This is a genomic window from Rossellomorea marisflavi (assembly GCF_022170785.1).
GTDB classification, from domain to species: Bacteria; Bacillota; Bacilli; order Bacillales; family Bacillaceae_B; genus Rossellomorea; species Rossellomorea marisflavi_B.
The window spans coordinates 243,938-359,280 of the sequence record NZ_CP081870.1 but is presented as its reverse complement, the minus strand read 5'-3'; the positions used below and the strand labels follow the sequence as shown (position 1 = coordinate 359,280).

The 115,343-nt window shown below is 50.2% G+C and carries 113 protein-coding genes, 13 tRNA genes, 3 rRNA genes, 1 pseudogene, 2 riboswitches and 1 other annotated feature (1 of these 133 cut by a window edge); of the genes and pseudogenes, 19 read left to right on the top strand and 111 right to left on the bottom strand.

All coding sequences use genetic code 11. The features are described 5' to 3' along the window. Nucleotides 1-37: 37 nt before the first annotated feature. The 4 genes and pseudogenes from K6T23_RS22340 to K6T23_RS01975 all read right to left on the bottom strand — a co-directional run bounded on the left by K6T23_RS22340 (nt 38) and on the right by K6T23_RS01975 (nt 4,232). Nucleotides 38-454, bottom strand: coding sequence for a methyl-accepting chemotaxis protein (locus K6T23_RS22340; RefSeq protein ID WP_420493501.1), 417 nt, complete (start codon nt 452-454; stop codon nt 38-40). A 117-nt stretch (nt 455-571) separates the two neighbouring features. Beyond that, a pseudogene (locus tag K6T23_RS22335) lies at nt 572-886 on the bottom strand (PAS domain-containing protein); the annotation flags it as partial. Between the two features lie 74 nt (nt 887-960). Further along, entirely contained in the window at nt 961-3,300 is a 2,340-nt protein-coding gene (locus K6T23_RS01980; RefSeq protein ID WP_238283478.1) for a bifunctional diguanylate cyclase/phosphodiesterase, read from the bottom strand. A 170-nt stretch (nt 3,301-3,470) separates the two neighbouring features. Continuing rightward, a complete protein-coding gene (locus K6T23_RS01975) occupies nt 3,471-4,232 on the bottom strand; it encodes a class I SAM-dependent methyltransferase (protein WP_238283477.1) in 762 nt (253 codons plus the stop codon). Nucleotides 4,233-4,391: 159 nt separating this feature from the next. On the opposite strand from K6T23_RS01975, the gene K6T23_RS01970 reads away from it, so the two are divergent. After that, nucleotides 4,392-5,366 carry a Gfo/Idh/MocA family protein gene (locus K6T23_RS01970; protein WP_238284363.1) on the top strand — a complete coding sequence of 325 codons (975 nt, stop codon included), beginning with the start codon at nt 4,392-4,394 and terminating at the stop codon, nt 5,364-5,366. Nucleotides 5,367-5,619: 253 nt separating this feature from the next. On the opposite strand, the gene K6T23_RS01965 is transcribed toward K6T23_RS01970, so the two are convergent. The 23 genes from K6T23_RS01965 to groES form a co-directional block, all read right to left on the bottom strand. Beyond that, a complete protein-coding gene (locus K6T23_RS01965; protein WP_238283476.1) occupies nt 5,620-6,987 on the bottom strand; it encodes an MBL fold metallo-hydrolase in 1,368 nt (455 codons plus the stop codon). Nucleotides 6,988-7,011: 24 nt separating this feature from the next. Then, a complete protein-coding gene (locus K6T23_RS01960) occupies nt 7,012-7,413 on the bottom strand; it encodes a DUF302 domain-containing protein (protein ID WP_238283475.1) in 402 nt (133 codons plus the stop codon). Between the two features lie 102 nt (nt 7,414-7,515). Continuing rightward, nucleotides 7,516-8,292 carry a sulfite exporter TauE/SafE family protein gene (locus K6T23_RS01955; RefSeq protein WP_238283474.1) on the bottom strand — a complete coding sequence of 259 codons (777 nt, stop codon included), beginning with the start codon at nt 8,290-8,292 and terminating at the stop codon, nt 7,516-7,518. 15 nt (nt 8,293-8,307) lie between these two features. After that, nucleotides 8,308-8,670 carry a rhodanese-like domain-containing protein gene (locus tag K6T23_RS01950; RefSeq protein ID WP_238283473.1) on the bottom strand — a complete coding sequence of 121 codons (363 nt, stop codon included), beginning with the start codon at nt 8,668-8,670 and terminating at the stop codon, nt 8,308-8,310. An 82-nt stretch (nt 8,671-8,752) separates the two neighbouring features. Further along, nucleotides 8,753-9,013: a metal-sensitive transcriptional regulator gene (locus K6T23_RS01945; RefSeq protein ID WP_148986208.1), complete on the bottom strand. Its 261-nt coding sequence runs from the start codon at nt 9,011-9,013 to the stop codon at nt 8,753-8,755. Between the two features lie 101 nt (nt 9,014-9,114). After that, entirely contained in the window at nt 9,115-9,660 is a 546-nt protein-coding gene (locus tag K6T23_RS01940) for a GNAT family N-acetyltransferase (RefSeq protein WP_238283472.1), read from the bottom strand. Next, on the bottom strand, nt 9,657-10,628 hold the full coding sequence (locus tag K6T23_RS01935; protein WP_238283471.1) for a Gfo/Idh/MocA family protein: 972 nt from the start codon (nt 10,626-10,628) through the stop codon (nt 9,657-9,659). Before K6T23_RS01935 ends, K6T23_RS01940 begins: the two co-directional genes overlap by 4 nt. A 106-nt stretch (nt 10,629-10,734) precedes the next feature. Beyond that, nucleotides 10,735-11,607, bottom strand: a complete 873-nt coding sequence (locus tag K6T23_RS01930) for a YitT family protein (protein WP_218247834.1) — start codon at nt 11,605-11,607, stop codon at nt 10,735-10,737. 155 nt (nt 11,608-11,762) lie between these two features. Beyond that, complete coding sequence (locus tag K6T23_RS01925) at nt 11,763-12,203, bottom strand: cell wall hydrolase (protein WP_056541875.1); 441 nt, start codon at nt 12,201-12,203, stop codon at nt 11,763-11,765. A 133-nt stretch (nt 12,204-12,336) separates the two neighbouring features. Continuing rightward, nucleotides 12,337-13,002: a ribose 5-phosphate isomerase A gene (gene rpiA / locus K6T23_RS01920; RefSeq protein WP_238283470.1), complete on the bottom strand. Its 666-nt coding sequence runs from the start codon at nt 13,000-13,002 to the stop codon at nt 12,337-12,339. Between the two features lie 31 nt (nt 13,003-13,033). Beyond that, nucleotides 13,034-13,951, bottom strand: a complete 918-nt coding sequence (locus K6T23_RS01915; RefSeq protein WP_056541882.1) for an ABC transporter permease subunit — start codon at nt 13,949-13,951, stop codon at nt 13,034-13,036. Further along, nucleotides 13,948-14,808 (bottom strand): ABC transporter permease subunit, encoded by an 861-nt coding sequence (locus K6T23_RS01910; protein ID WP_056541885.1) that lies wholly within the window; start codon nt 14,806-14,808, stop codon nt 13,948-13,950. The genes K6T23_RS01915 and K6T23_RS01910 overlap by 4 nt, the downstream gene beginning before the upstream one ends. Before the next feature lie 87 nt (nt 14,809-14,895). Further along, a complete protein-coding gene (locus tag K6T23_RS01905; protein ID WP_238283469.1) occupies nt 14,896-15,228 on the bottom strand; it encodes a hypothetical protein in 333 nt (110 codons plus the stop codon). Nucleotides 15,229-15,379: 151 nt separating this feature from the next. Beyond that, nucleotides 15,380-17,389, bottom strand: coding sequence for a transketolase (tkt, locus tag K6T23_RS01900; protein WP_238283468.1), 2,010 nt, complete (start codon nt 17,387-17,389; stop codon nt 15,380-15,382). 67 nt (nt 17,390-17,456) lie between these two features. After that, the gene (gene alsE / locus K6T23_RS01895) at nt 17,457-18,146 is read right to left on the bottom strand and encodes a D-allulose 6-phosphate 3-epimerase (protein ID WP_056541895.1); all 690 of its coding nucleotides are present in this window, start codon (nt 18,144-18,146) and stop codon (nt 17,457-17,459) included. A gap of 26 nt (nt 18,147-18,172) precedes the next feature. Next, the gene (locus K6T23_RS01890) at nt 18,173-19,264 is read right to left on the bottom strand and encodes a PTS fructose transporter subunit IIC (protein ID WP_238283467.1); all 1,092 of its coding nucleotides are present in this window, start codon (nt 19,262-19,264) and stop codon (nt 18,173-18,175) included. A gap of 98 nt (nt 19,265-19,362) precedes the next feature. After that, a complete protein-coding gene (locus K6T23_RS01885; RefSeq protein WP_238283466.1) occupies nt 19,363-19,818 on the bottom strand; it encodes a PTS sugar transporter subunit IIA in 456 nt (151 codons plus the stop codon). Nucleotides 19,819-19,831: 13 nt separating this feature from the next. Next, on the bottom strand, nt 19,832-20,149 hold the full coding sequence (locus K6T23_RS01880; RefSeq protein WP_056541905.1) for a PTS fructose transporter subunit IIB: 318 nt from the start codon (nt 20,147-20,149) through the stop codon (nt 19,832-19,834). Next, a complete protein-coding gene (locus tag K6T23_RS01875; protein WP_238283465.1) occupies nt 20,146-20,592 on the bottom strand; it encodes a PTS sugar transporter subunit IIA in 447 nt (148 codons plus the stop codon). The genes K6T23_RS01880 and K6T23_RS01875 overlap by 4 nt, the downstream gene beginning before the upstream one ends. Beyond that, nucleotides 20,582-22,072 (bottom strand): BglG family transcription antiterminator, encoded by a 1,491-nt coding sequence (locus K6T23_RS01870; RefSeq protein WP_238283464.1) that lies wholly within the window; start codon nt 22,070-22,072, stop codon nt 20,582-20,584. Before K6T23_RS01870 ends, K6T23_RS01875 begins: the two co-directional genes overlap by 11 nt. A 253-nt stretch (nt 22,073-22,325) precedes the next feature. Further along, nucleotides 22,326-23,285 carry an ROK family glucokinase gene (locus tag K6T23_RS01865; RefSeq protein WP_238283463.1) on the bottom strand — a complete coding sequence of 320 codons (960 nt, stop codon included), beginning with the start codon at nt 23,283-23,285 and terminating at the stop codon, nt 22,326-22,328. Between the two features lie 431 nt (nt 23,286-23,716). Beyond that, a complete protein-coding gene (gene groL / locus K6T23_RS01860; protein WP_048007684.1) occupies nt 23,717-25,351 on the bottom strand; it encodes a chaperonin GroEL in 1,635 nt (544 codons plus the stop codon). Between the two features lie 61 nt (nt 25,352-25,412). Continuing rightward, on the bottom strand, nt 25,413-25,700 hold the full coding sequence (gene groES, locus K6T23_RS01855; protein ID WP_048007685.1) for a co-chaperone GroES: 288 nt from the start codon (nt 25,698-25,700) through the stop codon (nt 25,413-25,415). 282 nt (nt 25,701-25,982) lie between these two features. Between groES and K6T23_RS01850 the strand changes: the two genes are divergently transcribed. Together K6T23_RS01850 and K6T23_RS01845 are read left to right on the top strand one after the other, a co-directional pair. Beyond that, nucleotides 25,983-26,726, top strand: coding sequence for a CPBP family intramembrane glutamic endopeptidase (locus K6T23_RS01850; protein WP_056541923.1), 744 nt, complete (start codon nt 25,983-25,985; stop codon nt 26,724-26,726). After that, nucleotides 26,726-26,932 carry a YdiK family protein gene (locus K6T23_RS01845; RefSeq protein ID WP_048007687.1) on the top strand — a complete coding sequence of 69 codons (207 nt, stop codon included), beginning with the start codon at nt 26,726-26,728 and terminating at the stop codon, nt 26,930-26,932. The genes K6T23_RS01850 and K6T23_RS01845 overlap by 1 nt, the downstream gene beginning before the upstream one ends. 68 nt (nt 26,933-27,000) lie before the next feature. Here the strand turns inward: K6T23_RS01845 and tatC are convergent, their stop codons facing one another. From tatC to K6T23_RS01830, 3 genes are read right to left on the bottom strand one after another with little or no spacing between them, the layout of a single operon-like run. Further along, complete coding sequence (gene tatC, locus K6T23_RS01840) at nt 27,001-27,783, bottom strand: twin-arginine translocase subunit TatC (RefSeq protein WP_056541926.1); 783 nt, start codon at nt 27,781-27,783, stop codon at nt 27,001-27,003. Nucleotides 27,784-27,808: 25 nt separating this feature from the next. After that, nucleotides 27,809-27,979, bottom strand: a complete 171-nt coding sequence (locus tag K6T23_RS01835; RefSeq protein WP_048007689.1) for a twin-arginine translocase TatA/TatE family subunit — start codon at nt 27,977-27,979, stop codon at nt 27,809-27,811. A 54-nt stretch (nt 27,980-28,033) separates the two neighbouring features. Continuing rightward, a complete protein-coding gene (locus K6T23_RS01830; protein WP_056541929.1) occupies nt 28,034-28,711 on the bottom strand; it encodes a redox-sensing transcriptional repressor Rex in 678 nt (225 codons plus the stop codon). Between the two features lie 208 nt (nt 28,712-28,919). Here K6T23_RS01830 and K6T23_RS01825 point away from each other — a divergent pair, with 208 nt between their 5' ends. Then, a complete protein-coding gene (locus K6T23_RS01825) occupies nt 28,920-30,851 on the top strand; it encodes an ABC-F family ATP-binding cassette domain-containing protein (RefSeq protein ID WP_238283462.1) in 1,932 nt (643 codons plus the stop codon). Between the two features lie 364 nt (nt 30,852-31,215). Here the strand turns inward: K6T23_RS01825 and tsaD are convergent, their stop codons facing one another. The 21 genes from tsaD to K6T23_RS01720 form a co-directional block, all read right to left on the bottom strand. Then, nucleotides 31,216-32,232 (bottom strand): tRNA (adenosine(37)-N6)-threonylcarbamoyltransferase complex transferase subunit TsaD, encoded by a 1,017-nt coding sequence (gene tsaD / locus K6T23_RS01820; RefSeq protein WP_056541936.1) that lies wholly within the window; start codon nt 32,230-32,232, stop codon nt 31,216-31,218. Beyond that, nucleotides 32,229-32,651: a ribosomal protein S18-alanine N-acetyltransferase gene (gene rimI, locus K6T23_RS01815; protein ID WP_238283461.1), complete on the bottom strand. Its 423-nt coding sequence runs from the start codon at nt 32,649-32,651 to the stop codon at nt 32,229-32,231. Before rimI ends, tsaD begins: the two co-directional genes overlap by 4 nt. 27 nt (nt 32,652-32,678) lie before the next feature. Further along, complete coding sequence (gene tsaB / locus K6T23_RS01810) at nt 32,679-33,380, bottom strand: tRNA (adenosine(37)-N6)-threonylcarbamoyltransferase complex dimerization subunit type 1 TsaB (RefSeq protein ID WP_056541941.1); 702 nt, start codon at nt 33,378-33,380, stop codon at nt 32,679-32,681. Continuing rightward, on the bottom strand, nt 33,377-33,832 hold the full coding sequence (gene tsaE / locus K6T23_RS01805; protein ID WP_056541944.1) for a tRNA (adenosine(37)-N6)-threonylcarbamoyltransferase complex ATPase subunit type 1 TsaE: 456 nt from the start codon (nt 33,830-33,832) through the stop codon (nt 33,377-33,379). The genes tsaB and tsaE overlap by 4 nt, the downstream gene beginning before the upstream one ends. A gap of 241 nt (nt 33,833-34,073) precedes the next feature. Continuing rightward, nucleotides 34,074-34,150, bottom strand: a tRNA-Asp gene (locus tag K6T23_RS01800). Nucleotides 34,151-34,238: 88 nt separating this feature from the next. Next, nucleotides 34,239-34,312 (bottom strand) — tRNA-Met (locus tag K6T23_RS01795). A gap of 53 nt (nt 34,313-34,365) precedes the next feature. After that, nucleotides 34,366-34,482: ribosomal RNA gene (gene rrf, locus K6T23_RS01790) — 5S ribosomal RNA — on the bottom strand. A gap of 113 nt (nt 34,483-34,595) precedes the next feature. Next, nucleotides 34,596-37,529: ribosomal RNA gene (locus K6T23_RS01785) — 23S ribosomal RNA — on the bottom strand. Nucleotides 37,530-37,687: 158 nt separating this feature from the next. Beyond that, nucleotides 37,688-39,238 (bottom strand): 16S ribosomal RNA (locus K6T23_RS01780). The 16S, 23S and 5S rRNA genes sit together here with 13 tRNA genes alongside, the layout of an rRNA operon. A 90-nt stretch (nt 39,239-39,328) precedes the next feature. Continuing rightward, nucleotides 39,329-39,402 (bottom strand) — tRNA-Gly (locus K6T23_RS01775). Between the two features lie 12 nt (nt 39,403-39,414). Further along, nucleotides 39,415-39,491 (bottom strand) — tRNA-Pro (locus K6T23_RS01770). Between the two features lie 35 nt (nt 39,492-39,526). Further along, nucleotides 39,527-39,603 (bottom strand) — tRNA-Arg (locus K6T23_RS01765). Between the two features lie 16 nt (nt 39,604-39,619). Beyond that, nucleotides 39,620-39,706 (bottom strand) — tRNA-Leu (locus K6T23_RS01760). A 74-nt stretch (nt 39,707-39,780) separates the two neighbouring features. Further along, a tRNA-Leu gene (locus K6T23_RS01755) sits at nt 39,781-39,862 on the bottom strand. Nucleotides 39,863-39,898: 36 nt separating this feature from the next. After that, nucleotides 39,899-39,974 (bottom strand) — tRNA-Lys (locus K6T23_RS01750). Between the two features lie 5 nt (nt 39,975-39,979). Beyond that, nucleotides 39,980-40,054, bottom strand: a tRNA-Gln gene (locus tag K6T23_RS01745). A gap of 75 nt (nt 40,055-40,129) precedes the next feature. After that, a tRNA-Asp gene (locus K6T23_RS01740) sits at nt 40,130-40,206 on the bottom strand. 117 nt (nt 40,207-40,323) lie between these two features. Then, nucleotides 40,324-40,395, bottom strand: a tRNA-Glu gene (locus K6T23_RS01735). A gap of 9 nt (nt 40,396-40,404) precedes the next feature. Then, a tRNA-Ser gene (locus K6T23_RS01730) sits at nt 40,405-40,495 on the bottom strand. A 4-nt stretch (nt 40,496-40,499) separates the two neighbouring features. After that, a tRNA-Asn gene (locus K6T23_RS01725) sits at nt 40,500-40,574 on the bottom strand. A 73-nt stretch (nt 40,575-40,647) separates the two neighbouring features. Next, complete coding sequence (locus tag K6T23_RS01720; RefSeq protein WP_079513896.1) at nt 40,648-41,118, bottom strand: SprT family protein; 471 nt, start codon at nt 41,116-41,118, stop codon at nt 40,648-40,650. Nucleotides 41,119-41,231: 113 nt separating this feature from the next. Between K6T23_RS01720 and cmpA the strand changes: the two genes are divergently transcribed. Further along, nucleotides 41,232-41,351, top strand: a complete 120-nt coding sequence (gene cmpA, locus K6T23_RS01715; RefSeq protein WP_156450723.1) for a cortex morphogenetic protein CmpA — start codon at nt 41,232-41,234, stop codon at nt 41,349-41,351. 31 nt (nt 41,352-41,382) lie between these two features. Here the strand turns inward: cmpA and K6T23_RS01710 are convergent, their stop codons facing one another. The 14 genes from K6T23_RS01710 to acpS all read right to left on the bottom strand — a co-directional run bounded on the left by K6T23_RS01710 (nt 41,383) and on the right by acpS (nt 52,484). Further along, nucleotides 41,383-43,551 (bottom strand): Tex family protein, encoded by a 2,169-nt coding sequence (locus tag K6T23_RS01710; protein WP_156450722.1) that lies wholly within the window; start codon nt 43,549-43,551, stop codon nt 41,383-41,385. Between the two features lie 86 nt (nt 43,552-43,637). Continuing rightward, the gene (locus K6T23_RS01705) at nt 43,638-44,234 is read right to left on the bottom strand and encodes a PP2C family serine/threonine-protein phosphatase (protein ID WP_056541607.1); all 597 of its coding nucleotides are present in this window, start codon (nt 44,232-44,234) and stop codon (nt 43,638-43,640) included. Next, nucleotides 44,234-45,031 carry an RNA polymerase sigma factor SigB gene (sigB, locus tag K6T23_RS01700; RefSeq protein ID WP_053427978.1) on the bottom strand — a complete coding sequence of 266 codons (798 nt, stop codon included), beginning with the start codon at nt 45,029-45,031 and terminating at the stop codon, nt 44,234-44,236. The genes K6T23_RS01705 and sigB overlap by 1 nt, the downstream gene beginning before the upstream one ends. Then, the gene (rsbW, locus tag K6T23_RS01695) at nt 45,009-45,476 is read right to left on the bottom strand and encodes an anti-sigma B factor RsbW (protein ID WP_426916765.1); all 468 of its coding nucleotides are present in this window, start codon (nt 45,474-45,476) and stop codon (nt 45,009-45,011) included. Before rsbW ends, sigB begins: the two co-directional genes overlap by 23 nt. Beyond that, the gene (locus K6T23_RS01690) at nt 45,476-45,808 is read right to left on the bottom strand and encodes an anti-sigma factor antagonist (RefSeq protein ID WP_056541604.1); all 333 of its coding nucleotides are present in this window, start codon (nt 45,806-45,808) and stop codon (nt 45,476-45,478) included. The genes rsbW and K6T23_RS01690 overlap by 1 nt, the downstream gene beginning before the upstream one ends. Nucleotides 45,809-45,882: 74 nt before the next feature. After that, nucleotides 45,883-46,893 (bottom strand): PP2C family protein-serine/threonine phosphatase, encoded by a 1,011-nt coding sequence (locus K6T23_RS01685; RefSeq protein WP_056541601.1) that lies wholly within the window; start codon nt 46,891-46,893, stop codon nt 45,883-45,885. Between the two features lie 10 nt (nt 46,894-46,903). Beyond that, nucleotides 46,904-47,305: an anti-sigma regulatory factor gene (locus K6T23_RS01680; RefSeq protein ID WP_056541599.1), complete on the bottom strand. Its 402-nt coding sequence runs from the start codon at nt 47,303-47,305 to the stop codon at nt 46,904-46,906. A gap of 2 nt (nt 47,306-47,307) precedes the next feature. Next, entirely contained in the window at nt 47,308-47,664 is a 357-nt protein-coding gene (locus K6T23_RS01675) for an STAS domain-containing protein (protein ID WP_048007228.1), read from the bottom strand. Continuing rightward, nucleotides 47,661-48,491, bottom strand: a complete 831-nt coding sequence (locus tag K6T23_RS01670; RefSeq protein ID WP_056541597.1) for an RsbT co-antagonist protein RsbRA — start codon at nt 48,489-48,491, stop codon at nt 47,661-47,663. Before K6T23_RS01670 ends, K6T23_RS01675 begins: the two co-directional genes overlap by 4 nt. Before the next feature lie 352 nt (nt 48,492-48,843). Beyond that, on the bottom strand, nt 48,844-49,194 hold the full coding sequence (locus tag K6T23_RS01665; RefSeq protein ID WP_048007230.1) for a type II toxin-antitoxin system PemK/MazF family toxin: 351 nt from the start codon (nt 49,192-49,194) through the stop codon (nt 48,844-48,846). Nucleotides 49,195-49,198: 4 nt separating this feature from the next. After that, nucleotides 49,199-49,480, bottom strand: coding sequence for a CopG family ribbon-helix-helix protein (locus tag K6T23_RS01660; RefSeq protein WP_048007231.1), 282 nt, complete (start codon nt 49,478-49,480; stop codon nt 49,199-49,201). 169 nt (nt 49,481-49,649) lie between these two features. Further along, nucleotides 49,650-50,795 (bottom strand): alanine racemase, encoded by a 1,146-nt coding sequence (gene alr / locus K6T23_RS01655; protein ID WP_273546595.1) that lies wholly within the window; start codon nt 50,793-50,795, stop codon nt 49,650-49,652. Nucleotides 50,796-50,921: 126 nt separating this feature from the next. Then, the gene (locus tag K6T23_RS01650; RefSeq protein WP_053427972.1) at nt 50,922-51,935 is read right to left on the bottom strand and encodes a LolA family protein; all 1,014 of its coding nucleotides are present in this window, start codon (nt 51,933-51,935) and stop codon (nt 50,922-50,924) included. A 198-nt stretch (nt 51,936-52,133) separates the two neighbouring features. After that, a complete protein-coding gene (acpS, locus tag K6T23_RS01645) occupies nt 52,134-52,484 on the bottom strand; it encodes a holo-ACP synthase (protein ID WP_238284362.1) in 351 nt (116 codons plus the stop codon). 118 nt (nt 52,485-52,602) lie between these two features. Between acpS and K6T23_RS01640 the strand changes: the two genes are divergently transcribed. Next, nucleotides 52,603-53,187 carry a rhomboid family intramembrane serine protease gene (locus K6T23_RS01640; protein WP_056541591.1) on the top strand — a complete coding sequence of 195 codons (585 nt, stop codon included), beginning with the start codon at nt 52,603-52,605 and terminating at the stop codon, nt 53,185-53,187. Nucleotides 53,188-53,219: 32 nt separating this feature from the next. Here K6T23_RS01640 and K6T23_RS01635 read toward each other — a convergent pair whose 3' ends face one another. The 7 genes from K6T23_RS01635 to K6T23_RS01605 form a co-directional block, all read right to left on the bottom strand. After that, complete coding sequence (locus K6T23_RS01635; RefSeq protein WP_238283459.1) at nt 53,220-54,674, bottom strand: PH domain-containing protein; 1,455 nt, start codon at nt 54,672-54,674, stop codon at nt 53,220-53,222. Further along, nucleotides 54,664-55,143 carry a PH domain-containing protein gene (locus K6T23_RS01630; RefSeq protein WP_056541627.1) on the bottom strand — a complete coding sequence of 160 codons (480 nt, stop codon included), beginning with the start codon at nt 55,141-55,143 and terminating at the stop codon, nt 54,664-54,666. The genes K6T23_RS01635 and K6T23_RS01630 overlap by 11 nt, the downstream gene beginning before the upstream one ends. Before the next feature lie 72 nt (nt 55,144-55,215). Then, nucleotides 55,216-56,178 (bottom strand): UV DNA damage repair endonuclease UvsE, encoded by a 963-nt coding sequence (gene uvsE / locus K6T23_RS01625; RefSeq protein WP_238283458.1) that lies wholly within the window; start codon nt 56,176-56,178, stop codon nt 55,216-55,218. Between the two features lie 749 nt (nt 56,179-56,927). Beyond that, the gene (cshA, locus tag K6T23_RS01620; RefSeq protein ID WP_056541580.1) at nt 56,928-58,448 is read right to left on the bottom strand and encodes a degradosome RNA helicase CshA; all 1,521 of its coding nucleotides are present in this window, start codon (nt 58,446-58,448) and stop codon (nt 56,928-56,930) included. A gap of 259 nt (nt 58,449-58,707) precedes the next feature. After that, the gene (locus tag K6T23_RS01615) at nt 58,708-59,397 is read right to left on the bottom strand and encodes an alpha/beta hydrolase (protein WP_053427966.1); all 690 of its coding nucleotides are present in this window, start codon (nt 59,395-59,397) and stop codon (nt 58,708-58,710) included. Nucleotides 59,398-59,439: 42 nt separating this feature from the next. Beyond that, complete coding sequence (locus K6T23_RS01610; protein WP_056541578.1) at nt 59,440-60,813, bottom strand: UDP-N-acetylmuramoyl-tripeptide--D-alanyl-D-alanine ligase; 1,374 nt, start codon at nt 60,811-60,813, stop codon at nt 59,440-59,442. A gap of 87 nt (nt 60,814-60,900) precedes the next feature. Further along, nucleotides 60,901-61,965, bottom strand: coding sequence for a D-alanine--D-alanine ligase (locus K6T23_RS01605; RefSeq protein WP_238283457.1), 1,065 nt, complete (start codon nt 61,963-61,965; stop codon nt 60,901-60,903). 275 nt (nt 61,966-62,240) lie between these two features. On the opposite strand from K6T23_RS01605, the gene K6T23_RS01600 reads away from it, so the two are divergent. From K6T23_RS01600 to K6T23_RS01590, 3 genes are all read left to right on the top strand, one after another. Then, nucleotides 62,241-63,410 carry a dicarboxylate/amino acid:cation symporter gene (locus K6T23_RS01600; protein WP_079513886.1) on the top strand — a complete coding sequence of 390 codons (1,170 nt, stop codon included), beginning with the start codon at nt 62,241-62,243 and terminating at the stop codon, nt 63,408-63,410. 112 nt (nt 63,411-63,522) lie between these two features. Continuing rightward, on the top strand, nt 63,523-64,053 hold the full coding sequence (locus K6T23_RS01595) for a GNAT family N-acetyltransferase (RefSeq protein ID WP_404818415.1): 531 nt from the start codon (nt 63,523-63,525) through the stop codon (nt 64,051-64,053). Further along, nucleotides 64,050-65,144 carry an FAD-dependent oxidoreductase gene (locus K6T23_RS01590; RefSeq protein ID WP_238283455.1) on the top strand — a complete coding sequence of 365 codons (1,095 nt, stop codon included), beginning with the start codon at nt 64,050-64,052 and terminating at the stop codon, nt 65,142-65,144. Before K6T23_RS01595 ends, K6T23_RS01590 begins: the two co-directional genes overlap by 4 nt. A 62-nt stretch (nt 65,145-65,206) precedes the next feature. Here K6T23_RS01590 and K6T23_RS01585 read toward each other — a convergent pair whose 3' ends face one another. Genes K6T23_RS01585 through K6T23_RS01555 form a run of 7 tightly spaced genes read right to left on the bottom strand, consistent with a single transcriptional unit; the run spans nt 65,207 to nt 71,696 of the window. After that, complete coding sequence (locus K6T23_RS01585; RefSeq protein WP_238283454.1) at nt 65,207-66,631, bottom strand: dihydrolipoyl dehydrogenase family protein; 1,425 nt, start codon at nt 66,629-66,631, stop codon at nt 65,207-65,209. 13 nt (nt 66,632-66,644) lie between these two features. Beyond that, nucleotides 66,645-67,226 carry a CDP-alcohol phosphatidyltransferase family protein gene (locus tag K6T23_RS01580; RefSeq protein ID WP_056541562.1) on the bottom strand — a complete coding sequence of 194 codons (582 nt, stop codon included), beginning with the start codon at nt 67,224-67,226 and terminating at the stop codon, nt 66,645-66,647. An 11-nt stretch (nt 67,227-67,237) separates the two neighbouring features. Next, nucleotides 67,238-67,891 carry a TVP38/TMEM64 family protein gene (locus tag K6T23_RS01575; RefSeq protein ID WP_079513879.1) on the bottom strand — a complete coding sequence of 218 codons (654 nt, stop codon included), beginning with the start codon at nt 67,889-67,891 and terminating at the stop codon, nt 67,238-67,240. A 20-nt stretch (nt 67,892-67,911) separates the two neighbouring features. After that, nucleotides 67,912-68,853, bottom strand: coding sequence for an ABC transporter ATP-binding protein (locus K6T23_RS01570; protein ID WP_238283453.1), 942 nt, complete (start codon nt 68,851-68,853; stop codon nt 67,912-67,914). Then, nucleotides 68,844-69,656, bottom strand: coding sequence for an ABC transporter permease (locus K6T23_RS01565; protein WP_079513875.1), 813 nt, complete (start codon nt 69,654-69,656; stop codon nt 68,844-68,846). Before K6T23_RS01565 ends, K6T23_RS01570 begins: the two co-directional genes overlap by 10 nt. Next, entirely contained in the window at nt 69,653-70,516 is an 864-nt protein-coding gene (locus tag K6T23_RS01560) for an ABC transporter permease (protein WP_079513873.1), read from the bottom strand. The genes K6T23_RS01565 and K6T23_RS01560 overlap by 4 nt, the downstream gene beginning before the upstream one ends. Then, complete coding sequence (locus tag K6T23_RS01555) at nt 70,494-71,696, bottom strand: ABC transporter substrate-binding protein (RefSeq protein ID WP_238283452.1); 1,203 nt, start codon at nt 71,694-71,696, stop codon at nt 70,494-70,496. Before K6T23_RS01555 ends, K6T23_RS01560 begins: the two co-directional genes overlap by 23 nt. Before the next feature lie 149 nt (nt 71,697-71,845). On the opposite strand from K6T23_RS01555, the gene K6T23_RS01550 reads away from it, so the two are divergent. Further along, the gene (locus K6T23_RS01550) at nt 71,846-72,298 is read left to right on the top strand and encodes a BsuPI-related putative proteinase inhibitor (protein WP_079513869.1); all 453 of its coding nucleotides are present in this window, start codon (nt 71,846-71,848) and stop codon (nt 72,296-72,298) included. Between the two features lie 36 nt (nt 72,299-72,334). Here the strand turns inward: K6T23_RS01550 and sfsA are convergent, their stop codons facing one another. Together sfsA and K6T23_RS01540 are read right to left on the bottom strand one after the other, a co-directional pair. Beyond that, complete coding sequence (gene sfsA / locus K6T23_RS01545) at nt 72,335-73,069, bottom strand: DNA/RNA nuclease SfsA (protein ID WP_238283451.1); 735 nt, start codon at nt 73,067-73,069, stop codon at nt 72,335-72,337. After that, nucleotides 73,066-73,839, bottom strand: coding sequence for a hypothetical protein (locus K6T23_RS01540; protein ID WP_048007249.1), 774 nt, complete (start codon nt 73,837-73,839; stop codon nt 73,066-73,068). Before K6T23_RS01540 ends, sfsA begins: the two co-directional genes overlap by 4 nt. Nucleotides 73,840-74,214: 375 nt before the next feature. On the opposite strand from K6T23_RS01540, the gene K6T23_RS01535 reads away from it, so the two are divergent. From K6T23_RS01535 to K6T23_RS01520, 4 genes are all read left to right on the top strand, one after another. After that, complete coding sequence (locus K6T23_RS01535) at nt 74,215-75,555, top strand: hemolysin family protein (protein ID WP_200908249.1); 1,341 nt, start codon at nt 74,215-74,217, stop codon at nt 75,553-75,555. 198 nt (nt 75,556-75,753) lie between these two features. Then, nucleotides 75,754-76,926: an FtsW/RodA/SpoVE family cell cycle protein gene (locus K6T23_RS01530; protein ID WP_238283450.1), complete on the top strand. Its 1,173-nt coding sequence runs from the start codon at nt 75,754-75,756 to the stop codon at nt 76,924-76,926. A 52-nt stretch (nt 76,927-76,978) separates the two neighbouring features. Then, nucleotides 76,979-77,173: a binding site (T-box leader), on the top strand. 44 nt (nt 77,174-77,217) lie between these two features. Next, nucleotides 77,218-78,906, top strand: coding sequence for an arginine--tRNA ligase (gene argS / locus K6T23_RS01525; RefSeq protein WP_238283449.1), 1,689 nt, complete (start codon nt 77,218-77,220; stop codon nt 78,904-78,906). A gap of 228 nt (nt 78,907-79,134) precedes the next feature. Continuing rightward, the gene (locus K6T23_RS01520) at nt 79,135-79,719 is read left to right on the top strand and encodes a YqaA family protein (RefSeq protein WP_056541531.1); all 585 of its coding nucleotides are present in this window, start codon (nt 79,135-79,137) and stop codon (nt 79,717-79,719) included. Between the two features lie 53 nt (nt 79,720-79,772). Here K6T23_RS01520 and K6T23_RS01515 read toward each other — a convergent pair whose 3' ends face one another. From K6T23_RS01515 to K6T23_RS22130, 3 genes are all read right to left on the bottom strand, one after another. Then, the gene (locus K6T23_RS01515) at nt 79,773-80,666 is read right to left on the bottom strand and encodes a diacylglycerol/lipid kinase family protein (RefSeq protein ID WP_238283448.1); all 894 of its coding nucleotides are present in this window, start codon (nt 80,664-80,666) and stop codon (nt 79,773-79,775) included. 191 nt (nt 80,667-80,857) lie between these two features. Continuing rightward, nucleotides 80,858-81,136: a hypothetical protein gene (locus K6T23_RS01510; protein WP_236556551.1), complete on the bottom strand. Its 279-nt coding sequence runs from the start codon at nt 81,134-81,136 to the stop codon at nt 80,858-80,860. Nucleotides 81,137-81,211: 75 nt separating this feature from the next. Next, nucleotides 81,212-81,361 (bottom strand): Lmo0850 family protein, encoded by a 150-nt coding sequence (locus tag K6T23_RS22130; protein WP_258523275.1) that lies wholly within the window; start codon nt 81,359-81,361, stop codon nt 81,212-81,214. Nucleotides 81,362-81,795: 434 nt separating this feature from the next. Here K6T23_RS22130 and K6T23_RS01505 point away from each other — a divergent pair, with 434 nt between their 5' ends. Beyond that, entirely contained in the window at nt 81,796-81,969 is a 174-nt protein-coding gene (locus tag K6T23_RS01505; protein WP_238283447.1) for a hypothetical protein, read from the top strand. Between the two features lie 3 nt (nt 81,970-81,972). On the opposite strand, the gene K6T23_RS01500 is transcribed toward K6T23_RS01505, so the two are convergent. From K6T23_RS01500 to K6T23_RS01480, 5 genes are all read right to left on the bottom strand, one after another. After that, complete coding sequence (locus K6T23_RS01500; RefSeq protein ID WP_238283446.1) at nt 81,973-83,082, bottom strand: ABC transporter permease; 1,110 nt, start codon at nt 83,080-83,082, stop codon at nt 81,973-81,975. Further along, nucleotides 83,079-84,344, bottom strand: coding sequence for an ABC transporter permease (locus K6T23_RS01495; protein WP_238283445.1), 1,266 nt, complete (start codon nt 84,342-84,344; stop codon nt 83,079-83,081). The genes K6T23_RS01500 and K6T23_RS01495 overlap by 4 nt, the downstream gene beginning before the upstream one ends. 13 nt (nt 84,345-84,357) lie before the next feature. After that, complete coding sequence (locus K6T23_RS01490; protein WP_148986041.1) at nt 84,358-85,290, bottom strand: ABC transporter ATP-binding protein; 933 nt, start codon at nt 85,288-85,290, stop codon at nt 84,358-84,360. A gap of 135 nt (nt 85,291-85,425) precedes the next feature. Beyond that, on the bottom strand, nt 85,426-86,058 hold the full coding sequence (locus K6T23_RS01485; RefSeq protein ID WP_056541517.1) for a response regulator: 633 nt from the start codon (nt 86,056-86,058) through the stop codon (nt 85,426-85,428). Nucleotides 86,059-86,062: 4 nt separating this feature from the next. Continuing rightward, complete coding sequence (locus K6T23_RS01480) at nt 86,063-87,160, bottom strand: sensor histidine kinase (RefSeq protein WP_056541514.1); 1,098 nt, start codon at nt 87,158-87,160, stop codon at nt 86,063-86,065. 86 nt (nt 87,161-87,246) lie between these two features. Here K6T23_RS01480 and cls point away from each other — a divergent pair, with 86 nt between their 5' ends. Together cls and K6T23_RS01470 are read left to right on the top strand one after the other, a co-directional pair. Next, nucleotides 87,247-88,695, top strand: a complete 1,449-nt coding sequence (cls, locus tag K6T23_RS01475) for a cardiolipin synthase (protein ID WP_056541513.1) — start codon at nt 87,247-87,249, stop codon at nt 88,693-88,695. Between the two features lie 65 nt (nt 88,696-88,760). Beyond that, complete coding sequence (locus K6T23_RS01470; RefSeq protein ID WP_056541510.1) at nt 88,761-89,015, top strand: YpbS family protein; 255 nt, start codon at nt 88,761-88,763, stop codon at nt 89,013-89,015. Nucleotides 89,016-89,132: 117 nt separating this feature from the next. Here K6T23_RS01470 and K6T23_RS01465 read toward each other — a convergent pair whose 3' ends face one another. Next, entirely contained in the window at nt 89,133-89,405 is a 273-nt protein-coding gene (locus K6T23_RS01465) for a DUF2187 family protein (protein WP_238283444.1), read from the bottom strand. A gap of 127 nt (nt 89,406-89,532) precedes the next feature. Beyond that, nucleotides 89,533-90,135 carry a hypothetical protein gene (locus K6T23_RS01460; protein WP_056541503.1) on the bottom strand — a complete coding sequence of 201 codons (603 nt, stop codon included), beginning with the start codon at nt 90,133-90,135 and terminating at the stop codon, nt 89,533-89,535. 218 nt (nt 90,136-90,353) lie between these two features. Continuing rightward, a riboswitch (SAM riboswitch) is annotated at nt 90,354-90,461 on the top strand. A gap of 86 nt (nt 90,462-90,547) precedes the next feature. Between K6T23_RS01460 and K6T23_RS01455 the strand changes: the two genes are divergently transcribed. After that, nucleotides 90,548-91,864: a Na+/H+ antiporter NhaC family protein gene (locus K6T23_RS01455; protein WP_056541500.1), complete on the top strand. Its 1,317-nt coding sequence runs from the start codon at nt 90,548-90,550 to the stop codon at nt 91,862-91,864. 62 nt (nt 91,865-91,926) lie between these two features. Here the strand turns inward: K6T23_RS01455 and K6T23_RS01450 are convergent, their stop codons facing one another. From K6T23_RS01450 to K6T23_RS01430, 5 genes are all read right to left on the bottom strand, one after another. Continuing rightward, the gene (locus K6T23_RS01450; protein ID WP_238283443.1) at nt 91,927-92,682 is read right to left on the bottom strand and encodes a (S)-benzoin forming benzil reductase; all 756 of its coding nucleotides are present in this window, start codon (nt 92,680-92,682) and stop codon (nt 91,927-91,929) included. Nucleotides 92,683-92,728: 46 nt separating this feature from the next. After that, the gene (locus K6T23_RS01445) at nt 92,729-93,514 is read right to left on the bottom strand and encodes a divergent polysaccharide deacetylase family protein (RefSeq protein ID WP_056541495.1); all 786 of its coding nucleotides are present in this window, start codon (nt 93,512-93,514) and stop codon (nt 92,729-92,731) included. A 61-nt stretch (nt 93,515-93,575) separates the two neighbouring features. Beyond that, nucleotides 93,576-95,570 (bottom strand): ABC transporter permease subunit, encoded by a 1,995-nt coding sequence (locus K6T23_RS01440; RefSeq protein WP_238283442.1) that lies wholly within the window; start codon nt 95,568-95,570, stop codon nt 93,576-93,578. A gap of 124 nt (nt 95,571-95,694) precedes the next feature. After that, nucleotides 95,695-96,402 (bottom strand): EAL domain-containing protein, encoded by a 708-nt coding sequence (locus K6T23_RS01435; protein ID WP_238283441.1) that lies wholly within the window; start codon nt 96,400-96,402, stop codon nt 95,695-95,697. A 65-nt stretch (nt 96,403-96,467) separates the two neighbouring features. Continuing rightward, a riboswitch (cyclic di-GMP riboswitch) is annotated at nt 96,468-96,550 on the bottom strand. A gap of 63 nt (nt 96,551-96,613) precedes the next feature. Next, nucleotides 96,614-97,225, bottom strand: coding sequence for a DNA-3-methyladenine glycosylase (locus tag K6T23_RS01430; RefSeq protein ID WP_238283440.1), 612 nt, complete (start codon nt 97,223-97,225; stop codon nt 96,614-96,616). A gap of 174 nt (nt 97,226-97,399) precedes the next feature. Between K6T23_RS01430 and K6T23_RS01425 the strand changes: the two genes are divergently transcribed. Beyond that, nucleotides 97,400-98,260: a DUF4097 family beta strand repeat-containing protein gene (locus K6T23_RS01425; RefSeq protein ID WP_238283439.1), complete on the top strand. Its 861-nt coding sequence runs from the start codon at nt 97,400-97,402 to the stop codon at nt 98,258-98,260. A 272-nt stretch (nt 98,261-98,532) separates the two neighbouring features. Here the strand turns inward: K6T23_RS01425 and K6T23_RS01420 are convergent, their stop codons facing one another. The 15 genes from K6T23_RS01420 to K6T23_RS01350 form a co-directional block, all read right to left on the bottom strand. Then, complete coding sequence (locus tag K6T23_RS01420) at nt 98,533-100,743, bottom strand: FUSC family protein (RefSeq protein ID WP_238283438.1); 2,211 nt, start codon at nt 100,741-100,743, stop codon at nt 98,533-98,535. Nucleotides 100,744-100,928: 185 nt separating this feature from the next. Continuing rightward, nucleotides 100,929-102,773, bottom strand: coding sequence for a CotH kinase family protein (locus K6T23_RS01415; protein WP_238283437.1), 1,845 nt, complete (start codon nt 102,771-102,773; stop codon nt 100,929-100,931). A 12-nt stretch (nt 102,774-102,785) separates the two neighbouring features. Then, nucleotides 102,786-103,487, bottom strand: a complete 702-nt coding sequence (locus tag K6T23_RS01410) for a DUF4956 domain-containing protein (RefSeq protein ID WP_048007268.1) — start codon at nt 103,485-103,487, stop codon at nt 102,786-102,788. Nucleotides 103,488-103,508: 21 nt separating this feature from the next. Next, nucleotides 103,509-104,192 carry a polyphosphate polymerase domain-containing protein gene (locus tag K6T23_RS01405; protein WP_238283436.1) on the bottom strand — a complete coding sequence of 228 codons (684 nt, stop codon included), beginning with the start codon at nt 104,190-104,192 and terminating at the stop codon, nt 103,509-103,511. Nucleotides 104,193-104,305: 113 nt separating this feature from the next. Then, nucleotides 104,306-104,974, bottom strand: a complete 669-nt coding sequence (locus K6T23_RS01400; RefSeq protein ID WP_238283435.1) for an HAD hydrolase-like protein — start codon at nt 104,972-104,974, stop codon at nt 104,306-104,308. Between the two features lie 63 nt (nt 104,975-105,037). Then, nucleotides 105,038-105,490 (bottom strand): GNAT family N-acetyltransferase, encoded by a 453-nt coding sequence (locus K6T23_RS01395; protein ID WP_238283434.1) that lies wholly within the window; start codon nt 105,488-105,490, stop codon nt 105,038-105,040. A 15-nt stretch (nt 105,491-105,505) separates the two neighbouring features. Next, nucleotides 105,506-106,261, bottom strand: coding sequence for a hypothetical protein (locus tag K6T23_RS01390; protein ID WP_238283433.1), 756 nt, complete (start codon nt 106,259-106,261; stop codon nt 105,506-105,508). Nucleotides 106,262-106,379: 118 nt separating this feature from the next. Beyond that, entirely contained in the window at nt 106,380-107,168 is a 789-nt protein-coding gene (locus K6T23_RS01385; RefSeq protein ID WP_238283432.1) for a 5-deoxy-glucuronate isomerase, read from the bottom strand. 21 nt (nt 107,169-107,189) lie between these two features. After that, on the bottom strand, nt 107,190-108,086 hold the full coding sequence (iolE, locus tag K6T23_RS01380; RefSeq protein ID WP_238283431.1) for a myo-inosose-2 dehydratase: 897 nt from the start codon (nt 108,084-108,086) through the stop codon (nt 107,190-107,192). A 14-nt stretch (nt 108,087-108,100) separates the two neighbouring features. Continuing rightward, nucleotides 108,101-110,020 carry a 3D-(3,5/4)-trihydroxycyclohexane-1,2-dione acylhydrolase (decyclizing) gene (gene iolD / locus K6T23_RS01375; RefSeq protein WP_238283430.1) on the bottom strand — a complete coding sequence of 640 codons (1,920 nt, stop codon included), beginning with the start codon at nt 110,018-110,020 and terminating at the stop codon, nt 108,101-108,103. 68 nt (nt 110,021-110,088) lie between these two features. Then, complete coding sequence (locus K6T23_RS01370; protein ID WP_238283429.1) at nt 110,089-111,552, bottom strand: CoA-acylating methylmalonate-semialdehyde dehydrogenase; 1,464 nt, start codon at nt 111,550-111,552, stop codon at nt 110,089-110,091. 25 nt (nt 111,553-111,577) lie between these two features. Further along, nucleotides 111,578-112,579 carry a 5-dehydro-2-deoxygluconokinase gene (gene iolC, locus K6T23_RS01365; RefSeq protein WP_056541452.1) on the bottom strand — a complete coding sequence of 334 codons (1,002 nt, stop codon included), beginning with the start codon at nt 112,577-112,579 and terminating at the stop codon, nt 111,578-111,580. After that, nucleotides 112,576-113,604 (bottom strand): inositol 2-dehydrogenase, encoded by a 1,029-nt coding sequence (gene iolG / locus K6T23_RS01360; RefSeq protein ID WP_079513812.1) that lies wholly within the window; start codon nt 113,602-113,604, stop codon nt 112,576-112,578. The genes iolC and iolG overlap by 4 nt, the downstream gene beginning before the upstream one ends. Before the next feature lie 81 nt (nt 113,605-113,685). Continuing rightward, entirely contained in the window at nt 113,686-114,702 is a 1,017-nt protein-coding gene (locus K6T23_RS01355) for a LacI family DNA-binding transcriptional regulator (protein WP_079513810.1), read from the bottom strand. Between the two features lie 48 nt (nt 114,703-114,750). Beyond that, nucleotides 114,751-115,343 carry the 3' portion of a glycoside hydrolase family 88/105 protein gene (locus K6T23_RS01350; protein WP_238283428.1) on the bottom strand. 523 nt of this gene lie beyond the right edge of the window, so 593 of the gene's 1,116 nt are visible here — the last part of the coding sequence; the start codon falls outside the window, past its right edge; the stop codon is at nt 114,751-114,753.

Below are 115,343 nucleotides of genomic sequence, written 5' to 3'. Positions count from 1 at the left end.
CGCACAAAAAAACCATCCCGGAGGATGGCTATGAAACTTATATGATGTCCTGGAATCTTTTTGCATGCTCTTCCAGCTTGGTGGAGGCCATCGTCAGGCCGGAGAAATCGTGGACGGTGTGCTTGATCATCGTCTGGCTTTCCTTGATATCATGCTGGGCGATATCGGTACCGGAGGTGATTTTCTTTACTTCTACGGTGATGCCTTCGATGTTATCACGGATTTCGACGATGGATTTCTCCACCCGCTCCGATAGTTTTCTCACTTCTTTCGCCACGACATCGAAGCCCCTGCCATGCTCGCCTGCCCTTGCAGCTTCGATGGCGGCGTTCAAGGCAAGGAGATTCGTCTGGGCGGCGATTTCCCGCACGGTCTGGACAATGCCTTTGATATCATCGGCCTGTTTCTGAAGCCCTTGGAGGGTTTCCGAATTTTCTTCCGATACTTTGGTCATCCGGTCAATGATCCCCATGAGCTCATTTCCGCGGTCGATGCCTCCCTTCGCCTGATCATGAAGGTCTTCTGCCAGCCCCTTCAAATCATCCGTCAAGGTAGATATCGCCCTCTGGCGGTCGGTGATATTGGTCGCCACCTTCAAGATGCCGATGACCCTGCGGGAGTCCTCGTCAAAGATGGGCATGTAGGTCGCCTCGAGCCAGATTGCATTCCCCATGGCATCCTTCCGTTCAATCTTGTCCTGGAAGCTGCGCCCCGACAGGAGCCTCTTCCAAAAGGTTTCATATCCACCGCTGTTGGCGAATGACGGGAAGCAGAGCTCCTTATGATGCATCCCTACCATATCGTCGGCTCGATACCCGACGCTTCCGGCGAACAGGTCATTGACATAGGTGACTCTCCGGTCGATCCCGAATTGGATCAGGGCCATATTTTCTTTCATTGATTGTACGATCAAGTCATTTGATATTCGATCCATCTGTATGGTCATCTTTCATTTCCCCTTTAGTTTGATACGGCCGCCATGTTCATCCAGCGCGCGGAAATCGCCTCGGCCGTATCCGGTCTGCTTAAATAAAATCCCTGGATCAAGTCGCAGCCTTCCCGCTTGAGCCAGTCCATCTGATAGGCATCCTCCACACCCTCCACCAACACCCTCATATTCAGGTTGTGTCCGAGGGTGATCATGGACCGTACGATGGCTTCCTGCTCTTCGTTCCCTTCAAAGTCTTCCAGGAAGGAACGGTCAATCTTCAGAATCTCGACGGGCAGTGCCTTCAAATACCGGAACGATGAATAGCCTGTCCCGAAATCGTCCAGGGAGATCTTGATCCCCATTTCCCTGAGTCGATCAAGGATGACGATGACATCCGCTTCGCATTTCATGGCCGAGGATTCGGTCAGTTCAAGCTCCAGATAATTCGGATCCATCCCGGTTTCATCGAGTACTTCCTGAACGGATGGGATGAAGTCCTCCCTCGAGAACTGGAGAGGGGAAATGTTGACGCCCATCACGATGGGCTCTTTCCCTTCCACTATCCATCTTACCCACTGCCGGCACGCTTCCTTCAGCACCCACCTGCCCACAGAGTGGATCATCCCCTTTTCTTCCATGATCGGGATAAATTCCACCGGGGAGACAGGTCCGACACGGGGATGGGTCCAGCGCATGAGCGCCTCCACCCCTTCAAGGGTTCCGGATTTCACGTTCACTTTGGGCTGATAAAGGACGTAGAATTCTTCCTGCTCGAATGCATGCTCGAATCCCTGCTCGAGGAGCATCGTCCTTTCAAGCTTCTGTCTGATTTCTTCATTGAATTCCGTGACGCAGTTCTTGCCGTTCTTCTTGGACTCATACATGGCAAGATCCGCATAGCTCAGGAGCTCCGACCCGTTACGCGCGTCTTCGGGATAATGGGCGATTCCTGCGCTGATGGTCACCCGCACATTGGATCCATTGATCGAGAACGGCTCGTTCATGGCACGGACGCACTCGTTGGCCAGGTTCTTCACTCTACCCCTATCGACACAGGTCGAAACGACTACAAACTCATCCCCACCCTGACGAGTGAGCACACAATCCTCCGGGAGCGCGTCCTTAAGCCTTTTCGTCACTTCTTTCAACAGCACATCGCCTGCCTGATGCCCGAGGGTATCGTTGGTGAACTTCAGGCGATCAAGGTCGATGAAGATGCAGCACACCCCTTTTCCATCCGCAATCCACTCGTCAAGGAGCTTCTCGAGTTTGTAACGGTTCGGGAGTTCCGTCAGGGGATCATGATAGGCCATGAACTGGATGACTTCTTCCGACTTGCGCTTCTCCGTGATATCCCTCGTGAACCAGATGGAGTGCTCAAGCCCCTCACCCCGGATGAGGTGCTTCGACACCTCCAGGATCCGCTCCCCTTGATGGGTATCTATGGGGATGGTCAGTCGACTATCTTCCACCGTCCCTTGTACGAACACATCGGGTACGGTCTGACCGTTTGCCTCAGGAAACATGGAAAGAAGTGCTGAGTTGGCATGATAGATCCTGCCTGATTTATCGGAGATGGCGATCCCGTCTTCCGCCGAATCGAACATCATCGTCTGCAGGATCGATTTCTTCCTGACAAAGCGATCGATGGCAATGGAGAAGAAGGTGAAGATGAAAATTAAAAGGGTACTGATGAAGACTCCCCACGTCAGGAAGGTCACATCCACCGTGCCTGCTCCTTCATGTCCTTCATGAGGATGAAAGTGTGCAGCCGTCATCCCCGTATAGTGAAGACCCGTGATGGCGACTCCCATGAACAAGGAGAAAGCGAGCTTCACTCTGAAGCCCATCCCTTCCTTGGCAAAAGACGAATAGAACCCGAGCCACAGGGCAGCGAACGCTGACGAATACGCAATTCCCAATGAGAGGGTCACTAACAGTGGATCATAACTGATCATCATCGGACGGATGGCCGCCATGCCGATATAGTGCATGGATGCGATACCAGTTCCCATGAGGACAGCCCCATAGACCAGATGGCTTTTCTTCGGCGCTGGTGATGAAACCATCCAGAACCCAGCCGAGCATCCTGCCACGGAAGCGACAATGGACAGGAAGACAAGGCTGACATCATAATACATCGTACTCGATAGATGGAAGGCGAGCATGCCGATGAAGTGCATGGACCAGATCCCGAGCCCGAGGACGCCTCCGGCCGTCATCAACCAGACAAGCTTTGCCCTCCCCTTCGTCTGCCTCACTCGATTCGATAATTCTATAGAAGCAAACGCTGCGATCAACGCAATGATATAAGACAAAAAGACAAGAAATAAATCATAGTTATTCGTAATATGTACAACTAATTTCACAGTGCACCTCATTTTAGTCACATCTTCCTCTACTGGAAAAATGAGACTTTAGTCACTCTATTATAATGGGATGGACCTTCCCTGTATAGCTGAAGATTACGGAGGACAAATCTATTATTTTGCAAAGAAAGGGAGATGGGCTGACCTCATCACCCCTCCCGTAAATCTGATCACTCTTTCACAGCAACTACACGGATCCGCCAATAATCCGCCACCCATTCCCCGTCCTTGAAAAGGGCAGGCCGCACCCTCTCCTTGATCCCTTTATATACCTCGGCCTTTTCCTCCCCCTCAAACTCCGGAAAGAAGTCGTCGGCAAAACCGTCAAGCCAATGATCCAGACCCTTTTCTCCATCTGACAGGGGTGTCGGCCTCTCATAGTGATGAATGAACGATACCCTGAAACCATGATGCTCTAAGAGGGAACTGTAGTCACCGACGGTCGGGAAGTACCACGGATTCCTTGATGTGGCATCGATTCCACGAGCAGTCAGTTCCTCTTCCACTCCTGAGATGATCGTCCCGACGTTTCGACTCCCGCCAAACTCAGCGACAAATCGTCCCCCGGGGCGTAAAGCACGGGCAACAGAAGAGGCCACACCGTCTGCATCACGGACCCAGTGAAGGGCGGCGTTGGAGAATACGGCATCCATCGGTTGTGAAGTGTGAAAGTTTGCAGCATCCCCCACATCAAAGGAGATGGTCGGATACTTCTCCCGGGCGCGCTGGATCATGTCCTCCGAATAGTCAATCCCCCTTACGACTGCCCCGAATTCCCCAATCTCTTGCGTCAAATCACCGGTTCCGCACCCAAGGTCAAGGATCTCCTCGCCTTCCTTCGGATCGAGTATATCGATCAGGCCCTTGCCATATAGGGAAACAAACCCGATTTTGTCATCATAATGCGTTGCATTCCACTTGTTACCACTCATATCGTCTTCATCCTTCCATTCGTTTATAGACAGATTTCGACGAATTTCCCCGCTCTCCTGCTGCGTTGGGATATTTCTTCTGGTGGCCTTGATGATATGACATCCCCAGGGGAGTCCATTATAATGGGGAGGACAAATAAGAAAGATGAGGTGAGCGATATGAAGATCGCTACAATCGGAACAGGATTCATTGTCGAAAGGTTCCTCTCTGCCGTTGATGACGTGGAGGGTGCCCAGTGCACCGCCATGTATTCCCGCGCAGAATCGAGTGCACGCCCTCTGGCAGACAAATTTGGCGGCCCATCCATTTATACAGATCTCAACCGGATGCTTGATGAAGCCGACGCAGATTTCATTTACGTGGCTTCCCCTAACAGTCTCCATTTCGAGCATGTGAGGACAGCCCTACATAAAGGAAAACACGTCATCTGCGAAAAGCCGTTTACATCGACGGCCAGGGAGCTCGAGAAATTAAGGGCGCTGGCAAAAGAAAAGCGCCTCATGCTCTTTGAAGCGATCACCACCATCCATCTGCCGAACTACGAACTGATCCGCCAAAACATCGGGAAGATCGGACCGATCCGCTTCATTCAGGCCAATTACAGTCAATATTCAAGCCGGTACGATAAATTCCTCGCAGGCGAAACACCGAATATCTTCAATCCGGCATTCTCGGGCGGTGCCCTGGTGGACATCAATGTCTACAATATCCACTTCATCATGAACCTGTTCGGGAAACCTGATGCCGTCCATTACATGGCCAATACCCATACAAATGGCATCGACACATCGGGCGTCGTCCTGATGAAATACCCTGGCTTTATCGGGGAAGCCGTCGGGGCCAAGGATACGGAAAGCCCGAACTTCTGCCTCATCCAGGGTGAAAAAGGCTATATCGAGGTAGAAAATGGTTCAAGCTGCGAGGCGATCACCGTCAAGATCGCCGATGAAGAAGTAGTCCTGAACGAACAGACAAATTCGAATAAACTCTACTACGAGTTGAAGGCATTCCGTGACATCTATGAGAAGGAAGACTATGATCGTTGCTACGATCTCCTTGATTACAGTTGCAACGTCCTCGATATTGTAGAACAAGCACGAAAATCCGCCGGCATCGTGTTTGCTGCAGATTAACAGAAAACATAGAAAGATAGCATTTCATGACGAACAATATCAGTTTAGATTCGCTCATGATTTCCGTGGTGCAAGACTGCGCTTTCCGCGGAGAGCCACTCTTCCGACAGGAGTCTTCGTCTTGCACTCCAATCAACCGCTGGGAACTTGTTCATGAAACAAATGAAAACCCGAATTCTATTGCCTGATCGCAGGCAAATGAATTCGGGTTTTACTATGACTAAAACACTTTGGTCCCTACTTCTTTTTATTCTTACTCCACTGGGTTTCCTGCACCTTTCCAGGCTGAGAATCCACCTTCCACGTTCAATACGTCATGTCCCATTGCCTGCAGGAGGCTTGCGCCGATTGCGGACCTGGCGCCGGATTGGCAGTGGATGATCAAGGTCTTATCCTGAGGGAGGTCCGCTTCGTCAAGATGCCCGAGCATGTGATGATGGGCTTCACGAATATGCCCCTCTTCCCACTCATTCTGATTCCTCACATCGACCACATAATAACGATCATCCGTCATGAGTTCATTCGCTTTTTCCACAGATATCGATTTATAGGTTTCAAGATGCCCGGGAAGATCTTCCGGATCCATGTACCCCTTCACCTGACCGAGACCAATGGAAGCAAGCGCCTTTCTGATCTCCCCGATCCGGTCTTCCTCCGCAATCAGGAAGATGTCCCGTTTATAATCGAGCAGCCATCCTGCCCAGTTCGGGAAGGAGCGATTGTACGGGATATTGAGAGTCCCTTTCAGATGACCGTCCGAGAATCGGGAGGCGTCCCGTGCATCCACGATAACAGCACCTTCTGCCGGAGCATGCTTACGGGGAATTTCATCGCGCGTCAGGAGAGGAGGACCTTCCTTGTTCAGCTTCTTCATTTGTGCAAAATAGGTCGGCGGCTCCGGCTGGCCGGTCAGGAGTTCATGGACGAATTCCTTCTCATCCGTGATCCGGAGAGCCCAGTTGAACTTCCTTTCGTAGCCGAGGGTCGACACGGGAACGGCACCGAGGGACTTCCCGCATGCGCTACCCGCCCCGTGGGCCGGCCATACCTGCAAGTGATCCGGAAGATCCTTCAGCTTCTTCAAGGATCGGAACATATCGATGGCTCCTGTTTCCGAAGTTCCTTTTGCCCCGGCTGCCTTTTCGAGAAGATCCGGACGACCGACATCCCCAACGAACAGGAAGTCACCTGTAAAGATGCCCATCGGTTCGTCCGCACCGCCACCCTCGTCCGTCAAAAGGAACGAAACGCTCTCAGGCGTATGTCCGGGCGTATGAAGGACCTCGAATTTCACATTCCCGATATAGAACGCAGATCCGTCCTTTAAGAGCTCATACTCGTAGTCATTAAGATACTGATACTTCCAGTCCTGATCGCCTTCATCGGAAACGTACAGTTTCACTCCCCCTGAACGCGCAAGCTCCCTGATACCCGACAGATAGTCAGCATGGATATGGGTTTCGGCAGCTGCCGAAATGGTCAATCCCTCTTTCTTCGCTGCCGCCTGATAGGGTGCCACATCCCTTGCCGGATCGATCACCAGCGCTTCACCGGTTTTCTGACAGCCGATCAGGTACGACATATGGGCAAGCTTTTCATCAAAAAATGATTTAAAGTACATGATTCTCCACCCCTTTTATCAAATTCATTTCTTTATAGAACGATCGATGCATCCAATCAGACGCCTCTCGATGTCACCTGCCAGTTCCTTCAGCTCGGGATCATCGAGCAAACCTATGAGGGCAGTCGGTTTCGGAAGCCCGATTTTGATTGCGCCTTGATCTTGATAAACGACTATTTTACACGGCAGGAAATACCCTACGAGCTTATTCTCCTTCAATACCCGTTCTGCTTCCTGTGGATTGCATAATTCAAGTACCATATAGGGTTCATCCACTGTGAACCCCTTCTCCGTCAACTTATCCTTAATATCAAATGTCCAGAGGATGCCAAAGGACTCTTCTTTGAGCGCATCTTCCAGGGCCGTTATGGCTTCCTTCATCGTGCCATCCGCTTGTACAGTGTAATGAAAATCCAACTTCTTCATCCTCCTTTTACGGTATGGGGTATATACAACCTTATGTTACCCTTTCCTACTAATTTTCACTCTTCCTCTTACTAGAATCGGTCTTAAGGCTGAAAATATGTCCTACAGGATATCCCACCAGATCTTGATGGTCGTGGCAGTAATCAGGAGCGCAAGGATCATCTGAAGCCATTTCGTATTCACTTTCTTACCCGCCATGGCTCCAAGGGGGGAAGCGATCAGGCTCGCAATCACCATGATGGCGGCTGGACCGTAATCGACCTGGCCCGTGGTCACCTTCCCCACGGTGGCCCCGATTGAGGAGATGAACGTGATGGCGAGGGAAGAAGCGATCGTCATCCTTGTAGGGATCTTCAAGACGACCAGCATGATCGGGACGAGGAGGAATGCTCCTGCTGCCCCTACGATGCCCGCCCCGAGCCCGACGATAAGGGACAATAGAGCCGCCAGCCATTTGTTGAACGTCACTTGCTCTAGTGGGATATCATCCAGTCCCTTCTTCGGAATGAACATCATGATCGCGGCGATGAGGGCCAGGATTCCATAGATCAAGTTGATGCCACCTTCCGACATGAGCTTGGAGCCGTACCCCCCGACAAAGCTTCCAATCAGGATGCTTCCACCCATATAGGCAATGAGCGTCTTATTCAGGTACCCTCCCTTTCGATACGCCCACACCCCGCCAATAGTAGCGAAGAACACCTGGACGGCGCTGATGCCGGATACTTCATGGGCACTGAATGCTGCTACGCCCACTAACGGGGGGATATAGAGAAGCATCGGATACTTGATGATGGATCCTCCGATTCCAAGCATGCCGGAAATATAAGAACCGATGAACCCGATGAGAAAAATCACGACGATAAAACTTACATCCATTTCACTCACTCCCCTTTATGATCTCCAGGCGTTCATGCCGCCTTTGACATTGGTGACGGAATGAAATCCGCTTTTCTTAAGCAGTTTGGCAGCGTTCATGCTTCTCATCCCGCTCTGACAGATGACGACTACCTCTTTATCTTTTGATAACGTGTCGATTTGTTTGGGAAGCTGCTGAAGGGGGGTATTTTTGAATCCCCTGATGTGATTGCCTTTGTATTCCCCTGGCGTGCGGACATCGATGAACTGCTTGTTTTTATTCTTAAATTCGCTTTTTAACTCTTCCGTGGAGATCATTCGGATCCCCTTTACCGGCATGAGCCGGGATAGGATAAGAACGAGAACGATGGCCAACAGGGCGTATAGGATGATTTGCATATGATTCCATTCCTTTCATCTCATTAATTACCCTATAGGGTATAATATTTTGCAAAAGAAAAAATGGTGATGACCATTTTCCTTATCGGCTCTTCACTAATAGATTGACGGCTTCTTTAATGATCTCATCCGTTTCATCCCCCTGCTCATCGGCAGCGCGGACGCATTCCACAAGGTTGGCGCTCACGACAAGTCCAATGGAGCGTTCAATGGCTGAGCGTGCTGCAGACAATTGAGTGATGACCTCTTTACAGTCTTTCCCCTCTTCCATCATCCTCAAGACGCCCCTGAGCTGTCCTTCAAGGCGTTTGACACGGTTTTTCACCTGCATATCATAGTTCATGACTATCCCTCCTATCCTTAAAATCGAGCTGGTTTACACCTTTATATTATACCCCATTAGGTATATTGTCAAATCAAAAAAAGAGGACGCTCTGGCCCTCCTTACAATACAATCTGGCTGCGGACGGACCGCTTCCAGATCATATGATCCATGCCTTCACCCCAGTGATCGGTGAATCGATGATCCGGTTCACCGAATCGTTTCTTCCACACTGCCTGGGCACGGGTATACCCGCTATCGAGGCAAAATACTTCTACGCCTCTCCCAAGAAGGATCAGAAGCATGGCATTCACCATCAGGGAGCCGACACCCATCCTCTGATGATCCGGGTGCACAAACACAGTCCCGACTTCAGGGATACCCCCATAGGCACCATTGGTCAGGGTCATGATCAGTTCACTGGCCGGTCCGTATTCAATGGTACCGATGATCTGTGAGTCCTTTTCCGCCAATAGGAAAAAACGCTCCGTTCCCTGCCTTTGAAGGAGGGACTTCTTGTAGCAGATTTCCTCTTCTAGATCATCCACCAGGTGATCGATGCCTTCTTTTTGATAAGTGTCCTCGATGACCAGACGGAAGAAGCCGTGAAGTGCCTCACGATCTATTGACTCAGGTGTTCTGATGACGATGCCGCGTGTAGCGCTCACTCGAAGTCGTAGGTGAGCCCCCACTGCCTGCGGGCCTCATCCATCAGCTCCATGACTTGTTCAGACAAAGGCAGCGTCCAGTTCTCACCTTTGGTCACAACGAGTTCATTCATCGCTTGGACTTCATACTGAAGCGCCTTGCCTTCTTCCCCCGCTTCGATCGTCTCGACGGACCCGTCTTTCGTATAAGTGATCGTCGCACGATCTGCCCTCGGGAATTCGTCCACGGTGATATACCCAAGATCACCTGCGACAATGCCGCGCTTCGGCATCTTCGCCCGCATGGCCAGGCTCACGACAGCCATCTCATCGTCTTCATTCTTCAGCACAATGCCCGACTGCTCATCCACACCAGTGTCATGCTTCTTCACCGTCGTCAACACCTCAGTCGGCTGACTGGATAGGAAGAAACGGGTGAAGGAAAGGGCATAGGTCCCGATATCAAGCATGCCTCCCCCGGCAAGATCCGGATTGAAGAAGCGGTTGGTCGGGTCATTTTCTTTGCAGCTACCGAATGTGACGTTGACCATATTCACTTTTCCGATTTTCCCGGCATCAACGATTTTACGCAGCTTTTGATAGAGCGGCATATGATAGATCGTCATGGCTTCCGCCACCACCAGTCCCTTTTCAGATGCAAGGTCTGTGATCTCCTTCAGCTGCCTACCGTTCATGGTGATCGCTTTCTCACACAGGACATGCTTCCCGTGCTTCAAAGCGTTCATGATATATGTATAGTGCACACTATGAGGTGTGGCGACGTATACGATGTCGATGCCGTCATCCGCAAGCATGCTTTCCACGTTTTCATACACGTTCTCGACGCCGTGCTCTTCTGCGAACGCCTTTGCCTTTTCCACTTTTCTCGCCCATACACCGGCGATGTTCCCGTTCACTTCCCGGATCGCTTTTGCGAAGCTTGATGCGATGCCTCCAGGGCCAAGGATACCCCAATTCGGTTTTGTCATAGGTGGAAACCCCCTTCTTTTTCCTATCAGTATACCCCTTTCCCCCGTTGCAGTCGAAGAATACGTAAAAGCCCCTCCTGGTATAAAACCGGGAGGGGTCTTAGGTTTAGTGAATATCGTTTTTCCTGAAGTTACCGCCCTTTACTTCCGCGACATCATAGATGGTCACGAATGCAGAAGGATCGATATCGGCGATGATTTCCTTCAGCTTGCTTTCTTCCAATCGGTTGATCACGCAGGTGATTTCCATGAATTTCTCATGAGAGTAGCCACCGTACGCTTCCTTATACGTAGCACTTCGCCCGAGCCGGTCGCGGATGGTTTCGACCATGAGCTTCGGTTCTGACGAAATGATTTTGAACGTCTTGGAGCCGCTGAGCCCCTCTTCGACGATATGGATCACTTTTGACGCGATGAAGTAGGCAATCGCCGACAGGATCGCTCCCTGCAGACCGAATACCGTGGAGACGAAGATGAAGACGAATAAGTTCAGGAACAGGATGAAATCACTCGTACCGAACGGCAGCTTACGCGACAGGAGGACGGCAAGCATATCAATTCCATCCAGGGCTCCACCGTTACGGAGCGCAAGCCCCATTCCGAAACCAAGGATGATCCCCCCGACGACTGTGACGAGCAATGTGTCCCCATCGATGATAGCCGGAATATGGTGCATAAGGCTTGTCCCAATCGCAAGCGATGCAATTCCGATAATAGAGAAAATGGCAAAACTCTTCCCGATCTGCTTATAGCCCAACCAGACAAACGGGATGTTGATGATGGCGATCAGAACCCCAAGTGGCATATTGCCGAGCTGGGAAAGGACGATGCTGATCCCCGTGACGCCTCCATCGGACACGTTATTCGGAATCAAAACGGTCTCAAGACCGTAGGCGGCAATGAATCCGCCGAGGACCACCATCAGCCCCCTGATCAGTAAAAACAACTTGCTGCGGTTCTTCTTTTTCACTTTATTCATGCTGAAATACCTCATTCTAAAAAATTTACTTCCTAAAGTTTAACATACTTTTGCTGTGCATTAATAAGGATAGGTCTTCCCCTTCAGTTTAGGCTCATCGACCGGTCGTTTATACAAAAAAAGAACCTCCTGCCAGTCAGGAAGTCCTCCATGTGTCATCCTCGATACACGCTGGCGCATGTGTTGGCTTTCGGTTCATAGTAGCAATGGTTCTTAAATTGTCCGGCCAACGGCTGATCATACCACGTTGGGGGGCACGGGGCGTACGGGTTGAAGTACCAGAGGGCATACTTCCCGGGTTGCTGCCGCCAGTAATCCAGATTCTGCTTCGCGAGCCGCTTTTCCACCGATCTTGCCCGGTTATAAAACAGATTCCCCTTCTGTACGGCCTCGAAGGAATAGTTGCCGCCCTGCACCTGGTAAATGACCTGTGGAATCGTCCGCACATCCTTGAAATCAAGACACTCTGCCACAGCACGGTTCACGATGACATTGCCCACGTAAAGCATGCCCTGCTTCCCTTCCCCTTCGGCTTCTGCCCGCATCATCCTTGCCATGAGGGCCACATCTGAATCCTTATACTTTACTCTTGGCATATTCTTCACCTCAAGATAGTGTATGAAAGAAACATGGGTTGTTGTCACTATGATTGAAGAATGGTGCGGGGATTTGTGGGAAGGACTGCCGCTATTCCTGCAGAACCCATTTGCCTCATAAGTTTCTAGCCGCTTAACGCTTTGTCATTTCGCGTATACCGGACTCACCCGCCACCAATGCCTTTGTCACGACGGATGTGAAAAGGGAAACATCGAGCACACCGGGCATTCCTTTCAACCGATCCTCCAACCTCGCACTATCCTGATTTCCCTGCACGTACACATCCAAAAGCAGATTCCCGCGTTCTGTCATGACGGGACCATCCTTATCACGGCTCATGCGGATTTCTACCCTCTCTGCATCTGAGAGCTGGTGCGTGACAAAGGCTAGAGCCTTCGGGATCACCTCAAGTACGACGGGATGCTCGTACGTTAGTTCCTGCACCACTTTGGACTCGTCAACCAGAAGGATATACTCCTCAGCCATCCTTGCCACCAATTTTTCATCGGTATGAATGCCTCCACCGCTCTTCAGGGCATGGAGATGTTCGTCCACTTGATCGCATCCATCAAAGGCTACATCCACCTCTGAGACTTCCGACAGGGGAATGACCGCCATGCCCACTTCCTCACAATTCCGCTTCGTTTCCCATGAAGGCGTGACCACCTTGATGTCGAGCTGCTCTTCCTTGATGAAGCGGATGAGGTGAGCGATGGTGCTGCCTCCGCCCAGTCCGATCACTGTGCCGTTTTCTATGTAGTTCAGGGCTGCTTTGGCGCATTTTCTTTTGATGTCCATGATGTCCATTCCTTTCCGTTACGTTTTTATTCTACAGTGAAGACCGCTTTCCCGTCTTGCCCTCGATCCATTTCAGCAGCGTTTGGGCGGCAATGATCGTTACGGTGTAAAATCCGATCGGCGCAAGCGGGATCCACGGATGGGATACGATATATCGGAAGTTCGCTCCAATCAACCCCGACCATTCCTGGCTGATCGATTCAATCTCGGGACCATTCGGACCCATGAATACCATGGTCCCTCCAAAGAAGAGGCCAAGCACCCCCAGATGAAGGAAGATGATCAACGTCTGGACGAACTGCTGGATGAACATCACCCCCGATACTGGAAGGAGATGCGGTATGATGTGGCTCCATATCTGATGCCTTTCCGATCCGCCCAGTACCCTGGCCGCATCCATGAACTCCCTCTCCTTGATGCGTTTCGCCTCCTTCGCCATATAAAAGGAAAGGGGCGGCAGGACGAGGATGACCAGGATCAGCACCTCAAAACCGGCCCGCTTATAAAAAGGGGCAGGACTCGTACCGCTAGATACCAAGAGAACAGACTCCAAAATCACAAATACCACCATCGTGAGGGGCAATATGGAAAAACTATCGAACAACGCCTCAAGCCTCGCATACAGCCACCTCGGAACATACGTCATGACCATACCGACCCAGAATGCGAAGAATGTCCTTAAAAACGCAATCAATATCGTGATCCCGATGCTCCACTTGGCTCCCTCTATGGCCCGCCCGAGAAGGTCATACCCCTTCTCATCCGTCCCTAATAAAAACTCCTTCGATGGAGGGAATGGAGGAGCCGAAATGGTCCCGTCCTCACCCTTCAGCAAGACGGTTTGGCTTACGTCTCCATCGTTCCAAAAGGTATTGCCTATACTCGCAAGAACAAGCAACAAGAGGAATAGCCCCGATAGGATGGCACCTCCGTTCTTTCTCCACATCATCCTCCATGCCTCCATTCTCCCGGAATCGCCCATTCAAATAGGTGAAATAAAAGATAGATGGGCACGTAAATCAGAAGCAGTGCCACTGTGAAAACCTCCGTCGTGGGATAATCCTTGATGAACCAGGAAATGCCCGGAACGTTGAACAGCACTTCCACCAGATACAAGTTTGAAAGGATGAACCAAAGATGATGCCTTATGTAATACACTGTGCTTACCACCACATTCCTGAGCACATGGTGATTCAGAATCGCAGAAGGAGAGACTCCCTTCGCCCTTGCCAGTACCACATAATCCTTTTCTACCTCCTGACCGTATCGAAGGATCAGCAGTTTCAAGAACATGAGCATCGTGGGAATCGCGAGGCTGACCACCGGCAAAAGAACTGCCCGTTCCCCCTGAACCGTTGCTACATGTGCCATGGCAATCCCCGTCGCCTTAAACACATAGATCACCAGTAGCTGCGTCCCAATCATGAAAAGGATATCCGGAATCCCGTCCAGCACCCGGAGACAGAACGCAATCCCAGCCTGGCTCCATCTCGGAAGCAAGAAATAAACAAACACGATGAACAAAGCCACCGCCAATGCGGACAAAAGAGAAAGGAAAAAAATCAATCCCGACTCCCCCAGATGAACAAATACTTGTGGGAAGATCGGCTTTTCTAAGCCAGCCATGCCTCCATAGACTGCAGGCTTCAATCCGACAAGCATCAGAATCACCCCTCGAATGGACTGTATGTATCCTGAAAAAGAGAGGTTCATCTGATCAAACAGGGCTGGGATCGACCCCAGGAGGATGATGCCGAAAAGGGAGAGTAGGAGATTGAATAGTTTAGATGATAGGTGTTTAACCATAGGCACCCCTTAAATTATTCCATAATTTTCTTGTTTTCTATTCTATCATAAAGAACAAAACTCTTGTAAACAGAAAAAAGCCAAGCGTTATACCACGCCCGACTTCTTCGCATCGGCAACCGACCGCTCCACATCCTCTACCCACTGGCCTGCCTTATTCACCACATACTGTACCTCAAGACCGCTATGCAGCGTCACCTTCAAACCATTGTTCAGCAAGGGTATTCCAAGCAGTCTATTGCGTACGCGCTCAACCGATGCAACTTCCGTTAGAAGTACGGCCGTCTCTTCTCGTTGGATATTGATCGCATGAGGCTTATGATGGAGCATCTTCTCATCGAGGTAAAGCTTGCCTCCCACCCCCTCCTTGCCTTTCAACATATTTGCGAAGCCTTCTCGGATGTAGACTGGTTCCGTCATTGGGCATCGTCCTTTCTTGAATGGGTTTGGGGTTATTTTCTCATATTCTAGTAGCTGTTTCACTTCATACCCAATATTTGTTTAATGAAACGTTTGGATAGATGAAAACCCACCTGGAGTTCCCTTTCCAGGTGGGTTTTCATCTACTACACTATTTCAAAAGTCCCTTGAATGTCTCTACAATATTCTCAACCGTAAACCCATATTCCTCAAGCAAACGTTCCGCAGGGCCCGATGCACCGAATCCATCAACGGTGACCGTCTTACCCTTGTGACCGGTGTACTCACGCCAGCCGAAGGAGGAGCCGAGCTCGATTCCAAGACGTGCTGTCAGATGGCTTGGTAGCACGCTCTCCCTATACGCTGCGGATTGACGCTCAAAGAGATCCCAGCTCGGCATGCTGACGACGGAGACGTGGATACCTTTGTCTGCCAATGCTTGCTGTGCGTTGATGGCGAGTGATACTTCCGATCCGGTTGCGAGGAGCAGGCCTACCGCTTCCTCTTGAGCCGACGAGACGACATAAGCCCCCTTGCTCACCCCTTCATCCACTAGTTCCTGATCAAGGTCAAGAGTCGGGAGATCCTGACGGGTCAGCACGAGTGCCGTCGGATGATCCTGGCTTTCGAGGGCCAAGCGCCAGGCAGTGGCAGTCTCCTTCGCATCGGCGGGTCTGATGACTGAGATTCCCGGCATGGCCCGCAATGCCGCCAGTTGCTCGACGGGCTGGTGGGTGGGACCGTCTTCACCGACAGCAATGCTATCATGTGTGAACACGTACGTCACCGGCAGCTTCATGAGCGCAGCCAAGCGGATAGCCGGACGCAGGTAATCGGAGAAGACGAAGAACGTGGCCCCGAAGACCTTCACGCCTCCATGAAGGGCCATCCCGTTCAGAGCTGACCCCATGGCAAATTCCCGTACGCCGAACCAGATGTTCCGGGCCGCATACCCATCCAGGGCGAAGTTCTTCTCTGATGAGATCAGGGTCTTATTCGAGCCTGCCAGGTCGGCAGATCCTCCGATGAGTTCAGGAATGGACGAAGCCGCTGCATTCAAGATGACCCCTGAAGAGGAACGGGTAGCGATCTTCGAACCAGCCTCAAAAGGAGGGAACGCTTCCTTCCAATCGTCGGGAAGTTCGCCTTTCACCGCACGTTCCAACTGAGAGGCAAGCTCCGGATAGGATGCCTTGTACGCTTCAAACCGCTCGTTCCAGGTGGCCTCTTTTGCTTTGCCTGCTTCCATCATCCCGGCGAAATGCTTCTCCACTTCTTCCGGTACAAAGAATGGTGTGTCGGCTTCCCATTGATAGGCTGCCTTCGTTTGCTTCACTTCTTCCTCCCCCAAGGGCGCCCCATGACACGCAGAAGATCCGGCTTTATTCGGGGATCCGAAGCCGATGGTCGTTTTCACCTCGATCAATGTAGGACGGTCCGTTTCCGCCTTTGCCTCTTGGATGGCTGCCTGGATGGCGTCTACGTCATTGCCATCTTCCACCCGCACCACATGCCAACCATATGACTTGAAGCGATCTTCCACACTTTCAGAGAATGATCGATTCAGGTCTCCGTCCAGAGAGATGTCATTCGAATCGTAGAGCACGACGAGCCGCCCAAGCTTCAGATGTCCTGCCAGAGAAGCAGCTTCAGCCGATACGCCTTCCATCAAGTCTCCATCGCCGCATAGGCTGTAAGTATAATGATTGATCACGTCATAGTCTTCCTGATTATAGGTGTCGGCAAGATGTCTCTCTGCCATCGCCATTCCGACGGCCATGGCGATTCCCTGTCCAAGGGGGCCGGTAGTCGCTTCCACCCCAACGGTATGACCGAATTCGGGATGACCTGGTGTCTTGCTTCCCCACTGGCGGAAGTTCTTCAGCTCGTCCATGGTCAGCCCGTAGCCGAATAGATGAAGCATGCTATACAGAAGGGCCGATCCGTGTCCTGCCGATAAAACAAAACGGTCGCGGTTAATCCAGTCGGGATTGCCAGGGTTCATTTCCATCTCCTTTGCCCATAGCGTGTAGGCCATCGGGGCTGCTCCCATGGCGATTCCCGGATGCCCGGAGTTCGCCTGTTCGATGGCGTCGATGGCCAATGTCCTGATTGTATTGATCGCCAATGTATCGATTGTCTGCTTCGTTTGAAGTGTCATATTCGTTCGCTCCTTTATCTCTTTTTCGCATAATGAAAGGGTTGAGAATGATCCCAACCCCCACACATTATGATAGGACCTTCTGCGTCATATCTTCATAATCCTGGCACATCGTTTTCCATGATGTTTCGATATCTTCGCTCAGTCCGAATAATCCGCTCCGGCCGACAATGTAAACATCCGGCCCGGCCGCATCGATCTTCTTGAAGGTCTTCCTGCTTGAAGAGCCATCCATTTCGATCACATAGCGATAACCCTTCTCTTCCCTCAGCTCCCTTAATGCCACGATCTTATCGAGGGTGCTGTCGATGAAACGCTGACCCGCGAAACCGGGGTCGACGGTCATGATGGTGATCTTATCCACGAGATCGATATAAGGGAAGATCGTGTCGATCGGCGTCTCCGGATTCAGGACAACGCCTGCTTTCAGTCCCGCATTCTGGATCTGATCAATCAAGCGGAAGGCTAGGCCATCGAGGACTTCTGCGTGCATGCAAATCCACTCGCATTTCAGATCGACCAGCTGCTGCACCCAAAAACTTGGATTGGTCACCATGAGATGCGCTGACAATGGAAGGTTGCTGATCTTGCGCACCTCCTGGATGAACCACGGAGATAACGTGATATTGGGAACATAGTGCCCGTCCATGATGTCGATGTGATACGAGCCCACATGGTCATTGAGGAATGTGATCTGCTCTTTAAATTGATCCAGGTCCATCGTCATGAGCGATGGGGAAAATTCTACTTTTTTCATCTATATTTCCTCCACTTCTCTATGAATCAAATGATTTTAATATCGTCGAGATCGATGTCTTCTTCCTCCACTTCGATCTGTTCACCTTCTTTTACATTCTTCTTAAGCAGTGCCAGGGCAACGCCCGTTACCAATACGTTGACGAGAATGGCTACCGCTCCTGTCCAAGGCTGGGACATGGTCGGAAGCATGAGTACACCGCCGAACGGTACCGTTGCATCGGCCCCGAGAACCATGGTAACCGCTCCTCCGGCAGCACCCCCGATGGCGACTGCCGTCACACAGCGGACGATGTCGTTCATCACAATCGGAATGACACCTTCGACAATGTTGATGACGCCCATGGGCACAGCCGATTTCAACGTTTCCACTTCTGAACGGGTGTAGATGTTCTTGCCGAACAATTTCGCAATGAAGAAGGAAAGTCCGAATCCGATCGGTGTAGCCGTATTGACAAGCTGAAGCGCTGTGATCGGTCCGTTGATTCCCTCTGCCTGCATCGTCAGGACAAAGGCAAATACGGTCTTATTGATCGGTCCGCCGAAATCAACGCCGCTCAAGAGTCCAACCACACCCCCGAATACCAATAATGAAGAAGTGCCGAGACTGTTGAGGGCGGTGGTGAGGAGTGACGTGAGCGCAGCAATCGGAATTCCGATCACATACACCATGATCAGTCCGCCAATGATGGATGTGAAGAACGGAACGATCAGCGTAGGCATGAGCCCTTTCGCCCACTTCGGAACATTAATATATTTGATCAGTGCTACTGCTAAAAATCCGGATAAGAATCCTCCAAGAATTCCTCCGATAAAGCCTGCGCTGATGGCATTAGCCGTCAACCCGATGATGAAACCCGGCGCAATCCCCGGCTTACCGGCAATTGAATACGAGATCCCCGTGGCAATGACGACGGGCAGAAGCCCCAGCCCTGCGCCACCCATGGTCGCAAGCGCATCCCATATAGAGAATTCACCTTGTACGAGGGACCCTTGTGCCGTGCCTCCGAATCCCATACCGATCGCAATCAGGAAGCCCGCTCCACACACGATCGGAATCAGATAGGAAATCGCCGTCAACAGGTGACCCTTCAGATTTAATTGTTTTAGTTTACTCATCTTTCTTCCTCCTACGATCAAATCGTCGATTTTGACATTCAATCTCAGCAACTAAAAAACAGCCAACCTATCAGTAAAGCTTCAGATGTATCGCCTCTCTAGCTGCACAGTGCCTCTCTTACATCCTCTGCATTTTCAGACTGCAGCATCTTTTCGATGACCTCGTCATTCCCCAGTTTCCTCGCAAACAGCGATAACAGTTTCAGGTGAGTTTGCGCCCCGTCGTTGTCATTGCCGACCGCGAAGAGAATGATGCCTTTGACGCCCTTCCCGTCGAGGGTCTCCCACTCGATTTCATCTTGGGTGATCCCGATCGCCACCCCGATCTTCTTGACCGAGTCACTCTTCCCATGAGGAATCGCGATATAATTCCCGATGCCTGTCTGGCCCATCGCTTCCCTTGCATAGATATCCTTAAGAAAATCTTCCATATCAGTGATGTATCCGTTCACCAACAACGTTTCGGCCAGTTCTTGAATGGCCTCTTCCTTATTCGTGGCCCGGATGTTCGTATGAATCGTATTCAAGTCAACAATGTCCTTTACTTCCATCATGTTCGCCCCCTGTTTAGTTCTGCTGGCTGACAACCTCTGCCGCTTTTTGGATGAGTTTATTGGGTGACTTCACGGCGATTTCCGTCGTCACCTGGATGATGCGTTTCCCTTCAAAGCGCTCGCGTCCAGCAATTTTTACATCAGAAGCCAAGATGACGATATCCGCTTCATCGACCTGGTTTTGAGTCAGGGCATTTTCAACCCCGATGGTTCCCTGCGTTTCGATCTGGATCTCATGACCGGCTTTCTTCCCTGCGTTCTCCAGCTTTTCCTGTGCGATGTATGTGTGTGCGATTCCGACTGTGCATGCTGCTACTCCTACGATTTTCATTGTGATTCCTCCCTATTTGGTATGATTTTGTTGGTGAATGCTACTTCTTCTTCTGTCTCAAGAATTTCGTTAAGATGGTCTTCATCTGCCAGGGTGCGTGTGAAGCGGATGAGCTCTCTTTTTATCGTAGCGCTTTCATTTTGTTTCAATAAAAGCACGATCACTAACTGGATTTTTTCGATTCCTGCTTCCCATTGAATCGGTTCAGCCGGACGTATGACGATGATTTGACTCTTGTCCAGTTGGCTACTCTCGATATGGGGCATGACGACATGCTCTGCAATCTGGGTACTGCCCACCTTCTCCCGGTCATGGAAGGCCTGGAGAAGATGCTGCCGGGTCGACGAATCGGTCGATGCGTGATCGGCACAAAAGGAGTAGACTGATTCCCGTGATGCCAGCTCAGACCGGAAATGAACCTGATAGAGTGAGTTAGTGGCCACGCTGGATCACCTCGATCTTCGCCTGCAGTCGTTTCTGATCATCGGCTGTAAACATGGCGCTGACCAGTAAGGACGGGATCGGTACTTCTTCGGTGATCTGAACCGTACTCAAGATCAGATCGGCATCGGCATAGTTCTCCTGAATCATCCGGATATTGCGTGATGCGATCACATCGACGATCTCGAGTTCAGGGAACTTCTTCGCCACCTTCGCCTTCAACAGCTCGGATGTCCCGATCCCCGTCGTGCACATGATCAAGGTTTTCAGCGGTCGATGATGTTGACCGGTTTCAAGGGCCTTGGCAAAATACAGGGTGATGAAGCCGATCTCATCGTCATTTATGACCGGTAGCTTGAACGTTTCACTCACCATGCGGGACACTTTTTTCACCCCGGTGAAGACTTCTTCATACGTACTCTCGATCTGACTCAGTAGATTGTTCTGCACCCGGATTTTATGCGCCAGGCGATTCAGCATGGGCTTGATATGATTGGCAAGATCGATGAACATGGCCTTGTGATCAAACTCGATTCCCACTATGCTGCTCATATGATCGATATAGGCATTCGTCACGTCCATTACCTCTAATGAAAACGTGGACGTGATGGATAGCGACCCCTGCATGCGGGACGACACCAGATACTGATAGAGGAAATAGATTTCACTGTCCGGCAAAGGCGTATGCAGGTACTTCTCGATGTTCTGGATCGTCTTTTTTGCAACCGGATACAAAAAGTCGTTCATCATCGTATCCATTTCTTCTTCTGAAATTGTTCCGGAGAACATCCGTGTTGAAACCTTGCGTGAGCGGCTCAGTAAGATATACAAGTGAGAAAAAATGTTCACATTATACGGATAAGGGATCGTGATCTCCAGGTCCTCTTCAATCTTCCTCAGCTGATCCAGTATGAATAACACGTCATACTGATTGAATTGAAGCTCCTGATTCCTCTTCAAATCATCGAGGTCGATGGTGTTGAAGATCTCGATGGTGTCTTTAAGGGCCTTCCGGATATTGACCTCTTCTCCCAGAATCGCTAATGTCCGTCTCTTCCGCTCCAGGACCAGATGATATTTCTTCAGCTCTTCGCTCATCATCTGCTCATCATGGAAGGTAACAGATTCACCCACATAGTAATGGCTGAACAAGTGATACACATTGATCGGGGTGGGCGACAATAATAATAACTCTCCCATGATCCGTTTCCGTCTCTCCTGAGGAGTGAGCTGTCCTTGCTTCGGATTCGCCAGATGCTTCTGATACGCAATGAACTTCTCGTAATCCAGTCGGTAGCCTCTTCCCCGCTCGGACACGATCAATGGTTCCCCATCGCATTCTGCATTAATTTTATTAATCAACCGATAAACGGTCTTTTGTGAAACATTCAGTACTTCAAGGAGATCCTTCGATGTTACATACTCCTGCTTTTTTGAAAGATAGCGTAATAGATCTTGTTCATAACTGACTTTTGAACTCATCTCCTTACCTCCTTGTTTTCATGGTAACGCATACAACGTCCAATGATTCTCTGAAAAGTGACCGTTGCAACGGTCACTTTTTTAGGGCTCAACTTTCAATCTATGAAAAAAAGCCTCTCCACCCGTGGTCGAGCAGTAGACTCCCCCAATCGTCCTGGATATAGAAAAAACCTCTTCGCTCAACGAGCGAAGAGGTTCCATGATTTATGCATCTTCGTCCGATCTTACCGGACTTCAGCCTGCACGGATGATGTTATTTTTGCCGAGTCACCAATGAACCTGCACCAATCACACCTGCGTCATTTCCAAGCTGAGCCAGTTTCAACTTCGTGCTTGTCCGGATGGACGGGAAGGCGAACTGCTGGAAGTATTTCTCTACACCTTCCAAGAGCATGTCTCCCGCTGCCGAAACTCCACCGCCGATGACAATCGTCTCAGGGTTGAGGAGATTCCCAATGTTCGCACATGCAAGTCCAAGATAGAAGAAGAATTTATCGGCTACGATGACGGCGAGGGGATCGCCGGCTTTTGCCTGATCAAAGATGGTCTTGGCCGTCAATTCCTGTCCGTCATCAATCAATTCCTTTAATTCGGAATCACCAGCGTATTCCTCAGACAGATCCCTGGCGAGACGGACAACACCTGTCGCACTTGCCACGGTTTCCAAGCAACCATGATTCCCACACGTACAAAGGTACCCTTCAGGCTCGACGATCATATGACCGATCTCCCCTGCAGCCCCCACGTTTCCATGAAGAAGATTCTCTTCAGCAATGATGCCACCGCCGACACCCGTACCGAGAGTCACGAACACCACATCCTTGCCGTTTTCACCGGCACCTTTCCATCCTTCACCCAATGCAGCAACGTTCGCATCATTGTCGATATAAAGAGGGATCCCCGTACCCGCTTCGATCATTTGTCTAACCGGTATCAGGGTGCTCCAATTCAAATTATACGCTCCGATGACAGTCCCATTTTCCCGATCAACCGTCCCAGGAGAGCCCATGCCGATCCCCAAGAATGTATCAGCGCTCAACCCGTATAATTCCAAATGGTGATTAATCGACTCAATGATCTGTGGCACAATTTGCTTCCCATCGTTCCGGATATCCGTCCCAATGCTCCACTTCTGTTGAATCTCACCATCTTCAGTCATAATAGCAAATTTAACGGTGGTTCCACCTAAATCGATTCCCAATAGTTTTTTCATCTTTTTCCCTTCCTTTTGTGAACATTTGAACGAACGGATTCAATCTCGTCGAATGACGGGAATCCTTGAAGTCAATGTCGTTCTTTTTAGTAGTATAAACGCGTATGTCTGTTTATGAAAATGCTTTCATATTATGAGACAAGATAGCTCTTAGTTAAGTATATTTTGTTTGAGGTTCGGTATCAACTATTTGAAACATTTGGTTGTGGGGTCAACTCTTTTTGAAATTCTTATTCGATTCTTATCTACCTTTTATTAACTCAACTCTGAAGATACATTTAAAAGAGAAGCAATATGTTAATTAAAGATCTATTTTAAGAAAAAGGAGACTCCCACAAGTTTATGCAACTTGCGGGAGTCTCCTTGAAGTATGCGGACCGTTATCTAAGCAGAATGGTTCCCCATAATAAATCAGTGGTTTGAAGGGCAGATTACATCATGCCGCCCATTCCACCCATACCGCCCATTCCAGACATATCCGGCATACCGCCGCCTTCTTCTGGGATGTCAGCAACGACTGCTTCTGTAGTCAAGAACATAGCTGCTACAGATGCTGCGTTTTGGAGGGCAGATCGTGTTACTTTGGTTGGGTCGACGATTCCTTGTTCGATCATGTTGACCCATTCGCCTGTTGCGGCGTTGAAGCCTACGCCCACTTCTTCTTTCTTGAGGCGTTCCACGATGATGGAGCCTTCAAGGCCGGCGTTGTGTGCGATTTGACGGATTGGTTCTTCGAGTGCGCGAAGGACGATGTTGATTCCAGTAGCTACATCGCTGTCTGCTTCGATGGAAGCGACTTTATTGTAGACGTTCACTAGAGCCGTACCACCACCGGATACGATTCCTTCTTCGACTGCCGCACGTGTAGAGTTCAATGCGTCTTCGATGCGTAGTTTGCGCTCTTTGAGCTCGGTTTCAGTAGCAGCTCCGACTTTCACGACGGCTACTCCACCAGCAAGCTTCGCAAGGCGTTCTTGGAGTTTTTCTTTATCGAATTCAGAAGTAGATTCTTCTAATTGAGCACGGATTTGGTTTACGCGGGCTGCGATTTTTTCTGGATCTCCAGAGCCTTCGACAACCGTTGTGTTTTCTTTTGTGACAACGACTTTCGCTGCACGGCCGAGCTGTGTGATGTTGGCAGATTTCAGGTCAAGACCAAGGTCTTCTGTGATCACTTCTCCACCAGTCAATACGGCAAGGTCTTCAAGCATTGCTTTACGACGGTCACCGAATCCAGGTGCTTTGACAGCCACTGCGTTGAATGTACCGCGAAGTTTGTTCACAACAAGTGTTGCGAGGGCTTCGCCTTCAACATCTTCCGCTACCATCAATAGTGGTTTGCCTTGTTGTACGACTTGCTCAAGGACAGGAAGGACTTCCTGGATGTTGCCGATCTTTTTATCCGTGATCAGGATGTACGGATTATCAAGGACCGCTTCCATTTTGTCTGAGTCTGTCACCATGTATGGAGATGCATATCCACGGTCGAACTGCATACCTTCTACGACGTCAAGCTCAGTCGTGAATCCTTTTGATTCTTCGATGGTGATGACACCGTCGTTGCCTACGCGCTCCATGGCTTCAGCAATCAATTGGCCGACTTCTTCGTCCGCTGCAGAGATCGCTGCAACTTGTGCGATGGATTCTTTGCCTTCGATTGGTTTAGAGATGGCTTTCAGCTCTTCGACAGCCCCTTGGACAGCCTTCTCGATCCCTTTACGTACGCCGACAGGGTTTGCTCCTGCTGTTACGTTTTTAAGACCTTCACGGATCATCGCTTGCGCTAGGACCGTTGCAGTCGTTGTACCGTCACCGGCGATTTCATTTGTTTTGCTTGCGACTTCCGCTACAAGCTTCGCACCCATGTTTTCGAATGCATCTTCAAGCTCGATTTCTTTCGCAATGGTTACACCATCATTGGTGATGAGTGGAGAACCGAATTTCTTCTCAAGTACAACATTGCGACCTTTTGGTCCAAGTGTTACTTTTACTGCGTTTGCTAATTGGTCTACCCCGCGAAGCATGGAACGGCGTGCTTCTTCGCTGAATTTAATTTCTTTAGCCATTTCAAACGTCCTCCTTTAATATCAGTTCATGGTTGGTGCGTATATGTGTTGATTCGATTAATTATTCGCCTACGATGGCAAGGATATCGTTGTCACGAAGGATGAGATATTCTGTGCCTTGGTATTTCACTTCTGTACCAGAGTATTTACTGAAGATGATTCGATCGCCTACAGACACTTCAAGAGCGACGCGCTCACCGTTGTCAAGAACGCGACCTGTACCTACAGCGACAATCTTACCTTCTTGCGGTTTTTCCTTAGCAGAATCCGGGAGTACGATACCGCTTGCTGTCTTTTCTTCTGTTTCGACTAGCTCGATTACGACGCGATCACCTAGTGGTTTTAACAAGTGAAACAACCTCCTTGAAAATATGTAGATTGGTTTTTAGCACTCGCTTAACATGAGTGCTAACACAGTTATTATATTAAATAATTCGTTTTCATTTTGCAAGAGTCCTGCTTAAAAATTTTTTCGTCATTTTCCCCCTTTTTTCACACCTCACTATCCTATGTGGCGATTCCCGGCAATATTCCCATGACCGTGAGATTTGAACAGTTCCGCATTTATTAGTAGAATTGTACAAGGGTCTGTCCTGTCAGGCCTAAGGCTTGCTTAAAAGGAGATAAAACGTTGAATAAACATTATGGATACATTTTGATCGCCTATATTGTCATGCAGCTCGCCGGTGCGGTTGGACCGCTCCTGTTTTATAAGGCCGGCACAGAAGTGTTTGGACAGACGAAAGAATACATGCAGCAGGTGGCCGTCGGTTCCTGGCTGATCTTCAGCTTTGCCGCGACCTTGATCATCGTCCTGCTCATCCTGAGAAAAAGCTCACCATCGAAACTTAAGCTCGAGCGCTCTGCCCCTGCAGGCGCCGGGATTTCCATCGTCTGGGCCGTCGTCGGGATCTTCATGGCGTTCTTCGCACAAGCCATCGCCATCCAGATCGAGACCCTCCTCGGCATCCAGGCCGGTTCTGAAAACACACAGAACATCATGGGCATCGTGGACAATGTTCCCCTTGCCATGATCGTCGTTGCCATCATCGGGCCGATCCTGGAAGAAATCGTGTTCAGGAAGATCATTTTTGGGGCACTCTATCAGCGAATGAACTTTTTCTTCGCCGCATTGATCAGCTCCGTGATTTTCGCCCTTGCCCACTTCGAGCCGGTACATGTGATCCTGTACTCTGCCATGGGCTTCACGTTTGCCTTCCTATATGTACGAACGAAACGAATCCTCGTACCGATCTGCGCCCATGTGGCCATGAATACGATGGTGGTCATCATGCAGACCGTCTACCGGGATGAAATCGAAAAGATCATGAATGAAGCTGAAAAAATACAAGGATTTATTGGAGGTTTCCTATAATGAGACGATCACCCCTGTTCTCCGGCGTGATTTACATTCTTCTTGGGGTGCTGTTCACCTATTTTGCCATCCATACGGTCCGGGATACAGGCTGGGGATTTTTCACCTATATGCTGATCTTCCTTGCCACGCTGGACTTTGGTTCGGGCATCCGCATGGTCCTGCTCCACTTCAGGATCAAGCAGCAGCTGAACCAGAAGAAATAAGCCGCTTAAAACAAAAACCGGATCCATCCGACTTCGTTTCCATGAAGATCGGGTGGATCCGGTTTTCTTTATCCTTTGCGCTGTTTCAACTCTTCTTCCACGCGTTCGATTTCCATCTGCTGCTCGGCCTCAAGGTATTTCTTGTAGCCGATCCGTGAAATCGCGATGCTGATTTCATAAAGGACCAACATCGGCAGGGTCACCATCATATGGGAGACGATGTCCGGCGGCGTGATGAGGGCGGCGATCACAAGGAGGATGAAGTAGGCGACTTTCCTTGCCTTCGCCATCATCATCGGCGTGATGATCCCGAGCCTCGTCAGGAACAGCATCACCACTGGCAGCTGGAACAGCAGACCGAATGGAAGGGTGATCTGGAAGAGGAATTGGAAGTACTCATTAATCCCGATCACCTGCTGGATATCGAGATCTCCTGATAGCCGCATCATGAACGATACAACATACGGGAACAGAATGAAGTAGGAAAATGCCAGTCCACCTAGGAACAGCAGGACGGACACCGGTATGTAGCTCAGGGTCACCTTCCGCTCCTTCTCATAAAGACCGGGGGATATGAATGACCATACTTGATAGAGGATAACCGGTGACGTCATGACCGCCGCGATGAACATGATCATTTCCATATAGATCTTGAGTGGATCCGTCACGCGGAAGGCATTCATCGTCATTTCTTTTGCTTCATCCGCATGCTGCAGGTACTTGATGAGCGGTTCGGCAAGGAAGAAGCTTGCCACAACGGCTAACAAGAAGAAAACGACTACAAACATGAGTCGTTTCTGCAATTCTCCTATATGTTCAAAGACTGTCATATCCTTTTGAGTTTGACTCATGGCGCACATCCTACTTTACTTGGCTTTACTTGGCACTTTTGTTCTTATCGTCTTCATCATCCGCTAAGCCTTTGGTTGCGTTCTTGAATTCACGTAGTGTATTGCCGGCTGCTTTGCCAAGCTCCGGTAATTTTTTCGGGCCAAAAATTAAAAGGGCCACCACTGCAATCAGCACCATACTTCCAGGACCTACCATAATGAGACACCTCCCCTTATATGCTTCTATCATAACGCAAATGGTCAGAATTTTCTATTCCGTTACGATTCCATCTTGTGACATTTCCGTGTCTTCCCCTGAGTAATGCTTGAGGAAGTAGACAAGTGACTGAAGTTCCACGGCCAGATCGATGTGATGGACCCTGATATGATCAGGAACCGTCAGGCGTGCAGGTGTGAAGTTCAGGATCCCCTTGATCTTCGAAGACACAAGGCGATCTGTGATATTTTGAGCAGATGAGGCCGGCACAGTCAGGATCGCGACTTCGATATCCATCCCCTTCAGCTTCTCCTCCAGCTCATCCATATGGTGGACGGGCACATCGCTGATTTCCGTCCCCACCTTCGTTTCATCCACCTCGAAGGCCATTTCGATCTTTGTATTGTTATTCTTTATGAAATTGTAATGAAGAAAAGCCGTTCCGAGATTCCCCACGCCGATCAATACGACCTTCGTCAGTTCATCCTGGTCAAGCGTTTCCCTGAAAAAGGATAGGAGATAATTCACATTATACCCATAGCCCTTCTTCCCTAACGCTCCAAAATAGGAGAAATCCCTCCGGATGGTCGCGGAATCCACTTTCACGGCTTCGCTTAACTCCTTCGACGATACCCGCTGCTTACCTGAAGCATACAGATTCTTGATGAAGCGGTAGTATAGCGGAAGGCGCTTGGCCGTTGCCTGTGGAATTTTCGTTGTTTCCTGATTCATCTCTTGTATTCCCCCACATCTTATAAACCCTCTTCTTCCTGGTCTGTCAGCGCTTCCAAAAAGAAGGTATATCTTTTATCTATTTTCCATCATACACTCTATTCTATCCTATTTGTATCCAGATTAATAGTCATAGTTCCTCCCCTTTTATTGCCGTCCACCTGGGAAATACGGTACACTAGCACTAATGAAACAGAGGTGAACCGACATGATTCTATTACAAGTGAATCAGCTGACCAAAAATTTTGGCGCAGATAATATATTGACCAATATCAAATTGGAGATCCAAACCAAGGACCGGGTCGCCCTCGTCGGCCGCAACGGTGCCGGCAAATCGACCCTCCTGAAGATCATCGCAGGCCAGCTGTCCCATGACTCCGGAGAGATCACGAAGCCAAAGGGTGTGAGCATCGGCTACCTGGCCCAGAATACAGGCCTCGAGTCGGAGCTTTCCATTTGGGGCGAGATGCTGACGGTATTCGAACACCTCCTCCAACAGGAAAAGCAGCTTAGGAGGTTGGAAGCAGAGATGGCGGATCCGTCCGTCTATGAAGATGAAGACCGCTATCAGCGGGTACTGAAGGAATACGACGAACTTCAAGTCACCTTCAAGGAGTCCGGTGGCTATCAGTATGAAGCCGATATCCGCTCCGTCCTCCACGGATTGAATTTCGCTTCCTTCGACCACGGGACGAAGATCTCCACCCTTTCCGGTGGTCAGAAGACCCGCCTCGCCCTTGCGAAGCTCCTCCTGACCAAGCCTGATATCCTCATCCTCGATGAGCCGACGAACCATCTGGACATCGAGACGCTTTCCTGGCTCGAAGGGTATCTTCAAGGCTATCCGGGTGCCGTACTCATCGTTTCACATGACCGCTACTTCTTGGATAGCGTCGTGAACCAGGTGTATGAGATTTCCCGGAACCGGAGCAAGAAGTTTGTGGGGAACTACAGCAAATACCTCGAACAGAAGGCGCTGGATTACGAGAAGGATCTCAAGCTCTATGAGCGCCAGCAGCAGGAGGTCGCAAAGCTCGAAGACTTCGTCCAGCGCAATATCGCCCGTGCCTCCACCACAAAGATGGCCCAGAGCAGGCGAAAGAAACTTGAGCGCATGGAACTTATGGACAGGCCGCAAGGTGACGAAAAGTCTGCCTCCTTCGCCTTCCAGATCGATCGCCCGAGCGGGAATGACGTCCTTCACGTCAATGACCTCACCATCGGGTACGAGGACGGGGAAGCCATCGCCTCCCATATCGACTTCTCCATCAAAAAAGGGGACAGCATCGCCCTTGTCGGACCGAACGGGATCGGTAAGTCCACCCTCCTCAAGACCCTGGTGAACAAGTTGCAGGCACTGAGTGGGGACTTCAAATTCGGATCCAATGTATCCATCTCTTACTATGATCAGCAGCAAGCGGACCTTTCGTCTAACAAATCGGTCCTCAATGAACTGTGGGATGAATACCCGATGAGGAATGAAAAAGAAATCAGGACCGTCCTCGGGAACTTCCTCTTCACGGGTGAAGACGTCCTGAAACCCGTCAACACCCTGAGCGGAGGGGAAAAGGCCCGCCTCGCCCTCTCCAAGATGATGATGGAAAAAGGCAACGTCCTCATCCTCGATGAGCCGACGAACCATCTCGACCTAGATAGCAAAGAGGTGCTCGAGAATGCCCTTATCGACTACCCGGGCACGATCCTGTTCGTATCCCATGACCGCTACTTCATCAACCGCATCGCCACCAAGGTGATCGAGCTATCCACAGGCGGATCCACCGAATACCTCGGGGATTACGACTACTATCTCCATAAACTTGCGGAGCAGGAAGAGCTCGCCGCCCTGGAACAGACGAATGCAGAACCGGTCAAGGCTACGCAGCAAAAGCAGTCGCATAAGATTGATAAAGAAGCCAAAAAGCTTGAGCGTCAACGAAAACGGCGCATTGAAGAGATCGAAGAGAAGATGACCGTACTGGAAGGGTCCATCGAAGAAAAAGAAACCCTCCTGTGCGATCCGGATATTTTCCAGGATCACGAACGGGTTCAGACTTTGAATGACGAACTGACCATTGCCAAAGAAGAAATGGATGTTCTTTTGGAAGAGTGGACGGAGCTGGAAGAATTAGTGGAAGAGTAAAACAGAAGCGGTTCAAGGTCGAAATGACCTTGAACCGCTTCTTTGGTTAGTGAGATGGTATAAACGGGTAAAGTATAGGGAAGTGCTTCTTTTAGAAAAAACCCTCCACTATTCATCCACATGATTATCCACATTTCCACCCTCGTCATTTCTATATCCACAATCGTTTTCCACACTATCCACAATTATCGGTTGATTTATCCACATTATCCACATTCCAAATTCTACATATCCCCAACTGTTTTTCACAATCCATTCACATCTTACGCACTACTTATCCCCAAATTATCCACAGACTGTTGATAAAACGTACGTTCCCAATAAAAAACCTCGAACGGACGATTCCATTCGAGGTGTAATCTTATTAAAACTGTTCCAGATCCAATCCCGGATTTGCGTTCATATCCAGTCCGCCACGCTTGCCTTGTTCAAACAGGATGGTTCCTGCAGCGGCAATCATGGCCGCATTATCCGTACACAGGGACAGGGGCGGGACGATGAGCTCACACGCATGGCTTTCAAACGTGGTCTCCAACGTCTCGCGCAGCCCTTTATTGGCCGCAACTCCACCTGCTAGAAGAAGTTGTCCCACACCGTATTCTTCCACAGCCCTTTTCGCCTTCGTCACGAGTACATCAATGACGCTTGCCTGGAAGCTTGCTGCGAGATCCTCCGGCTTGATCTCATTCCCCTTCTGCTTTGCATTATGGAGAGTATTGATCACGGACGACTTTAAGCCGCTGAAGCTGAAATCATAGGATCCTTCCTCAAGCCACGCCCTTGGAAGGTCGATGACCGGCTCCCCTTCATGGGCCAGACGATCGATATGGGGACCACCAGGGTACGGGAGCCCTAGCGTACGGGCCACTTTATCATATGCCTCCCCGGCTGCGTCATCACGCGTCTCCCCGATCACTTCGAACTCACCGTGCCCCTTCATGAGGACAAGCTCCGTATGCCCTCCTGATACCACCAGGGATAGGAGGGGGAACGTCATTTCATGAATGAGGCGGTTGGCATAGATATGTCCGGCAATATGATGGACACCGACCAACGGTTTGTTATGTGCAAATGCAAGGGCCTTGGCTGCATTGACGCCAATTAACAGCGCTCCTACAAGTCCCGGTCCTTCCGTCACCGCGATGCAGTCGACGTCTTCCATCGTCATCTCTGCTTGATCGAGGGCTTCCTGGAGGACAAACGTCACCTGCTCCACATGATGCCGCGACGCAATCTCCGGCACGACACCACCGAAGCGCTTATGGCTTTCAATCTGAGATGAGACAACATTACTGACGATTTCCGTCCCATTCTTCACGATGGAAACGGCCGTTTCATCACAGCTGGTTTCAATTCCTAATACGAACGTATCTTTCATCATAAATTCACCCACATTACTAAAGCATCCTCTTGATTATCAGAATAATATCGTTTCCGGATCCCGCCGTTTTGGAATCCGAGTTTCCTATACAGGCTCTGTGCTGGCACATTGCTCACCCGGGCCTCGAGGGTCATGACCCTCGCACCTGACTCTATGGCCATCTCCATGATCTTGCGCATGAGAAGCTCCCCGTACCCCTTCCCTCGGTGGGAAGGAAGGACGGCCACATTCGTGATATGCGCTTCATCCACGACCATCCATACGCCACAGTAGCCCGCAATCCCACTTTCATCTTCAATGACGATATACATGGACAGATGGTTCTCTTCCATTTCACTTATGAACGCTTCCCGACTCCACGGAACGGTGAAGGATTGTTCTTCAATTTCCATGACGGCATCCACGTCATCGACTGTCATAAATCGTATCTCCATTATGCACAAGTCCTATTCTTCGTTAGATTTCTGGGCTTCGAGCCATTTCACTTCGGCTTCCGCCATACGGATATAGTTTGGCAGCACCTCATGGGCCGTCGATTCTTCCATACCCATCCCGAGATAGGCAAGCTCAGACGGTCTCGGATTATGGCTCACTAACGGTGCCAGAACTGCCTTTTCCCCAAGAGCTTCCTGTATTGCTTCTGCATGGATCCCTGTATCATTCCCGACGAACAGGATCTCTCCCTCATAGCTCTTGAGTTCCTCCACCCAATCCGTGAGCATCACATTCCGGTCCTCAAGTACATTCTCAAGCTTCCCTTCCCGGAAACGGTAAAGTCCCGTGTAAACCTGTCCACGCCTCGCATCAAAGATCGGGGAAAGATACCCGTTGAAGTAGCGTCCCGATGAAGCAAGTACAGCCAGGCTCGATACAGGCACGAGGGGAATATCGAGGGACCAGGCAAGCGTCTTCGCAAGCGTGACCCCGATCCTGACGCCCGTATAAGACCCGGGTCCATTTGCCACGACGATCTTCGTCAACTCCTTGACGTCCGTATCGCAGTCCTTCAGCAGCTGCTCCACGGCAGGCATCGCCTTCAGGGAATGATTCCGCTTCACATTGGTCATATATTCACCGATCACCTTATTCTCATCAATCAGTGCGACCCCCAACGGGAAGTTTGATGTATCTATCGCTAAAATCTTCATGCCATTATCTCCTCACAAAGCTTGCGGTACCGATCTCCCACCGGCTCCAGCACAATTCTTCTTTCCGTATCACCGGTACGATAAATGCCGATGGCCAACCGCTCTCCCGGCAGCTGATCTTCTATCAGATGAGCCCATTCCACGACCGTGACCCCTTCACCTTCAAAATACTCGTCAAATCCAAGGTCCTCAAACGAATCATCCAGTCGATACACATCCATATGATAAAGGGGCAGATTCCCCTTGTATTCCTTGATGATCGTGAAGGTAGGACTGTTGACCGTCCGCTTGATGCCAAGACCTAGGGCCAACCCCTTTGTAAACGTCGTCTTTCCGGCTCCAAGATCCCCCTCAAGGGTCAGGACATCCCCGGGAGCCAACAGACCCGCAAGCCTCTTGGAAAAAGCACCCGTTTCTTCAGGATTGCTGCTGATATATTCAAACTCACTCATAATGATCTCCTTACCATCTGTATAAGTATAAAAAAACCTTAGGATCTGCAATACCTAAGGGATATCTTCTATATGTAGTGTACCCTTTTTGGGCGTATCGAGTAAAGCCAACGCGCCGAGTTCCCTCATATTTCTACCTGTTTGTCCCGATAAAATACAAAAACCGCAGCTATGCAACTGCGGTCTACTTAGAAGGATTCAAAATAAAAAAACGAATCTGCATTCGTTTTAAAAAACAAAATGGCGGTCCGGACGGGACTCGAACCCGCGACCTCCTGCGTGACAGGCAGGCATTCTAACCAACTGAACTACCGGACCAACTTTTTTTCGCGCTAGCGAAAATAAAGATCATTGCTCTTCGCATCAGCGAAAATTCACATTCAGATCATTTAAGATCAAAATGGTATTGCGGGGACAGGATTTGAACCTGCGACCTTCGGGTTATGAGCCCGACGAGCTACCGAACTGCTCCACCCCGCGACGATAATAATAAGTATATGCAGCCTATTTAAAGGTTATGCATAAAAATAACTGCCTGGCGACGTCCTACTCTCACAGGGGGAGATCCCCCAACTACCATCGGCGCTGAAGAGCTTAACTTCCGTGTTCGGCATGGGAACGGGTGTGACCTCTTCGCCAATGTCACCAGACAGGTATTCCATTGAAAGAATTGTTCTTTCAAAACTAGATAAAGGGTTGATAGTCAATCATTACCGGCGTATCGTCCAGTCCGGGAGGCGCGAAGCGCCTCCTTCGTCTTACTTTGGTTAAGTCCTCGATCGATTAGTATCAGTCAGCTCCATGTGTCGCCACACTTCCACCTCTGACCTATCTACCTGATCATCTTTCAGGGATCTTACTCACATAAAGTGATGGGAAATCTCATCTCGAGGGGGGCTTCATGCTTAGATGCTTTCAGCACTTATCCCTTCCGCACATAGCTACCCAGCGATGCCTTTGGCAAGACAACTGGTACACCAGCGGTGCGTCCATCCCGGTCCTCTCGTACTAAGGACAGCTCCTCTCAAATTTCCTGCGCCCACGACGGATAGGGACCGAACTGTCTCACGACGTTCTGAACCCAGCTCGCGTACCGCTTTAATGGGCGAACAGCCCAACCCTTGGGACCGACTACAGCCCCAGGATGCGATGAGCCGACATCGAGGTGCCAAACCTCCCCGTCGATGTGGACTCTTGGGGGAGATAAGCCTGTTATCCCCGGGGTAGCTTTTATCCGTTGAGCGATGGCCCTTCCATGCGGAACCACCGGATCACTAAGCCCGACTTTCGTCCCTGCTCGACTTGTAGGTCTCGCAGTCAAGCTCCCTTGTGCCTTTACACTCTGCGAATGATTTCCAACCATTCTGAGGGAACCTTTGGGCGCCTCCGTTACTCTTTAGGAGGCGACCGCCCCAGTCAAACTGCCCACCTGACACTGTCTCCCACCCCGATAAGGGGCGCGGGTTAGAATGTCAACACAGCCAGGGTAGTATCCCACCGACGCCTCCACCGAAGCTAGCGCTCCGGCTTCCAAGGCTCCTACCTATCCTGTACAAGCTGTGCCAAAATTCAATATCAGGCTACAGTAAAGCTCCACGGGGTCTTTCCGTCCTGTCGCGGGTAACCTGCATCTTCACAGGTACTATAATTTCACCGAGTCTCTCGTTGAGACAGTGCCCAGATCGTTACGCCTTTCGTGCGGGTCGGAACTTACCCGACAAGGAATTTCGCTACCTTAGGACCGTTATAGTTACGGCCGCCGTTTACTGGGGCTTCGATTCGCACCTTCGCTTGCGCTAAGCACTCCTCTTAACCTTCCAGCACCGGGCAGGCGTCAGCCCCTATACTTCGCCTTACGGCTTCGCAGAGACCTGTGTTTTTGCTAAACAGTCGCCTGGGCCTATTCACTGCGGCTCTCTCGGGCTTGCACCCTACCAGAGCACCCCTTCTCCCGAAGTTACGGGGTCATTTTGCCGAGTTCCTTAACGAGAGTTCTCTCGCTCACCTTAGGATTCTCTCCTCGCCTACCTGTGTCGGTTTGCGGTACGGGCACCATCTTCCTCGCTAGAGGCTTTTCTTGGCAGTGTGGAATCAGGAACTTCGCTACTATAATTCGCTCGCTATCACAGCTCAGCCTTCACGATGATGGGATTTGCCTCATCATCAGCCTAACTGCTTAGACGCACATATCCAGCAGTGCGCTTACCCTATCCTCCTGCGTCCCCCCATTGCTCAAATGGAAGAAAGGTGGTACAGGAATATCAACCTGTTGTCCATCGTCTACGCCTATCGGCCTCGACTTAGGTCCCGACTAACCCTGAGCGGACGAGCCTTCCTCAGGAAACCTTAGGCATTCGGTGGATGGGATTCTCACCCATCTTTCGCTACTCATACCGGCATTCTCACTTCTAAGCACTCCACCAGTCCTTACGGTCTAGCTTCGCAGTCCTTAGAACGCTCTCCTACCACTGACACCAAACGGTGTCAATCCACAGCTTCGGTGATACGTTTAGCCCCGGTACATTTTCGGCGCAGAGTCACTCGACCAGTGAGCTATTACGCACTCTTTAAATGGTGGCTGCTTCTAAGCCAACATCCTGGTTGTCTAAGCAACTCCACATCCTTTTCCACTTAACGTATACTTTGGGACCTTAGCTGGTGGTCTGGGCTGTTTCCCTTTCGACTACGGATCTTATCACTCGCAGTCTGACTCCCATGGATAAGTCTTTGGCATTCGGAGTTTGTCTGAATTCGGTAACCCGATGAGGGCCCCTAGTCCAAACAGTGCTCTACCTCCAAGACTCTTACAACATGAGGCTAGCCCTAAAGCTATTTCGGAGAGAACCAGCTATCTCCAGGTTCGATTGGAATTTCTCCGCTACCCACACCTCATCCCCGCACTTTTCAACGTGCGTGGGTTCGGACCTCCATCCAGTGTTACCTGGACTTCATCCTGGACATGGGTAGATCACCTGGTTTCGGGTCTACGACCACATACTCATTCGCCCTATTCAGACTCGCTTTCGCTGCGGCTCCGTCTTCTCAACTTAACCTTGCATGGGATCGTAACTCGCCGGTTCATTCTACAAAAGGCACGCCATCACCCGTTAACGGGCTCTGACTACTTGTAGGCACACGGTTTCAGGTTCTATTTCACTCCCCTTCCGGGGTGCTTTTCACCTTTCCCTCACGGTACTGGTTCACTATCGGTCACTAGGGAGTATTTAGCCTTGGGAGATGGTCCTCCCAGCTTCCGACGGGATTTCACGTGTCCCGCCGTACTCAGGATCCACTCAAGAGGGAACGAAGTTTCGACTACAGGGTTGTTACCTTCTTTGACGAGCCTTTCCAGACTTCTTCGTCTACCCCGTTCCTTTGTAACTCCGTATAGAGTGTCCTACAACCCCAAGAGGCAAGCCTCTTGGTTTGGGCTAATCCCGTTTCGCTCGCCGCTACTCAGGGAATCGCATTTGCTTTCTCTTCCTCCAGGTACTTAGATGTTTCAGTTCCCTGGGTCTGCCTTCCATGCTCTATGTATTCAAGCAAGGATACTGTTCCATTACGAACAGTGGGTTCCCCCATTCGGAAATCTTCGGATCAGCTCACTTACAGCTCCCCGAAGCATATCGGTGTTAGTCCCGTCCTTCGTCGGCTCCTAGTGCCAAGGCATCCACCGTGCGCCCTTATTAACTTAACCGAATTGGTTAAAAACCTAAAATGGCGATACTCGGTAATTTCTTGACTATCAATAAAACTTTATCTAGTTTTCAAAGAACAATATAGAAGATGGATTTAAACCATCAAAACTGAACAAAACTTCGACGTCGTCAAACGTTTTAAGTAAATCTTCCTTAGAAAGGAGGTGATCCAGCCGCACCTTCCGATACGGCTACCTTGTTACGACTTCACCCCAATCATCTGTCCCACCTTAGGCGGCTGGCTCCAAAAGGTTACCTCACCGACTTCGGGTGTTACAAACTCTCGTGGTGTGACGGGCGGTGTGTACAAGGCCCGGGAACGTATTCACCGCGGCATGCTGATCCGCGATTACTAGCGATTCCAGCTTCATGTAGGCGAGTTGCAGCCTACAATCCGAACTGAGAACGGTTTTATGGGATTGGCTAAACCTCGCGGTCTTGCAGCCCTTTGTACCGTCCATTGTAGCACGTGTGTAGCCCAGGTCATAAGGGGCATGATGATTTGACGTCATCCCCACCTTCCTCCGGTTTGTCACCGGCAGTCATCTTAGAGTGCCCAACTGAATGCTGGCAACTAAGATCAAGGGTTGCGCTCGTTGCGGGACTTAACCCAACATCTCACGACACGAGCTGACGACAACCATGCACCACCTGTCACTCTGTCCCCCGAAGGGGAAAGCCCTATCTCTAGGGTTGTCAGAGGATGTCAAGACCTGGTAAGGTTCTTCGCGTTGCTTCGAATTAAACCACATGCTCCACCGCTTGTGCGGGCCCCCGTCAATTCCTTTGAGTTTCAGTCTTGCGACCGTACTCCCCAGGCGGAGTGCTTAATGCGTTAGCTGCAGCACTAAAGGGCGGAAACCCTCTAACACTTAGCACTCATCGTTTACGGCGTGGACTACCAGGGTATCTAATCCTGTTTGCTCCCCACGCTTTCGCGCCTCAGTGTCAGTTACAGACCAGAAAGTCGCCTTCGCCACTGGTGTTCCTCCAAATATCTACGCATTTCACCGCTACACTTGGAATTCCACTTTCCTCTTCTGCACTCAAGTTCCCCAGTTTCCAATGACCCTCCACGGTTGAGCCGTGGGCTTTCACATCAGACTTAAGAAACCACCTGCGCGCGCTTTACGCCCAATAATTCCGGACAACGCTTGCCACCTACGTATTACCGCGGCTGCTGGCACGTAGTTAGCCGTGGCTTTCTGGTTAGGTACCGTCAAGGCGCCGCCCTATTCGAACGGCACTTGTTCTTCCCTAACAACAGAGTTTTACGATCCGAAAACCTTCTTCACTCACGCGGCGTTGCTCCGTCAGACTTTCGTCCATTGCGGAAGATTCCCTACTGCTGCCTCCCGTAGGAGTCTGGGCCGTGTCTCAGTCCCAGTGTGGCCGATCACCCTCTCAGGTCGGCTACGCATCGTCGCCTTGGTGAGCCATTACCTCACCAACTAGCTAATGCGCCGCGGGTCCATCTGTAAGTGATAGCCGAAGCCACCTTTCAACCTTCCCCCATGCGGGGGTAGGTGTTATCCGGTATTAGCCCCGGTTTCCCGGAGTTATCCCAGTCTTACAGGCAGGTTACCCACGTGTTACTCACCCGTCCGCCGCTGATCTCAGGGAGCAAGCTCCCATCGATCCGCTCGACTTGCATGTATTAGGCACGCCGCCAGCGTTCGTCCTGAGCCAGGATCAAACTCTCCATAAAAAGTTTGAATAGCTCTTTTAAAAATAAATCTAGAATTAACGTTGACGTTTTTGTCTTGTTTTGTTCAGTTTTCAAGGTTCAAATAAATAGTGGAGCGGGTGATGGGAATCGAACCCACGACATCAGCTTGGAAGGCTGAGGTTTTACCATTAAACTACACCCGCATGAAATTGTGATGGTCGGGAAGACAGGATTCGAACCTGCGACCCCTTGGTCCCAAACCAAGTGCTCTACCAAGCTGAGCTACTTCCCGTAAGAAAATTATGTATAAGCCAGTAGAAGCAAATATGGCGCGCCCGAGAGGAGTCGAACCCCTAACCTTTTGATCCGTAGTCAAACGCTCTATCCAATTGAGCTACGGGCGCTAATATTGAAAGTTTTTGGTGCGGCCGAGAGGACTTGAACCTCCACGGGTTATTCACCCACTAGGCCCTCAACCTAGCGCGTCTGCCATTCCGCCACGACCGCATTTATTGAAGCGACATTAACCATTATATCACGATAATTCCGCTTGTCAACAACTTTTTTTCGAGGAATAAAAGTGCGGGTGAAGGGACTTGAACCCCCACGCCTTGCGGCGCCAGATCCTAAGTCTGGTGCGTCTGCCAATTCCGCCACACCCGCATATGTTGGACCTCTTGTCCAAAACAAGAAATCAAATGGTGAGCCATGAAGGATTCGAACCTTCGACCCTCTGATTAAAAGTCAGATGCTCTACCAACTGAGCTAATGGCTCGTAAATGGCTGGGCTAGCTGGATTCGAACCAACGCATGTCGCAGTCAAAGTGCGATGCCTTACCGCTTGGCTATAGCCCAATAATCATTTTTTGACGAGGTATTTATCATACCACGTTGATCTTTCAAAGTCAATAACTTTTTCCGAAAGATAAATGGCGGTCCGGACGGGACTCGAACCCGCGACCTCCTGCGTGACAGGCAGGCATTCTAACCAACTGAACTACCGGACCAAAGCTTTTTGCGATAGCAAAATAGCTATCATTAATGTTTCGCGTTAGCTTCTGTAACCAGAAGTCAACTTCCACGAAACAACTGAACATATGTATCTTCTCTTTCAAAAGAGAAAATGACCCATACGGGATTCGAACCCGTGTTACCGCCGTGAAAGGGCGGTGTCTTAACCGCTTGACCAATGGGCCATGATGATATGGCGGAGAAGGAGGGATTTGAACCCTCGCGCCGGTTGCCCGACCTACACCCTTAGCAGGGGCGCCTCTTCAGCCACTTGAGTACTTCCCCATATTGGCTCCGCAGGCAAGATTCGAACTTGCGACCGATCGGTTAACAGCCGATAGCTCTACCACTGAGCTACTGCGGAACGAGAACGTCTTATCGACTCTTATGATTATAATGACTGCACCGTTGGTTGTCAATAACTTTCCGGGCTTTTTTTAGGAACCCTGAAACTCTTCTATTTTTTCAAGGATCAGCCTTCCTTTGCACCGCCCGCATACGAAGCGATTGGTGTCCACCCTTTTCCTTCTAATGAACTCCAAGGAGCACTCCTTGCATCTGTATGTCAGGCGCCTCCCCCTTTTCTTTTGGATGGGAAGCGACGAACAATGACGCGGACCTCCTACTTCTGCAAGCAGATCCTTGAAGTCTTTATCTCCGTGCTTATAGCCCTTCCCTTCGAGATGAAGATGGTAGTGGCAAAGTTCATGCTTGATGATGCCGATCAGTTCATCCATCCCGAATTCCTCGAGGTACTTTGGATTTATATCAATATGATGGGACTTGAGCATGTAGCGGCCACCTGTCGTCCGGAGACGCGGGTTGAAATAGGCCTGATGACGGAACGGCCGCTTAAACAAACGTTTGGATAATGTTGATACCAACTGTTGCAGCTCCTCATTTGTCAAAGCGTCCACCCTCCTGTTACACACGATTTCCCCTTCTTAACGAACGGGACAACCCATTATAGCATACATTAAGTATCACACTCACCGGGTAGATTGCTAAAGGAGGTGCGCCTGTGCCGAGCTGGCTGGTCAATCAAATGAGAAGGGCCTATTTTGAGAAAGACCGCTATCAGATCAAATTATTGAACCAATGCTGGAATTTTTACCGCAAGCGCAATGAAAAGAGGAGCTGAAGGAATACGCCTTCAGCTCCTCTTTCATTTATTACTGAACCATGGTGAGTGAAACGCGCCCTTTTCGGGCATCCACTCCTTCAACCCAGACCGTGACAACATCACCGACGGATACTACATCCAACGGATGTTTGACATAGCCATTCTTGAGCTTGGAGATATGAACGAGTCCATCTTGTTTCACCCCTATATCCACGAACGCTCCAAAGTCGACGACGTTCCGTACCGTACCCTGAAGTTCCATTCCCTGACTAAGGTCCTCAAGCTTGAGCACGTCTTTTTTCAGGAGTGGCTTAGGGAATTGATCACGGGGATCACGCCCCGGGCGGATCAACGCATCGATAATATCCTTGAGGGTAAGCTGCCCGATGTCGAGTTCTTCCGACGTTTGATGAAGATCAAGCGCATGAAGGGCCTGCTTCAGCTCCTCTGTACCGATGTGTTCTTCCTTATAGCCCGTCATGGAGAGAAGACGCTTCACCTCACTATAGTTTTCCGGGTGGATCGGTGTGCGGTCGAGCATCTCCTTTCCATCCATGATGCGGAGGAATCCGATGCACTGCTCGTAGGTTTTCGCTCCAAGCCTCGGAATCTTCTTGAGCTGTGCCCTGGAAGAGAACTTCCCTTCCTCTTCTCTCTTTTTCACAATATTCGTTGCCACCGTCTTCGAAAGGCCGGCTACATATTGAAGGAGGGAAGAAGATGCAGTATTCACATTCACCCCTACTTGGTTGACTGCCGTCTCCACTACGAATGTAAGAGAGTCATTCAATTTCTTCTGGGACACATCATGCTGGTACTGTCCCACCCCTACAGACTTGGGATCGATTTTCACCAGTTCCGCCAGGGGATCTTGGAGCCTTCTTGCGATGGAGACCGCACTCCTCTCTTCCACTTGGAAGTCAGGGAATTCTTCGCGGGCGATGTCTGAAGCGGAGTAAACGCTCGCTCCCGCTTCATTGACGATCAGATAGGAGATGTCGCCGCCGACTTCCTTCAATACGTCCACGATGAATTGTTCAGTCTCCCTTGAAGCGGTTCCGTTTCCGATGGCAATGACCTCGATCGGATAGCGTGAAAGTATCGCCTTCACCTGTTCTTCCGCTTTTTCCTTCTGCGAGCGTGGTGGATGGGGATAGATCACATCGATCGCCAAGACTTTTCCGGTCTCATCGATGATGGCGAGCTTGCACCCCGTCCTGAATGCCGGGTCGACGCCGAGAACGGTCCTTCCCTTCATCGGCGGCTGCAATAATAGCTTCCTTAGATTCTCAGAGAAGATATGGATAGCCTGATCTTCAGCCTTGTCGGTCAGCTCCCCACGGATCTCCCTTTCAACGGATGGCAGGATCAGTCGTTTGTATCCATCCTCGATTGCTTCTTGGACGATGGATGCGGCCTGGGACCGTGTATCCTTGATCACCTGCTTATTCAAGAAGCGTAAGATCGACTCTGAATCGGCCTGTACCCCTACTCTCAGGATCCCTTCCTTCTCTCCTCTGTTCATGGCAAGAATGCGATGGGGAACAACCTTATGGATCGGTTCCTGATAAGCGTAATACATTTCATACACATTCTTCTCGTCTTCTTCTTCTTTTTTCACTTTTGATTCGATGAGACCCTTACGGAAAATCTGCGTTCGTATGTATTCACGATGTGCGGCGTCATCCGATATCACCTCTGCGATGATGTCCTGCGCACCCGATAAAGCTTCCTCGGCGTTTCCTACTCCCTGTTCATCCGACACGTACTTTGCGGCTTCTCTATTGATGTCAGCATTCAATGGGAAGGAGAGGAGGAAGTCCGCGAGCGGTTCGAGTCCCTTTTCTTTCGCTACGGTCGCTTTTGTTCTTCGTTTCTGCTTGTAAGGACGGTAAAGATCCTCAACCTGCTGCAGTTTTTCTGCCGAAGAGATGGCCGCTGATAGTTCAGGGGTCAACTTCCCCTGTTCCTCTATTAGACGCATCACTTCTTCTTTTCGATTCTTCAGGTTCTGAAGATACTCCCAGTTGGTCATGATATCCCGGATCTGCACTTCATCGAGTGCGCCGGTCTGTTCTTTCCTGTACCTTGCAATAAAGGGAACCGTATTCCCTTCTTCTAATAGATCAATCACATTTTTAACGTTCTTGGTTGATATGGATAGGTCTTTCCCGATCTTATTGATCAAAGTCGTTTCATTCGTTAACGTAGACGTCACAGTATAACCTCCAGTTATTCACAATTTCACTCTAAGTTTATCACATACCCAGCGGGAATTCTTCGCATTGAAAAAGCTTACCCCAGTCAGAGTAAGCTTCCAATAATATATGTCGTATCATCCGCCGTCTGGTCCACCTTCGATTCAATCTCCTTCAGCGTACCATGAAGGGTCGGATATTTTTGCATTAAGCTTTTGACTCCCGGGATATTCAGTCCATCAGAATGAATGAGGAATCTTGAATTTGAATTGTATGAAAAGCGTTGAGTTTTATACTTCTGCGGCCTTCCCGAAAGGTATCCCGTAACCGGTAGCGGGTAGGTCATCTTCCCTTCAGGTGCATACATATAAAAACGGATGTTCCCGACACAGCTGTATACAAACTCTTTGGAGTGATAATATACCTTAAAGATTGCGACAGCTGCTCCCCGTTTCTTCTGAAGCGCTTCATTACAAAGATTCATCAATGCATCCACATCTTCGTGATGATTCTCTTCCACGATCTCCACAACTGAATGGGAAGATTCAAAGGCATACACTCCACTGCCCAAACCATCGGCCAGAACACAGATGAAATAATCATCCGTCGACGTGTAAAAATAGCTATCTCCACAAAAACGGTTGCCGTTCTTGGATACTTGACCTGCGAACACTTCTACATCATTTTGTTGAAGGTACGGCATCAATAGTCATGCTCCCCGTCGTGCATCTCTTCCTGAATGGCATCGCGGAGTTTCTTGATGGCCCTTCTCTGAAGTCGTGAGACATGCATTTGGGAAATACCCAACTGCTCGCCGGCTTCTTTCTGGCTCAGATTATCCAGGTACGTATATTGGATGATGGCTTTTTCCCGTTCCGAGAGCACGTGAAGGACTTTCTCAAGTACAAGGCGCTGATTGACTTTCTCGTATCCTTCGTCAGGGTTCCCCACGATGTCGAGGATGGTGACCGTGCTGCCTTCAGAATCAGCTTCAATGGAATGGTCCACAGAAAGGGCCTGATAGCTGCGCCCCATCTCCATCGCTTCCAATACTTCCTCTTCGGTCACCTCAAGGTAATCAGCAATCTCATGAACCTGAGGAGAGCGTTCCAGGGTATTGGTCAACTCTTCAACGGTCGATTTGATTTTCGGTCCGAGCTCCTTGATCCGTCTTGGAACATGGACGCTCCACGTCTTATCACGAAGGAAACGTTTGATTTCCCCGATGATGGTCGGGATGGCGAATGCTTCGAAAGAACGACCAAAAGACTCATCATAACGCCTGATGGCGCCCAAGAGTCCGATCATACCGACCTGTATGATGTCTTCGTGAAAAGATCGTCCTTTGGAATATTTCCGTGCAATGGATTCTACAAGGTTCTGGTAGTGCAGGATCAGCTGACTTTGGGCATCCTCATCCTTGTTTTCCTGATAGTCCTTGATCCACTGCATGACTTTATCTTTATTGGCCTGGTGGTTAGGTTGAGATAGTTTTTTCATCCCTCTCCACCTGCTCCCCTGATAGGAATTTCGTCATAAAGACCGTCACTCCCTCTTGATGATGCACCTTTACTTCATCCATAAGGCTCTCTATAAGATAAAGTCCCAACCCACCTTCTCTGAGGAATTCTACGGAATGATCCGCATGGTAAGGTCCGACTGCCTTTTTGATTTCGGTGAAATTGAAGCTTTCCCCGTGATCGGCAACCATGACTTCAAGGCGGTCACCATACAATCCGAATCCGACAACCACTTCCCCGTCGTCATCTTTGTAGGCATGCTGAACCGCATTGGTGATCGCTTCGCTTGTAGCAATCTTCAAATCTTCAAGGGCATCATAATCAAAGCCCATCCTGCTGGCAATTCCGGACAGGGTAAGTCGGATGACCCCTACATATTCCGGCTTCGCTGGAATCTTCATCTCGATGTAATCATAATCCTGCATCATTCCACTCCACCTTTTACTTTGGAATCGATATTCATTATGTCCCCCAGGCCAGTGATGTCGAACAGGCGCTGCAGTCTATCCGATAGACCGACAAGATGAAGCTCTCCTCCACCCGCCTTTACGGTTTTGAATAGGCCGACGAATACGCCCAGGCCGGTACTGTCCATATAAGAAACGTCGGAAAGATCGACGATTAGCTGGCAATTTTCTTTTTCAGCGACGGGTTGAAGGCTTTCTTTAAGCTTTGGAGCTGTATATGCATCAATTTCACCTGAAACTTTCACGTGTATATCGTTATCCATTTCTTTCATATCTATTGATAAGTTCATGAAAAGACCACCTTTTAGGCATGTATTAAAATACTCTTAATCGTTTACCCTTATTATTTACAAGATAAACCACATTATTGATTTCTTTTAATGATGATCAGTGTGAAGTCATCCCTGAGCTCAAAGTGTTGCAGCTTCTCAAGCTCCTTATACACGCTGTTGACGATCTCTTGAGGAGGCAGGTGATTGTAATTCCTGATGAGTTCCACCAGATCTTCCCGCTCGATGAACCCTTCTTCTGAACGGCATTCCGTCACACCGTCAGATAGGAGGATGATCATATCCCCCACTTGGACTATTCTTTCATATTCCCTGTACTTTGCCTTCTTATCCACTCCAAGGAGCAGCCCCTTGGCGTCAAGGTCCTCGAATTCACCCGTGCCCGCGTTGTAATAGAACCCTGGTTCGTGGCCGGCGGAGGAGTAGGAGAACTGGTGACTCTTGGAATCATATACACCATAGAACATGGTGATGAACATGCTTGCATCCACATTCTGCTCCACCACCCGGTTCAGACTTTCAAGGACGAGGCTTGGCTTATCGCGGTATTCAGGAAGGCTGTCCATTGCATACTTGATCATGGACATGCAGAGGGCCGCTGGCACCCCTTTACCAATGACATCGGCGATTGCGACGCTCACATTTTCATTCTCATCTTCCACGAAGTGATAATAATCCCCATTCATCTTCTTGGCCGGAACGCTCACCGCACCGACCTCGAGCCCGTCTATTTGTGGTATGCGGGTGCCGAGGAGGGTCTGCTGCATATTGGCAGCCACGTCGATTTCGTTATTCAATTCCTGCTGCTTGGTGCGCAGGCTCTGGTGCTCCCTGTAGGCGAACCCATAGCCGATCATCACTTCAAGCAAGATGTCGAATGAGTGAAGGACGTGATGCGGAAGGTCCGGCTCCATTTCAAGGATGACACTCTTATGAAGGGAAATGATTTCTTCCGGAGATACGTTATGTTCAATCGATTTCCGGCTGAACTTTTGCCCAAGATAAAGAGCCTTCTCATCCTGCTCGTTCAAATAGTGCTCAAGGATCTCTTTATATTTTGTATCCATCAATTCTCTGAACTTCATCTAACTCCCCCTAGCGGAGCCACTTGGTTGCCCTGATATCGGTTCCCTCTCCCGGAACCGAGTCGACATTGAATTCGTCCATCAGCCGCTTAACCCCTGGCAAACCGGCTCCTAATCCACCTGATGTAGAATATCCATCTTCCATTACTTTTCTGATATCTGTAATGCCCGGTCCTTCATCAAGGGCAATGATCCTGACACCCTTCTTCCCCGCATCAAGCAGTTTCTCGATACAGATCTGTCCGGTACCTGCATATAAATATATATTACGGGCCAATTCACTGATCGCCGTAGTAATTCGAGCTTGGTCAACGGTGCCAAATCCGAGCTCTTTCGCTACATTTCTCCCTAACTGGCGGGCAGCAACGATGTCCCATTCATTCGTGATCTTCACGCAGGATTGGCTCTCCATACCTAGTCCCCCAGTTCCAATTTTAATTTCTCAAGACCTTTTTCAAGGTCTAAAGCTGTGAGGACATCGTCCAGACGGATCCCCAATTCGATCAGTGTAATGGCGACCGCTGGCTGAATTCCAGTAATGACAACTTTGGCCCCCATCAATCTGGACATGTTGATGACATCACCAAGAACCTTGGCGATGAATGAATCGATGAAATCGATCGACGTAATATCGATGACAACGCCCCTTGCACTCGTTTCATGAATCTTGTGAAGAAGATCCTCTTGAAATTGAAGGGCCGTTTGGTCATCAAGTTCCCACTGGATCGAGATCAATAGACAGTCTTCGAGCTTCAGTATAGGTATTCTCATTCCAATCCCTCCACGGAAACAATTTTTCGGCTTGTCATCTCCAAAGCCTTTTCAATTCCTTTACGCAGCGTGCTGTTCGTCATGAATTGTGTAAGGTCAATCCCTAGATTCACAATCGTTTGAGCGATTTCCGGTCTGATCCCGACAAGCATGCACTTAGCTCCGACGAGGCGGACCGCGTCGGCTGCTTGAATGATGTGATGGGCAACCATCGTATCAACGACCGGCACACCGGTGATATCAATCAGGACTACTTCTGCACGGTGTTTCACGACACCATGCAATAGATTTTCCATAATTTGTCGCGCACGCTCCGTATCGATCGTCCCTACCAACGGCATAACAGAAATCTTCTCGAACACCGGGATCAATGGGGCTGACAGCTCCTGAAGGGCGATCTTTTGGAGCGAAACAGTCTTTTCCCATGATTCCGTGTATGCCTGGATGACTTTATTCGTCATCGGGGAAAGCCAACGATCAAATTTATTAATCTGCTGTTGGTAATTTTCTTCCGTAATGAATCCAGAACTCTCCATACCTTGATAAACCACTTTGCCGAACACATTCAAGGCAGAGGTCACAAACGTTAAAGGCCAACCGAGCCTTACCACTTTCTCGGCGAATTCTTCCAGTCTGTTGTTGAATTCCTTGGAATCACGCAGGCGTGAAGCAATCATTTCGACAAATTCATGGCTTGTCTTCGTGAACACTTGATCCGAGATGACTTGAAGGAATTTATCATCCGCTTCTTCCTTCATCTTGTCCATCCAGACATTTGTCAACTCGGCCTTATTCGTTTCAATGTATTCCGTGACTTCACTAAACATCCCGTTCTCTCCATTCTATCATGTGAAATTTATGACGACGTTCTCCATGACCAATGTCATTGAACTCTAATATAGCTTACATGGATATCGCATTTGAATTAATAGTATCAAAAAAAGACAAAAATAAACAAGCTTATGATGCCTTGACGGCGAATTCTCTCATATACTTTCCCATTATAAATGGTTTACAGAACTTTGTCATACGATTGGGTGTATTTACCACACATCGACAAATGATTACACGATTTTCACGAACCCATTCACCGACCGCATAAAAAAACCTGCTGATCATTCACTGATCAGCAGGTGCTTGCTGGTGTATTCCCAATATTTATTTGCATGGCGTTTCTGATTAAAATTGTATGAGACCAACACTAATCTGGAGGGCGTCATCGACTTTTTCCATCATTTCGTCGTCCAGGTGTGTGATCTTATCGGTCAGACGCTGTTTATCGATGGTCCTGATCTGTTCGAGCAAGATTACGGAATCACGTTCAAAGCCGTACCGTTTGGAATCAATTTCGACATGGGTAGGCAACTTCGCTTTTTGGATCTGAGCAGTGATAGCAGCGACAATAACAGTGGGACTGAACCTGTTCCCTATATCGTTTTGAATGACAAGGACCGGCCGGACGCCTCCTTGTTCCGACCCAACAACAGGAGAAAGGTCTGCAAAATATACGTCACCACGCTTTACAATCAAAGGATTAACCTCCGCTTACTAAGCGTTCGACTGTATGTTCTGCCTCATATTCTGCCTGGATTGCTTCCGAAGCGATGGCGAGATTGATCTTAGCCATTTCCATATAGCCTCGTCTCATGGATTCACGCAGATGTCGTTTCTTACGCTCTCTTAAATACATTTTAGTAGCACGATAAATAAACTCATTGCGATTCACATTTTCCTGATCTGCAAAGCCGTCCAGTTCTGTGACGAGCTGTTGCGGAAGACGAATCAAAATTTCCGTTGTTGCGCTGGATTCAGACACAAACTACACCTCCACCAATCACTACATACCGTTTCATTTTATAACATGTTAATCATACCATCAAACAATGGGAATGAAAAGTCAATTTATTAATCTCTTCTATTATCCACCATATGTTACATGGATTATTCATGCGATTTCTTGAAATGGGCGGTCTTTTACGTCCTGCTTACAGAAGATGATTGGATACTTCGACAACGGCGCCGCCTCTCGTATAGACTCTCGGGACGCGCGCGGCGATCATGCAGGTCACCTCATAGTTAATCGTATCAAGCTTATCTGCCAGTTCATCGGCGGGTATATGCTCATCCCCCTGGCGGCCGATGAGCGTGACGGGTTCCCCCGTCTTCACCGGACCGGTAAGCCTGACCATGCACTGGTCCATGCAGATCCTGCCGACGATGGGAGCCCTGCGGCCGCCGATCAGGACTTCCTGACCCTGAAGCTTTCTGATCCATCCATCGGCATACCCGATCGGGAGTGTGCCGATCCATTCCTTGTTCCCTGTTTCATAAGTGGCACCGTAGCTGACTTTCTCTCCTTCGTCCATTTCTTTCACATGGATGAGTTTCGTCTTAAGAGAGAGCACTTCCTTCAACTCAAAGGGGAGATGAGGCTGCATCTCGCGTGAGGGAGTAAGACCGTAGAGGCTGATCCCGACCCTGACGGTGTTGAAAAGGGCATCCTTCCGCCGGAGTGTGGCGGCACTGTTGGAAGAGTGCACGTACTCGGGAAGCTGAGGAAGCTGACCGATCATGGAGCGGAAGGTTTCAAGCTGCGTATCGGCATACGTTTCATCCAGTTCATCTGCCGTCGCGAAGTGGGTGAACACCCCTTCGAAATGGAAGTGTTCATGGGCGCTGATCACATCTGTGATCTCGAGCAGCTCTTGTGAGTCCCTCACGCCGATCCTCCCCATGCCTGTATCACATTTCACATGGAGATTCAGGCGTTTCCCCGTGTATAAGGAAGCCTCTTCAAGCCATTCCTTCGTATAGACAGTTAGGGATACTCCATGGTCCGCTGCAGTTCCTGCATCCTCCGGCCTTGAAGCACCAAGAACAAGAATCGGGGTATGGATGCCCGCTTTTCGAAGAAGCAATGCTTCGTCAAGGAAAGCGACGGCAAGTCCGTCCGCCCCCGAGTCGAGTGCGGCCCTTGCAATCTGTTCGTATCCGTGCCCATAGGCATTCGCTTTTACGACGGCGAGCATCTTCACATTATCCGGTATATGTTTTTTAAAGTTCATGACGTTTTCACTTACATGGTCCAGATTGATTTCGGCCCACGTATCTCTGAAGAAAAGGGTATCCAATGTCCATTCACTTCCTAAACAATTTCATTCCTTACAAGAATACCATTCCTTCCATCGAGATTCATTCTTTTCTTTCAGTCAGTCCAAGCATGAAGAAAGACAGCCCTCAGGCTGCCTCAATGTTGTTTATTTTACCATGGAACCTTGCACGGACCGGGCGATGGTCACCATCTCATCCTGCGTCAGGCTCTTTGATGCAAGCATATAATCCACACCGTCATGGGTCCAGGTGATGGACTGATCGGTCATGGCCCCTACCGTGAAGCCGAGGTCCACTACTTCACCTTGAAGGGATGTCGAAACCGTCATGGTCGGAACCGATGTAGTTTGTTCCTGGATGATGGTAAAGGATTTCTCCCCATCATATGTCAGGACGACCCGCTTGCCGTCTTTCGTTGCGACTTCCTGCTCATCCACAAGCTCTGATCCTGAGATTCCATCAGTAGGGTAAAGGACGGAGAGTTCCTTCTCTTCCACGTTGCCGCTCACTGGAATCTCAAGCTGTGCACCCGTCATGTTCTTCTTCATGTCGAAATCCTTCTTATCAAACGCAGCCTTCACGTCCATCTTGGAGAACTCGACCTTCACCAAGGAATTCTTATCGGAATCCATGACGTTCACAGATACCGGTGTGAGATCTTTTTTATTGAAGGTGATTTCCTGGGTAGGAAGCATTTGATTGTTCTGATAGCGCGTCTTTGTATTAAAGACGTAATGGTCTTTCGTTTCTTTGAATGTAGCATTCTTGTCTTCCAGGACATCCTTCACGAGTGATTCATATAGATAGGCCTGACTGCTGTTGGACGGCCAGTCGCTCTGGAAGCGGAAGCTCTTGTTCAATGCAGGCGTCAGGACGAAGACGCCCTCTTCATTCCGCAGGATCATCTGGCTCTGGTCTTTGGCCTCATTCTTCAGGGATACCCTGTAATAGTTCGGATCATTATGCCATACTTCCACTTCATACGTCTGTGGATCTTCCCCGACTTGAAGGGTCATTTTGGCATCTGCCTTATAGCCTTTCAGATCTTCCACTTTCGATTTGAGATCCTTGGTTACATCCTCTTTGGACTTTTCCCCACATGCGGCCAGCATCAATACGGTCAGTACGGCCAGCACGAGCACCACCAGTTTCTTGTTCATTTCTACAGCCCCTTTTGTCTCAGGATATACGTATCAGAGAGGGGTGGACCGGAGGGTTAAAATGGACGACTCATGCAGAATCCCCCTCGCGTCCTACGGATGAACCGCGATCTTCACCCTTACCGGTCTTGTCTCTCCTATTGCACTACTGAATATATGAGACAACCATGGGGAATATGCAAAAAGAACTGACAAGCATCAATCTTCCAATACGACCTGTGCCGCCGCAAAGTCCCGGCTGTGGGTGATTGAGAGATGTACCTTCAGTCCAGCAGGCTTGACGATATGGGGTTTCCCCCTTTCATCCTTCTCAATCTCGATATCATGGAAAGACAATTCCTTCCCGATGCCCGTGCCCACGGCCTTGGCGAATGCCTCTTTTGCTGCAAAGCGTCCGGAAAGGAATTCCACCTTCCTTCTATCAGACAGGGATTCAAACGACTCCCGTTCCGTTTCCGTCAAAATGCGCCCAGGGAATTTGGGCTGACGGTCGATCATATCTTTGATGCGGTGCAACTCGACGATATCCAATCCGATTCCTTTAATCATCATCATTCTCCTTCTACTCTAGTCCCGTCCGGCATATCCGTATAAGGAAACACCTTGTCTGACAAGCTTATATAAGCGACAATATCAGTATTACCATCCTTTTGGAGGAGGACGATCCATGTTTGTTAGGACGGAAAGCTTCTCTCAGTTCCTGAAGAAATACCCTGTCATTTCTGTTATTGTATCCATCCACCTGATCCTGTATTTGATCAGTTCCCTCCCCATTTTCCCTCAAATGTGGGTGTACGAACAACTCGCAGGCATCAACCTGTTCATACGGGACGGTGAATGGTGGCGCCTGATCACGCCGATATTCGTCCATATGGGCTTCTCCCACGTCTTATTCAATTCATTTTCCCTCGTTCTCTTCGGTCCGGCACTTGAAGAACATCTCGGAAAATGGAAATTCACCGCCCTCTATCTCGTGAGCGGCATCTTCGCCAATATCATCACCTACGTCAGTCAGCCTCTCTCTTACAGCCATGTAGGTGCTTCCGGAGCGATATTCGGATTATTCGGCTATTATCTGGCCATGATCGCGACGAGGAATGCCTTCATCACCCGTGAGAGCAGGCAGGTGATCCTGCCGATCGTCATCATCGGGTTGATCATGACCTTCACCCAATCCGGGATCAATATCACGGCCCACCTCTTCGGCCTCATCGCCGGGTTCCTCATCGGCTTCATTGCCGGGAGAAAGTAGAAAAGTGACCTCAGGGGGTCACTTTTCTTTTTTTATTCTTCGTAGGAATACCACATTTCAATCTGCTTCATATCTTTTTGTTCGAGGTCCCTGAGCGTGCTCTTGTACCCGGCATCACCCGACTTCACGGTCGTCCGCAATGTACTTAAGTCCATGCGTGATTGAAACCACGTTTCCTGCCGGTCAAGCGACTGGATACGGTTCTTTTTCAAAAAGACCGTGCTTTTTGAAAAGGTCCGATATTGCAAGGACAACTGGCTTTCGCTGAGCTTCCATCCGCCGGACCGGTGCTGCCGGTATCCAAGGAACGCAAGGAGCGCCACAAGGATCAGCCCCCACATCCCATAGGGCCAGAGAAAGATCGATACCACGACCGTCGGGATGACACCGACCGCGGCCGCACGGATCATATATTTCCTGATTGAACGGACAGGAAGCCGATTGAATTCGGTCTCTACGGAGTAATCCGGGAAAATCTCGGCAAGAAGGTTCTCCACTTCCCTTTTCCTTACGATCGGAAACAGCTTGATACTCGAGCTGTCCTTTTCAAGGGCGGAGCCCCCGGCATTTTCAATCTGGACGGAACAGTAACCAAGGAGCTGACGCACGGGGTTCTCGATGATACGGATTCCCTGCACGCGCTTGAACGGTACCGTCACTTGCTTCTTTTCCAACAGCCCCCGATTGATGATGATGTTTTCATCGGTGAGCCGGATTCGGAAGTCCCCGTACACAACGAAGGTCCACACGAGTGAAAGCAGCCAGGCAATGAACAGGCCGACGAATGCCAGGATCCCGATGATGAGGACCCCTCCCCTGATGTAGCCTGAAGCTCCTTCGTAAATCTCTTCAAACGGAATGAAGTCATCAAACTGTGAAAGGAAAGCTCCGACACCCGACAAGATGACCCAGACTCCGCCAGACGTCAAACCGAGCATCAGCAGATCCTTCCCGGACATCTTGAAGATTTCCTCCTGACGGTCAGGCTTCTCTTCGACGACGGCTTCCGGGGATTCGGATAGGCGTTCTTTTTCTTTAAAGATCGTCTTCTCGATCTGAATAGCTTCTTCCTTGAGGATCGCCGTCAGTTCCGCCTCCGATTTTTTATCAGATGAAGAACCGGCGGTCTCCACCTTTACCTTCACTAGTCCGAACGGGCGATGCAGGATCCCTTCCGAGAAGTTCAGGCTCTGGATCCGGTCATAGGGGATATACCGCTTCTTTTTCACAAATAAACCGTGTTCGATCCGCAGTTCCCCGTCTTCCAGGCGATAGGTGAACCGCATCCACTTGATGATCCCGGCACCAAGGACAAGGACGAGGACCGTTACCATGGAAATGACGGGCATGTATCTCCAGAAACCCCCGCCGCTTCCCGAACCGTTCACGAACAAGAGGACGACGATCGGGATGATCATTTCCTTCACTTGTTTCATGAAGTTGACGATGGCCGAGATGGGGTGCAGCCGCTTGTACTCAGACATCATCTTCCGCCACCCTTGCCAGCTGGGATATGGAATCCCTCAGTCCATCCGCTTCCTCCGTGTCGAGGGCAGGGATTTCATGCACCGTTGCAGCTGTGGAGATGGTGATCGTCGAAAGACCGTACTTCTTCAAGATCGGTCCCTGGACGGTATCCACGTGCTGGACACGCACCATCGGGACGAGCGTCCTTTTGATGATGAATATGCCCCTTTGAAGCTCGATTTCCTGCTCCCTCACTTCATAGCGCCAGCGCTTCCACCTGACATCGGGAACAAGTTTGATCTGTATGTATGCAAGAATGACGGCTGCGACTCCCGCAACGACGGAAATCCATACCGGCCAGTCGAATAGAACGGTTAGTGTAATGACCCCACCTGCGACGACGAGTGCGATCAAGGTTTCGATCCCACCATAAATCCTCCACACACTGAGAGCCTTTGGTGAAATCCTGTTACGTGGTCCATCTTTCATATCCATCCCCCATTTCCTTCTATGTCTAAATCTTACAGTATAGATACGGTTTTGAGTAGGGGATGGTTTCAATTAACCGATTTCGATCGTGGACCCGTCCACGCGGCGGACCCCTTCTTCTTGCGCCAGCTCCTCCATCAACTTGAACAGGGCATTATCTTTCTGCTTCGCCTCGATCATGCAATCGATGCGATCGACACTTCCCTCCACTTGGCGCAGAAACCCGAGGAAATCATGAGGATCGATGTAGTCTGCGTGAGCTTTGAAATCATCAGCAGACCGCGGACTGGAGATGTGCATCTTCAGGGGAAGCGGAGAATCCTTCCACGTAGCAACGACCCGATCCCAATCAAGCGTCCAGTCGCGCTCCCCATTCGCCATATGGTGGTGAAGGTCGAATACAAGGGGGATCCCGAGCTTTTCACAAAGGTAAAGGGCATCGAATGCCGAAAATACAGTATCGTCATTCTCCAACATGATCATCCTTTGGATGCCCTCCGGGGTCAGCCCCCAATTGTGGATGAACTGCTCCATCGCCTTTTCTTTATCGCCATGGGCACCGCCTACATGGAGGACGCACCGATGCAGGGGATCGATCCCCATTGCGTCCAGGATCCCTTCATGCATGCGCAAGGTCTTCAACGAATTCTTCATCACCTGGGGTTCGGTCGAATTCAGGAGGACAAAATGATCCGGGTGGAAATCCACCCTCATGGGATGCTCGCGGAGATACGATCGGATTTCACCCAAGGCAGGCAGGATTGGCGTCAAAAAGTCCCACCCCGCAAGATCGGGGTGATTGGCAAGGGGGATGAGCTTCGAGCTGAAACGGAAAAAATGAATGTCATGAAGCACATTATGCTTCAGGAGCCGCAGGCAATTCTCGATATTGGACAAGGCAATCCGCTCCAGCTTCCTGATCGCCGCCTCCTCATCCTTCAAGCCGGAAAACTGCTTGTGGGTCATGGTTTGAGAAGGGGAAGCGTGCTGCAGATTCATGCTCATGGCTACGTACCCGAATCGGATGATGGTCATGTGGTGATACTCCTTTGGCAGGCGCAGTGGCCTGGGTGTTGTTAGGTGTAGTATGGACGGGATCGGTATGGATTATTGATGGGGGTGGTGAACGGAATGGCCAGCAGTTGATTTGGTGACAGCAGATGTTTTGAAGCTAGCGAGGAGGATATTTGCTACTTTTTCATGTTTTTTGCTAAAAACCTTACTTACTATCATATAGGTATGTGATATCAGCGAATCGGAAGTTGCGATTGTCCTCATTTTACTCATTCGACACGAAACGACTTTTTTCACAGCTCCTTTAATTCAATTCTGTGTATCTGAACGACCTCAATCTCTTTGAGCATTGAAAATACTTGCGACTTTTGAAGATTTATTTGCGACTTTTAAAATTTTATCAGCGACTTTTAAGAATTTCCTTGCGAATCGATTTTTGCCTCTACTTTTTATTATCGCACCTTTTTCGTTACGTACGATTCTTACCTTTATTCAGTTACCTCCTTTCGTTACTTGCGATCAGCCCCATTATTCAGCTAACACCACCCGTTATTTGCGATCAGCCCCATTATTCAGCTAACACCACCCGTTACTTGCGATCCCCCTCCTCATCCAGCACTCTCCCCTCACTACATTCGAAGCGACCCCACTCCTTTATTCGCGAATGGATCTCATCCCATCACCCAAGCGACCCTTCCACCGCACACATCCTGGTCACCCTACTCAACACAAAAAAACACGACGGCATCTCTGCCGTCGTGCTTCATGTATTAAGAGTTATATGATTTACGCTTAGAAGAAGATTGTGGTCTGCTTCCGCCTGAACGGTTGCGATCTCCGCCGCGGGATGAACCGCCGCCACGGTTGTAACCGCCTGAACGGCTACCGCCGCCGCTTCCGCCTTTACCAGAGCGTGAACCACCTTTGTATCCGCCGCCTCGGGAATTACCGCGACCGCCGCCGCCTCTTGATGGAAGTGGGCGCTCTTCGGTGATATCGACTGGAGTGGTATCCGGTTCTTTTGTCAGAACGCGGATGGCCGCTGCCACCGCTTCGATGGATTCGTGGTTCGCAAGGAATTCTTCTGCCAACGCATAGTAATCTTTAAGGTCAGATTCTTTCGTTGCTTCTGTAAGCTTTTCAAGAGCCAGGCGCTGCTGACCTTCAAGAGCTTCGTTATGGCTAGGTGGCTTAAGAGCCGTCATTTTCTTCTTGGTGGTTTGTTCTACCACTTTCAGGTAGCCCATTTCACGTGGTGTGACGAATGTGATGGACATCCCTTTCTTACCTGCACGGCCCGTACGTCCGATACGGTGAACGTAGCTTTCAGGATCTTGTGGGATATCGAAGTTGTAAACATGTGTTACACCAGAGATATCAAGTCCACGAGCTGCTACGTCAGTAGCAACAAGAACGTCGATGCGTCCTTCTTTGAACTTTTTGAGGACCGTCATACGGCGAGCCTGTGAAAGGTCACCATGGATTCCTTCAGCAAGGTAACCACGGATGCTCAATGCACGTGAAAGCTCATCTACACGGCGCTTCGTACGTCCGAATACGATGGCAAGTTCAGGAGACTGAACGTCGATCAAGCGTGAAAGGACGTCGAATTTCTCTTTCTCCGTCACTTTTGTGAAGAACTGCTCGATGTTGGATACAGTCACTTCTTTCGATTTCACTTTGATGACTTCAGGTTCAGTCATGAAGCGCTCAGCGATACGACGGATCGGATCCGGCATCGTTGCTGAGAATAGAAGGGTTTGACGAGTCGGAGGAACGGTTTCAAGGATGCTCTCGATGTCATCGATGAAGCCCATGTTGAGCATTTCATCCGCTTCATCCAATACAAGGGTATCAACACTTGTAAGGTTCAATGTTTTACGTTTGATGTGATCAAGTAGACGTCCTGGAGTTCCTACGATGATGTGCGGGTTCTTCTTCATCGCACGGATCTGGCGCTGGATGTCCTGTCCACCGTATACAGAAAGGACGCGTGCGCGCTTATCTGCACTGATGCGGTATAGTTCTTCAGAAACCTGGATCGCAAGTTCACGTGTCGGCGCAATGATAAGACCTTGGACTGCAGGGTTCTTCACATCGATCTTCTCGATCATCGGAATACCGAATGCTGTCGTCTTACCTGTACCTGTTTGTGCTTGACCGATGATGTCTTTACCTTCAAGACTTACCGGGATTGTGCTGGCCTGGATGGGGGTTGCTTCTTCAAAGCCCATACGTTTAATGGATTTCAACGTAGCTGCGCTTAAGTTTAAATCTGCAAACTTTGTCAATGCTATTCATTCTCCTTTTGGTATACATCTTTTATAACTAATCGATGGAGCTGATTATATGTTTAAATCGGATCCAAATCTTACATGCCGACTTCGGTATCTAATCTAAAACCGTCTATATGAGATGTTTAGTTTATGTTGTGTACAAAAAAATACACTCTTCAAAATCGAAGAGCTGGCACGTCCAACAAATAGAACTATGTTGTAGTAATGTTACCACTTCTAGAAATGAATTTCAATGACATGTCAAATAGTCACTCTATTCATCTTCGAGAAAATGGTAAATATGATCAAAAAGTTCAGCCTTATCTTCGCTATGACAGATGAGATGCTTGGATCTTGAAGCATAATAAATATTTTTTTGTCGGGACGAAATGGTTTCATAGATGTAAGCTGCACTGGCGGGAGGGACGATTCCATCCACTTCCCCCTGGGCAATGAATGTGGGGATGGTGACTTTCTTCAGCAGCGGTCGGGCGATGGTGACGACCTTCCTGAATTCATAGGTGGATAGAAGCGGGGTATTGGTCATTTTTACCTTATAACGATTGTACAGTTCGTTCTCGAGGAGATTTCCTTGCCATCCCTCTCTGATCAAACCCCCGATGTCTCTGAAGAGCTGCTTGATATGGATATACCTGGCAGCAGCGCTCAACAGCACAAGCTTACTAACATTATAATGGACTGCAAGATAGGATGCAATGAGACCTCCCATGGAAAAGCCGGCGACATAAACTTTGTCGCATGTCTCAAGCAGGGATTTAAGACATTCTTCTGCATGTTCGATCCATTGCACGTGCTTGATCCCCCTTAGGGATAGTGTTTCTCCGTGACCAGGCAGGGTCGGGACGACAATTTTCCAATCCGTCTGCTCCCTCAGGTATTCAGCAAGGGGTTCCACTTCGTATGGTCCCCCTGTGAACCCGTGGAGCACTAAACATCCGATCATGCTCTCACCTTTTCCATTAGTATGGCACGGACAAACTCCTTGTTACTTCAGACCGTCGATGATCTCTTCAAGCTTCATTCCCCTCGAAGCTTTGAAGAGGATCAGTTCCTTGCCGGTGATGAGTGCATTCAATTCATCGAGCAGGGCCTCTTTATCAAGGAATGCGTGTACGCGCTCTTCGGGGAAATTCACTTTTGCCCCTTTAGCCATATATTCACCCAATTCACCGAAAGTAAACACGTGACGGATGCGTTCAGGGTCGATCAGTTGACCGATCTCCTCATGGTATTCCTTCTCATGATCCCCGAGCTCGAGCATGTCCCCGAGAACCAGGATCTTGGAGTCGAATCCTTCCAGCTCGGAAATCAGCTGAATTGCCGCTTTTACAGAAGTGGGACTGGCATTGTACGCATCGTTGATGATGCGCTCTCCTTTTTTACCTTCAATCATTTCCATTCTCATCTTCGTCAGCTCAAGGGACTTTAAGCCTTGTTTCATCTCCTCTATTGTTAGACCGAATTCCTTCCCGATCAGGATGCCTGCGAGCGCATTATGGATGTTATGCTGCCCAAGCACCGGCAAATGGAAGGTTTCCCCTTCCGCCATGGAAGTTTCGAAATAACTGCCCGTATTGTTCATCTCCGTTTTCGTCGGGGAAATGGTGTTATCATCCGTCTTCCCGAACGTTTCCACTCTTTTCAATCCGAGTTCCTTCACTTGTTCGCTCAGTAGGGGCTCATTCCCGTAATAAATGAACAGGCCGTCTTCCTTCAGACCGTGGATGATCTCAAGCTTCGCTTTGGCGATGCCTTCCCTGGAGCCGAGGTCCTGCAGGTGGGACTCACCGATGTTGGTGATGACCGCTGCATCCGGCTGTGCGATATCGGATAGGAGTTCGATCTCTCCGAATCCGCTCATCCCCATTTCGAGCACGGCAACTTCCGCATCCCGAGGCAGAGCCAGGAGGGTGAGGGGCAGGCCGATGTGGTTATTGTAGTTACCTTGAGTCTTATGCACCTTGTACTTCTGTGCCAGGATATTCGCTACAATATCCTTCGTGGTTGTCTTCCCGTTGCTTCCTGTGATCCCCACGACTTTGAGATCCAGCTCGTGACGGTATTGATTGGCAAGGGACTGAAGCGCTTCAAGCGGATCGTCCACAACCAGAACCGGAAGATCCTCCGGCGGATTCGGGACGTTCGCATCCCAGAGCGCTGCTGCTGCACCCTCTTCTATGGCAGAGCGGACGAACCGGTGGCCGTCGACGTTCTCTCCTTTGAACGGGACGAACAGATTCCCTTTTTCCATCGTCCGTGTGTTGATGGATACACCTTTGACGACGATGTCGCCGAATGAAGAAAGATCATTCTTCACATCAAGCATCGTGCATATATCGCTAATCGTTTTTTCGAACATGATCATATACTCCTTTACTCGTTCATCCTTGCAATAGAGATGGGACCGACCGAACTTTCATTTCGTCCGCTGCCGGTCCCATGGTGGCTACATTGTATACTTGATCGATTGCTTTTCTTTGTGTCGTTCTGCCCCGAGTTCAACCAGCTTCGCGATGAGTGACGGGTAGTCGATGCCCGTATGTTTCCAAAGAAGCGGGAACATACTGAATGGGGTGAATCCAGGCATGGTGTTCACTTCGTTCATGAAGATCCTTCCGTCCTTCGTCACGAAGAAGTCGGCACGGACAAGCCCTGAACAATCAAGCGCCTTGAATGACCGGATCGCAATGTCTTTGAGTCGTGCATAAAGCTCCTCATCTACCTCTGCCGGGATGATGAGGGCTGTATCGCCATCCTCATATTTCGCTTTGTAGTCGTAGAAATCCTTCTTAGGGACGATCTCTCCCGCTACCGAGCACTCAGGGTGATCGTTACCCAGTACGCCTAGCTCAATCTCTCTGGCAATGACCCCTTCTTCAATGATGATTTTACGATCGAATTGGAAGGCTTCTTCGAAAGCCGCCTCAAGTTCATCACGTGACGTACATTTGCTGATGCCTACAGAAGAACCAAGGTTGGCGGGTTTAACGAAGCATGGGTAGCCGATTTCTTCCTCCACCTGCTTGTAAGCCGCTTCGCGGTCGCTTTCCCATGAGCTTCTGATGAACCATGTGTAGCCTACTTGTGGGATACCTGCCTGAGCGAATAGGTTCTTCATGATGACTTTATCCATACCCGCAGAAGACGCCAAAACGCCATTTCCTACATATGGAAGATTCAATAATTCAAGCATCCCCTGTACCGTCCCGTCTTCACCGTTCGGTCCATGAAGGAGAGGGAAGATCATATCATATCCTTCCGATCCTTTAACCGATGCAGTAAGGGCGTTAGGGGCAATGGCTTCCCCTTCGGAGAATTGAAGTTCCTTCACATCACTGACCGGTCCTTCAAGCTGTGATCCTTTGATCCACGCGCCGTCTGTCGAGATGAAAATCGGGTGAATATCGAATTTATTTAAATCCAGGGCGCCGATGACTGCCTTGGCCGTTTGCAGTGAAACCTGATGTTCCGCGGATTTCCCACCGTATAATAAACAAAGCTTGGTTTTCATTTTTTGAGTGACCTCCAATATAACAATAGATATTTCTATTTTATCATGTTCAAAGGAAAGAGAAAGAATGATTCATATGGAAAATGCAATTTATCTTCCCGATTCGACCCTTTGATATATGTATGCCATGTCAAACTAGTCCTGCGACTAAACATTCGCAACGTTATCTGAATACATTTAACATTCCGCCTATTAAAAACCCTATTAAACTATCTTCCTTGTCATTGTATAATCCATCTAACATAAACATTTGTACACTCAAGGAGGACAGAAAGATGAAAAGACTTGGATTGTTACCACGCATCATCCTGGGGATCGCTCTGGGAATCATTGTCGGCATGTTTGCCCCTCACTGGTTCATCAAGATCTTCGTTACGTTCAATGAACTATTCGGGAACTTTCTTGGATTCGCCATCCCGCTTATTATCATCGGATTCATCGCACCCGGAATCGGTTCCATGGGAAAAGGGGCAGGCAGACTCCTCGGCCTGACAACAGCCCTCGCATACGGTTCCACCATCTTGGCAGGACTGGTGGCATTCATTACGGCGAAGTCCCTGTATCCTTCCCTGCTGGTCAATCAGAGCTCCCAATCGTTTGAAAACCCTGAAGAAGCGCTGCTCAAAGGATTCTTTACAGTAGAAATGCCGCCTGTCATGGGCGTGATGACCGCTCTCCTTATAGCCTTCACACTGGGTGTCGGAATGGCAGCCATTAAAGGGGATGTGCTTCAAAAAGGCTTGGAAGAGTTCAAGAACATCATCGAGAAGCTTATCGAAAAAATCATCATCCCGCTCCTTCCGATCCATATCCTCGGGATCTTTGCCAATATGACTCAGGGCGGTCAGGTGACATCGATTATTTCTGTTTTCGCCAAAGTCTTCATCATGATCATCATCCTGCATTTATTCTTCCTTATTGTACAATACACGGCAGCCGGAACGATCCGGAAGCAGAATCCGTTTTCCATGATCAAGACGATGATGCCTGCCTATTTTACGGCACTCGGTACCCAGTCTTCAGCCTCCACCATCCCCGTTACGCTTGAGCGGACGAAGCTGAACGGCACGCGGGGAAGCATCGCAGACTTTTCGATCCCCCTCCTTGCCACAATTCACCTCTCTGGGAGCACCATCACCCTTGTGAGTTGTTCCATGGCCGTGATGTTCATCCAGGGACAAGCACTGGAGTTCACACAGATCTTCCCGTTCATCCTCATGCTCGGGATTACAATGATTGCTGCACCCGGAGTGCCGGGCGGAGCCGTCATGGCCTCCCTCGGACTGCTCGAGACCATGCTCGGCTTCAGTCCGACCATGACATCCTTGATGATCGCCCTGTACCTGGCACAGGACAGCTTCGGTACAGCGTGCAACGTAACAGGGGATGGAGCGATTGCATCCATCGCCGATCGCCTTACAGGTAAAAAACAACCTGTTTCATAGGTTGCTGGATACAGGATGGCCACACAGGGCCATCCTGTTTTTCATGCCTGTCCCCAACTTTAGGAATTTCGGTATAATGAGAGTCAGCAAGAACGAGTCAGGAGGAAACGATGTGAAAACGACACTTCGCCCGATTGAAAAAGAAGATTTACCCGCACTGTGGATGCTGTTATACAGTGACCCCTCCCCCGAGTGGAAAAAATGGGACGCTCCTTATTTCCCACACGTCAACATGTCATTAGACGAGTACGAAGCTTCATATGTTTCAGATCCTGATCGATACCTCGAACATCAGCGGATCATTGAAGCGGACGGGCTCATCATCGGGACGGTGAGCTTTTACTGGGAATATGAACCGACAAGATGGCTGGAGGCCGGGATTGGCATTTATGATCCGCGCTACTGGAACGGCGGGTATGGCACGGATGCACTCGACCAGTGGGTGGAGCATCTTTTTGCCACCAAGGAAATTGGCAGGGTCGGCATCACCACCTGGTCGGGTAACGAACGTATGATGCGTACCGCCGAGAAAATCGGCATGATCCTAGAAGGCAGGATGAGAAAATGCCGCTATCACGAAGGCGTGTATTACGACTCGATCAGGATGGGGATCACCAGGGAAGAATGGGAGGAGCGGTCATGAACACCGTCATCCTCGCGGGAGGCGGTCACAGCCACCTCCATTGCCTCCTGGAACGATCTAAGGAACAAACGGCCGACCGATGGATCCTCATCTCTCCCTCGCGCCACCAATATTATAGCGGCATGTTTTCAGGCTTCGTCGAAGGTGTGTACAGCGAGGAGGAAATCCGTGTCGATCTTGAGGCCCTGTGCCGGAAAGCACACTGCGAATTCGTCGAAGCATCCGTTCTTTCCGTCGATCCCATCCAACAGCAGCTGCTGACGGATGCGGGTGAGCTGTATTCCTATGACGCGGCCTCCTTTGATATCGGCTCCCGGAATGAGGATCCCGGCATCCCCGGACTGGGGGGGGCCAATCTGAGAATCAAACCGAATCATCGCTTCCCTTCCCAGGTCGAAAGGCTGTACCGCAGTAGGGATACGGTCTTCATCGGAGGCGGAGCGGCGGCATGCGAACTCGCCCTCTCCCTTCGCGCCTGGAAAGAAAAAAACGGGAAACCCGATGACTCCATCACTGTCATTCATTCCTCCCCGTTTCTCCATGAGGCCGGGGTCCTTGCATCAAGGAATATGGCATCGCTTCTCGATCGCCGGAGAATCTCCACCTTGAAGGGAAAAGCCGAACAGGTGACGGATGGGACCGTCGTGACAGACCAGGCTCGACACATCCCCTTTGACGAGGTGATGTTCCTCGGTGGTGCAGCAGCACAGGGACTGTTCGGCAGCAGTCTGATCCCGACGGATGAGAAGGGGTTCATGCTGACGAACGCCAATCTTCAGTCCATCTCATTCCCCGGTCTCTTCGCTGCCGGCGACTGCGGCACCCTGGCAGATTTCCCCGACTTCCCCAAAAACGGGGTCACGGCTGTCAGGCAGGGACCCGTCCTATGGGAGAACCTGAACCGGTTCCTTACAGGCCGGAAGCTTCTTGCCTTTCAATCAAGAAGCCGATACCTGTCGATCCTGTCAACGGGTAACGGCAACGGATTTCTCCTGTATGGATCATTCGCGGTCCAGGGGAGATGGACGAGGAAGCTCAAGGAAAGATTGGACCGGTCGTTCATGAAAAAGTACGGCTCCCATGAAAAATAAAAACAGGCTTTCCAGGGAAAGGGTCTTCCTTCCATGCCTGGATGGCCTGTTTTTTTAACGGTTTATCGTTTATACTCAATCAGTTTTTTCGTCACGACAGGAACCGGTCCATCAAAGAGCTTCTCTCGCCAGAATAGATCGGCTGTCTGCTGGACGGCGGATGCATGATTAGGGTATGGATAGGTCATATTTGAAAGGGAGCCGATGCCATTGTTCTTTGCCATGGCATATAGGACAGGCTGCATCCAGTCCCCAGCTCCTTCCCCGACGGCATGCGCCCCGAGGATCTTCCCCTTCCAATCCGTGAGAATCTTCACGAGGCCGTGGGTCTGGTGATCTGCCACGAAGCGATCGACGTCATCCAGGGTCGTTTCGTACACCTTATAATTGATCCCTGATTCCTTTGCTTCTTCCTCCGTCATTCCTGCATGGAAAATCTCGGGTGAAGTATAGGTCACCCATGGAAGCTGATCGTAGCTCACCTTCCCCTTCAGGCCGAAGACGGCATTCTGGACTACCTGCTTCCCTTCCATCCCTGCTGCGTGAGTGAAGAAGTAGCGACCGTTCGCATCACCGATGGAGAAGATGTGGGACACATTCGTCCTCAGATCGTCACCGGCAGGAATGAAGCCCTTTTGATCAATCTCCACCCCTGCTTTGTCCACATTAAGGGCTTCTGAGTTGGGCTTCCTTCCCGTTCCGACAAAGAGCATGTCCCCGTTGATGTGGAGGTCTTTTCCCTCAACCGTGCAATGGAGGGAAAGTCCGTCCCCGTCTTTGGTCACCTTCTGGATATCTGCGTCCGTCACGATTCTCAGATCTTCTCCGAGGACTTCAACCGCGGCCTCCTGAATGCTCCGGTCTTCTTTGGAAAGGATGGACGACGCCTTCTCGACCACCGTCACCTCGGAACCAAGATGGCTGAAAGCCTGGGCAAGCTCAAGGCTGATCGGTCCACCCCCTATGAAGATGGCTTTTCCCGGAAGCTCCTCCAGATCGAACACCGATTCATTTGTATGATAGGTCACATCTTCCAACCCGGGGATCTCAGGAATAAGCGGGCTTGATCCCGTAGCGATGACGATGCTTTTTCCGTAGACGTAATCTTCCCCTTCGATCAAGAGGGCATTCGGGGTGACGAACTCTGCACGCCCGAAATAGATATCCACCCCCATCTCCGTGAACCGCTTAGGGTCATCCTGCTGTTGGATGCTCCCAACCGCTTCTTCGACCCGGGTCTTGACGGCAGACAGATCGACCGTCCCGCTCACATCCAAGCCGAACGAAGCCGCCCTGCGTGCGGTGGAAACTTCTTTAGCCGCCTGGATGAACGCCTTGGACGGGACGCATCCGAAGTGGAGGCAGTCACCTCCGAGGCGCCCACTCTGTTCAATGAGGGCGACGCGTGCACCAAGGGACGCCGCACCCGACGCGACCGTCAATCCCGCTGATCCTCCACCGATTACAATCACATCATATTTCTCCATCTCTATCACTCCATTATGAAAGTAGTCGCTTTGCTTCTGCAAACCGCTGAAAGCCCGTGAACAATTCCACTGCAACAAATAGAAGGGTCGTCCAAACGACAATCGACGGGAACAGCATCATCAAGCTGAACAAGATGAACCCTTCTGTCCTCTCAGCCAGACCGGCCTGATAATAAAACGATTTTCCGCTTTCTTTCTCCGAGACGGCACCGACCGTAAGGAAGATCGTCATGGAGATGATGATTGAGACACTCAGGAGGAGGAGTGGCCACATGGCCTTTGGGTGTACCGCCGCAACGCCCAGGATCACGGAAATCTCCACGATCCGATCAAACGTGACATCCATGACCGTCCCGAACGGCGAAGGCTTCGTGAGTCTCGCCATGGAGCCGTCGACTGCATCCAAAAAACCCGACAGCCACAGAAGCAGTACAGCCAGGATGGGGAATCCGGCATAATAAACGAGCCCCGTTCCTCCTCCGATGATGAAAGCAGCTACTGTCACCCCATTTGGAGTGAACCCGGCCTTCAAAAATGAACGGGCGGTTGTCTCGATGCCCGGCTGCACCCATTTTCGCGCATGTGTATCCAGCATGTTCCTTCCTCCTAGCGCCTTTTAGATAATCCGAGCCAGTTCTTGAGCTTCTTCCTGAAAACGAAAGGGATCGCCGCTACAAGGACGAACACGAAGATGGCTATGTAAATATGACTTTTGTCGTCCTGGACAAGACTCGAACCCAGATAGACATATCCGAATGTGCCTGGAAGGATCCCGATGGCCGTCGCCAGGATGAACGGACCATACCTCACCTTCGCCATACCGGCCAAATAACTGACCAGATCAAAGTTCAAGAATGGAACCAGGCGCATCACTAGGATGTAGATGAATCCGTCCTCCTCCATACGGCCGCGAATCCTCTTCATCCGTTCCGAAGGGTTCTTCAAGATCCGATCCCCCAGCAGGGTGGCAGCATAGAACGCTACGGTCGCCCCTCCGATCGCACCGACCACAATGTAGGCGAAACCTTCCAGGGGACCGAACGCAAGCCCGGCCCCGAACGACAGGATCGAAGCCGGGAAGAGGATGAGCGGACGTATCGTATAGGCCACAATGAACACGAGGGGCGCCCAGATCCCGAAGGAAGTGATCCAATCCCTGATGGCGATGGGGTTCACACTGAAAACATGACGGCTGAACCAGATCAAAAACAGGATGACCGCAAGCACGATGGCAATCTTCACCCATTCCTTCTTCTTCATCCTTTTCCCTCCCTTCCCTCTTAATCAAACGTTTGAATGTTTTTTTCCGAAGCCGTGATCGTGACCGGGTCACCCAGATCCCCGTCAGCGACCTTCAACACGACCGATTGTCCAAGTTCTTCTATATGTATGGAATACATATGATTTCCCATCATGTACTTTTTCTCCCTGATCTCCCCTGTCCATCGCACATCATGAGGGTGTAGGCTCTCTGTTGATAAGTTTTCCCGATGGACGAATCGCTCATTCCCGAGGAGGAGACCGTCGCTCATGAGACCGGCGATGAACGGAGTGGCAGGATGATGATAAATATGCTCCGGGCTCCCGATCTGGGAGATGCGTCCCGCTTCAAGGATAGCGATCCTATCGCCCATTTCGCTCGCTTCATCCCGGTCGTGCGTCACAAATAACGCCGTGGTGCCCACTTCCTTTATGACGGATTTGACCCAAGCACGGAGCTCCATCCTCCGGGTATGATCCAGGCTGGCAAACGGCTCGTCCAGTAGAAGGAGCTTCGGGAGGAGGATGAGGGAACGAATCAGCGATACCCGTTGCATCTGACCTCCCGACAGTTCGGAGGAATAATGATCCGATACGTCCGTTAGGCCTGCCATCTCGATGAAGCCATCCGCTTCTTTCGTCGCCTGATTTTTCCTGTATCCTTTCATCTTCAGTCCATACATCACATTCTCAAGGACCGTCATATGAGGGAAAAGGAGTGGTTTCTGAAAGACCATACCGACCGGCCGGTCCTTCGGTTTCATTGTAGTGACATTTCTCCCCCCGAGATGGACTGAACCGGCATCCGGTGCCTCAAGTCCAGCAATGATACGGAGAAGGGTGGATTTCCCCGACCCCGATAACCCGACGAGAGAAACGATTTCCCCCTCTTCCATACGGAGTGAGACCCCCGAGAGAATCGATTGATTCTTATAGCTCTTGTACAATTCCTTCAGTTCCATGAGGTGTTGTTTCCCCTCCTTTTCTTAGATGGCCCGTACGGGATGAAGATACTCAAAACCAGCCATGAGATAAGGTACGTGACCAGCGGGATCATCATGAACACAAGGGAGAAAGCGGCCATGACCGATTCATCCGCGGACCGGGTGAACGGGTAGTAGATCATGGCCAGAGTAACCACGCTCCCCCCTCCGATGATGGCCGTGAGCACATATTGGCCAAGGCTGATCACGACGGTAAGAAACAGGACGCTGTTCAGGGCAGGGATGAGCTGCGGCAGTTCTATATGGCGGAACCTGCGCAGGGCGCCTCCCCCCAGAAGCAGGGACTGCTCGATCAAATCCCTCCCGATCCCTTCATACGCGGATTTGAAGAGCTTGATGCTGTAGGGGACCGTCGGGATCAGATGAACAAGGGCGACGCCGAGCCATGTGTCGGCAAGCCCCATGCGGATGAAGAGCATCTGAAGACCAGCGGCGACGACCAGTGTCGGAAGGAACAGGGGCATCATCAGCATGCTTTCCAGGAAGACCTTCCCCCTGAACCGATGAAGTGCGAATGCTTTCCCTGCGGTTAACCCGATCAACAGGTTCAATACGAGGACCATGATGGCGATGACAATGGACACTACGATGGCAGACAGGAGCTCCCCTTCTCCTGCAATGACCTTCCATGCCCTCGTGTTGAGAGCCACAGGGAAAGTCTCTCCCCACCTCCAGATTCCGAATAGGCTTTTATAGACGAAAAAGCAGACGGGAAACAAGAACAACGGGATGGCAATCGCATAGAAACCGATTCGTTTCATCCTCCCCGCCCTCCACTCGCCAGCCTGAGCCGCTCATTGTTCATGGCGTGGGTCAGAAGCCACATGCTCAGGCCGACTGCGCCCCCTGCCAGGAGCAGGGCGGCGAATGCAAATGGGCGATCCGTCCACGCCCCGCTGTAGAACCATTCGTATGTAAGGACAGCAATCATTTGGGGTGAGGTGACCCCAAGGAGCTGCGGGACCTCGAACGCCGTGAAGATGAACGCAAACAGGATGGCACCTGTTTCAATAAGAACCGGCTTGATGAAAGGCCACTCCGCTGTGGTGAATAGGCGAACGCGATTGGCACCGAGGAGGGTCGCCGCTTCTTTGTACCCTGGAGAAAGAGAGGCATAGACCGGCAGTAGCATCAAGATGACGAAGGGTACCTCTTTCCAAATATATGTGACCATAATCCCGACTCCGCTCGGATCCTGCACAAGGACGGGAAAATCCGTCCTTTCCGCCATCAGACCGCTGACTCCCAATAGGTTGGACAGGAATCCGCTTTGATTCAAAAGCAGGAACACAAGATACGCCCATACGAAATGGGGGAATAGCATGGGGATCCACACAAGGAGCCGGCCCGGCCCACCTCTAAGTTTTTCCTGGAAGACCCGGACGAAGAGGAGGCCGATGACAAGGGACAGGACCGTGGACACGGCCGTGATCCAGAAGCTGTAAAGGACAGAACGCATGAAGCGTTCCTTCCTGAATAGTTCCATATAGTAGCCCATCGTCAGCGTCCCATCATCCACCAGGCTCTCCATGAAGGCTGTGATCATGCCTAGGCCGAATACCATCAGGAAAAGGATGCTTGGTACAAGTAGGAGCCCCTCAGTCGGTTTCCGCCACTTCACGCACCCAGTTCTCCTTTACCCATTCTACATAGGAGGCGTCCATCTCCCCGATATAGGCATCTTCCAATCGAGCAGGATCAAGGACAGTTTCACCCCGGTCGAGCTCCTCAAACTTTTTCCTCATCCCGTCTTCAAGCTTATCCACTGAAATCGGGGTGCTGTCTCCCCACCCGTCCGGCTGCATCTTCTCCAGCTGCATCTCTGGGGAAAGCATATAGTCGATGGCCACGAGGGCACCAGCCTGATTCGGTGAATTGAACGGCACTGAAAGGAAATGTGTATTCCCGATCGAGCCTGCATCTTCAAGAAGGAACGGTTTGGTCCCTTCAGGATAGATCCCCTTTTTGACAAGGGATTCCGCCCTTGCTTCGTTATATCCCATAGATATCCATATCTCCTCCTGTCCGAACAGACGATCCAGATCTGACAGCTCCTTCGGGTAAGTCTTCCCGTCTCTCCACAGATCCCCTTTCATTTCATTCAAGTCATCCCAAACCTTTCCGCCTGCTTCTTCGATATCTTCCCCGGCCTTTTCGATGGGGTGGTCTGAGTTTGCATTGAGGAGATGACGGATGAAGGCATTACCCGTGAAGTCCGTCGGGTCGGGGTAGGTGAATGTTCCCGGATGCTCCTTCACGAACGATTTCAGCTCGTCCACCGTCCGCGGCGGGCTATCCATTTTGTCTGCATTGTAGAAGAAGACGAACTGAACCTTCCCCCACGGTGCCTCATATCCTTCCGTCGGGGTTCCGAAGTCATAGGTGAAATCCTTTTCGTTATAGTATGACTCCATATTGGGAAGACGCTCTGTGATGGGACCGGCCAGCAGATCGTGTTCTTTCGCATTCTTGAAGTTTTCTCCGTTCATCCATACAATGTCCATGGACCCGTCCTTTTTCCCTGCCTTCTTTTCCGTTTGGAGCTTCTGCAGGATTTCCGGGGTATCCATCGGGATCCTCTTCAATGAGATGCCGAATTCCTTCTTCAGCCCAGGAGCCACTGTGTCATCGATGTACTGGTTGACGACTTCATCCCCTCCCCACATGAAGAGATTGACCTTGGAATCTTCCGCCTGACTGACGATATCATCCCAATCGTCCGGAAGCTTGGTTTCACCTGTTTGAGCCCCGCAGGACGCAAGGATCAATGAGACCATTATCACAAATACATATCTTTTCATCTTGTTCCTCCCTTTTCCGGAATTGCGTGTTATTATGTATGTAAATCAATCCCCTATAATCTGGTTTCGGAAACCTTTCCCTGCGCATTTCAGGGCGGGACGGTTACCATGCGGGCGTAAACGCCACTTCTACCTGAGAGAGGTGTCAAATGATGAAGAAGCTCATCCCATTCATACTGGCAGGAGTCATCCTGGCAGGCTGCGGTACGGACGAAGTGAAAGATGGAGATCAAGAGAACGGAAATCATGTTGAACACAATGAAATGGAGGACGGGGAAATGAAAGCCGCCATAACGAAGAAGGATTCGACGTATGAATATAGTGTCAAAAACGAGACCGACAAAGAAATGACCTTCACCTTCACCTCGGGACAGACGATTGACTTCGAATTGAAGGACGCCGATGGGAAGGCCGTTTACAAGGATTCAGAGAACAAGATGTATACCCAGGCCATCCGGGAAAAGACCATCGCCCCCGGTGATGCACTGGCACAGGAAATAAAGCTTCCGGACCTTCCTGCAGGGACTTATACCCTGAGCGCCTGGCTGACTGCCAAAGGGGCGGACGAGTATAAAGTAACAGAAGAGATCGAACTTCCATAGAAAAAAGGATTCTCCGCCGGCGGCGGGGAATCCTTTTTATATCGAGGTATCCACTGGAATCTTCCTTCCCAGGGTCAAACGGGTAGGAGTCACTTCACATACGCGCCCATAAAACCGGACGCCTTTTTGTGCTGCTTCCTCCATGACCTTTGCGAAATACGGATCGATTTCAGGCGCAGAGGTGATCGAGTCGATATCCCCTCGCTGGGCGACGAATAAAACAGCGGTCTCATACTCTCCCTGAAGCGCCGCGAGCCCTTCCACGTGTCTCGCACCCCTGGCGGTCACGGCATCGGGGAATCTTCCTTCCCGTCCATCTGACATGGTGACGCTTTTCACCTCGACTAAAAGGGAAGCATCCCTCTCCTTATGTCGTAGAAGGAAGTCGTAGCGGGAGTGACCGATGCGGTATTCAGCGCGGTCAAATGCCCAATCCGTGAATTCATCCAGTTCACCGTTCATGAACGCCTCCCGGATCAACCGGTTGGGAAGCTGGGTGTTCAGGGAGATATAAGCACCACTGTCGGGATCGCGGACCATGACGGCCGACCACTTCGTCTTCCGCGAAGGGTCCTTGGCCGGCAGAAGCCATATGCTACGGCCGGGAACGAGGATTCCCTTCAGCCTTCCCGGGTCAGGGAGGTGGACCTTTTCCACCGAGCCCCCGGGCAGCTCGCAGTGGAGGATGAACCGGTTCGGCCGGGAACGGAAGATGGCTTCAACGAGCCCTTCCCCGATCTTCAGTGACGTCACGCCCGGTTCCTCTCTCATTTCAGGAGCGCGCTCCAGCTCTTCGTTTTACGGTCGAAGGAAAGAAGGCCGTTGGCAGGTGCCTTCCTGATCTGCTTATAATCCTCTCCCATCTCGTCCATATCAAAGTAGTCTCCCATTACCCAGAACGGAATCTCGATCTTTCCCCTGGCGAGGATCGCCTTTTCAAGGGAGATGACGACTCCTTCTTTGAGCTTATCACGGAGTGAGCGGATGACGTCCTTCCCGATGGCGGGAAAGTCTTTTTCCTTCTTCATGCCGAAGAGACCCTTTCCGGCTTTGGAGGTCTTCAATTTCGACGTGATCGTTTCCCCGAGGAGATGATAAAAGTCTTCGAAATCCCTGTAAAACACCTTATTGAACCAGCCGTCATCGTGAGTCAGGTACGCAAAGCGGTTGTTCAGCTTGGAGTAGAAAGGCAGATTGAGAGGCTGCTTGATGTGTCCCATATAGAGCAGCTCCGCGATCTCCTGTCCGTTCAGCTCATCGACCCCGACTTCCTCTTCGAAATCGATCCAGCAGAAATCACCGTACGTCTGTACATGATCATTCATGAGCTTCTTCATATCACCCTGCTCCACATATTCCATATGGGTATGTATGTTGAACCCTCCATGCTCATACTGATGCTTGATCAAGAGCAGGTTCTGTAACGGGTGATGAGCGTTCATGACAAATTCATTGAAATGGATCCCGTAGGACACAACGAATTGCTGATCCGCATTTTGATGGACATAGATGATATCTTTCACTACATTATTAGCCTTCAAAAACGTTCCCTCCAAGTGGTGACACGATGCATGATTAATACTTCCTATTTTATCAAATTATTTCCCCTGTTGCTCTTTTCTATTTCATTTCAAAATGATGACAAAAGCAGTATAGAATTGTCGAATATAGTAATATAATAGGAAAGGCTACATCTCAAGGACAGCTAATGTGCGAAAATCGGAAAATAACCATCATATTGGTTAGCTTTTGACATAGTTTATTATTAAATCTCTTCCTATTTAGAATTTGACGCTGAAAGTAGTTATTCTTATAATAATTTTAACTTAAACTTATCCGGTTATCACTGATAACCAACAGGAGGTGACTCCTTACCCGTCTGACGGGATAAGGAAAATTATTTGGACATATACAGTTTGGTGCTTGTCGCGATTTTGATCGGTTTAACAGCTTTTTTCGTAGCTTCGGAGTTTGCGATCGTGAAGGTAAGAAAATCACAAATCGAGCAACTGGTCGAGGAAGGTAATCGAAATGCCATAGCTGCTAAGAAAATCATTACAAATCTGGATGAGTACCTCTCCGCATGCCAGCTCGGTATAACCGTGACCGCTCTTGGGCTCGGTTGGATCGGAGAACCTGCCATCGCTGGTATTTTGGAACCTTTATTATCGAAAATCGCTGCGTCCGAGGCCCTTTCCCACGGAATCTCCGTCGGGATCGCCTTCACTCTCATGACGTTCCTGCACGTTGTCGTCGGAGAGTTGGCCCCGAAGACCGTCGCCATTCAAAAAGCGGAATCACTGGCCTTATTATTCGCCCGTCCACTTATCACCTTCTACAGGATCCTGTACCCCTTCATCTGGGTATTGAACGGCTCTGCCCGGGTCGTGACGAGGATGTTCGGCCTGAAGGCTGCATCCGAGCATGATGGGGCCCACTCGGAAGAAGAACTTCGCCTGATTGTATCGGAAAGCTATAAAAGCGGAGAGATCAATCAGTCCGAATTCAAATATGTGAATAACATCTTCGAATTCAATGAACGCTCAGCAAAAGAAATCATGGTCCCGCGAACAGAAATCGTGACCTTATCTGCCGATGATCCCATCGATACCCTCCTCGAGCTTGTGCAGGAGGAGAAGTTCACCCGTTATCCCGTCACGGACGGTGATAAGGACCATATCACCGGATTCATCAATGTGAAGGAAGTCTTCACCGACCTCCTCCACAAGGATACGGAGCTACGGCCGCTCGGATCGTACGTAAGGCCGATCATACAGGTCCTTGAAACGATTCCGATCCACGTCCTGCTCCTCAGGATGCAGAAGGAACAGACCTACGTTGCCATCCTTCTCGATGAATACGGCGGGACATCCGGACTTGTCACCATCGAAGACATCGTCGAAGAGATCGTCGGGGAGATCCGGGATGAATTCGATATGGATGAGACACCACAGATTCGGAAAATCAAGGACAACCACTTCATCCTCGATGGAAAGGTTCTTGTCAGCGACCTGAAGGATATCCTCGGGATCGACGTGACCGAAGATGATGTCGATACACTCGGTGGCTGGATCCTGACGCATAATTACGACGCTCAGCAGGGAGACAGCATTTCCTACGCCGACTTTGAATTCTACATCCAGACGATGGAAGACCATCAGATTAAATCCGTGGAAGTGACGAAGCTCCAACCGATACCGGAAACGACCGGGGAGCCTGCTCCACTCGTACAGACAGACAAAGCTCTTTCACAATAATGTAATAAATGGTATAGAAACGTAAAAGCCGATCCGTGGAACCCTTCCACTGACGGCTTTTTCTTTGCCAATCACTTACAGCAGCATCCCTTCTCCCGTCCATCACAAACGGAGACCCGTAGATAGAGAGTAGAAATTTTCCTCTCTTTCTATTAGACTAAGATATGTGAAATCTTTAGAAATACAGGTGAAATGATTATGGAAAACCGCCAGCGTCTCGCTGATCGAATCGATTGGGGATTGCTTTTCATCCTCGTGTTATTTTTTATTGTCAGTGCCATTAGCATAAGCAGCGCCCAAACGTCCGGACAGTATGCTACAAACTTCGTCATCCGGCAAGGAGTTTGGTACATAGTGGGTGGAGTGATCATCGCCTGTACCATGTACTTCGATCCTGAACAGTACAAACGGATGGCATGGTACACGTATGGATTCGGTATACTCTTGCTTCTCGGATTGATCGTCTCTCCGGAAAGCCTCGTACCAGAACGTAACGGGGCACACAGTTGGTACAAGATCACCGAGTCCATCCTCATCCAGCCATCGGAGTTCGTCAAAACGTTCCTGATCCTGGCCTTGGCAAGGGTCATTACGAATCACCATGAACAGACTCCTGTAAAAACCTTCCAAACCGATTTCAAGTTATTGGTCAAAATCGGGCTGACCACCATGGGGCCCCTCATCTTCATCATTGCCGATGACTTCGGTACAGCCTTGGTGTTCATCTCCATTGTCACTGGGATCATCCTTGTATCAGGGATCACTTGGAAGTTGATCGTTCCCATATATGGATCCATCGCCGTCATAGGAGGGACTGTCTTTTCCCTTGTTCTTTTCGCACCGAATTTCTTGGAAAAATACTTAGGTCTCCACCCTTATCAATTCGGTCGGATTTACTCATGGCTCGATCCGTATAACTACACAAGGGAAGAAGGATTCCACTTGATCAAGTCCCTGAACGCAGTCGGATCGGGGCAGATTTACGGGAAGGGATTCAATGGCAGTGAAGTCTATATCCCGGAAGCGCATACCGACTTCATCTTCAGCGGGATCGCCGAGCGTTTCGGCTTTGTCGGGGCAAGCGTCGTGATCAGTCTCTTCTTCATCCTGATCTATCACTTGACCAAGACTGCCCTGGATACAAAAGAGCCTTACAATGCGTATGTGTGCGCAGGTGTCATCAGCATGATCACCTTCCACGTATTCCAGAATATCGGAATGACGATCCAGCTCCTTCCGATCACCGGGATCCCACTTCCGTTGATCTCCTATGGAGGAAGCTCGCTCATGGGGAATATGCTTGCACTCGGCCTCATATTCAGCATGAAGTTCCATCACCGATCGTATATGTTCTCGTCGGATAATTCGTGATCAGGAGTTGCATTCTCCATCAAAATGTGTAAAATATAGTTAATTATATGACAAACCGTCGATGATGAAGAGAGTAGTCCCATTGTGGAACAAAGCGAGCCGGGGATGGTGGGAGCCTGGTGGGAAGCACGGGATGAAACGCACTTTTGAGATGCCGTCTTACGGCCGGGGAATCCCCCCGTTATGCAATGAGAGCCCTTGTTGGAGGGAATCAGAGTGGTACCGCGAGTTCAAACTCGTCTCTATATTTTATAGAGGCGGGTTTTTTTATTTTTCTGGAGGTGGATGAAGATGGATTTAAAGATGATTTTTGCAGACGTACTGCACGAACAGGTTTTACCCCATTGGACCAAAGAAGAGCTTTACACCTTGATCGAGACGCCAAAGTTTTCACATATGGGCGACGCTGCCTTCCCTTGCTTCGGCCTTGCCAAGGAACAGAAGAAGGCACCCCAGGCCATCGCCGCCGAGGTTTCGGGAAAGGTCCACTCCCCCTATTTTGCCTCTGTGGAAGCAGCGGGTCCTTATGTGAATGTCAAGTTCGATCCGGTCAAAGCCGGCAAGCAGATTGTCTCCACGATTCTTGATCAACAGCAGCAATACGGAACCCAGACGTTCGGGAATGACCGTACTGTCGTCTTGGATCTCTCATCTCCCAATATCGCCAAGCCTTTCTCCATGGGGCATCTACGTTCCACTGTCATCGGAAACGCCATTGCCGGCATCGGCGAAAAATGCGGATTCGATACGGTGAAGATCAACTATGTCGGCGATTGGGGTACCCAGTTCGGGAAGCTGATGGTTGCGTACAAAAAGTGGGGAGACGAGGGAAAGGTCAAACAGAACCCTATTGCCGAGCTTTTCACCCTCTACAAGCGATTCCATGAAGAAGCAGAAGCCGATCCTTCCTTGGATGAGGAAGGCAGAAAAGCATTCAAGCTCCTTGAAGACGGAGACGCAGAAATGGTCTCTCTTTGGAAATGGTTCAAGGATGAATCGCTGAGTGCGTTCAAGGAGATCTATACCCTTCTTGGAGTGGAATTCGATTCGTATAACGGTGAAGCCTTCTTCAATGACAAAATGGATGAAGTGGTCGAACTCCTGGCTGAAAAAGGATTACTGACTGAATCCGATGGTGCCCAGGTGGTCTGGATGACCGATGACACAAGCCTTCCACCCTGCCTGATTAAAAAGTCGGACGGCGCCACCTTATACGCTACCCGTGATCTCGCCGCGGCCCTATACCGTCAGCGGGAGTACGGATTCGATGAGGCACTCTATATTGTGGGGCAGGAACAGACCGTCCACTTTAAACAGGTGAAAAACGTTCTGGCACAGATGGGCTATGAGTGGGCCGACCATATGAAACATATCCCCTTCGGACTCTACCTGAAAGGCGGCAAGAAGATGTCCACGAGGAAAGGCCGGGTCATCCTCCTGGAGGAAGTACTGAGGGAAGCGATCGCCCTGTCTCAACAAAACATCGAAAGCAAGAACCCCCATCTGCCCGCTGCAGAAGCTGTGGCTCAAGCGGTAGGTGTCGGGGCCGTCATCTTCCATGACCTGAAGAACGACCGTCTGAATGACATTGAATTTTCATTGGATCATATGCTCACATTCGAAGGTGAGACCGGGCCGTATATCCAATATACGAATGCAAGGGCCCATTCGATTCTGAGAAAATCCAGTGTGAAGGCTGGAGAGTTCACAGGCCTTGCTGATGATGAAAGCTGGGAGGTCATCAAACAGCTGCGGTCATTTCCGGAGGTGATCGCCCGCTCATGGACCCACCATTCCCCGTCGATCTTGGCGAAATACCTGATTGAGACGGCTCAGCATTTCAATCGGTATTATGGAAAAACCAAGATCCTCTCGGGCGACGGTGATCAGGCATCACGCGTGAGCCTCGTAGCTGCGGTATCCATTGTTCTTACGGAGGGACTGCGCATCTTGGGCATCTCGGCACCCACGGAAATGTAATCTCGATTCCTGTCGGATATTTCTCGGGAAATAGCGACAGGAATCTGTTGATTTCACGAATCTGTAACGAAGGGTCCGATGACTCTTTACTGTAATCATGGTATACTTTCAGGAGTCCTATCCTGCAGGGCATGTACATTGTGTCGATTGAAAGAATATTCGGTCGACCTGCATTACTGCTTGCCAGTGCGTGAGCCGACACTTATTGAACAAGGAGACTCATTGAATATGTCTGAATGGATACATATGTTTGAAACGTGGTTGATGGATTATGGAATATGGGGATTGATTCTGGTGTCTTTCGCAGACTCATCTTTCTTCCCGATCCCACCTGATGTCCTGCTTATCCCTATGTCGATTGCCAACCCGGATAACGCATTGTTATATGCCTTTTATACGACAGCCGCTTCCGTTATTGGAGCCCTTTTCGGGTGGTGGATCGGAAAGAAGCTCGGCCGACCGGTACTGGTCTATTTATTCAAAGAAGAACGCATACAAAAAGTGGAGGACTACTTCAATAAGTTTGGTCCAATGGCCATCCTGATTGCAGGGCTCACTCCCGTTCCTTATAAAATTTTCACCATATTTGCAGGGGTTTCCGGCATCCGGATCCGTGTATTGGTCATCTGGTCCATCATCGGTCGCGGATTCCGTTTCTTCCTTGAAGCGATCATCATCATGACCCTCGGCGAAAAGGCAAAGCCCTTCATTGAACAGAACTTTGCCATGCTAAGCTTTGTCGTGGGAGCCGTGCTCGTCGTCCTGTATATCGGATACGTCATGATCAAGAGAAGAAGAACATCCGTACAATAAAAAACAAAGAGGGCCTTACCCCGGACAGTTCCGGGATAAGGCCCTCTTTCCTTTTATCCTTCGACGCCAACGATGAAATCCATATGGCCAGGAAGCACCTTCATCGTCTGACGTTTACCGTCATACAATTCGCCGTCCATATCGAACTTCTCTTTCTCAGAAAGTTCGACCTCCAAACTCCATGTTCGGATATGACGGATATCCTCGAACGTGTGACTCACATCGCCGGTCCCCTTCATCAAGAAGAATTCCTTCAGAAGCGGAAAGCCCGTCCGTTTCACTAGATACAGATCGAGTAATCCATCTTCTAGGCTGATGGATTGAGGCAGGGCATTCGCACCGATGGATTTTCCATTGGCGGCCAGTACCATCACTACATCTTCCTCGAATTCCTCTTCGTCGGTTCTCACTTTCACCTTCAGAACCGGGGCATCCTGTATGGTTTGAAAGGCGCTGATATAATAGCTCAGCTTCCCGAGGACTCCTTTTGATCCGACGTCGATGTTATCGCTCGCCTGTGAAATCAATCCGGTCCCCCAGAAATTACTGAAATAACGGTTGTCCGTCTTAACAAGATCAACACTCTTCCGGAGAGGGTGCTCGACAATAAGCTGGACAGCCTGCTTGATATTCATGGGGATATGAAGGGATCGGGCAAAATCATTGCATGTCCCTCCAGGAAGGATGGCTGTCAAAGGGCGTTCGTCCAAGTCAGCGAGCCCGTTGATGACCTCATGGACCGTCCCGTCCCCGCCGAGGATGATGACAAGGTCGAATGAACGGCCTTTTCCCCGGCAGAAGCGCTCGGCATCGCCTTTATCTTTGGTTGGGTGGATCGTTATATTCGTGCACACATCTAAAAGGGGGGGAATGGTATCCTTCAGCAATGCTTCCAGTTTTCCTTGCCCCGCCTTTCCGTTGCATATCAATAGAATGTCTGAGTACATGGCGCTCACCTGCTTTCTTCTCAATAAGGGTATGTAGCCGGACTTTCCAGGAAACAAAAAGAGGCTGACCCAAAACGATGAGGAATAGTCATCCTTAAAGGACAGGCCAAATGAGTTCTGCGTATTCATTTAACAGTCAAAAGCCTCACTCATGTGTCAGTACGTTTACCCGTCTTGGGTCAACCTCTTTCCTAGGCTGTATGTGATGGGGATACAGACAGCAATGAACGGTGTGCCAGCCCGAGTCTGCCCCTGATGTAGCTCTCGGGATCAAATGGAATCGAACGGCCATTCATCAGATGGAGCTCCACTTCTGCAAACATCGAAAGCGCCCGGCTTACTTGATCCAGCGCCTGGGTCAACTTCACCGCGTCCAGTTCCTCCGTCCCGCTCAAGCAGAAATAGGATAATTCATCGGCTTTCTTTTTGATGTCCTTCAGCGTAGCCATATCGAACATCAGTCTCTCCATGGGATCCCCTCCTCTTCATTATTCCCTAGTATATCGTGGAGGTTCAGGAATTATGTCTGTACATCCCCATGGACATTAAGAGTCTTGTGTTAACGTCTTCGGTAATGGCTGATACTGCTTCAGTGACTGTAGGATTTCCCGTCTTGATTTCGTTTTGGTGATGTTGACACCGACATTCGACAATTTGGTTATCACTCGTTTTAAGCGATCGTTCTCCTTTACCACGTTATTCACCTCTTTTTTTGGCCTTTGGCCAGTTTGGTTTCGTACAAGAAGGATCATAATCAACAGCGACAGCTCTTGTATGTATCACTCACCTATTTGTACGTTCGACGCATTAAAAAGTTTCACCTTTATTCAATTGCTTTTCTTTTTCCCCAAATATGAAACAATAATCCTACAAAGCTGAACTTTTTTCTCTGTTCGACCGATCGATCTTTTATCACGTCATTCATTGAACCTTAAGCCGGTCTTCGGGACACCATCAAATGAAAAACCGGACGCGAGCGCCCGGTTTATACTTTCTTATGAAACATCGCCGTCATGCCCCTCACGCTCCCCCTCCATCAACAGGTTTCGGCATAATTCTTCAATCCAGGAAGGATTTTCACTTCATTCCTCGAATTAACTCATTACTACCATAAAGGAGGAATCTCACTATGAGTCGAGTCGTCCATACGCATACACCTCGTAAGGAAGTTCGCCATTTCAGACGTTCCAACCGCAAGAAAGGATTCGTAGACAGCGTTCTTGATTTCTTCTTTATGCTGATCGGAATCACATTCATCACCAGTGTCTTGCTGGTCGTACTTGGATTCTGGAAAATCTTCTAGGCTCTATACGTGCCGTTTCTCCATGAAATTGAGCCCCAGACCGAGGAATAACACTCCCATAAGGAGAAGGATGGAAACCGGGTAAAGGATGTCTCCCAGACCGAGCTGATTGACGGTGACGCCCTTCAAGATCTCCATTCCATATGTGATGGGGATGACTTTGGAAATCGCGATCATCACGGGGGAGTTCACGATCTCAAGCGGCCAGTAAGCCCCACCAAGCATGGCCATGCTCACGGCAACAATGGGAATCACGGCATTGAAGTGCTGGGATTTCTTCACAAGCCCAGTGATGAAGATGGATAATGCCACGATTGCAAAGACATATGGTATGAGCAATACGAGCACCCATGCGAAATGGCCGTAGAAATTAACATCTGTGATGTACCGGAACACCAGAAATACAAGGAGGATCTGTACGTACCCCAGGATGAAGCTGTATAACAGATTCGCCGTATACATTTCCCACTTCTTCACGGGAGACAGGATCATCCGGTCCCAGATGCCCATACGCTTCTCATTCATGATGGTCGCCACATTATAAGCAATCGTATAAATCACGAAAAACAGAGAGAATCCGAAGAGCGACTGAAGCTTCACATCGTATACCCAGTCCCCGTCGCTCCGGAACGTCGCTTCCTTTAGAGAGAAAGATGGGTCATCTTTGATATCCTTGAACCATCCCTGTACTTCTTCCGAGCCGATTCCCTGCTCTGCAGCAACAGCCTCCACTTCCTTCTGTTGTGCCACCTTCATGTACGCCTTCCTCACGATCTGATTGATCTGTGGTACATTCGGGGTATCGGCCGATGCAATGATCGTGTAATCATTATCACCAAGGATAAGGCCAAGTGAGCTCTTCCCTTCACTGACTTGGTCATTAAGGTCACCCTTCGACATTTCCTGGAAGATGATCGAATTGGATGCCTTCAATTCCTCCATGATCGCTTCGGGAGCGTCTTCCCCTCCTTCCGTCGAGTACGGCACGGTCACTTCATTGGCGCCGGACTGACTGGTAAAGAAAGCAAACATCAGACAGACAATGGTGGTGAGCAGGAACGGCCAAGGCTTCCTGATCAACATTTTCAATTTCCCGTACAACAGGCCCTTCATACTGCGTGTCCCCCTTCCTTAGGAAATACAATCGTGGCAACAATGATGGCAAGGAGACCGAAACCGAGCATGGCCCATATATTCGGGAGAACATCTCCGATCCCATATCCTTGAAAGACTTTGAAATACGCTGTCATGGCGGCCCCATTCGGAACCAGATCGGCGAGGATCCCCATGAGCTTGCCACTCGTAAGCGGACCGAAGCTTCCACCGAGGAACGCGAGGACTGCCACTCCGATGGAGGAGAAAAAACTCGCGATTGATTCCGAGTTGCCTTTGTAGCATATGGCCGTAATCAACGCCCCTAATCCTCCGACGGCAAAACAGATGCATAGAGTCACGAGGAGAAATGCGCCTATGTCCGGGAATTTCACTCCATAAAATAGCGCACTCGCACTGAACAGGATACTGATCTGGAGGAACGCGAGGATGATCGTGGTGATCAATACGCTCAATAGATACTTTAAGGGTGATACCCCGGCAAAAATCAATCGGTCAAACACGCGATCTTCCTTCTCCATGAACGCGAAGCTTCCCATATTCGTCGCGATATAAAGGACGAACATGACACTCATCCCCACTGCATAATACGCCATGGACGAAAGGGGTTGACGGTCCTCGAGTTTTTCCACCGAACCGAAGGACGCTTCGTCGGGAATGATGGCCGCAGGGTTAATCCCCGCTTTCCCTGCCTGCAGGGCAAGGGTGTATTGCTCTTGATACGACGTGAGCATATCGGTCACCATATTGGCTGTAAGCGGTCTTCCATCATTTTTGATGACGGTGATGTCGGGACTTTCACTCCCCTCAAGGAACGCCTGTCGGAGCATGGTCAGGGTATAACCTTCGGAAAAATGGATGATGGCTGAATACTCATCGTTATCCCTGAGCCGGTCAAGATCTTCTGCTTTTTTCTCTTTCAGCTGAATGAACTTCTTCACTTCTTTACTTCCGAATAAATCCTTTTTCAAGGCGTCGATGGGAAGGGCCTGAGCGGCTGCCGCTTTCAATTCCTCTTTTTGTTGTGCAGGCATCTCGCTCCCATCTACTTCTTGTTGGAACTGTTTGAGTTCATCTGAGGGATCCCCTTCCACAACGAAACCAACCTTGGCTTCAATGGGCTCTTCCTCACCGTTCATCAGATCCCCCAAGGCAAATCCCAGAATGGTGATGAGCAGGAGGGGCATCCCCAATAGGATGAGGAGGATTTGGGGGTTCCGGATCATCAGGAGCAATTGTTTTTTGATAAATGGAATCATCATCTTATACTCCTCCTCAATCCCGTAATGCCCGACCGGTCAAATGGAGGAAAACATCCTCAAGCGTCGGGGTCTTTCGATCAATGGACAGGATCACGGCACCGGTATCCTCAGCGAGCTGGAATACCTGATTGAACAGATTCTGTTCTTTCGGGATCACCATCACGATTTCCTTCTCTGAAGACGTCACGTTCATGACGGATGGGATGGCAGAAAGGCCTTCAGTGAAGGAGGGCACCATCTTCTCGAGTTTGATCACAATCGTGGATTCAGAAGAAAGGATGCTTTTGATCTCTTCTTTTGTACCCGAGGCGATGATATGTCCTTTATCCATGATATAGATCCGGTCGCACAGGAACTCCACTTCCTCCATGTAATGACTCGTATAGATGATGGTCATGCCCTTCTCCTGATTGAGTCTCTTGACCTGCTCCAGGATATAGCTCCTTGACTGGGGATCGATTCCGACGGTCGGTTCATCCATGATGAGGATTTCCGGCTCATGGAGAAGGGCGACACCTATGTTCAGCCGCCTTTTCATACCTCCCGAGAAGGTTTTGACGATATCATTCTTCCGCTCGGTCAGCCCGATCTGGTCCAATACCTGGATGACCCGTTCCTTCAGAAGGCCCCCTTTCAGATGGTTGATCCTCCCGAAGAATTCCAGGTTCTCCTTTGCCGTGAGGTCCGTGTATAGAGCGATTTCCTGAGGGACGACACCGAGTACTTCCCTGAGGGACTGAGGGTCTCTCAGGACGCTCTCATTCTTCAACCGCACATCTCCATCGGTCGGTGAGATGAGGGTCGAGATCATCGAGATTGTCGTGGACTTCCCTGCTCCGTTCGGACCAAGCAATCCGACCGTTTCTCCCTTCTCGATGAACAGGTTCAATCCGTCCACGACCTTATTCTTCTTGAAATGTTTTGTCAGCTCCACGGCTTCCAACATAGTGAACCGCCTCCTTCTTTATACATTCATTCTATTGGAGAAAGGGTGGACCTTACACTTACCTTTGTCACAACCTTCACCCTATACCCATGACCTCCGTCATATTTTCCATAAAAAAAGACCGGATAACCGGCCTCAGGCGATATCATGCCGCACTGCATAGATAGCGAGCTGGGTGCGATCCCTCAGCTCCAGCTTCTGCAGGATCTGGGAGATGTGATTTTTCACTGTACCCACCGATAAGAAAAGCTGATCGGCAATCTCTTTATTGGTCTTCCCTTCCCCAACCAGCTTCGTAATGGACAGTTCCCTCGGCGTAAGGGAATGGGTCGGTGGCGTTTCCTTCCGGGTGGAAAGAAGGCGGGGGACCACTTTCGCCGCCACTTCATCGTGGATCGTCATCCCCCCATTCAGGCAGCTGTGGACAGAGTGCAGGAGCTGCTCCCCGTCCGAGGTTTTCAGGAGGAATCCATTGGCCCCTTCCTTCAACGCCTGCATGGCATATTCGTCATCGTTGAAGGTTGTGAGCATCAGGACCTTCACCTGGGGCCAACTTGCTTTGATGGCCCTTGTCGCTTCGATTCCGTTCATCTCAGGCATCCTGATATCCATCAGGATCAGATCCAGGGCATGAAGGTCCATCTTCTCTAAAGCCTCTCTTCCGTTAGAGGCTTCAGCGACCACCTTAAAGGCGGGATCTTGCTCGATCATCATCTTCAAACCCTGCCGGACTATGCCTTGATCTTCTACAATCATGATCCTTTTCATCTGGCTACGCCTCCTCTATAGGAAATGATATAGTCAAAGAGAACTCACGATCGGTCTGTTGGATGTCAAGACGACCCCCAATCTTCTCGAGTCGCTCCCTCATACTTGTCAGGCCGAATCCCGGTTTGATCGGGACCGGATCTTTCACATTGTTCACGATGACCAGGCTTGCGTGCCCCTGTGCCGTCTTTCCGAGTGTCACGCGTATTTCTCTCACATGAGCATGTCTCATGGCATTCGTCACGCCCTCCTGGATGCTTCTGTAAAGGGCGACATTCTGTTCATTGGTAAACCTTGAGGAGAGGATCCCCTGCCGGGTGGTGAGCTGGATCTGGATATGACTCTCGGATTCTAGCTTCCTGACAAGCTGGAGGACGGATTGGATACCCGACAGTTCCCCATCCTTCAGTGTCCTTACGGCTTCCCTCGTCTCTTCCAGACTATCTTCGGCAAGACGCTTAAGATCCCGATATCCTTCCTTCCCATTCTGGATCGACAGCATCTCGATCTGCATAAGGAGGGCCGTCAGTTTGTGACCCACGGAATCATGGATATCACGCGCAATCCTCGTTCGCTCCTCGGCCTTCGAATGTTGCTCCGTCACGAATTGCAGACGCTTGAGGCTTCTGTATTCTCCCAATAACTGTTCATAGAGCACCCGTTGCTCCTTGCTTTCCAGCCGGTCCTCATTTACCTTATAAGTAGAAAAGAGGAAAAAGACCACGATGATCCATATTTCATAATCGGTGATAGGATATGAATAAATCGCCACCACGATCAAGAAGGCGGCCGTTGCAAACAGACTCTGCCGAAATTGATCCTTCCTCAGTGTGACCGCAGCTTCCATGAGAATCAGGAACACGACGGCCCACATGATGAGTGGTGTATAATGGGTGATGATGGTTCCGACCATCACCAATAGTAGCTGAAGCATATAGCTAATCTGGGGGATTTTCATCAACGGCACCAAGAAGAACAGGGCTATGGACAAGGCGGACAGGATGATAAGGGTGATAAGGGATTCAAGACCCGTATATGCTTCTGTTATCCAAAACGCCCAGAGACCTGCCATCAGCATCGTCCGTATGAAAGCATACTTCATCTGTTCACCTTCTTTCTGATCCGGACATACTATAACTCGTACACTACAATATATTACCATTAGTTGGTTTGAAAAGGAGAAAAAGCATGCACATTCTTTCCATCCTCTTAGGGGTTTTATTCTTCTTCAACCTGGTGCTCGCTTCCATCATCGTCTTCCTTGAAAGGAGAAATGCCGGGGCGACATGGGCTTGGCTCATGGTTCTCTTTTATATTCCGTATCTCGGCTTCATCCTTTATTTGATTTTCGGACAAAACATGACCAGGAAACGCCTCTTCGATTGGGAAGGAATCAAAAAGATCGGGATCGAGGACCTCTTGATCGAACAAACCCGATCTCTGAGGGAACGATCCCTCCCTTTCAGGCACAGAGAAATTTCTCCCCATCAGGACCTCATCTATATGCATCTCATCAACAATGACGCCCTGCTGACCCAGGACAATGATGTTACGGTCTATACAGACGGGCAGGAGAAGTTCGAAGCCCTCTTGCGCGACATCGAACAGGCAAGGAGCCATATTCATATTCAATATTATATCTTCAAAAAAGATCAGCTCGGCAAAAAAATCGTGGATAAGCTCATCGAGAAGGCGAAACAGGGCATTGAGGTCCGCATCCTTTATGATGAGATGGGCTCAAGACGGACAAGGCCCCGTTTCTTCAGGCATCTGACGGCGGTCGGAGGGGAAGTCGCAGTCTTCTTCCCGTCGAAGATCCCGTTTGTGAACCTGCGCCTCAACTACCGGAATCACCGCAAACTCGTCATCATCGACGGGAAGGTAGGGTACGTGGGCGGATTCAACGTCGGCGATGAATACCTCGGCTTGGATCCAAAGTTCGGATACTGGAGGGACACGCATCTCCGGGTGATCGGCAGCGCCTCCCTCGCCATGCAGACACGCTTCATCCTGGACTGGAACCAGGCCACAAAATCAAGGAAGATCTCCTATGAGGGAAAATACTTCCCGACCGCTTCCTTCAGCGGCTCGACGGGGATCCAGATTGTCACCTCGGGACCTGATTCAGAATGGGAGCAGATCAAGAACGGATACTTGAAGATGATTTCATCGGCCAAGCACTCGATCTACATCCAGACACCCTATTTCATCCCGGATGAAAGTCTCTTGGATTCCCTGCGCATCGCTGCACTCACCGGGAAAGACGTCCGGATCATGATCCCGAACAAGCCTGATCACATGTTTGTTTACTGGGCGACTTACTCATATGTGGGGGAATTATTGAAGGCAGGGGCAAGGATCTTCATTTACGATAACGGCTTCATCCACGCGAAGACGATCGTAGTGGATGATGAACTGTCATCGGTCGGCACAGCCAATATCGACGTGAGGAGCTTCCGCCTGAACTTTGAGGTGAATGCCTTTCTTTATGACCGGAAGCTTTCACGTGAGCTCAGCCGCTCCTTCATGGAAGACAGGAAATTGAGCAGAGAATTGACCCTCGAGGACTATCACCGCCGACCTCTCATGATCAAATTCAAGGAGTCCATATCCCGGCTCCTCTCCCCGATCCTGTAACCATTGCCACCGCTGCGAAAAACAAGCATAATGAGACATATACCAATCGAAAGAGGGATGAGGGCATGAGCGTACACAAGGACATCACAAAGCATTCAAGCAAGCAGCACAGCCTCGTGAAGGAGTTCATGAAGCTTGATGAATCGAGGGAACAGGCCATCGAAGAAGCCCTTACATTATGCGAAGCCGGAAAGCCATTCACCACCGACCGCATCAATCATGTCACCCAGGAGATCAATGCCCTTGCAAGGCAGGGCGTCGTACCCCAGCGCAAGACCGTGACGGAAGAAATGGTGAGGGAGTACGCAAACCGGAGATGACCCGAGGCGAAGGTGAAGCATGCACAGCTCTGCATGCTTCACCTTATCACTTGAACAACTCAAAGAAAATCCCCCGGACGCTCATTTTAGCGCCGGGGGATTTTTCTTATATACTATTTACGCCTTCAACGCACTGTTCCAGCCATCGTAGACGAAGACCGGATTCGTGCCGTTTTCGGCCCGCTCGATGATGGCATAGTTCTTATGGGCAACCACGGTTTGATCATCGGGAAGGTCCAGCTTCTCCGCTGACTCCTTATCCATGCGCACGATGACCGTATTCTCCCTTAGGGTCGTCACGACACCTTGCAGGACGTGCTTTTTCCTTTTGAATTCTATAATGTCGCCAAGGTTGGCATATTCTTTTGAGTAGACGAAGGTATTATCCATAATAGACTCCCCTTTTACATGAAAGTTGTTAACGCTCGAATCCTATATGTGATATATATCTTTCTTGTACCACCAGTCAAAAGATTTAAAACCTATTATTCTAATAAAATAATCTTTATTCTGAAAATTATTCAGATTTACGGTCCACCAAGGTGATTTTATAGATATAAGCCTTGTCGGATTTTTTGAAGCCACCGACAGGTTTCCCATCTTCCAATCCAATACCTACGGAATCCCCGTTGTTTTTAGAAGTAGCCATTCCGTAAATATACACAGGCTTATCTTTCTTGAGCTCCACTTTTTCTGTTAACAAGGAGGATGCACTACTTCCACTTTCTTCAGGTATGGGGTCTTCCTCCATAGTGATAAAGGTGCTTTCGCTCCCATTAAAAATCTGCAGATCCTTTTCAGAGCTTTCCATGCCGAAGGAGTTCAGGGAGTGTTTATACTTTTTCGCTTCTTCGTCGTATTGGAACGGCTCATCGCTTACGAGCTTCCCTTTTTCATACACTTCTATGGTCCTTTCAAGATCCATATCCTTTGCCAGGGTTCCATCCAGGGTAAAGAAGAACATGGAACCTCTCCCTGTAGCGGCAACCACCTTTTCTTCCTTATCACTCAGGTCATACGGTTCCAACGTCAACTGGGATGAACCATTTCCCTTCCCTTGAGAACACCCCACCAGTAGCAGACACATACTCAATGCCAGCAGCCAATATCGCTTCTTCATACGGTCATCTCTCCTGTTTGTCGAGGGTTGCGAACCCCCTTATTTTTCCATTGTCTGATTATATCATCTGGTTTATTCCAGTTACAATCCTAACTGTGTTCTTCTTGAAAATATGTATGCGTTTGCTTGATACGGATGAAAATTTTCCCGTTTGACATTTAGGATGAAACCCATTAAAGTATGAAAGTATCTTAAACATAACTGCATAACGTAAAATCTTCTTATCCAGAGAGACGGAGGGACTGGCCCTATGATGTCTCGGCAGCGGACTCGTCCAAACGAGTGCTGTGCCACATCCAGCAAGCCACCGGCTTGAAAGATAAGAAGGGTGTTTCGTTTTCATGAAACCTCTTCTTATTTGAAGAGGTTTTTTATTTTATGCGCAACATATCATCTAAAAGGAGTGCACAACATGAATCAGGAAAAAGGCAATCTACTGGCATTATTACCATTACTCATATTCGTTGCCCTGTTCCTTGGGGCAGGTATCATTTCAGGGGACTTCTATTCCTTCCCCGTACTCGTGGCGATCATCATCGCTGCTGTCGTGGCATTGGCCATGAACCGGAAGGACAGCCTCAATGTGAAGGTTGAACGCTTCGCCAAAGGAGCGGGTAACCTCGATATCATGATCATGGTCTTGATCTTCTTATCGGCTGGCGCTTTCTCAGGTGTGGCTGAAAAAATGGGTGCCGTTGATTCAACGGTCAACTTCGCCCTATCCGTCATTCCGGAAAATCTCTTGATTGTCGGGCTGTTTGTGATCGCCGCCTTCATCTCACTGGCCATGGGGACGTCCATGGGGACGATTGCGGCCCTTGCCCCTATCGGTGTCGGAATCAGCTCAGGAACGGATATTTCCCTTCCGCTAGCCATGGCGACCGTTGTCGGTGGATCCATGTTCGGTGACAATCTTTCCTTTATTTCGGATACGACCATCGCGGCCGTCCGTACGCAGAAAACGGAGATGAAAGATAAGTTCAAAGTCAATTTCTTCATCGTCCTGCCTGCTGCCATCATCACCATCATTGCCCTGTTCTTCGTGACGCTTGGCAACCAGTCGTCCGTCGACGCCGGAAGTTATTCCATCGTGAAGATCCTTCCGTATCTTGCCGTCATCATCGGTGCCCTCTCGGGATTGAACGTATTTGCCGTCTTATTCGGCGGCATCCTGCTTTCAGGAATCATCGGATTCATCGACGGAAGCTTCACACCGACAAGCTATTTCGGCAGCATTGCCGATGGTATGCTCGGAATGGGCGAGATCGCCTTCCTATCGATCCTGATCGGAGGAGTGGTGGAACTGATCCGTCACAATGGCGGGATCCAGGCGCTTCTCTATCTTGTAACGAGGAAGGTCGGTTCATCCAAAGGCGCGCAATACTCCACTGCGGGACTCGTGGCATCCACGAACCTGTGCACCGCCAATAATACCATCTCCATCATCATTGCCGGGCCTCTTGCCAAATCAATCAGTGATGAATACGGTGTGGACAACCGGAAGACAGCGAGTATCCTCGATATCTTCTCATGTGCCGTACAAGGTTTGATTCCATACGGTGCCCAGATGCTTCTTGTAGCTGAAACAGCCGGCATTTCGCCGCTGAGCATCCTTCCGTATGCGTTCTACCCGATCTTGACGGCGATTTGTGGCCTGGTGGCGATCAAATTCGCCCTGCCTCGTTTCACCCGCAGGAAAGCTCGTTCTACAGAGCCGGTACAATCATAATTCAATGGGAAAAGCCCCGGGATGCTGGTATCGACCAGAGCCCGGGGCTTTTTTGTGTCCAATTATACAAGATCATTGATGTGATAAAGGTTACCGCTTTCCACTTCTGTTTCCGTGATCAAATTCACCAGTGCATCCGCAACCGTCTTAGCGCTGCGAAGGGTCCCCTCTTCCTTGTAGCGTTTGAACTTCTCTACTTCTACAAAAGCTTCCTGTGAGGAGGAACGGATTTCTCCCTGCATATCTGTATCCATGACACCCGGGCTGAAGGAAATAACCTTATGATCCCGTCCTGAAGTCGATAGCTCCAGGCTCACGGTTTCCGTCAGCATATTGAGTCCTGCCTTGGTGGAGCAGTACGTACTCCACCCATACACAGGCCTGCTTCCTGCACCTGAACTGACATTGACGATCAGCATCTGTCCAGATTTGCCCTCAGACGCGGAGATCATCTCATTGAGGACGATCATGGGAGCAAGGAGATTCACGTGAACACTTGCTTCCAAGCTCCCGGCATCCACTTGTCCGGACGGATTGATGGGGGTGACCAAGCCGGCATTCTGAATCACATAAATCGTGTCGGCTCCGCTTGAAAACACGCTTGCTCCCACTTCCCTGAATACCTGTTCCGTGTCGGTAGCAGATGTCAGATCGCACGGATGAAAGGAATAGGTCACCCCTGCATCCGTGGCCATGGCCTTCAGGTTTTCATTATCTCGACGGGATATGTTGATGAGCCCGACCCCTTTTTCCACCAGGCCAGAAGCGATTGCTTCGCCCAGTCCCCTTGTTGCTCCGGTCACAATAGCCATTTTCATGTAATCGACTCTCCTTCCGATTATTCATCACCTATCAGCATACAACTCATGGCATGCTTTCATCAATCAAGTGATACTCCGGAATAAGGTCGGATAACGGCACAATATTGGCTTCTTTTTCGTAGACAGGAATGAAGTCCTTCAGCATCGATGCAATCATCGTACCCGTTACACCGACGTGACCGATGGCCACCATGCTGTCATCTTTTTCAAGTTTAGCGGCAAGTTTTGTCGCTTGCTGCCCGATGTGCTCCTTCGTGTAGACATCATCGAAAAAGAGACCGTTCTCGAGATAAGGCACCTTCAGTTCTTCAGCAAGCTTCGGGATGACACTTTTCCCCGTTGTTTTGCTGTCGAGATAAAACATGCCGTGCTTTTTGCATACTTCAAGGACGATCCTCATGATGCGTTCATCGGCTGTCACCTTCGAACCCATATGATGATTCATCCCCACGGCATGCGGGACATCTTGGATCGCTTTCTCCACACGGCTTCGTATTTCCTCATCCGACAGGTCTGTTGTCAACGCCCCGGGCCCAAGCCAGCTCGCCTTCCCAGTCACCGGCTCCATCGGCATATGGAGGATCACTTCATGGCCCTTCGCATGAGCCCGTTCGGCATCCTTCTTTGTGGACGGCAGGAACGGCATGACAGCAATCGTCAGCGTCGCCTCTGTATCAAGGATATCTTTCGTTCCCTCCATATCGTTCCCTAGGTCATCGATCACGATGGCCAGTTCCTTTTTATGGGCGGGCAGGGGCAGGATGTCCCTTGCAAACCCCGTCGTTGTCAAAGAAAAAGACAGCGTCAAGCTGATGAGCAGTATCCTCATCGTTCATCACTCCTTTTCCTTTAACATGTCCCTCCGTTTCGGATTTCATGCCGGGTGGACATCATCCCTTGATGTTCTGATGCGTCAAGGTGAAGTCTCCTTCAAGAGGTGGGCTCACCTTTGCCTTTTCACTCTTACTCCACATTTTCCATCCTTTGATCGGTTTCTTATTCACCCTTACACCGACCTTGGCCTGCTGGATCTCCTTGACGCCCTGGACCACCAGCTGCATGGCGAAGATGGCGATCATGAAGGCGATGAGCGGGAATAGGACGATCCAATATTTCTCTGTCATCAGTGCTTGTTTAGAAGAACTGATAAGCCCTGACCATTCAAATGTAGCCGACTTCGGCGGATCGGGAAGGAGCCCCCTTGATACGATGGTGCCACCAAGGAATAGATAGAACAGCCCCATATGGACCAGGATGAGCATCGTTTGGATGAACTGCTGCCCGAACAGGATAAACATCCTCGGCGCGAGATGCGGGAACAGATGTGTCCAGAGCAGATGGCGGTTACTCCCTCCGAGAAGCTTGGCCGAAACGACGAAGTCCTGCTGTCCGATCAGCTTCAGCTCATTGCCGATCAATACCATCGTCAGAGGCAGCACCAAGATTGTCAGGACGATGGCCTCGAAGACGAGCCGTTCAAACAGGGAGTGCTGGAATCCTTCGAATGTCAATCCCCACAGCACCGGTCTTAATAGAAGATACGCAATGAGGCTCAACGGCAGGAAGTGGATTGAATCCACGATTCTATTCACCCAGTTCTTCCTGCGTTCATTCAAGAAGAAGTGATAGCCAACCCCGAGATAGAAGCCACCTACAACCCGCAGTAGCGCCACCACAAGGGCGAAGATGAGCGTAAACTTCGCTCCGACGATTAACTGGTCCAGGATGCTGAAGCCATTGTAGTCGGATCCGAGCGCCATGAACTCTGATGGTGCATGAGGCGGGACGCTAAGAAGAGTACCTGCATCATCCTTTACATAGTAAAGCTTGCCGACAGGTTCATCCTTGAAGAAGGAATGGCAGAAACTATACACAATCATTCCGAAGATGATGATGAATCCTCCAGCAAATTTCGGATTCTTCATATGTACCTTCCAAGCCCTCCACGAAGTGGCGATGAACCCCCAAATCTTCCATTCTGAGAACTTGACCTTGTCCTTTTTGATCCGGTAGTGAGAATCATCGATCACGGCAGCACGGTTCATCCACAGGTACACCCCTTGATAAATAAAAAAGAACGGAGTGAAAAGAAGGATCAGGGCATACGCAATCACGACGGGTCTGAAGTCCTGAGTGATATAGAAGGTGATTCCCCTCATATCAAATAGGGTTTCGATGATGAATAAACTCGACAGGGTCCCCCAGATGATAAGCTTCCCATGATAGAAGGAGCTTGGTGTAATATTCTTCATCACATGCGAGAAGAGGATGCGGCTTTTGGATAGCCCTTTGCTCCTGGCAAATTCAATGTGATCTTTCACCATTTCCTCTTCCATGACGAGAAGGAGGATCCTGAAGAAGGAGACCATCGGCACGATGGCGAGGGTGAAGATCGGAGCCGCGTATATCTGCACGCCGTCAAACTCCGTGAATTCCATGAGCATGATGCCGTACTTCTTGAAAAAGAAAACGATGAATAGCTGCAGGAGGAAAGCAAATAGCAGATCCGGAACCGACTCCATGAAGTTCAGGATTTTCTTCAACGTGGAAGAAAGCGGAGTCGGGAGGAAAAAGGTAATTACGGCAAATATCACCGCCAGCACAAGGCCCAGGGCGATGGCTCCAAGAATGATGGTCATGGAATACAGATAAGGCTCCCACAGGACATTGAAAAGGGAGTCGACTTGTCCCTTGTAGTTATATTCCCAGTTTCCCGGGTCGGCGAAATAGATGGTGAACTTGAGGAATTCTTCAATGAAAGCGACGAAGTTATACAATCCTTTTTCACTCAGAACCTGTGGTGCAACGCTCACGCCCAGGATTCCGAGAATCCCCAATATGTAATAAAGAATGAAACGCAATGGTACAGAAAGGTACTTGTTCATATGGATCCCCTTTTTTTCTTTTTCCTTTATCCTACTCTCCCCTTCAAGATTTTTCAATTTAATTTATTTTCTGTAAATAATAGATAGGGAGAGGCACGATACCTGCCAAACCCAGCCACCTTGATCAGGCTAGCAGTTTTCCCGGCCTGCCCAAGTGATAGCCCTGCCCGATGGCAATCCCCATCTCAAGGGCGACTTCCATGTCTTCCTGCTTTTCGATCCCCTCGAGGACAATGAGGGTATCTTCCGAATAGAACTGGCTGAAGAACGACAGGAATCGCTGCTTCTTGGGATCCTGAGCAAGATCCATGGCAAAATAGCGATCAAGCTTGATCACTTCGGGCTCATATTCCATGGACTTCTTGATGGAAGACGTCCCCTGCCCGAAATCATCGATGGCATACCATACACCATACTCCCTCAACCCTTTCAACGCCTGTTTTAATAAGGGGTTCTGCCAAAGTTCCTCGGCACTGGATTCGTTGATCTCGAGGACGAGCCTCCCTTCCATCGAAGGGTGGGTCTTCATCAGATGGTCGAAGTAATGACGGAAACTCGGATGCAGGATGGTCGTGATGTAAATATTCAGGAACAGCTTGCAGTCGAGGCCGGTATTCACGAAGCTCTCCATCGCCTTTGTGATGGACAGGGTGTCGAGCTTATACAGGATATTGGCTTTGATGGCCGTTTGAAACACGTGCTCCGGATTCTGATTGAACGTATTTCGGAGGAGCCCCTCATACGCATAGAGAGACTGTTGATGCCCCAGCTTGTACAAGGGCTGGAATTCGTGATAGATCAAGTCGTCTTGAAAGATGCTGAAAATATTCATTAGGACCCCTTATCTCTCTGTATTTTTTGAACAATCAGGTACAAAAAAACCACATAGAAATAAACTTCATATGCGGTCGGTTGCGCTACTGGCTCCCCTGAATGCAAGCGCCCATCGGACATTCAGGTTCAACGCCTTCCCACTAGACGGTGAGGTTGATTATATAAGTAAAATATACCATAAACGAAATAGTTTATGGGGGTATTAATTCCTATTTTTCTGAATTTTGTCCGCGACCCTTTGATACGTAGGGATTCCCTTCGATCCAAAACCTCCAGGGATAATCCTTTGCTTCCCCACTATTACCAATGCCGATCCGCTTCCCTTCGGCAATTCTTTCCGGCAGGTACCCCTCATGAATGGTCAACGGGGGCTCAAGGAAGCTTCCCCCATAGTCTTCCATGGTGATGCCCATGGCCTTTGTCAGCTTGCCCGGACCGCTCGTCCAATTCTTCATGGAGTGTCCTTCACGCCGGCTGGCCATGAGTTCAAGGCCATCTACAGGTTCAACCGCACGGATGAGGATCGCTTCCGGCACCCCTGAGCCCCCACTCACCACATTGACGAGACAATGGGTATGCATCACATACGTATAGATCCGGCCCGATTCCGCGAACATCACTTCAGTCCGTTTTGTCCTCCTGTTACCGTAGCTGTGGGCTGCACGATCCTCAGGTCCCATATACGCCTCTGTCTCGACGATATAGCCCGATACGGTGCCTTCCTCCGTTTCTTTCACCATCAAGCAGCCGAGAAGGGACTTGGCAAGTTCAAGCGTCGGCTGTTCATAAAAAGTCTGTTCCAACACACGATGCGTCGTCATGGTTTCCCACCTTTCATTTCCTCTCATCCTGCATACTCCCCCATTTCATCAGGGTTCAAACTCTCCACTAAGACCAGAGGCGGATAAAAAATTGATCCGGGGGCGCATTGCAGAATAATGGTTCTCCACTTACACTATAGAAAGATTGGAAAAACGAACCAAGGAGAGGGAAACATGAAAAAGAATGCATTCGCCATCGTAGTGGCTTTGTTGGCATTAGGTGCGATCTTCCTCATTTTGAATGATCGAACCACCCTGTTTGCCAAAGGTGAAAAAACCTCAGACAGTGTAAAAGTGAACGACGGGACCAAGCTCATCCATTTGTCGCTCGGAAGCGGGGATACGAAGATCGTGACAACGGACGATGATGAAGTCAGGGTCGAGTTCAACGGAAAAGGCACCGTTAACCTTGAAGATCAAGGAGACGAAATCAACCTTGAAGTCAAAATGAAGCCTATCTTTTATATCGGCTTCAACAACAAAAAATTTGATACAATTGTATTTCTTCCTCAAAACTACGAAAACAATCTGGAGATCGAGGTCGGCTCAGGAGAACTGATCTTCATACCGGACGAAATGATGTCCCTGGGCGACTTGAAGACCGAGATCGGCTCAGGCGATATGAAAATCGGGAATTTCAACACCGGATCCTTCACATATAAGGGCTCATCCGGAGATTTTGTCGGTAAGGATATCAAAACCCGGGAAGGATTGGTTGATATGGGCTCAGGGGATGTGCTTCTGACGGGCTATGAAGGACCATTGAAAGGATCGGTTTCTTCAGGTGATCTGTCGGTATCCATGACAAAACTTTCGGGAGATGTGGATTTCACGGTCGGATCCGGCGATGCGGACCTTAATCTGCCTGAAGACGCAAGCTTCAAACTGAACGGGAAGGCAGGAAGCGGAGATATCCTCAACACCATCAAACTGAAGGATCAAACAAGCAGTGAACGGTCTATCAAAGGAACGAAAGGATCGGGAAAACATTCCATCAATGTAGACCTCTCCAGCGGACATATGATCATTCGGTAAACCCAAAAAAGAGGCTGGAACAAGAGTGTTTTAGTCATAGTAAAACCCGAACTATCTTGCCGAGATAGTTCGGGTTTTTGATTTGTTTCATGACCATTACGATTTACTTGATCCTAGCGGTTGATTGGAGTGCAAGACGAAGACTCCAGCGGGAAGAGTAGCTGATGTGAGACCCCGCAGGCTTGCCGAGGAGGCTCACGGGCTACCCGCGGAAAGCGAAGTCTTGCACGGAAATCATGAGCGGTATATAGAAGCCATACTGATATTGTTCGTCATGACCTTTTTTGTTTTGTCCCAATCTCTTTTTCCTCTTCTAAATTCACTTTTCCCCCGAGCTCTTCACCGAGAGCAACGATGGACTGATTGATCTTCCAAACATAGTACACATGATGAATGACATCAATATGTGATTTCAACCTACCGGGGGCATGGGTTTCGATTTCTCTCCGTTCCTCTGAAAGATCCCAGAGACTGCAGTGCGCGGAAGGATCCTTCATCATGAGTCGGACCGCTTCGATGTTCTGCGTCAATTTCTCGCTCGTCACCCCGATTACCTTCTGCAATTCTTCCGGGAAGGGCTCGTTCCTTCTGTGGGAAGAAGCCAGCAGATGCTTCGCATAATAATTGACGGCGATGACAACGGTGATCCACCGTCCGAGTCCGGTCCGGGTCATGGCACCTGGGCGCTGAAGGATCGACTGGGCTTCGTCCTTGATCGCCTGAACCTTGTGGTCGAGATCGAATGCCCGGTCCGCGAGGGGCTTCTTCTTCACTTTCAGGAAGGAAGAAAGATAGCTTTCCACATATTCCCCGAGCTCCTCGAAGAACTCATCGAATGTATCCGTGACCTTGGCCTTTGTCTTCTTCGGAAAAACGAAAGCCGACACGATCAGGGCGATGAAGGCGCCGATGATTGTATCAAGTACCCTCGCCCCCATAAGCCCCACTGAAATCCCGCCAAGGAGAATATCGTACATGAAGGCGATGAGCATGGTGATGAACAGGCTCATGAGCGTATAGGATACGGGGAATAAGTAGAATGATAGGAAGAGGGCCAAGAAAAGCAGTCCCACCTCAAGGGGCTTCACGCCCGATACAAGGGTCGCGGCCCCGAAGCCGACGAGTGCCCCGATGACGGTACCGAATGAACGCTGGAATGCCTTCAGATAGGTTCTTCCCACCGTCTCCGTACCAATCATGATGATGAATGTCGTCAACAGCACCCAGTACGGCTGGGCGGGGGCGATCAGTTCACCTGCCACGATGGCAAGGATCCCTGCAATCAATGCCTGGATTGCTTTTCTCGTAGACGGCTTCAACCCTTTTGACTCTTCTTCGTCTTCCTTCTCTTCTTCTTCCGAGTCATCTTCTTCTTGTTCAGAAGGGATTTCCCGTTCTCCCTTCAAGGCTTCTTGAATCGTAAGGGCTGCCTGGAGGACGTGATTCGAGATGGACTCGATCCGGCGCAGAAGATAGATCCATCTTGGAAGATCCTCTTGATCCCTCAGGACATCCGTCAGCATCAACCGCAGCTCCTGAAGGGCACGTTCGGTTTCTTCGAGTGTCTTCGGTTCATAGTCCTGTGCCAGGACATCGGCATCACGCAGGGAACGGATGACCCGCATCAATAGCTGGCGGATCTCGTCCTGCTCGAACGCCTTCAGCTCCTTCAGCTTCTTCAATGAATCCGATAGGGTCTGGATCAGCATTTCCGCGTCAAAGACGTAGAGCCTGAGTTCAGAAACATCAATTCCCGGGTACAGCTCCTTGAGATCACTTTCATTGATATCACCCGACAGCGTCCGCGCATACTCATTCAATTTACGAACGTTTCGATCGAGACTTTTCTTCCTCTTCTCACTGATTTTTGGATCTTCCATTGCCTTCAACAGGATGGTGAATGTCAGATTCGACTGGATATGGAACGAAATCAGGCTCCTTTTCAATACGTAGGAAGAACTTTTGAATAGAAGGAACTGATACATGTAGGCACTGAGCGCCCCGATCCCGATTCCGATATAGAACCATAGCAGATGAGATGCGTCGAGCTTCAGAACGGATGAAAAGTAGATCGACATGAAAGAGGCCATCCCGATGGAAAAATAGCGGACGGCGAAGCGGGAGAAATAAAAGGCGCTGAACATGGCCGCCACGAGGAAAATGTTGACGGCATACGGATGATGGCTTAACAGGGAACCGACGGTGATCCCCCCTGCCACTGAAACGGCGATGCACAGCAGCGTCACTTTCTTCTTCCGGTCCGTATCATCCAAGACGATCAGGACACCGAACATCCCCACCATCCCTGAAACGATGGCAGGTGTAATGGACGGATACTCATTCATTTTCAATAGGAATAATGTGATAAATACCGAAGTCATGAGGCTCAGCGTTGTCTTGCCTGCCTGCTGCAGCCTTTTCCTCCCGGGATCGGAAGCGAGGAAGCGTCCAAGCCATATATGTTGTCGATGTAGTTGTCTCATTGTCATCAAACCCTTTACTCGTCCTGCGATTATAATCCATTTTTATCGTACCCACCCTAACAAAAAAGTAACCAGAGCCGCAGAGGGCTATCCGGTTACTTAGTATAGGTGTCATCGCGAATAGTTTATTCTTTTAATTATACGGGTTTCGGACGAGGCGGTAAAGGATATTGCTTGTCATGGACTCAACGGAAGCCGCGTCTTCTTCTAAAACGCCATGCTACACCGAGGCCAAGCAGTAGAACGGCTACGGAGACTCCGCTCACTGTGAGGGCCGCCGTCGAATCAACGGCTTCTTCCTGTGCTCCGTTCCCTTGTGGTCCTCCTCCCCCGGGACCATCCCCGGGGTTGAATCCATCAGGTTTATCGGCGGGATCGAACCCTTCAGGTGGCTCGTTCCCTGCATCAGGAGGAGCACCATTTTGCCCCCCTTGGGCCGGAGGAGCCTGCGCACCGTCCTGTTCATTTCCTGCCGGCGCTCCATTTTGGGGGGCATTGTCATCTGCCGCGGGATTCTCTTGGTTCGCATCCTGCTGATTTCCTGCTTCTCGATTAACCTGCCCGCCATTCGGAGCTCCTTGCCCCTGACTGCTGGATCCCGCCTGGCTTTCAACCGTCCGTTCGCCGGAAAGTTGCTCAAGGATCGACTCGGATCTCAGCTTTGTGAATTCTGCCAGGCTTTCGTCGCCGGAAAAGCCTTTCAAGAATTCATCCGTTGTGAAGAATTTGGTCGGGTCGCTCTCGACATAAGTGGTGAGGATCGTCGCCAAATTGTTCGTGATCTCGGATACGCGTTCCTCTGTGAAGATCTCCTCGGCAAATGTCTTCAAGTACTCTTCGTATTTCTCCTTGTACTCTGAGTTGGAAAGGAGGGCATTGAGCAGTGGACGTTCTTCAAGAGTCGTATTGGCAACGGGTTCGCTCACACTGAAGTCGATGGCAGAGTCGGTGATGAGCTGACTCGTCATCATCCCCCCACCTATGCCTCGCTTGTCGTTCCCATCTTTCCCTTGAGGAGCACCGTTCTGATCGGCAGCTTGGTTGCCAGGCTCTTCAGCCTGTTCCCCATCCGCTAGGTCGTTCTCTCCCTCATTGCCTCTTCCGCCCATTCCGACGCCGAAGCCTCCGAAGGACATATTATAATCCCAAGGGATGATGGAGAATGTCCCATCCTCTTCATAGAGATAATAGTTGTGCTTCATCTGGCCCTGATAGCTATCAAGGTTGACGAGCGCTGTATTGACGGCAAAATAGCGGAGCATTTCATCAACATCGAGATACTCCTCAAGGTCACCGCCGTTGTTGATGGCATCAAGCATATCGGTGAAGGTCGACTTATTTTTGTTGGACTCGTTCGTTTTCAGCTCGATACCCGTGTAATCGTCTAGATCATCACTGATCCATTGAAGATCGGAACCGACCCCATCCGGCTTGAACAGGAACCCGTCATTGGATTCGAACTCGCTTGCGAGGAATGTTTCATCCACCTGTTCGACTCCAAGGAGAAGCCCGTAGTCTTCACCGTTGATGGTCACGTACATATAAGAGTGGGCAGGCGTTGCGATCCCCATCTCTTCCATCATTTCATAGGAAACAAATTCCCTCATCTGCGTCGAGTCACTATAGTTATTGTTCAAATTCAATTTCTTGAGGCCATACAGGCTTTGCGAGCTGTCATAATGATCGAAATCGATCTTCAGGCTGTACCGGTCCGAGTCACTATTGGCAACGGACGTCAGGGAAGAATTCCCCTTCGCCCTGATGGCCACATCACTCACCTTTTTGCCGTTGACGGTCACGGTCGCCCGCTTATATTCCTCCTTGGTTGCGTTTTCCACAAGATCATCCCAGTCGTTTTCATCGATTTCGATATCGACGCGCCCCACCTTGCTTTCATTAAAGACTGTCTGTTTATAGGAGGTGGACGTATCCTTCTCCTCGAGTCCGACGGCAGGAAGGACATATACACTGGCCACGAAGGTAAGCATGAGGAGGGCAAAGACCACAGTCACCATCTTTTTCCCGATCATTCCCTCCACCTCCTATGCAGTGAAGTTTCCATCATAGCTCACCATGACGGCGGATTTGATTCCCGGCAATGCCTTCAGTTCAGCAAGCATGGCCGATTCGCCTGTTTTCATGCGGACTTCATACGTCGTTTCCATTTCGTCGCTTCCCATGAAGGATTGAGATTTCAACTGATAGCGTGACGTCAGCTTTTTGAGTTCTGCTTCGATTGCTTCACTGCTGCTTCCACCGCCTGCCTTCACAATCAGCAGGAACGGGTTTTCAACTGTCATTTTGTTCACAAATACAAGGAGCACGATCCCGATCAGGACAGAACCGATGACAACAAGAGGGATGAACCCTGCTCCGCAAAGGATTCCCGACACGATGGACCAGAAGATGTAGACCAGATCCATGGGATCCTTGATCGGTGTCCTGAACCGGACGATGGATAGGGCACCGACCATACCTAGGGACAAGAGGACGTTATTCGAGATCCCCATGATCACAAGGGCCGTCGCCATCGTCATGATGAGCAAGGAAATATTGAAAGAATGGGAATAGATGACCCCATTGAATGTCTTCTTATAAACAACATAGATGAAAAGGCCGATCAAGAAAGCTACGACGAGACCGATGATGGAGTCGGTCAGACTGAACGACGTCGTCTTCTCGATGAAACTGGATTTAAAAATATCACTGAAATTGATTTGTTCATTCACGTTTGTGTACCTCATCTTTCTTATTCTATTTTTGGTTTATCCGAACATCCTGCTGAGCTGATACTTCGAGTAGGCTTCCGTTCTTGTATCCACTGCCTGGAGGGCATATTTGATCATATCCGGAAGATATTCATCGAACTTCACCTCAAGGATGATGAGGGGCTCTTCCATGACCGGTACCATGGGCAGGTTCCGGTCGAACATCGCCGTATTCCTCAGGCTCGTGCGGATGTTCTGATCAAAGGTGATCCTGACGTTTCCATACGGATAGGTGAAGGCTTCACGCTCATAGTCGACGACCGCCACCGGCTTGATCAGCCGTCTTGTCATCTCCCCATACAGATCGCGTATGAGGGGTCTCACGTCGTCCTCCATCCACTCCGTTTCTCCCCGGCGGATGGCTTCATATTCCTTCCTCGTCAGCGGGCATTTTGTTTTGAACGTCTGATTGTTCCGCTTACTCTTCCGCTCAAGGTGGATCACGGATGCGGAGAGGTTGTAGATCCTCACCCGGTACTTATCACGGTTCAGGTAGCCTTCCTTCTTCTCCGTCAGGATCCGGTCGTCTATATTATCGAAATAAGCACTTCGTATATGGTACTTACCGTCCCGTCCCGCATTCTTGTCCCTCGTCATCAGCCACTTGAGCTTATTGATCAGGATGTAATATTCCGGGATGGAAATGGCGAATTTCAGTTCTTTTCTTCCGATTTGACTCATATTCGTTCCTCCTTTCGCTTGGTCTATAGTTGTATTGTAGGGAGCGAATGTGTCAGGGGGATGTCGGATAAACAAAAAAAGATCCCGATTCATTCAGAATCAGGATCCTTCTATCACTCCGTTACATATTCAGCCTTGTTCATGATCTCCACTACATCCAACAGATCATCGATGACATAGTCGGCACATGCCAGTTCTTCCTCCCGGGCAAAGTCAAACCGGCAGCCGATGGACGGGATGTTGTTATCGCGCCCTGCGTTGAAATCGGACAGGCGGTCCCCGACCATCACGGCAGGTCCATCCCCCGCTTCTGCCAGGATGGCTCCGACAAGGTCGGATTTATTCAGGGAGTCGATCTCCTCGATGCTGAAGACTCCTGCAACCCAACGGTCGAGCTTATAGTGGTCAACGATGGCGGCCAAATACCTCTTCAACCCATTACTGCCTATGTAGATGAGACAGCCCTCTGCGCCCAATCGTTCAAAAAGCTCGGTCACGTTTTGATAGAGCGCGCCTTTTCCCCCGTGGATGTTAGCGATCAGGCTCTCAAGGAAGTACCGATCCGTTTCAAGGCGATCCCCTTCTGAATGATCGGGCATCAACGTCTCCCATACTTTCGGGAGGGGGACTCCCATGATATTCTGATACTCCTTCAAAGGAACGGCCCCTTGCCATTTGCCGGCACGGGTCAGATGATCGAACGTATCCACGAGGGACGCCTCGAGGATTTTATTTGTCTGGAATAATGTTCCGTCCATATCAAAGATGACGGTTTTCTTCATAATGCATGCTCTCCCTACAATTGAAATTAAACAAACGTTTGAACGAATTGATTGCCTATTATTCTACCAAACTAACTCATAGATGCATTTTTCCTTTTCCCCGCGCTGGTACAGATCATTATGGGGAGGGACGGCTACGCTTCCCTTCAGCTCCGCTCCCACATATTCACACGTCTTCCTGGACGGGATGTTATCGGGATTGCAGGTGATCGTCATCCTTTCCATACCGTGGGCGAGTGCAAGTTCCTTCAACAGGAGCACCGCCTTCCCTGCATAGTGGTGGCCACGGTGCTCAGAATGGACGGCATAGCCGATATGCCCTCCATAGTAGAGGTTCTCGTTATGGCCGATGCGAAGATCGATGACCCCGATCGGCGTGGCGGAACCCTTCAGAGCCATGTTGAAGTGATAGGCCGGTACCCAATTCTTCGCCGGGTTGCCTGGTACAGTTTTTACGAGATGGAGATCGATTTCCTCTCCGCTGATGATGGTGATTTCTTGCCATTGGGTTGTCATATGCTCCCTCCAGATTCAACGTTCTTCATTAGACTTATAAGATTCAGAGGTTCTTTTCCTCATCATTCTATACATCATCACGACTCTCGCCATGATCAGGATGCCCAGTCCGACATATACGAGACCGGAACGTTCCGATCCCTCTTGTTCTGGAAGCGCTCCGGCCCCGCCCGTAGCGGCATTCTGTCCATCCTCCATAATCACTTCGAGATCACTGTATCGCTCATGAACATATTCCATGTATCTGGTGAGACTCCAATCCTCTTTTCCTATGAGGGACTTCGCGGGCTGATTGAGACCATATACGCTGTCTTCGTCAATCATGAACCAGGCATCGTCAGGAAACTCGTATACCAGTTTTCCTGTCTTGTGCCCTGCTGTGTCCAGGGCAACGGCAAGATCTTGACCGAATCCGATACCCATGAATGCGTACTTCCCGTTCTCGTTCTTTGCAGCGGCCATGACGTTCACAGGCTTGTCGTCCTGGTAAACAACAGCATACCATTCATCTGTTTGTTCAAGGGCATCACTCTCTTGATCAATGAATGCCTCCCCGTAACTCCATGATGGCTGGAACAGGCCTACTCGGATGTCTTCGCTGGTGGAAAAGTGATAATCGGCATGTTCCTCCGATCTTACGGTATCCAGCACGTCTTGGACGGCATGATCCTCGGCATATTGCTTGATGGACTCTCCTTCTCTTTCAGACTCAAAAGCGGTCAAAATAAAGAATAGAAGCAGTGTGCAAGCAAGCAGAATCACTCTATTCATCTTCTCCTCATCTCCTATCAATCATTTTCCCACCTCGACAGCCAGAAAAATAGGACTGCATCCATGAATCGGATATAGTCCTATTTTACAAGATTATACAATTTTTATATAGAGCAATTTATCGGTCCGGCCAGATCTTTGCATTGTCTTCCAAGAGCCACGTATGCTCCTCTTCCATGATCCGTTCCGTCCACGGATTGTCGTCGAGGTGACGGATCATCCAGCAGAAGTACATGGCGTAACCCGGTGCCGTCGCCTGGGGATGGTCCAGGCTGCCGGGGATGGTGATATAGCTGTTGTGCTCGACACGATGGGCGTCGGGTCCGACCATGGCGCAGCCGAATCCTTGGGGGCGGTCAAACTTGTAGTAGTAAACCTCGGGCTGATCGTGATGATGAGGGGGGTAGCTCGACCATCTCCCCGGATAGGAAATCACTTCGCCGATCACGAGATTCGAGTAGGGAGCGTTATCGTGATCGAAGATGGTGCGGATCACGCGCTCGGCGGTCCCGTTCCATACGCCTTCTCCCGCCACCGTGCTCGAGCAATCCTCTGGCGTATAGAACTTCGGTGCAAAGTCGGCAGCGTTATCGGTCTTCTGCACCAGCACTTCGCTCTCCCCCTTGGCGGTCACGATGACCTGGATTCCTTTCGGGACGTGGAGGCACCACGGATCTTCATCGAACACACTTCCCCGGCTGATGTCCTGAACGTGGCCGTTCCACTCCAGGGTGACGGATCCTTCCATGAGGAGCACGGCGGTTTCCTTCCCTGAGTCATGCAGCGTTTCCCTGTCTCCGGCACTCAGCCGGTACACTCCGATATCCTGCAGCATATCCGGATGCTTGGAGTCCATATCCGTGACGGTATTGTAGCCTTGCTTCAATTCTCCGAGCTTTTCATACATGGTGATTCTCCTCCTTCTGTTCTAGATGCCTGCCGTTTCCCTGATATAGCCCCTGGCTTTGATGGCATACTCTAAGGGGTTGGCGATGGCCGGGTCCTGCTCTGCTTCCACGACGAACCAGCCTTCATACGCGCCTTCAGCAATCGATTCGAAGACAGGGTGGAAGTCGATGCTTCCATCGCCGGGGACGGTGAATGCTCCTGCCTTCACGGCCTGCAGGAAGCTCCATTTCTCCCGCTTTACCCTCTCGACGACTTCCGCCCGGACATCCTTCAGGTGGACATGATGGATCCGGTCCATATAGTCTTCAAGGATCACAAGGGGATCTTCTCCTGAAAACACGAGGTGACCAGTATCATACAAAAGGGACACCTTGTCGGGATCGGTCCCTTCCATGAGCCTTCTGATTTCTTCTGTTGTCTGGACACCTGTTCCCATATGGTGGTGATAAACGAGCTTCATCCCTTTTTCGGCTGCAAGCCCTCCCAGTCGGTTGAGCCCGTCAGTGAGGAGGGTCCATTCTTCTTCGGTAAAGACTGGCTTATGTTCGAATAGGGGTATATCCATCTGTCCTTGGATGCTTTTCCCCTGCTCGCTGACGACGATGACCTTTGCCCCCATTTCATGAAGGAAATCACGATGGGCAGTGAATTCAAAGGCGGTGCGCTCATACCCATCCGTAGTCAGATGCGCGCTGAACCATGCGCTTGCAATGGATAGCCCCCTGAGGTCAAGGGCCTTCCTCAGCTGATCGGGATCACGGGGGTATTTATTCCCTACTTCGCTTCCCTGGAATCCGGCCAGGGCCATTTCACTGATGCACTGCTCAAAGGTTACCTCGCCGCCGAGCTCCGGCATATCATCGTTGGTCCATCCGATCGGGGCGATGGCCAGCTTGATTTCTCTTCCGTTAAACATCCCTTTTCCTCCCATCAATACTGACGCGCCGTTTGACGTTTGGCCTTATTCCGGTCATACGCTTCACGAATGCTTTGTTTTTCCGATACTTCGGCAATCCCTATGTTCCACCAGGAATCATAGCCATGGGTCATGGTCTTCGGCAGGACTTTGATGTCGATGAGCGTGCTCACCGGCTGATCCTTGGCATCCTTGATCGCCTCCTCCAGCTCTTCAAGGGTGCGGACGGAATAGGTTTTGGCACCGTACCCTTCAGCGACCTTTGCATAATCGATGGTCATGACGGGACCATCCATGCGGCCGCTTGCCTGATTGCGATGGCGGAACTCAGTGGCGAAGCTTCCCATCCCGTTGTCCATCTGCAGATTATTGATGCAGCCGAATCCGGCATTATCAAAGAGGAGGATATTGATCTTCTTGCGTTCCTGCAGGCTTGTGATTAATTCCGTATGAAGCATGAGGTAGCTCCCGTCACCGGCCAGTGCATACACTTCACGACCAGGCTCGGCAAGCTTCACGCCCAGGGCACCGGCGATTTCATACCCCATGCAGGAATAGCCGTATTCCATGTGGTATGTGTCTTGCTCCTTCGACACCCACATGCGCTGCAGGTCACCAGGTAGGCTTCCTGCTGCCCCTACGATTACGGCATCCTGGCCGATCAACCGATTGACGTGGCCGATGACCGTTGTTTGTGCAAGATTGGTGTTCAATGCTTCCTTATAATGAGGGAGTTCCTCATCAAGCTGTCCGGCAATCTCAGGTGTGAACGAGTCACCAATTTCGATATGATGAAGACGATGAAGTTCTGCTTCCCACTGCTCACGCGCTTCTTCCAATTCTCCCTGATAGGAAGATTGATAATCTCCCAGTTCCGAAGCGATCGCTTCGAGACCCGTTTTCGCATCTGCGACCACCTTCACGGCATCAAGTTTACCGGCATGGAAATCCGAGATGTTGATCGTGAGGACGTCTGCTTCCTGGAATAATCCCTTGGATCCCGTGGTGAAATCCGTGAATCGTGTACCTACCCCGATGATCAGGTCGGCCTTTGATGCGAGGAGGTTGGCGGCCACATTGCCGGTCACGCCCACCCCTCCAAGATTCAGGATGTGAGTGCCCGGAACCCCGCTCTTCCCTGCCTGGGTTTCACCGAAGGGGATCCCGAACGCTTCTGCGAAACGTAGGAACGTCCCGGAAGCTTCAGAGTAGCGGACGCCTCCTCCGAGGATCATGAACGGTCTCTTTTTGGAACGGATCAATTCCACGGCATCCGCTACGCTCTCAATGGAAGGCATGCGACGCTCGATGCGATGAACTCGTTTTTGGAAGAATGATTGCGGATAATCCCACGCTTCCCCCTGTACATCCTGGGGCAGGGATATCGTGACGGCTCCCGTGTCTGCAGGGTTGGTGAGGACGCGCATGGCGTTCAGCATCGCTTGCATGAGCTGCTCGGGTCTGCTCACACGGTCCCAATACTTGCTGACAGGGCGGAACGCGTCATTGGTCGAAATGGAAAGATCATGGGTCTGCTCGATCTGCTGGAGGACGGGATCGGGCTGTCGGGAGGCGAAGACGTCTCCCGGCAGGTACAGGACCGGGATCTGATTGGCCGTTGCCGTAGCGGCAGATGTGATCATATTGGCAGAACCGGGACCAACCGAGGCGGTACAGGCCATGATCTGCTTCCGTTTCGATTGCTTGGCGAAAGCCATGGCTGCGTGGCCCATCCCTTGCTCGTTCCTGCCTTGGTACACCTCAAGTTCACCCGGGTCCTCTTCAAGTGCCTGCCCGAGGCCAAGGACATTCCCATGTCCGAAGATGGTGAAGACTCCTTTGACGAATCGCTCTTTCCTGCCGTCGAACTCGACATACTGGGCATTCAGGAACTTCACTAGGGCCTGTGCAGTGGTTAGTCGGATTGTTTCCATACTGATTCCCTCCTTGTGTTATTCACTCTATATGATAAAAAGGAAGCGGCGCATGCCGCTCCCGTCCATTATTTGACGTAACGGGCCGTGACCATCTTCTTCCTTGTATAGAATTCAACGCCGTCGCTTCCATTCGCATGAAGGTCCCCGTAGAAAGAATCCTTGTAGCCGGAGAACGGGAAGAACGCCATTGGTGCCGGCACTCCGATATTGACGCCGAGCATGCCTGAATCCATCGTTTCCCTGAACTGGCGGATGGCTGAGGCACTATCCGTATAGATGCACGCACCGTTCGCGAATGCCGAGGCATTGGCCAGGTCGATGGCATCTGTAAGGTCCTTCACCCTGACGACGGAAAGGACCGGGGCAAAGATTTCATCCTGCCAGATCTTCATTTCCTGCGTCACATGATCAAAGATCGTCGGTCCGAGGAAGTATCCTTCCCCTTCCGTCGCTTTGTCCTTCCTGCCGTCACGGAGTAGGGTCGCACCTTGTGAGATACCAGAATCGATATAGCTCAATGTGCGTTCCTTGTGGTTCTGGCGGATGACCGGACCGAGGAATACGCCTTCTTCCAGACCATTCCCGATGGTAATGTCATCTGCAGCCTGCTTCAGCTTCTCGATGAACGCGTCGGCGATGCTTTCCTCGACGGCGACGACGGCGGCCGCCATGCAGCGCTCACCGGCAGAACCGAAAGCAGCTCCCGTGATCTGGGATACAGCAACATCCAGGTTCGCATCCTTCAGGACGATGGAGTGATTCTTCGCTCCTGACAGTGCCTGCACACGCTTCAGATTCTCTGTTCCTTTTTTATAGACGAGTTCCGCGACCGGCTGGGAGCCGACAAAGGAGATTGCCTTCACCTTCTTCTCTTCGATCAAACCGTTGACCACATCATGGGCACCGTTGACAATATTCAACACGCCGCTCGGCAGACCGGCTTCCTCGAACAACTCTGCAAGTCTGGCCGCGAGAAGCGGGGTCCGTTCGGAAGGCTTGAGAACAAATGTATTCCCGCAGGCGATGGCAAGGGGGAACATCCAGCAAGGAACCATCATCGGGAAGTTGAACGGGGTGATCCCGCCCACGACCCCGATCGGGTACCGGTACATGCCTGATTCCAGACCGGCGGCGATGTCAGGCAGCTGCTTGCCCATCATGAGGTTCGGGATCCCTGCTGCAAATTCGACGCATTCGATGCCGCGGAGGACTTCCCCGTGCGCTTCGGCGAAGCTCTTACCGTTCTCGACCGTGACGAGTTTCGCCAGTTCATCCCAATGCTCGACAAGAAGCTGCTGATACTTGAACAGGATGCGCCCGCGTTTTGGCACCGGCACCTGGGACCATGATTTGAACGCTTCATGAGCCACTTCGACCGCTTCGTTCACTTCTTCCCGCGTGCTGAGCTTTACGATGGCGATTTCTTCACCGGTGGCAGGATTATAGACGATTTCTGTATTCTCCGATGCTGATTCGATCCACTTTCCTCCGATATAGTTCTTCACTGTACGTACGGTTGTCACTGTCATGCTACCTCTCCCTTTCCATCTTGTATTAGATTGTTTCGTATAGAGCTGAATCCATATGTTCAAGAAGCTCTTCTTCTGTCGGCATGGCGTCGGAGCAGCTGTGCCTGGAGATGACGATCGAGGCCGATGCACTTCCACGCTTCATGGCTTCTGATACATCCGTTCCTTTCATCAGGCCGTGGATGAAGGCGGAGGCGTAAGAATCTCCCGCTCCGAATGTCTTCAGTACATTCGTCCGGAAGATTCCACTGCGATGTGAACCCCCGTCTTTCGTATAGGCGATCGATCCCGCCCCTCCGTGCTTGATGACGACGATGTCCGCACGATGGGAGAACCAGCGTGTCGCCGTGTAGTGATCATCTGATTCGGTGCGGTTCAGGAGCCTCTCCATCATGTCGAATTCTTCACGCGTCCCGATGATGCAATCGCATTTCTCGGCAGCCAGGTTATAATAGACCGCCGTTTCTGCTTCATCCTTCCATGTGTAAGGCCGGTAATCGAGATCGAAGAACACGGTGACATCATGCTTCACCGCATACTCCAGGGCAAGGAATACTGCTTCACGGGACGGACTTTGGGCAAGGGCCGTTCCAGAGATGAGCAGGGCCTTGGACTTCCTGATATACGCTTCACTCACCTCGGACGGATGAAGGAGCAGGTCGGCCACATTGTCCCTGTACATCAGGATGCTGCAGTCTTCCGGACTTTTGATCTCTGTAAAGGCAAGTCCCGTCACGGCTCCGGTCCTGTCGATCTTCACCCCTTCTGTATCGATCCCATTCCGCTCAAGGTATCCGGTGATGAACCTGCCCATCTGGTCGTCGGATACCTTTCCGATGAAGCCGGTCTTCATGCCGAGTCGCGCAGAGCCGATGGCGATATTGGCAGGTGAACCCCCGACGTATTTCGTGAAGGTGCTCGTTTCTTCCATCGGACGGTTCGTTTCATTCGCATTCAGATCGATGCACAGTCGGCCGACGGCGATCAGGTCGAAGGGACGGTCTTCATGAAACGATAGTGGGTTCATACGATCTCACTCCTTTTGACCGTTTCGTGGGTCAGTTTGACCGGTACGCCCGTTTCAAGGGAGGTTCTGGCCGCTTTGGCGATCCGTTCGGCCTGCAGCCCGTCAAATCCAGAGCATGACACCGGCGCGTCATTCTCGATGGCCTGGATGAACTGGATCACTTCTTCCACATAGGCTTGGGTGTAACGCTCAAGGAAGAAGTAGAGCGGTTTTTCCGTCGTCACATAATCTTCCGTTGCGAGTTTGACCGTGTTAGCCCTTACATTTTCAGCCTGGGCGGCTCCTTTATCTCCGAAGATCTCAAGGCGCTGATCATATCCGTAAGCAGCTCGGCGGCTGTTCTCAATGACCCCTAGGGCACCATTGGCAAACTTCAGGGAGACGATGGCCGTATCGATATCTCCTGCTTCCCCGATGGCAGGATCCACAAGGACGGCACCGTGGGCATGGACTTCGACTACTTCGCTCCCCATGATGTACCGGGCCATATCGAAATCATGGATGGTCATATCCATGAACAAGCCGCCTGAAGTACGGATATATGCAGTGTTCGGCGGCTCCGGATCCCTTGATGTGATACGGAGGATATTCGGAGTCCCGACTTTCCCTTCGCTTACAAGCTCCCGCACCTTTTGGAAGTTGGCATCAAAGCGGCGGTTGAATCCGACCTGGAGCTTCACACCCGCCCTTTTTACTGCTGCCAGTGCCGCTTCGGTTTCTTCAACGGTGAAGCTGACCGGCTTTTCGCAGAAGATATGCTTCCCTGCTTCTGCTGCCTCGCGTATGAGGTCGGCATGGGTATTCGTCGGGGAACAGATGAAAATCACAGAGATGGCCGGATCGGCAAGGAGCTCCCGGTAATCCGTTGTCAGATGCTCGATCCCCGTCTCCTTCGCCCAGTCCTGCAGGTGTGACACCTGAACATCTGACACGCTCTTCACTTTCACATTCCTCAGCTTCCTCAAGTTCTCTACATGGATCTTTCCGATCCTGCCTGCACCTATAATTCCCACTGTCATTACCATTCTGTCTTCCTCCCTTTTCCCTATCTGTATGCCTTTTAAGTTAAGCGCTTTCCCTTTTCCTTTAAATGAAAGCTGACTTATTCAGTCAGCTTCATGGTTCTCTAGTGTCTTTACTGAATCCCTCTCGACTAGATGGGGAGCCAGTGTGATTCGATGGGCGGGACTGTCGGGGTCCTTGATGGATTTCATCAATTGCTCGATTGCATAGGAAGCAAGCTCTGGAATCGGCTGGGCGATCGTCGTCAAACCCGGATCGGCGATTTCCGCATAGATCGTGTTATCGAAGCCGATGATCGACATCTCGTCTGGTATCGATACGCCTGCTTTCCGCGCTTCATTGATGAAAATGGCCGCAATCAGATCGGTCGAGGCAAAAACAGCTGATGGCCTGTTTTCTTTCTTCAGGATCTTCCTTGCCGCTTTTTTCGCATCCTCGAAAGTGGACTTGGAGTTGATCACGGAATCGGATTCGAGCTCGATCCCTGCGGCTCCCAATGCCCTCTTGAACCCTTCAAGCCTGAGCTTTCCACTCGCACGCTGTAGCTCCGTGATGACGGCTGCATGACGGTGACCGTGGTCCAGAAGGTATCTCCCGGCAAGGTAGCCACCCTTCACGTCATCCGTCGTCACCACATGGGAGTCGAGCTCCAAGTGATCAAAGGAGAACATGATATAGGGGATACCGCGGCTCTCCAGATTCTTGAACTTCTGAAGCTCCTTCGGTTCGGTGGCTATAATCATCCCATCCACCTGCTTCTTCATGAGCAGATCGAAATAATCCTGCTCCCGCTCTTTCTGATAATCCGTGCTGCAGAGGATGATTGTATAGCCACTTTTCCTGGCGTTGTTCTCGAGGGCGCGAGCGATTTCTGCAAAGAAGGGGTTTGCGATATCGGGTACGAGGACGCCGATGGTGAACGTCCGTTTTCCCGTGAGGGCTGCAGCCACGCTGCTCGGCTGATATTCGAGATCCCCCATGATCTTCGTTACCTTCTTGCGGGTCTTCTCACTGATCCGCCCTGTATTATTGATGACTTTCGATACCGTGGCAATGGATACGCCCGCTTCCTTTGCCACATCATAGATTGTTGTTTTCATAGTTAACTCCTCTTTCAGGGCCCACTCCGATGTCTATTTCCTACTGTATCAGGCTACTAATTTTTCATGCTGAAGAACTTCAGAAAATAGTACAATCGCCAAGGCCTGCCCGTAAGCTGTGGGAGCAATGATGATATTCTTATAGTCCTCTTTGGAGGCCCCGATTGCCGTTCCCGCCGATACCTTGAGTACGGTGCCGTCATCGTCGACTTCCTGTAGGATGGAATCAACCGCTCTCCTGCATACATCCAGATAGGATCCATCCAGCAATCCATAGCGGATGCCCTTCAGGATGCCCGCCGCGATGGAAGAAGATCCCGATACTTCCGTGTAGGAATCCTCGTCATCAAGCAACGTATGCCAGAGGCCGTCCTGTGCCTGAAGCTCCACAAGCGTGTCGACCTGGGCCTTATAGGTGTTGAGAATGGTGTTGTACGTTCCGTCATCCAGCTGTCCTTCCATCATAGCAAGAAACTCGGGTGCTGCCAAAGTGAACCAACTATTCCCCCGGCACCAGAAGGCTTCACTGAACCGGTGATGACCGTTGAAATTGAAGCCGTGATAGAAGAGACCATCCTCTTCACTGAAGAGGAGCTCTATATGAAGGAGGAACTGGCGGACCGCTTCTTCCTTCCATTCTT

Bases quoted from the DNA above. Each gene is read 5' to 3' on its own strand.
- K6T23_RS01845 (WP_048007687.1), top strand. From the start codon at position 26,726: ATGAGACGATCACCCCTGTTCTCCGGCGTGATTTACATTCTTCTTGGG.
- K6T23_RS01600 (WP_079513886.1), top strand. From the start codon at position 62,241: ATGAAAAGACTTGGATTGTTACCACGCATCATCCTGGGGATCGCTCTG.
- K6T23_RS01835 (WP_048007689.1), bottom strand. From the start codon at position 27,979: ATGGTAGGTCCTGGAAGTATGGTGCTGATTGCAGTGGTGGCCCTTTTA.
- K6T23_RS01670 (WP_056541597.1), bottom strand. From the start codon at position 48,491: ATGTTTAGTGAAGTCACGGAATACATTGAAACGAATAAGGCCGAGTTG.
- K6T23_RS01465 (WP_238283444.1), bottom strand. From the start codon at position 89,405: ATGGATAATACCTTCGTCTACTCAAAAGAATATGCCAACCTTGGCGAC.
- K6T23_RS01885 (WP_238283466.1), bottom strand. From the start codon at position 19,818: ATGATGGAAGTAAAGGACATTGTTGACTTGAATACGATTCATACGAAC.
- K6T23_RS01590 (WP_238283455.1), top strand. From the start codon at position 64,050: ATGAACACCGTCATCCTCGCGGGAGGCGGTCACAGCCACCTCCATTGC.
- K6T23_RS01555 (WP_238283452.1), bottom strand. From the start codon at position 71,696: ATGAAAAGATATGTATTTGTGATAATGGTCTCATTGATCCTTGCGTCC.
- cls (WP_056541513.1), top strand. From the start codon at position 87,247: ATGCACATTCTTTCCATCCTCTTAGGGGTTTTATTCTTCTTCAACCTG.
- K6T23_RS01685 (WP_056541601.1), bottom strand. From the start codon at position 46,893: ATGAAGTTCAGAGAATTGATGGATACAAAATATAAAGAGATCCTTGAG.
- K6T23_RS01675 (WP_048007228.1), bottom strand. From the start codon at position 47,664: ATGAGAATACCTATACTGAAGCTCGAAGACTGTCTATTGATCTCGATC.
- acpS (WP_238284362.1), bottom strand. From the start codon at position 52,484: ATGATTAAAGGAATCGGATTGGATATCGTCGAGTTGCACCGCATCAAA.
- K6T23_RS01830 (WP_056541929.1), bottom strand. From the start codon at position 28,711: ATGAATCAGGAAACAACGAAAATTCCACAGGCAACGGCCAAGCGCCTT.
- tatC (WP_056541926.1), bottom strand. From the start codon at position 27,783: ATGAGTCAAACTCAAAAGGATATGACAGTCTTTGAACATATAGGAGAA.
- K6T23_RS01485 (WP_056541517.1), bottom strand. From the start codon at position 86,058: ATGAAAAGGATCATGATTGTAGAAGATCAAGGCATAGTCCGGCAGGGT.
- K6T23_RS01385 (WP_238283432.1), bottom strand. From the start codon at position 107,168: ATGTATGAAAAGCTCGGAGAATTGAAGCAAGGCTACAATACCGTCACG.
- K6T23_RS01415 (WP_238283437.1), bottom strand. From the start codon at position 102,773: ATGATCGGGAAAAAGATGGTGACTGTGGTCTTTGCCCTCCTCATGCTT.
- K6T23_RS01480 (WP_056541514.1), bottom strand. From the start codon at position 87,160: ATGAAGTATGCTTTCATACGGACGATGCTGATGGCAGGTCTCTGGGCG.
- K6T23_RS01515 (WP_238283448.1), bottom strand. From the start codon at position 80,666: ATGTACTCAGACATTCTATTGATATGCAACGGAAAGGCGGGGCAAGGA.
- K6T23_RS01960 (WP_238283475.1), bottom strand. From the start codon at position 7,413: ATGAAGAAGTTGGATTTTCATTACACTGTACAAGCGGATGGCACGATG.
- K6T23_RS01440 (WP_238283442.1), bottom strand. From the start codon at position 95,570: ATGAACAAGTACCTTTCTGTACCATTGCGTTTCATTCTTTATTACATA.
- K6T23_RS01575 (WP_079513879.1), bottom strand. From the start codon at position 67,891: ATGAAGAAGAAGGAATGGGTGAAGATTGCCATCGTGCTTGCGGTCATC.
- K6T23_RS01510 (WP_236556551.1), bottom strand. From the start codon at position 81,136: ATGGAGAGACTGATGTTCGATATGGCTACGCTGAAGGACATCAAAAAG.
- K6T23_RS01355 (WP_079513810.1), bottom strand. From the start codon at position 114,702: ATGAAAACAACAATCTATGATGTGGCAAAGGAAGCGGGCGTATCCATT.
- K6T23_RS01460 (WP_056541503.1), bottom strand. From the start codon at position 90,135: ATGAAGAAGCGATATTGGCTGCTGGCATTGAGTATGTGTCTGCTACTG.
- K6T23_RS22340 (WP_420493501.1), bottom strand. From the start codon at position 454: ATGACCAAAGTATCGGAAGAAAATTCGGAAACCCTCCAAGGGCTTCAG.
- K6T23_RS01425 (WP_238283439.1), top strand. From the start codon at position 97,400: ATGAAAAAGAATGCATTCGCCATCGTAGTGGCTTTGTTGGCATTAGGT.
- rsbW (WP_426916765.1), bottom strand. From the start codon at position 45,476: ATGCAGGATTATGATTACATCGAGATGAAGATTCCAGCGAAGCCGGAA.
- K6T23_RS01605 (WP_238283457.1), bottom strand. From the start codon at position 61,965: ATGAAAACCAAGCTTTGTTTATTATACGGTGGGAAATCCGCGGAACAT.
- K6T23_RS01970 (WP_238284363.1), top strand. From the start codon at position 4,392: ATGAAGATCGCTACAATCGGAACAGGATTCATTGTCGAAAGGTTCCTC.
- K6T23_RS01975 (WP_238283477.1), bottom strand. From the start codon at position 4,232: ATGAGTGGTAACAAGTGGAATGCAACGCATTATGATGACAAAATCGGG.
- iolE (WP_238283431.1), bottom strand. From the start codon at position 108,086: ATGTTTAACGGAAGAGAAATCAAGCTGGCCATCGCCCCGATCGGATGG.
- K6T23_RS01880 (WP_056541905.1), bottom strand. From the start codon at position 20,149: ATGAAAATCGTAGGAGTAGCAGCATGCACAGTCGGAATCGCACACACA.
- K6T23_RS01390 (WP_238283433.1), bottom strand. From the start codon at position 106,261: ATGAATAGAGTGATTCTGCTTGCTTGCACACTGCTTCTATTCTTTATT.
- rpiA (WP_238283470.1), bottom strand. From the start codon at position 13,002: ATGGACATCAAAAGAAAATGCGCCAAAGCAGCCCTGAACTACATAGAA.
- K6T23_RS01530 (WP_238283450.1), top strand. From the start codon at position 75,754: ATGGAAAACCGCCAGCGTCTCGCTGATCGAATCGATTGGGGATTGCTT.
- alsE (WP_056541895.1), bottom strand. From the start codon at position 18,146: ATGAAAAAAGTAGAATTTTCCCCATCGCTCATGACGATGGACCTGGAT.
- K6T23_RS01925 (WP_056541875.1), bottom strand. From the start codon at position 12,203: ATGCCAAGAGTAAAGTATAAGGATTCAGATGTGGCCCTCATGGCAAGG.
- K6T23_RS01635 (WP_238283459.1), bottom strand. From the start codon at position 54,674: ATGATGTCTGAGTACAAGCGGCTGCACCCCATCTCGGCCATCGTCAAC.
- K6T23_RS01405 (WP_238283436.1), bottom strand. From the start codon at position 104,192: ATGAGTCAAATCGGAAGAAAAGAACTGAAATTCGCCATTTCCATCCCG.
- K6T23_RS01610 (WP_056541578.1), bottom strand. From the start codon at position 60,813: ATGTTCGAAAAAACGATTAGCGATATATGCACGATGCTTGATGTGAAG.
- K6T23_RS01490 (WP_148986041.1), bottom strand. From the start codon at position 85,290: ATGTTGGAAGCCGTGGAGCTGACAAAACATTTCAAGAAGAATAAGGTC.
- K6T23_RS01370 (WP_238283429.1), bottom strand. From the start codon at position 111,552: ATGACAGTGACAACCGTACGTACAGTGAAGAACTATATCGGAGGAAAG.
- K6T23_RS01410 (WP_048007268.1), bottom strand. From the start codon at position 103,487: ATGAGGTACACAAACGTGAATGAACAAATCAATTTCAGTGATATTTTT.
- K6T23_RS01420 (WP_238283438.1), bottom strand. From the start codon at position 100,743: ATGAGACAACTACATCGACAACATATATGGCTTGGACGCTTCCTCGCT.
- K6T23_RS01650 (WP_053427972.1), bottom strand. From the start codon at position 51,935: ATGAACAAGAAACTGGTGGTGCTCGTGCTGGCCGTACTGACCGTATTG.
- K6T23_RS01630 (WP_056541627.1), bottom strand. From the start codon at position 55,143: ATGAAAGATGGACCACGTAACAGGATTTCACCAAAGGCTCTCAGTGTG.
- rimI (WP_238283461.1), bottom strand. From the start codon at position 32,651: ATGACAGTCGATGACGTGGATGCCGTCATGGAAATTGAAGAACAATCC.
- K6T23_RS01395 (WP_238283434.1), bottom strand. From the start codon at position 105,490: ATGACAACCCAATGGCAAGAAATCACCATCATCAGCGGAGAGGAAATC.
- K6T23_RS01910 (WP_056541885.1), bottom strand. From the start codon at position 14,808: ATGGTTAAACACCTATCATCTAAACTATTCAATCTCCTACTCTCCCTT.
- K6T23_RS01520 (WP_056541531.1), top strand. From the start codon at position 79,135: ATGTCTGAATGGATACATATGTTTGAAACGTGGTTGATGGATTATGGA.
- K6T23_RS01615 (WP_053427966.1), bottom strand. From the start codon at position 59,397: ATGATCGGATGTTTAGTGCTCCACGGGTTCACAGGGGGACCATACGAA.
- iolC (WP_056541452.1), bottom strand. From the start codon at position 112,579: ATGAACCCACTATCGTTTCATGAAGACCGTCCCTTCGACCTGATCGCC.
- K6T23_RS01570 (WP_238283453.1), bottom strand. From the start codon at position 68,853: ATGGAACTGAAGGAATTGTACAAGAGCTATAAGAATCAATCGATTCTC.
- K6T23_RS01870 (WP_238283464.1), bottom strand. From the start codon at position 22,072: ATGAGTTCAAAAGTCAGTTATGAACAAGATCTATTACGCTATCTTTCA.
- tsaB (WP_056541941.1), bottom strand. From the start codon at position 33,380: ATGAAGATTTTAGCGATAGATACATCAAACTTCCCGTTGGGGGTCGCA.
- K6T23_RS01505 (WP_238283447.1), top strand. From the start codon at position 81,796: ATGAGTCGAGTCGTCCATACGCATACACCTCGTAAGGAAGTTCGCCAT.
- K6T23_RS01585 (WP_238283454.1), bottom strand. From the start codon at position 66,631: ATGGAGAAATATGATGTGATTGTAATCGGTGGAGGATCAGCGGGATTG.
- K6T23_RS01640 (WP_056541591.1), top strand. From the start codon at position 52,603: ATGTTTGTTAGGACGGAAAGCTTCTCTCAGTTCCTGAAGAAATACCCT.
- tsaD (WP_056541936.1), bottom strand. From the start codon at position 32,232: ATGATGAAAGATACGTTCGTATTAGGAATTGAAACCAGCTGTGATGAA.
- K6T23_RS01930 (WP_218247834.1), bottom strand. From the start codon at position 11,607: ATGAATAAAGTGAAAAAGAAGAACCGCAGCAAGTTGTTTTTACTGATC.
- K6T23_RS01580 (WP_056541562.1), bottom strand. From the start codon at position 67,226: ATGCTGGATACACATGCGCGAAAATGGGTGCAGCCGGGCATCGAGACA.
- tkt (WP_238283468.1), bottom strand. From the start codon at position 17,389: ATGACACTTCAAACGAAGCAGACAATCGATACATTGGCGATCAATACA.
- iolD (WP_238283430.1), bottom strand. From the start codon at position 110,020: ATGGAAACAATCCGACTAACCACTGCACAGGCCCTAGTGAAGTTCCTG.
- K6T23_RS01965 (WP_238283476.1), bottom strand. From the start codon at position 6,987: ATGTACTTTAAATCATTTTTTGATGAAAAGCTTGCCCATATGTCGTAC.
- K6T23_RS01690 (WP_056541604.1), bottom strand. From the start codon at position 45,808: ATGAACTTATCAATAGATATGAAAGAAATGGATAACGATATACACGTG.
- K6T23_RS01430 (WP_238283440.1), bottom strand. From the start codon at position 97,225: ATGACGACGCATCGTGTGTTGGAACAGACTTTTTATGAACAGCCGACG.
- tsaE (WP_056541944.1), bottom strand. From the start codon at position 33,832: ATGAGTGAGTTTGAATATATCAGCAGCAATCCTGAAGAAACGGGTGCT.
- K6T23_RS01565 (WP_079513875.1), bottom strand. From the start codon at position 69,656: ATGAAACGAATCGGTTTCTATGCGATTGCCATCCCGTTGTTCTTGTTT.
- K6T23_RS01495 (WP_238283445.1), bottom strand. From the start codon at position 84,344: ATGATGATTCCATTTATCAAAAAACAATTGCTCCTGATGATCCGGAAC.
- argS (WP_238283449.1), top strand. From the start codon at position 77,218: ATGGATTTAAAGATGATTTTTGCAGACGTACTGCACGAACAGGTTTTA.
- K6T23_RS01705 (WP_056541607.1), bottom strand. From the start codon at position 44,234: ATGCCGTACCTTCAACAAAATGATGTAGAAGTGTTCGCAGGTCAAGTA.
- uvsE (WP_238283458.1), bottom strand. From the start codon at position 56,178: ATGACCATCATCCGATTCGGGTACGTAGCCATGAGCATGAATCTGCAG.
- K6T23_RS01450 (WP_238283443.1), bottom strand. From the start codon at position 92,682: ATGAAAATGGCTATTGTGACCGGAGCAACAAGGGGACTGGGCGAAGCA.
- K6T23_RS01435 (WP_238283441.1), bottom strand. From the start codon at position 96,402: ATGAATATTTTCAGCATCTTTCAAGACGACTTGATCTATCACGAATTC.
- iolG (WP_079513812.1), bottom strand. From the start codon at position 113,604: ATGGTAATGACAGTGGGAATTATAGGTGCAGGCAGGATCGGAAAGATC.
- K6T23_RS01400 (WP_238283435.1), bottom strand. From the start codon at position 104,974: ATGAAGAAAACCGTCATCTTTGATATGGACGGAACATTATTCCAGACA.
- sfsA (WP_238283451.1), bottom strand. From the start codon at position 73,069: ATGAGAGAGGAACCGGGCGTGACGTCACTGAAGATCGGGGAAGGGCTC.
- K6T23_RS01680 (WP_056541599.1), bottom strand. From the start codon at position 47,305: ATGGAGAGCCAATCCTGCGTGAAGATCACGAATGAATGGGACATCGTT.
- K6T23_RS01905 (WP_238283469.1), bottom strand. From the start codon at position 15,228: ATGACGGAACCAGTCTACATCCGAGAAGGCTTCGCAAATATGTTGAAA.
- K6T23_RS01470 (WP_056541510.1), top strand. From the start codon at position 88,761: ATGAGCGTACACAAGGACATCACAAAGCATTCAAGCAAGCAGCACAGC.
- K6T23_RS01915 (WP_056541882.1), bottom strand. From the start codon at position 13,951: ATGATGTGGAGAAAGAACGGAGGTGCCATCCTATCGGGGCTATTCCTC.
- K6T23_RS01500 (WP_238283446.1), bottom strand. From the start codon at position 83,082: ATGAAGGGCCTGTTGTACGGGAAATTGAAAATGTTGATCAGGAAGCCT.
- K6T23_RS01945 (WP_148986208.1), bottom strand. From the start codon at position 9,013: ATGAACTATGATATGCAGGTGAAAAACCGTGTCAAACGCCTTGAAGGA.
- K6T23_RS01955 (WP_238283474.1), bottom strand. From the start codon at position 8,292: ATGGATGTAAGTTTTATCGTCGTGATTTTTCTCATCGGGTTCATCGGT.
- K6T23_RS01445 (WP_056541495.1), bottom strand. From the start codon at position 93,514: ATGAGGATACTGCTCATCAGCTTGACGCTGTCTTTTTCTTTGACAACG.
- K6T23_RS01890 (WP_238283467.1), bottom strand. From the start codon at position 19,264: ATGAGTAAACTAAAACAATTAAATCTGAAGGGTCACCTGTTGACGGCG.
- sigB (WP_053427978.1), bottom strand. From the start codon at position 45,031: ATGAAAAAACTATCTCAACCTAACCACCAGGCCAATAAAGATAAAGTC.
- K6T23_RS01455 (WP_056541500.1), top strand. From the start codon at position 90,548: ATGAATCAGGAAAAAGGCAATCTACTGGCATTATTACCATTACTCATA.
- K6T23_RS01935 (WP_238283471.1), bottom strand. From the start codon at position 10,628: ATGACAAAACCGAATTGGGGTATCCTTGGCCCTGGAGGCATCGCATCA.
- groL (WP_048007684.1), bottom strand. From the start codon at position 25,351: ATGGCTAAAGAAATTAAATTCAGCGAAGAAGCACGCCGTTCCATGCTT.
- K6T23_RS01550 (WP_079513869.1), top strand. From the start codon at position 71,846: ATGATGAAGAAGCTCATCCCATTCATACTGGCAGGAGTCATCCTGGCA.
- K6T23_RS01825 (WP_238283462.1), top strand. From the start codon at position 28,920: ATGATTCTATTACAAGTGAATCAGCTGACCAAAAATTTTGGCGCAGAT.
- K6T23_RS01950 (WP_238283473.1), bottom strand. From the start codon at position 8,670: ATGCAAATCATCCTATACGCCCTGTTGGCCATCGTTCTCGTTCTTATC.
- K6T23_RS01865 (WP_238283463.1), bottom strand. From the start codon at position 23,285: ATGAAAAAACTATTGGGAATCGATTTAGGTGGAACCACCGTTAAATTT.